Annotated in this window: 115 protein-coding genes and 1 tRNA gene (1 of these 116 only partly in view); 45 read left to right on the top strand and 71 right to left on the bottom strand. The window is 70.9% G+C overall.

Annotation, left to right across the window (positions count from 1 at the left end; genetic code table 11):
• A protein-coding gene (gene serC / locus SROS_RS04800; protein WP_012887751.1) for a phosphoserine transaminase crosses the window boundary here: on the top strand, positions 1-378 show its end. It extends 732 nt beyond the left edge of the window; only the last 378 of its 1,110 coding nucleotides appear in the window; the start codon falls outside the window, past its left edge; its stop codon occupies positions 376-378.
• Positions 379-533: 155 nt separating this feature from the next.
• Here the strand turns inward: serC and SROS_RS04795 are convergent, their stop codons facing one another.
• On the bottom strand, positions 534-1,409 hold the full coding sequence (locus SROS_RS04795; RefSeq protein ID WP_012887750.1) for a helix-turn-helix transcriptional regulator: 876 nt from the start codon (positions 1,407-1,409) through the stop codon (positions 534-536).
• Positions 1,410-1,513: 104 nt separating this feature from the next.
• On the opposite strand from SROS_RS04795, the gene SROS_RS04790 reads away from it, so the two are divergent.
• Positions 1,514-3,031 (top strand): MFS transporter, encoded by a 1,518-nt coding sequence (locus SROS_RS04790; RefSeq protein ID WP_043654747.1) that lies wholly within the window; start codon positions 1,514-1,516, stop codon positions 3,029-3,031.
• A gap of 56 nt (positions 3,032-3,087) precedes the next feature.
• Here the strand turns inward: SROS_RS04790 and SROS_RS04785 are convergent, their stop codons facing one another.
• The gene (locus SROS_RS04785; protein ID WP_012887748.1) at positions 3,088-3,975 is read right to left on the bottom strand and encodes a GntR family transcriptional regulator; all 888 of its coding nucleotides are present in this window, start codon (positions 3,973-3,975) and stop codon (positions 3,088-3,090) included.
• Between the two features lie 302 nt (positions 3,976-4,277).
• Here SROS_RS04785 and SROS_RS04780 point away from each other — a divergent pair, with 302 nt between their 5' ends.
• Entirely contained in the window at positions 4,278-5,084 is an 807-nt protein-coding gene (locus SROS_RS04780) for a maleylpyruvate isomerase family mycothiol-dependent enzyme (protein WP_012887747.1), read from the top strand.
• Between the two features lie 120 nt (positions 5,085-5,204).
• Here the strand turns inward: SROS_RS04780 and SROS_RS04775 are convergent, their stop codons facing one another.
• From SROS_RS04775 to SROS_RS45690, 8 genes are all read right to left on the bottom strand, one after another.
• Positions 5,205-5,849 (bottom strand): rhomboid family intramembrane serine protease, encoded by a 645-nt coding sequence (locus tag SROS_RS04775; RefSeq protein ID WP_012887746.1) that lies wholly within the window; start codon positions 5,847-5,849, stop codon positions 5,205-5,207.
• A gap of 175 nt (positions 5,850-6,024) precedes the next feature.
• Complete coding sequence (locus SROS_RS04770) at positions 6,025-6,789, bottom strand: crotonase/enoyl-CoA hydratase family protein (RefSeq protein WP_012887745.1); 765 nt, start codon at positions 6,787-6,789, stop codon at positions 6,025-6,027.
• A gap of 9 nt (positions 6,790-6,798) precedes the next feature.
• Positions 6,799-7,572, bottom strand: a complete 774-nt coding sequence (locus tag SROS_RS04765) for an SDR family oxidoreductase (protein WP_012887744.1) — start codon at positions 7,570-7,572, stop codon at positions 6,799-6,801.
• 47 nt (positions 7,573-7,619) lie between these two features.
• Positions 7,620-7,958, bottom strand: a complete 339-nt coding sequence (locus SROS_RS04760; RefSeq protein WP_012887743.1) for an STAS domain-containing protein — start codon at positions 7,956-7,958, stop codon at positions 7,620-7,622.
• Positions 7,959-8,116: 158 nt separating this feature from the next.
• The gene (locus SROS_RS04755) at positions 8,117-8,848 is read right to left on the bottom strand and encodes an energy-coupling factor ABC transporter ATP-binding protein (protein WP_012887742.1); all 732 of its coding nucleotides are present in this window, start codon (positions 8,846-8,848) and stop codon (positions 8,117-8,119) included.
• On the bottom strand, positions 8,845-9,606 hold the full coding sequence (gene cbiQ, locus SROS_RS04750; protein WP_012887741.1) for a cobalt ECF transporter T component CbiQ: 762 nt from the start codon (positions 9,604-9,606) through the stop codon (positions 8,845-8,847). Before cbiQ ends, SROS_RS04755 begins: the two co-directional genes overlap by 4 nt.
• Complete coding sequence (locus SROS_RS04745; protein ID WP_012887740.1) at positions 9,606-10,640, bottom strand: energy-coupling factor ABC transporter permease; 1,035 nt, start codon at positions 10,638-10,640, stop codon at positions 9,606-9,608. The genes cbiQ and SROS_RS04745 overlap by 1 nt, the downstream gene beginning before the upstream one ends.
• 69 nt (positions 10,641-10,709) lie before the next feature.
• Entirely contained in the window at positions 10,710-12,515 is a 1,806-nt protein-coding gene (locus SROS_RS45690) for a glycosyltransferase family 2 protein (protein WP_169369248.1), read from the bottom strand.
• 502 nt (positions 12,516-13,017) lie between these two features.
• Here SROS_RS45690 and SROS_RS04735 point away from each other — a divergent pair.
• Positions 13,018-14,082, top strand: a complete 1,065-nt coding sequence (locus SROS_RS04735) for a leucine-rich repeat domain-containing protein (RefSeq protein WP_012887738.1) — start codon at positions 13,018-13,020, stop codon at positions 14,080-14,082.
• A gap of 160 nt (positions 14,083-14,242) precedes the next feature.
• On the opposite strand, the gene SROS_RS04730 is transcribed toward SROS_RS04735, so the two are convergent.
• Both SROS_RS04730 and SROS_RS04725 read right to left on the bottom strand, forming a co-directional pair.
• Positions 14,243-15,154 (bottom strand): COG1361 family protein, encoded by a 912-nt coding sequence (locus SROS_RS04730; RefSeq protein WP_012887737.1) that lies wholly within the window; start codon positions 15,152-15,154, stop codon positions 14,243-14,245.
• 58 nt (positions 15,155-15,212) lie between these two features.
• Entirely contained in the window at positions 15,213-15,710 is a 498-nt protein-coding gene (locus SROS_RS04725) for a hypothetical protein (RefSeq protein WP_218919814.1), read from the bottom strand.
• Between the two features lie 430 nt (positions 15,711-16,140).
• Here SROS_RS04725 and SROS_RS04720 point away from each other — a divergent pair, with 430 nt between their 5' ends.
• Positions 16,141-16,638, top strand: a complete 498-nt coding sequence (locus tag SROS_RS04720; protein ID WP_012887735.1) for a hypothetical protein — start codon at positions 16,141-16,143, stop codon at positions 16,636-16,638.
• A 15-nt stretch (positions 16,639-16,653) separates the two neighbouring features.
• The gene (locus tag SROS_RS50715; RefSeq protein ID WP_012887734.1) at positions 16,654-17,226 is read left to right on the top strand and encodes a hypothetical protein; all 573 of its coding nucleotides are present in this window, start codon (positions 16,654-16,656) and stop codon (positions 17,224-17,226) included.
• 28 nt (positions 17,227-17,254) lie between these two features.
• Here the strand turns inward: SROS_RS50715 and SROS_RS04710 are convergent, their stop codons facing one another.
• The gene (locus SROS_RS04710) at positions 17,255-17,494 is read right to left on the bottom strand and encodes a hypothetical protein (protein ID WP_012887733.1); all 240 of its coding nucleotides are present in this window, start codon (positions 17,492-17,494) and stop codon (positions 17,255-17,257) included.
• A gap of 340 nt (positions 17,495-17,834) precedes the next feature.
• On the opposite strand from SROS_RS04710, the gene SROS_RS04705 reads away from it, so the two are divergent.
• Positions 17,835-18,425 (top strand): DUF3995 domain-containing protein, encoded by a 591-nt coding sequence (locus tag SROS_RS04705; RefSeq protein ID WP_012887732.1) that lies wholly within the window; start codon positions 17,835-17,837, stop codon positions 18,423-18,425.
• 173 nt (positions 18,426-18,598) lie between these two features.
• Here the strand turns inward: SROS_RS04705 and SROS_RS04700 are convergent, their stop codons facing one another.
• Positions 18,599-19,165 (bottom strand): hypothetical protein, encoded by a 567-nt coding sequence (locus SROS_RS04700; protein WP_043651342.1) that lies wholly within the window; start codon positions 19,163-19,165, stop codon positions 18,599-18,601.
• 260 nt (positions 19,166-19,425) lie between these two features.
• Positions 19,426-19,995, bottom strand: a complete 570-nt coding sequence (locus tag SROS_RS04695; protein ID WP_012887730.1) for a GNAT family N-acetyltransferase — start codon at positions 19,993-19,995, stop codon at positions 19,426-19,428.
• A 568-nt stretch (positions 19,996-20,563) separates the two neighbouring features.
• On the opposite strand from SROS_RS04695, the gene SROS_RS04690 reads away from it, so the two are divergent.
• A complete protein-coding gene (locus SROS_RS04690) occupies positions 20,564-21,058 on the top strand; it encodes an RICIN domain-containing protein (protein WP_148268957.1) in 495 nt (164 codons plus the stop codon).
• A 546-nt stretch (positions 21,059-21,604) separates the two neighbouring features.
• Here SROS_RS04690 and SROS_RS45685 read toward each other — a convergent pair.
• The 6 genes from SROS_RS45685 to SROS_RS04670 all read right to left on the bottom strand — a co-directional run bounded on the left by SROS_RS45685 (position 21,605) and on the right by SROS_RS04670 (position 26,561).
• The gene (locus SROS_RS45685; protein WP_012887728.1) at positions 21,605-22,492 is read right to left on the bottom strand and encodes a hypothetical protein; all 888 of its coding nucleotides are present in this window, start codon (positions 22,490-22,492) and stop codon (positions 21,605-21,607) included.
• A complete protein-coding gene (locus SROS_RS04680; RefSeq protein WP_012887727.1) occupies positions 22,489-23,064 on the bottom strand; it encodes an RNA polymerase sigma factor in 576 nt (191 codons plus the stop codon). The genes SROS_RS45685 and SROS_RS04680 overlap by 4 nt, the downstream gene beginning before the upstream one ends.
• A gap of 849 nt (positions 23,065-23,913) precedes the next feature.
• Entirely contained in the window at positions 23,914-24,285 is a 372-nt protein-coding gene (locus SROS_RS54370; RefSeq protein ID WP_012887726.1) for a ClpX C4-type zinc finger protein, read from the bottom strand.
• Positions 24,286-24,600: 315 nt separating this feature from the next.
• Positions 24,601-24,795, bottom strand: coding sequence for a hypothetical protein (locus SROS_RS49260; RefSeq protein ID WP_148268956.1), 195 nt, complete (start codon positions 24,793-24,795; stop codon positions 24,601-24,603).
• 236 nt (positions 24,796-25,031) lie between these two features.
• Positions 25,032-25,328: an inositol monophosphatase family protein gene (locus SROS_RS47175; RefSeq protein ID WP_081453035.1), complete on the bottom strand. Its 297-nt coding sequence runs from the start codon at positions 25,326-25,328 to the stop codon at positions 25,032-25,034.
• 150 nt (positions 25,329-25,478) lie between these two features.
• The gene (locus SROS_RS04670; RefSeq protein ID WP_012887725.1) at positions 25,479-26,561 is read right to left on the bottom strand and encodes a helix-turn-helix transcriptional regulator; all 1,083 of its coding nucleotides are present in this window, start codon (positions 26,559-26,561) and stop codon (positions 25,479-25,481) included.
• Between the two features lie 91 nt (positions 26,562-26,652).
• Between SROS_RS04670 and SROS_RS04665 the strand changes: the two genes are divergently transcribed.
• Positions 26,653-27,636 (top strand): MDR family NADP-dependent oxidoreductase, encoded by a 984-nt coding sequence (locus SROS_RS04665; protein ID WP_012887724.1) that lies wholly within the window; start codon positions 26,653-26,655, stop codon positions 27,634-27,636.
• Entirely contained in the window at positions 27,624-28,766 is a 1,143-nt protein-coding gene (locus SROS_RS04660; protein WP_218919813.1) for a winged helix DNA-binding domain-containing protein, read from the top strand. Before SROS_RS04665 ends, SROS_RS04660 begins: the two co-directional genes overlap by 13 nt.
• A gap of 3 nt (positions 28,767-28,769) precedes the next feature.
• Here SROS_RS04660 and SROS_RS04655 read toward each other — a convergent pair whose 3' ends face one another.
• Positions 28,770-29,348 (bottom strand): hypothetical protein, encoded by a 579-nt coding sequence (locus tag SROS_RS04655; RefSeq protein WP_012887722.1) that lies wholly within the window; start codon positions 29,346-29,348, stop codon positions 28,770-28,772.
• An 88-nt stretch (positions 29,349-29,436) separates the two neighbouring features.
• On the opposite strand from SROS_RS04655, the gene SROS_RS04650 reads away from it, so the two are divergent.
• Positions 29,437-29,745 (top strand): hypothetical protein, encoded by a 309-nt coding sequence (locus tag SROS_RS04650; RefSeq protein ID WP_043651333.1) that lies wholly within the window; start codon positions 29,437-29,439, stop codon positions 29,743-29,745.
• Positions 29,746-30,171: 426 nt separating this feature from the next.
• A complete protein-coding gene (locus tag SROS_RS04645; protein ID WP_012887721.1) occupies positions 30,172-30,582 on the top strand; it encodes a RidA family protein in 411 nt (136 codons plus the stop codon).
• Positions 30,583-30,871: 289 nt separating this feature from the next.
• On the opposite strand, the gene SROS_RS04640 is transcribed toward SROS_RS04645, so the two are convergent.
• The 4 genes from SROS_RS04640 to SROS_RS04625 form a co-directional block, all read right to left on the bottom strand.
• Positions 30,872-30,944 (bottom strand) — tRNA-Thr (locus SROS_RS04640).
• Positions 30,945-31,066: 122 nt separating this feature from the next.
• Entirely contained in the window at positions 31,067-32,035 is a 969-nt protein-coding gene (rlmB, locus tag SROS_RS04635; protein ID WP_012887720.1) for a 23S rRNA (guanosine(2251)-2'-O)-methyltransferase RlmB, read from the bottom strand.
• Positions 32,036-32,058: 23 nt separating this feature from the next.
• Positions 32,059-33,456: a cysteine--tRNA ligase gene (gene cysS, locus SROS_RS04630; protein WP_012887719.1), complete on the bottom strand. Its 1,398-nt coding sequence runs from the start codon at positions 33,454-33,456 to the stop codon at positions 32,059-32,061.
• Between the two features lie 144 nt (positions 33,457-33,600).
• A complete protein-coding gene (locus SROS_RS04625) occupies positions 33,601-33,990 on the bottom strand; it encodes a PPOX class F420-dependent oxidoreductase (protein WP_012887718.1) in 390 nt (129 codons plus the stop codon).
• Positions 33,991-34,056: 66 nt separating this feature from the next.
• Between SROS_RS04625 and SROS_RS04620 the strand changes: the two genes are divergently transcribed.
• The gene (locus SROS_RS04620) at positions 34,057-35,388 is read left to right on the top strand and encodes a DUF2637 domain-containing protein (protein ID WP_012887717.1); all 1,332 of its coding nucleotides are present in this window, start codon (positions 34,057-34,059) and stop codon (positions 35,386-35,388) included.
• A 470-nt stretch (positions 35,389-35,858) separates the two neighbouring features.
• Entirely contained in the window at positions 35,859-35,990 is a 132-nt protein-coding gene (locus SROS_RS53725) for a hypothetical protein (protein WP_281047997.1), read from the top strand.
• On the opposite strand, the gene SROS_RS04610 is transcribed toward SROS_RS53725, so the two are convergent.
• The 4 genes from SROS_RS04610 to SROS_RS04595 form a co-directional block, all read right to left on the bottom strand.
• A complete protein-coding gene (locus tag SROS_RS04610) occupies positions 35,987-36,253 on the bottom strand; it encodes a GlsB/YeaQ/YmgE family stress response membrane protein (RefSeq protein ID WP_012887716.1) in 267 nt (88 codons plus the stop codon). The genes SROS_RS53725 and SROS_RS04610 overlap by 4 nt on opposite strands.
• A gap of 97 nt (positions 36,254-36,350) precedes the next feature.
• On the bottom strand, positions 36,351-36,617 hold the full coding sequence (locus SROS_RS04605) for a GlsB/YeaQ/YmgE family stress response membrane protein (protein WP_012887715.1): 267 nt from the start codon (positions 36,615-36,617) through the stop codon (positions 36,351-36,353).
• A 168-nt stretch (positions 36,618-36,785) separates the two neighbouring features.
• Positions 36,786-37,265 (bottom strand): 2-C-methyl-D-erythritol 2,4-cyclodiphosphate synthase, encoded by a 480-nt coding sequence (gene ispF, locus SROS_RS04600; RefSeq protein ID WP_012887714.1) that lies wholly within the window; start codon positions 37,263-37,265, stop codon positions 36,786-36,788.
• Between the two features lie 17 nt (positions 37,266-37,282).
• Positions 37,283-37,765: a CarD family transcriptional regulator gene (locus SROS_RS04595; RefSeq protein WP_012887713.1), complete on the bottom strand. Its 483-nt coding sequence runs from the start codon at positions 37,763-37,765 to the stop codon at positions 37,283-37,285.
• A 262-nt stretch (positions 37,766-38,027) separates the two neighbouring features.
• Here SROS_RS04595 and SROS_RS04590 point away from each other — a divergent pair, with 262 nt between their 5' ends.
• Positions 38,028-38,609, top strand: coding sequence for a copper chaperone PCu(A)C domain-containing protein (locus SROS_RS04590; RefSeq protein WP_012887712.1), 582 nt, complete (start codon positions 38,028-38,030; stop codon positions 38,607-38,609).
• 211 nt (positions 38,610-38,820) lie between these two features.
• Here the strand turns inward: SROS_RS04590 and SROS_RS04585 are convergent, their stop codons facing one another.
• On the bottom strand, positions 38,821-39,510 hold the full coding sequence (locus SROS_RS04585) for a response regulator transcription factor (protein WP_012887711.1): 690 nt from the start codon (positions 39,508-39,510) through the stop codon (positions 38,821-38,823).
• The gene (locus SROS_RS04580) at positions 39,507-40,688 is read right to left on the bottom strand and encodes a sensor histidine kinase (protein ID WP_043654728.1); all 1,182 of its coding nucleotides are present in this window, start codon (positions 40,686-40,688) and stop codon (positions 39,507-39,509) included. Before SROS_RS04580 ends, SROS_RS04585 begins: the two co-directional genes overlap by 4 nt.
• 157 nt (positions 40,689-40,845) lie before the next feature.
• On the opposite strand from SROS_RS04580, the gene phoU reads away from it, so the two are divergent.
• The gene (gene phoU, locus SROS_RS04575; protein ID WP_012887709.1) at positions 40,846-41,505 is read left to right on the top strand and encodes a phosphate signaling complex protein PhoU; all 660 of its coding nucleotides are present in this window, start codon (positions 40,846-40,848) and stop codon (positions 41,503-41,505) included.
• Positions 41,506-41,641: 136 nt separating this feature from the next.
• On the opposite strand, the gene SROS_RS04570 is transcribed toward phoU, so the two are convergent.
• Genes SROS_RS04570 through mshA form a run of 3 tightly spaced genes read right to left on the bottom strand, consistent with a single transcriptional unit; the run spans position 41,642 to position 44,183 of the window.
• A complete protein-coding gene (locus SROS_RS04570) occupies positions 41,642-42,385 on the bottom strand; it encodes a phosphoglyceromutase (RefSeq protein ID WP_012887708.1) in 744 nt (247 codons plus the stop codon).
• Between the two features lie 25 nt (positions 42,386-42,410).
• On the bottom strand, positions 42,411-42,890 hold the full coding sequence (locus SROS_RS04565; RefSeq protein ID WP_012887707.1) for a type III secretion system chaperone family protein: 480 nt from the start codon (positions 42,888-42,890) through the stop codon (positions 42,411-42,413).
• Positions 42,891-42,899: 9 nt separating this feature from the next.
• Complete coding sequence (gene mshA / locus SROS_RS04560; protein ID WP_169369246.1) at positions 42,900-44,183, bottom strand: D-inositol-3-phosphate glycosyltransferase; 1,284 nt, start codon at positions 44,181-44,183, stop codon at positions 42,900-42,902.
• Positions 44,184-44,282: 99 nt separating this feature from the next.
• Here mshA and SROS_RS04555 point away from each other — a divergent pair, with 99 nt between their 5' ends.
• Genes SROS_RS04555 through SROS_RS04545 form a run of 3 tightly spaced genes read left to right on the top strand, consistent with a single transcriptional unit; the run spans position 44,283 to position 46,373 of the window.
• Positions 44,283-45,020 carry an SDR family oxidoreductase gene (locus tag SROS_RS04555; RefSeq protein ID WP_012887705.1) on the top strand — a complete coding sequence of 246 codons (738 nt, stop codon included), beginning with the start codon at positions 44,283-44,285 and terminating at the stop codon, positions 45,018-45,020.
• 2 nt (positions 45,021-45,022) lie between these two features.
• Entirely contained in the window at positions 45,023-45,832 is an 810-nt protein-coding gene (locus SROS_RS04550) for a hypothetical protein (protein WP_012887704.1), read from the top strand.
• Positions 45,833-45,842: 10 nt separating this feature from the next.
• A complete protein-coding gene (locus tag SROS_RS04545; protein ID WP_012887703.1) occupies positions 45,843-46,373 on the top strand; it encodes a GNAT family N-acetyltransferase in 531 nt (176 codons plus the stop codon).
• Positions 46,374-46,383: 10 nt separating this feature from the next.
• Here the strand turns inward: SROS_RS04545 and SROS_RS04540 are convergent, their stop codons facing one another.
• Complete coding sequence (locus tag SROS_RS04540; protein ID WP_012887702.1) at positions 46,384-46,905, bottom strand: O-acetyl-ADP-ribose deacetylase; 522 nt, start codon at positions 46,903-46,905, stop codon at positions 46,384-46,386.
• Between the two features lie 206 nt (positions 46,906-47,111).
• On the opposite strand from SROS_RS04540, the gene SROS_RS04535 reads away from it, so the two are divergent.
• From SROS_RS04535 to SROS_RS04520, 4 genes are all read left to right on the top strand, one after another.
• The gene (locus tag SROS_RS04535) at positions 47,112-47,468 is read left to right on the top strand and encodes a BlaI/MecI/CopY family transcriptional regulator (protein WP_012887701.1); all 357 of its coding nucleotides are present in this window, start codon (positions 47,112-47,114) and stop codon (positions 47,466-47,468) included.
• On the top strand, positions 47,465-48,391 hold the full coding sequence (locus SROS_RS04530) for a M56 family metallopeptidase (RefSeq protein ID WP_012887700.1): 927 nt from the start codon (positions 47,465-47,467) through the stop codon (positions 48,389-48,391). Before SROS_RS04535 ends, SROS_RS04530 begins: the two co-directional genes overlap by 4 nt.
• Positions 48,392-48,459: 68 nt before the next feature.
• Positions 48,460-48,987, top strand: coding sequence for a helix-turn-helix domain-containing protein (locus SROS_RS53720; protein WP_012887699.1), 528 nt, complete (start codon positions 48,460-48,462; stop codon positions 48,985-48,987).
• Between the two features lie 3 nt (positions 48,988-48,990).
• Positions 48,991-49,458 (top strand): hypothetical protein, encoded by a 468-nt coding sequence (locus SROS_RS04520; RefSeq protein WP_012887698.1) that lies wholly within the window; start codon positions 48,991-48,993, stop codon positions 49,456-49,458.
• An 88-nt stretch (positions 49,459-49,546) separates the two neighbouring features.
• Here SROS_RS04520 and SROS_RS04515 read toward each other — a convergent pair whose 3' ends face one another.
• Entirely contained in the window at positions 49,547-50,257 is a 711-nt protein-coding gene (locus tag SROS_RS04515; protein WP_012887697.1) for a VOC family protein, read from the bottom strand.
• A 200-nt stretch (positions 50,258-50,457) separates the two neighbouring features.
• Here SROS_RS04515 and SROS_RS04510 point away from each other — a divergent pair, with 200 nt between their 5' ends.
• From SROS_RS04510 to SROS_RS45680, 4 genes are all read left to right on the top strand, one after another.
• Positions 50,458-50,784, top strand: a complete 327-nt coding sequence (locus SROS_RS04510; RefSeq protein ID WP_012887696.1) for a DUF2516 family protein — start codon at positions 50,458-50,460, stop codon at positions 50,782-50,784.
• 61 nt (positions 50,785-50,845) lie between these two features.
• Positions 50,846-51,385, top strand: coding sequence for a GNAT family N-acetyltransferase (locus SROS_RS04505; protein WP_012887695.1), 540 nt, complete (start codon positions 50,846-50,848; stop codon positions 51,383-51,385).
• A 116-nt stretch (positions 51,386-51,501) separates the two neighbouring features.
• Complete coding sequence (locus SROS_RS04500; RefSeq protein ID WP_012887694.1) at positions 51,502-52,506, top strand: LacI family DNA-binding transcriptional regulator; 1,005 nt, start codon at positions 51,502-51,504, stop codon at positions 52,504-52,506.
• Entirely contained in the window at positions 52,493-53,962 is a 1,470-nt protein-coding gene (locus SROS_RS45680) for a serine/threonine-protein kinase (RefSeq protein WP_012887693.1), read from the top strand. Before SROS_RS04500 ends, SROS_RS45680 begins: the two co-directional genes overlap by 14 nt.
• A 168-nt stretch (positions 53,963-54,130) precedes the next feature.
• On the opposite strand, the gene SROS_RS04490 is transcribed toward SROS_RS45680, so the two are convergent.
• Genes SROS_RS04490 through SROS_RS04470 form a run of 5 tightly spaced genes read right to left on the bottom strand, consistent with a single transcriptional unit; the run spans position 54,131 to position 60,954 of the window.
• On the bottom strand, positions 54,131-54,982 hold the full coding sequence (locus SROS_RS04490) for a sugar ABC transporter permease (protein WP_012887692.1): 852 nt from the start codon (positions 54,980-54,982) through the stop codon (positions 54,131-54,133).
• 1 nt (position 54,983) lies between these two features.
• Entirely contained in the window at positions 54,984-56,504 is a 1,521-nt protein-coding gene (locus tag SROS_RS04485) for an ABC transporter permease subunit (RefSeq protein ID WP_012887691.1), read from the bottom strand.
• A gap of 3 nt (positions 56,505-56,507) precedes the next feature.
• Complete coding sequence (locus SROS_RS04480; RefSeq protein WP_012887690.1) at positions 56,508-57,737, bottom strand: sugar ABC transporter substrate-binding protein; 1,230 nt, start codon at positions 57,735-57,737, stop codon at positions 56,508-56,510.
• 11 nt (positions 57,738-57,748) lie between these two features.
• Positions 57,749-59,185 (bottom strand): alpha/beta hydrolase-fold protein, encoded by a 1,437-nt coding sequence (locus SROS_RS04475; protein ID WP_012887689.1) that lies wholly within the window; start codon positions 59,183-59,185, stop codon positions 57,749-57,751.
• Complete coding sequence (locus SROS_RS04470) at positions 59,182-60,954, bottom strand: glycoside hydrolase family 13 protein (RefSeq protein ID WP_012887688.1); 1,773 nt, start codon at positions 60,952-60,954, stop codon at positions 59,182-59,184. Before SROS_RS04470 ends, SROS_RS04475 begins: the two co-directional genes overlap by 4 nt.
• 122 nt (positions 60,955-61,076) lie before the next feature.
• On the opposite strand from SROS_RS04470, the gene SROS_RS04465 reads away from it, so the two are divergent.
• The 5 genes from SROS_RS04465 to SROS_RS04445 all read left to right on the top strand — a co-directional run bounded on the left by SROS_RS04465 (position 61,077) and on the right by SROS_RS04445 (position 71,669).
• Positions 61,077-62,081, top strand: a complete 1,005-nt coding sequence (locus SROS_RS04465) for a LacI family DNA-binding transcriptional regulator (RefSeq protein ID WP_012887687.1) — start codon at positions 61,077-61,079, stop codon at positions 62,079-62,081.
• A gap of 403 nt (positions 62,082-62,484) precedes the next feature.
• Positions 62,485-65,424: a glycoside hydrolase family 48 protein gene (locus SROS_RS04460; protein ID WP_012887686.1), complete on the top strand. Its 2,940-nt coding sequence runs from the start codon at positions 62,485-62,487 to the stop codon at positions 65,422-65,424.
• A 195-nt stretch (positions 65,425-65,619) separates the two neighbouring features.
• The gene (locus SROS_RS04455) at positions 65,620-68,163 is read left to right on the top strand and encodes a glycoside hydrolase family 9 protein (RefSeq protein ID WP_012887685.1); all 2,544 of its coding nucleotides are present in this window, start codon (positions 65,620-65,622) and stop codon (positions 68,161-68,163) included.
• 163 nt (positions 68,164-68,326) lie between these two features.
• Positions 68,327-69,898 carry a cellulase family glycosylhydrolase gene (locus SROS_RS04450; protein WP_012887684.1) on the top strand — a complete coding sequence of 524 codons (1,572 nt, stop codon included), beginning with the start codon at positions 68,327-68,329 and terminating at the stop codon, positions 69,896-69,898.
• Positions 69,899-70,037: 139 nt separating this feature from the next.
• Positions 70,038-71,669 (top strand): endo-1,4-beta-xylanase, encoded by a 1,632-nt coding sequence (locus SROS_RS04445; protein WP_012887683.1) that lies wholly within the window; start codon positions 70,038-70,040, stop codon positions 71,667-71,669.
• Here SROS_RS04445 and SROS_RS04440 read toward each other — a convergent pair.
• A complete protein-coding gene (locus tag SROS_RS04440) occupies positions 71,666-72,319 on the bottom strand; it encodes an SGNH/GDSL hydrolase family protein (RefSeq protein ID WP_012887682.1) in 654 nt (217 codons plus the stop codon). The two genes, SROS_RS04445 and SROS_RS04440, sit on opposite strands and share 4 nt — an antisense overlap.
• Before the next feature lie 411 nt (positions 72,320-72,730).
• Positions 72,731-73,702 (bottom strand): neutral zinc metallopeptidase, encoded by a 972-nt coding sequence (locus SROS_RS04435; protein WP_245564711.1) that lies wholly within the window; start codon positions 73,700-73,702, stop codon positions 72,731-72,733.
• A gap of 188 nt (positions 73,703-73,890) precedes the next feature.
• Here SROS_RS04435 and SROS_RS04430 point away from each other — a divergent pair, with 188 nt between their 5' ends.
• Positions 73,891-75,570, top strand: a complete 1,680-nt coding sequence (locus SROS_RS04430) for a DUF2207 domain-containing protein (RefSeq protein WP_148268954.1) — start codon at positions 73,891-73,893, stop codon at positions 75,568-75,570.
• A gap of 27 nt (positions 75,571-75,597) precedes the next feature.
• Here SROS_RS04430 and SROS_RS04425 read toward each other — a convergent pair whose 3' ends face one another.
• Both SROS_RS04425 and SROS_RS04420 read right to left on the bottom strand, forming a co-directional pair.
• On the bottom strand, positions 75,598-76,221 hold the full coding sequence (locus tag SROS_RS04425; protein WP_012887679.1) for a response regulator: 624 nt from the start codon (positions 76,219-76,221) through the stop codon (positions 75,598-75,600).
• Positions 76,218-77,441, bottom strand: a complete 1,224-nt coding sequence (locus SROS_RS04420) for a sensor histidine kinase (protein ID WP_012887678.1) — start codon at positions 77,439-77,441, stop codon at positions 76,218-76,220. The genes SROS_RS04425 and SROS_RS04420 overlap by 4 nt, the downstream gene beginning before the upstream one ends.
• 200 nt (positions 77,442-77,641) lie before the next feature.
• On the opposite strand from SROS_RS04420, the gene SROS_RS04415 reads away from it, so the two are divergent.
• A complete protein-coding gene (locus tag SROS_RS04415) occupies positions 77,642-78,193 on the top strand; it encodes a GlcG/HbpS family heme-binding protein (RefSeq protein ID WP_012887677.1) in 552 nt (183 codons plus the stop codon).
• Between the two features lie 58 nt (positions 78,194-78,251).
• Positions 78,252-78,926: an ankyrin repeat domain-containing protein gene (locus SROS_RS04410; protein ID WP_012887676.1), complete on the top strand. Its 675-nt coding sequence runs from the start codon at positions 78,252-78,254 to the stop codon at positions 78,924-78,926.
• Between the two features lie 132 nt (positions 78,927-79,058).
• Here the strand turns inward: SROS_RS04410 and SROS_RS04405 are convergent, their stop codons facing one another.
• Entirely contained in the window at positions 79,059-79,934 is an 876-nt protein-coding gene (locus SROS_RS04405) for an NAD(P)-dependent oxidoreductase (protein WP_012887675.1), read from the bottom strand.
• A 112-nt stretch (positions 79,935-80,046) separates the two neighbouring features.
• Here SROS_RS04405 and SROS_RS04400 point away from each other — a divergent pair, with 112 nt between their 5' ends.
• A complete protein-coding gene (locus SROS_RS04400; RefSeq protein WP_012887674.1) occupies positions 80,047-81,042 on the top strand; it encodes a GlxA family transcriptional regulator in 996 nt (331 codons plus the stop codon).
• Here SROS_RS04400 and SROS_RS04395 read toward each other — a convergent pair.
• Positions 81,039-81,980 carry an asparaginase gene (locus tag SROS_RS04395; protein ID WP_012887673.1) on the bottom strand — a complete coding sequence of 314 codons (942 nt, stop codon included), beginning with the start codon at positions 81,978-81,980 and terminating at the stop codon, positions 81,039-81,041. The two genes, SROS_RS04400 and SROS_RS04395, sit on opposite strands and share 4 nt — an antisense overlap.
• Before the next feature lie 58 nt (positions 81,981-82,038).
• Here SROS_RS04395 and dtd point away from each other — a divergent pair, with 58 nt between their 5' ends.
• The gene (gene dtd / locus SROS_RS04390) at positions 82,039-82,464 is read left to right on the top strand and encodes a D-aminoacyl-tRNA deacylase (protein ID WP_012887672.1); all 426 of its coding nucleotides are present in this window, start codon (positions 82,039-82,041) and stop codon (positions 82,462-82,464) included.
• Positions 82,465-82,579: 115 nt separating this feature from the next.
• Positions 82,580-83,407, top strand: a complete 828-nt coding sequence (locus tag SROS_RS04385) for a hypothetical protein (protein ID WP_012887671.1) — start codon at positions 82,580-82,582, stop codon at positions 83,405-83,407.
• Between the two features lie 164 nt (positions 83,408-83,571).
• Here the strand turns inward: SROS_RS04385 and ygfZ are convergent, their stop codons facing one another.
• The 4 genes from ygfZ to SROS_RS04365 form a co-directional block, all read right to left on the bottom strand.
• Entirely contained in the window at positions 83,572-84,558 is a 987-nt protein-coding gene (gene ygfZ, locus SROS_RS04380; RefSeq protein WP_012887670.1) for a CAF17-like 4Fe-4S cluster assembly/insertion protein YgfZ, read from the bottom strand.
• Positions 84,559-84,578: 20 nt separating this feature from the next.
• Positions 84,579-84,992, bottom strand: coding sequence for a Fur family transcriptional regulator (locus SROS_RS04375; protein WP_012887669.1), 414 nt, complete (start codon positions 84,990-84,992; stop codon positions 84,579-84,581).
• Positions 84,993-85,664: 672 nt separating this feature from the next.
• The gene (locus SROS_RS04370; RefSeq protein WP_012887668.1) at positions 85,665-85,970 is read right to left on the bottom strand and encodes a DUF2470 domain-containing protein; all 306 of its coding nucleotides are present in this window, start codon (positions 85,968-85,970) and stop codon (positions 85,665-85,667) included.
• A 14-nt stretch (positions 85,971-85,984) separates the two neighbouring features.
• Positions 85,985-86,494 carry a heme-binding beta-barrel domain-containing protein gene (locus SROS_RS04365; protein WP_012887667.1) on the bottom strand — a complete coding sequence of 170 codons (510 nt, stop codon included), beginning with the start codon at positions 86,492-86,494 and terminating at the stop codon, positions 85,985-85,987.
• A gap of 67 nt (positions 86,495-86,561) precedes the next feature.
• On the opposite strand from SROS_RS04365, the gene SROS_RS04360 reads away from it, so the two are divergent.
• Positions 86,562-86,924 carry a DsrE family protein gene (locus SROS_RS04360; RefSeq protein WP_012887666.1) on the top strand — a complete coding sequence of 121 codons (363 nt, stop codon included), beginning with the start codon at positions 86,562-86,564 and terminating at the stop codon, positions 86,922-86,924.
• A 76-nt stretch (positions 86,925-87,000) separates the two neighbouring features.
• Here the strand turns inward: SROS_RS04360 and SROS_RS04355 are convergent, their stop codons facing one another.
• From SROS_RS04355 to SROS_RS04335, 5 genes are all read right to left on the bottom strand, one after another.
• The gene (locus SROS_RS04355) at positions 87,001-87,717 is read right to left on the bottom strand and encodes a type 1 glutamine amidotransferase (RefSeq protein WP_012887665.1); all 717 of its coding nucleotides are present in this window, start codon (positions 87,715-87,717) and stop codon (positions 87,001-87,003) included.
• Positions 87,707-88,996 carry a MurT ligase domain-containing protein gene (locus SROS_RS04350; protein ID WP_012887664.1) on the bottom strand — a complete coding sequence of 430 codons (1,290 nt, stop codon included), beginning with the start codon at positions 88,994-88,996 and terminating at the stop codon, positions 87,707-87,709. The genes SROS_RS04355 and SROS_RS04350 overlap by 11 nt, the downstream gene beginning before the upstream one ends.
• Positions 88,997-89,148: 152 nt before the next feature.
• Positions 89,149-89,733: a thermonuclease family protein gene (locus SROS_RS04345; RefSeq protein WP_148268953.1), complete on the bottom strand. Its 585-nt coding sequence runs from the start codon at positions 89,731-89,733 to the stop codon at positions 89,149-89,151.
• Positions 89,734-89,748: 15 nt separating this feature from the next.
• A complete protein-coding gene (locus SROS_RS04340; protein WP_012887662.1) occupies positions 89,749-92,718 on the bottom strand; it encodes an ATP-binding protein in 2,970 nt (989 codons plus the stop codon).
• Between the two features lie 172 nt (positions 92,719-92,890).
• A complete protein-coding gene (locus SROS_RS04335; protein ID WP_012887661.1) occupies positions 92,891-94,834 on the bottom strand; it encodes a hypothetical protein in 1,944 nt (647 codons plus the stop codon).
• A 165-nt stretch (positions 94,835-94,999) separates the two neighbouring features.
• On the opposite strand from SROS_RS04335, the gene SROS_RS04330 reads away from it, so the two are divergent.
• From SROS_RS04330 to SROS_RS04320, 3 genes are all read left to right on the top strand, one after another.
• Positions 95,000-95,644, top strand: coding sequence for a hypothetical protein (locus tag SROS_RS04330; RefSeq protein WP_012887660.1), 645 nt, complete (start codon positions 95,000-95,002; stop codon positions 95,642-95,644).
• A complete protein-coding gene (locus SROS_RS04325; RefSeq protein ID WP_012887659.1) occupies positions 95,644-96,300 on the top strand; it encodes a hypothetical protein in 657 nt (218 codons plus the stop codon). Before SROS_RS04330 ends, SROS_RS04325 begins: the two co-directional genes overlap by 1 nt.
• A gap of 389 nt (positions 96,301-96,689) precedes the next feature.
• Positions 96,690-97,685 (top strand): hypothetical protein, encoded by a 996-nt coding sequence (locus tag SROS_RS04320; protein WP_012887658.1) that lies wholly within the window; start codon positions 96,690-96,692, stop codon positions 97,683-97,685.
• Here SROS_RS04320 and SROS_RS04315 read toward each other — a convergent pair.
• Positions 97,675-98,979 (bottom strand): hypothetical protein, encoded by a 1,305-nt coding sequence (locus SROS_RS04315; RefSeq protein ID WP_148268952.1) that lies wholly within the window; start codon positions 98,977-98,979, stop codon positions 97,675-97,677. The genes SROS_RS04320 and SROS_RS04315 overlap by 11 nt on opposite strands.
• A gap of 208 nt (positions 98,980-99,187) precedes the next feature.
• Positions 99,188-99,739 carry a TetR/AcrR family transcriptional regulator gene (locus SROS_RS04310; protein WP_012887656.1) on the bottom strand — a complete coding sequence of 184 codons (552 nt, stop codon included), beginning with the start codon at positions 99,737-99,739 and terminating at the stop codon, positions 99,188-99,190.
• Positions 99,740-99,798: 59 nt separating this feature from the next.
• On the opposite strand from SROS_RS04310, the gene SROS_RS04305 reads away from it, so the two are divergent.
• Positions 99,799-100,803, top strand: a complete 1,005-nt coding sequence (locus SROS_RS04305; RefSeq protein WP_012887655.1) for a DsbA family protein — start codon at positions 99,799-99,801, stop codon at positions 100,801-100,803.
• A gap of 68 nt (positions 100,804-100,871) precedes the next feature.
• Here the strand turns inward: SROS_RS04305 and SROS_RS04300 are convergent, their stop codons facing one another.
• From SROS_RS04300 to SROS_RS04265, 9 genes are all read right to left on the bottom strand, one after another.
• Positions 100,872-101,168, bottom strand: coding sequence for a DUF1416 domain-containing protein (locus SROS_RS04300; protein ID WP_012887654.1), 297 nt, complete (start codon positions 101,166-101,168; stop codon positions 100,872-100,874).
• Positions 101,168-102,007: a sulfurtransferase gene (locus tag SROS_RS04295; RefSeq protein WP_012887653.1), complete on the bottom strand. Its 840-nt coding sequence runs from the start codon at positions 102,005-102,007 to the stop codon at positions 101,168-101,170. The genes SROS_RS04300 and SROS_RS04295 overlap by 1 nt, the downstream gene beginning before the upstream one ends.
• Before the next feature lie 14 nt (positions 102,008-102,021).
• Positions 102,022-102,420, bottom strand: coding sequence for a DUF4395 domain-containing protein (locus SROS_RS04290; protein ID WP_012887652.1), 399 nt, complete (start codon positions 102,418-102,420; stop codon positions 102,022-102,024).
• Between the two features lie 63 nt (positions 102,421-102,483).
• Complete coding sequence (locus tag SROS_RS54365; protein ID WP_352036913.1) at positions 102,484-102,567, bottom strand: putative leader peptide; 84 nt, start codon at positions 102,565-102,567, stop codon at positions 102,484-102,486.
• Between the two features lie 91 nt (positions 102,568-102,658).
• Entirely contained in the window at positions 102,659-103,075 is a 417-nt protein-coding gene (locus SROS_RS04285; RefSeq protein ID WP_081453034.1) for a TlpA family protein disulfide reductase, read from the bottom strand.
• A gap of 146 nt (positions 103,076-103,221) precedes the next feature.
• Positions 103,222-103,992, bottom strand: coding sequence for an anti-sigma factor family protein (locus SROS_RS04280; RefSeq protein ID WP_281048024.1), 771 nt, complete (start codon positions 103,990-103,992; stop codon positions 103,222-103,224).
• A gap of 2 nt (positions 103,993-103,994) precedes the next feature.
• Positions 103,995-104,546: a sigma-70 family RNA polymerase sigma factor gene (locus SROS_RS04275; protein ID WP_012887649.1), complete on the bottom strand. Its 552-nt coding sequence runs from the start codon at positions 104,544-104,546 to the stop codon at positions 103,995-103,997.
• Between the two features lie 9 nt (positions 104,547-104,555).
• Positions 104,556-105,236, bottom strand: coding sequence for an LmeA family phospholipid-binding protein (locus SROS_RS04270; RefSeq protein ID WP_012887648.1), 681 nt, complete (start codon positions 105,234-105,236; stop codon positions 104,556-104,558).
• Between the two features lie 195 nt (positions 105,237-105,431).
• Entirely contained in the window at positions 105,432-105,683 is a 252-nt protein-coding gene (locus SROS_RS04265; protein ID WP_012887647.1) for a MoaD/ThiS family protein, read from the bottom strand.
• Positions 105,684-105,889: 206 nt separating this feature from the next.
• Between SROS_RS04265 and SROS_RS04260 the strand changes: the two genes are divergently transcribed.
• On the top strand, positions 105,890-106,603 hold the full coding sequence (locus SROS_RS04260) for a response regulator transcription factor (RefSeq protein WP_012887646.1): 714 nt from the start codon (positions 105,890-105,892) through the stop codon (positions 106,601-106,603).
• A 221-nt stretch (positions 106,604-106,824) separates the two neighbouring features.
• Here the strand turns inward: SROS_RS04260 and SROS_RS04255 are convergent, their stop codons facing one another.
• Positions 106,825-108,621: a bifunctional metallophosphatase/5'-nucleotidase gene (locus tag SROS_RS04255; protein ID WP_148268951.1), complete on the bottom strand. Its 1,797-nt coding sequence runs from the start codon at positions 108,619-108,621 to the stop codon at positions 106,825-106,827.
• 131 nt (positions 108,622-108,752) lie between these two features.
• Here SROS_RS04255 and mshD point away from each other — a divergent pair, with 131 nt between their 5' ends.
• Complete coding sequence (mshD, locus tag SROS_RS04250; RefSeq protein WP_012887644.1) at positions 108,753-109,766, top strand: mycothiol synthase; 1,014 nt, start codon at positions 108,753-108,755, stop codon at positions 109,764-109,766.
• Between the two features lie 187 nt (positions 109,767-109,953).
• Here mshD and SROS_RS04245 read toward each other — a convergent pair whose 3' ends face one another.
• On the bottom strand, positions 109,954-110,958 hold the full coding sequence (locus SROS_RS04245; protein ID WP_012887643.1) for an inorganic phosphate transporter: 1,005 nt from the start codon (positions 110,956-110,958) through the stop codon (positions 109,954-109,956).
• On the bottom strand, positions 110,959-111,576 hold the full coding sequence (locus SROS_RS04240) for a DUF47 domain-containing protein (protein ID WP_012887642.1): 618 nt from the start codon (positions 111,574-111,576) through the stop codon (positions 110,959-110,961). It abuts the gene before it with no gap.
• Between the last annotated feature and the right edge of the window lie 292 nt (positions 111,577-111,868).

Here is a 111,868-nt window from a genome sequence, read left to right as displayed (position 1 = left end):
AACACCCCGTCGGTCTCCACGCTGTTCCTGCTCGCCGACCAGATCGAGTGGATGAACGGCAACGGCGGCCTGGCCTGGACCACCGCCCGCACCGCCGAGTCGGCCCGCCGGCTCTACACCTGGGCGGAGAAGACCTCCTACACCGCGCCGTTCGCCGCTCCGGAGTTCCGCTCCAACGTGGTCGGCACCATCGACTTCGCCGACGGCGTCGACGCCGCGGAGGTCGCCAAGGTCCTGCGCGCCAACGGCATCGTGGACACCGAGCCCTACCGCAAGCTCGGCCGCAACCAGCTCCGCGTCGCGATGTTCCCGGCCATCGACCCCGACGACATCGAGGCCCTGACCAACTGCATCGACCACGTCGTCGAGCGGCTCTAGACGGCTGACTCCAAGGTCCTGATCGCCTTCGGCCGCCGTAGGCGATCAGGGACCGTCTGATCGGCCCGTCCGGGCTCGCCCTCGCGGGCCGGAGCAGCAGCCTCACCTCACGCCCGGTGGGAGCCTGTCCGAAGTCACGGCCGTAGTGGTTGTTGTCAGCGATGCTGCCGGATGGAGTCCGGCTCGGTGTCCCGGCGGCTCTGATGCGTCAGGATTCGCATGGCGTCGGCGGAGCCGGGGTCGTCCGGGGTGTAGATCTCCAGCCGGTGGTCGGGGCTGTCGGGCTGGAGCCAGACCTGGTAGGCGACGCTCACGGCACCGACGGTGGGGTGCTGCAGGCGCATGGTCCCGACGGTGCAGTCAGCGACCTCCCCGACCGTCCACATCATCGCGAACTCGTCGCTGCGCATCGTGAGCTCTCCGATCAATTCCGCCAGCCGTGCGTCCGTGGGGAATCGACCCGCGGTGAGCCGGAGGTAGGCGACGTGGACGCGGGCGAGCTCGTCCCAGTTGCGGTACAGGTCGCGGGTGAGTGGATCGAGGAAGAACATCCGCGGGATGGACGGGCGGCGCGTCGGATCCTGTGGCGCGTCGAATGCGATGTGCTCGGCGACGAGCGCGTGACCGGTGCGGTTCCACGCGAGCACGTCGCCACGGCGGCCGAGCACGAGCGCCGGCGTCGTGTCTCCCAGGGATTCCAGGAGTGTGAGGACTCGCGGGTGGGGCTCCTCCCGAGGCGGTTCGGAGAGACCGGGATTCGCGGGTTGCCGAGCGAGATTGTGGAGGTGAACGGTCTCGATCCGGTCGAGCTGCAGCACCCGCGCGAGGGCGTCGAGCACCTGCTTGGAGGCGGTGTCCGCCTGCCCCTGCTCCAGACGCGTGTAGTACCCGGCGCTCACTCCCGCGAGCTGGGCGAGCTCTTCACGTCGCAGGCCGGGAACCCGGCGAGCGGTCCCGAAAGTGCGCAGCCCGATCTCAGCCGGTGTGACCCGACCACGACGACTCTTCAGAAACGCTCCAAGACCTTCCATGGCATCGAGCCTAGGCTGACCGAGCACACTTGTGGGTGTACCTGTCGGGTGCACCCACAGCAGGGGGATGGTTGCCGATCCCGTCCTGCCGCACTGTCGACACCATGTCTCGACAGCACGCGCACAACTCACCGGGCCTGCGGGCCTGGCTCGGCCTTCTGGTGATCCTCGGGCCCGTACTACTGGTCTCCATGGACGGGTCGATCCTGTTCCTGGCGATGTCCCGGGTCAGCCAGGCCCTCACGCCGACCGCCGACCAGGCCCTGTGGATTTTGGACATCTACGGCTTCGCCGTCGGCTCCCTGCTGATCGCGTTCGGCAACATCGGCGACCGGTACGGCCGGCTGAAGTTGCTCATGATCGGCACGGCGGCCTTCGGCATCGGCTCCGCGGGAGCGGCGTTCGCGCCGACCCCCGAGCTTCTGATCGTCGCCCGCGCGCTGATGGGAGTGGCGGGTGCGACTCTCCTGCCATCGGCCCTGGCCGTGTTGAGCGAGCTGTTCACCGACCCGCGGCGACGGGCGCAGGCCATCGGCATCTTCGCCGCGGCGTTCGCGGCCGGGTTCGCCATCGGCCCGGTCGCCGGCGGCATCCTGCTGGAACGGTTCTGGTGGGGCTCGGTCTTCCTGGTCAACCTTCCCGTCATCGCCCTGTTCCTGTTCTTCGCGCCGGTCCTGCTCCGTGAGGTCCGTGCGACCCGCCCGGGTCACGTCGACGCGCTCAGTGTCGTGACCTCCGCGGCCGGCCTCCTGCTCACGATCTACGGCCTCAAGCACTCCGCCGCCGAGGGGCTGTCGACCGTCCCGGTTCTCGTGGGGATCGCAGGGCTGGTCCTGCTGGCGTGGTTCGTCCGCAGGCAGCGGAGCCTCCGACATCCGTTGATCGAGTTCTCGCTCTTCCGCGACCGTGTCTTCACGGTGGCGATCATCACCGGTCTGCTGCCGTTGGCGGCGTGGTCGGCGGCCGCGTACCTGGCAGGCATCTACCTCCAATCCGTCCTTGACCTGCCTGTCCTGCGGGCGGCTCTCCTAGCGCTTCCCGGCGCTGTGGTTCTCACCATCACCTGCGTCGTCACGCCTTTCGTGGTCGACCGCATCGGAAAGCGGACCGCCCTCGTCATCTGCCACTTCTCCATCGCGGCGGGTCTGCTGTTGCTGCTCCCCACGACGATCACGGGCGGGATCGGCTGGTACGTCGCTTCCACGATCATCGCGGGCGTCGGCTACGGCATCTGCTTCAGCGTCGTCGCCGACACCGCCGTCGGCGCGGTCCCCGCGGAACGGGCAGGCTCGGCGGGTGCGATCGCGGAGACCGGCAACGAGATCGGCAACGCCCTCGGCATCGCGCTCCTCGGCTCACTCGCCGCCCTGGTCTTCCGGCTCCAGGGACCCGACCTGGCACCCACCCTGGACGAGACCCTCCAGCTTCCGGACCTCGCGCCCGCGGTGGCCGCGGAGGCGAGGACGGCCTTCGTCACCGGCCTGCACGTGGCCGCCGCAGTGGCCGCCGTCCTCCACACGGCACTCGGCGTCCTCGCCCTTCGCTGGCTCCCCGGATCAGTGACAACACAGGCCGGCTCTGATATCCGATCCGGGGACACGACAGATCGAGCAGAAGTATGACCCGGCGACTCACGCCGACGCACCTCTGTGGATCGGTCGTGGCACCTACGCGCCGGTCAGAACTCGTCGGCCCCGGTGACCTGGGCGATGGGGAAGACGTGGCGGGAGGCCGCGCAGATCGTCTCCAGGGTGTGGACCGGGGTGCCGTCGTCGCCGTAGCCGGCGCGCAGGACCTGCACCACCCACTCGCCCGGGTCGAGCTGCAGGGTCGCCGCCTCGAACCCGGTGGGCGGGCGGGCGACGAGGTGCTCCTCCGCGTGGCCGAAGCGGTGCCCGAGTGCCTCGATGCCGGCCTGCAGGCTCGGCCTCACGAAGTCTGGGGCGGCGATCGGGGTGCCGCCGAAGACGTCCAGCCGGAAGTAGCTGGTGGCGATCCGTACGGGCACGTCGTCGGCGAGCAGCATCTTGCGGCGGGCCAGGACGTCGGTGCCGGGCTCGACGCGCAGGGCGGCGGCGACGTGGCCGGCGGCCGGCTCGGGCCCGACGTAGAGCATGCGCCGGCCCGCGCGGATGCCCTGCCTCTCCGCCTCGGTCATGAAGAGCGACGCGGAGCCGCGCACCGCGGGCTCGGTGGGGAGCGCGCGCCGGACCACCACCCTGGGCGTCTGGCATGCCCCTGCATGGCCGCCTGTGGCGTCTCTGGCGCCCGCCGACCTCATCTGCGACACCCTGCCAGGGGTGACCCCGAGCCGCCGTGCGATCGCGTCCTGGCGCACCCCCGAGGCCTGCGCCTCGATGACGGCCTCGCGGCGGAGCCGGGCGAGCTCGGCGATCAGGTCCTGCCGGTCGGCGATGGCGAGACTGATCGCCCTGGCGCGCTCGACCGGATCGGCGATCACGGCAAGCTCGTCCGGACTCGCGCCGTCCGGACTCCGCTCATCTGGACTCCCGTCCATCGGGCTCGCGCCGTACGGACTCCTGGCGTCCGAAACCCCGTCGTTCACGGGTGGTCTCCTCCCTGCGGAGCGATCGTCCCGACCCCGCGGAGCGATCGTCCCGACCCCGCGGAGCGGTCGTCCCACCTGCGCGGCGTGGTTGCCGCGCCCTCGCGGAGCGGTCGCCCCGACCGACTTTATCCCCCCTAAACCACAGGGCGGTCCCGGGAGGACCGGCCTTCGCGTTGCGGGCGCCAGGTCACGGGGCGATAGTGATACGCCAGGTGGCCGCGGGTACTTCTGGGAGGGAACACCGGGTGGACGGTCCACTCGGCCGCGAGGCCACGAGGTCCCTTCTCGCTGGGAGAGCCATGAGCACACTCGCCGACAGGACCATCGCGGCCCTGCGCACCAATCATGATGATCTATCCGCTCTGGTAGGTGGCATGAGCGCCGACGACCTCGCCCGGCCGTCGGGCGCGGCGGAGTGGACCGTCGCTCAGGTGCTCAGCCACCTCGGCAGCGGCGCGGAGATCGGCCTGGCGGTCCTGCGGGCCGCGCTGGCCGGCCAGGACGCCCCCGGCCAGGACTTCAACGAGTCGGTGTGGAGCCGCTGGAACGCCAGGGGCTCCCGGGAGCAGGCCGATGACTTCCTGAAGGCGAACGCCGAGCTCGTCGCCGCCTACGAGAGCCTCGACCCCGGCACCCGCGAGCGGCTGGAGGTCAGGCTGGGCTTCCTGCCGACGCCCGCCGACGTCACGCTGATCGCCGGGATGCGGCTCAACGAAGCCGCCCTGCACACCTGGGACGTCAAGGTCGCCTTCGACCCGCGGGCCACCGTCGCGCCGGACGCCGTCGAGGCGCTGACCGACCTGCACGCCGGGCCGCTCGACTTCATGGTCGGCTTCATCGGCAAGCCCGACGCCCTCGACCGGCGGCAGGCCACGCTCCGCGTCGAGACGAGCGAGCCCGAGCGCGTCCTCGGCCTCACCCTCGGGGAGACCGTCGGCTTCAGCCAGGTGCCGGATCAGGCGGACGTCGTCCTGTCGGCTCCCGCCGAGGCGTGGCTGCGCCTGCTCACCGGCAGGCTGGACACCGCGCACACCCCCGCCTCGGTGACCGTCACCGGCGACGGCGTCACCCTGGACGACCTGCGCCGGGTGTTCCCGGGGCTGTGACGGGCCGCCCGTCCGGCCCGCCCGTCCAGACCGGTCCCGGCCCCGCCCCGTCAGGCCGGTCCCGGTCCCGGTCCGTCCGGGACCGGTCAGTAGGCGGGGACGGTCAGCAGACGGGGACGGTCAGTAGGCGGGGACGGCCGCGCGCTTGCGCCGCAGGATCCAGGCCGCCACGATCCCGCCGACGAGCCCGAACAGGTGACCCTGCCAGGAGATGCCGGCCTCGCCCGGGAGCACGCCCCAGATGATCGAGTAGTAGGCGACCGCGACGCCGATACCGATCACGATGTCGAGGGCCCGGCGGTCGAACAGGCCCCGGGCGACGACGAAGCCGAAGTAGCCGAACACCAGCCCGCTCGCGCCGACCGTGATCGTCGTCGGCGAGCTGGTGAACCAGACGCCCAGCCCGCTGACGACGATGATGATCAGGCTGGCGAGCAGGAAGCGGCCGAGCCCACGCAGGGCGGCGAGGAAGCCGAGGATCAGCAGGGGCAGGGAGTTGGCCATCAGGTGCCCGAAGCCGGCGTGCAGGAAGGGCGCGAGGACGATGCCGCCCAGCCCCTCGGGGTCCCAGGACCTGATGCCGTAGGTGTCGAAGTCGATCGGCAGCACGTAGTCGGCCACCTCGATCGCCCACATGCCCGCGACCAGGACGATGACGAGCATCGCGGCACCCGCGGCACCGGCGGCCAGGCCACCGGCCTTGCGCTTGAGGCGCTCGCCCGCAGACCGGCTCGTCGAGGTGGTCCGGGTCGCATGGTCGTTCATGCACTCTCCTGGCATTGGAGTGGTCGCGTGGACGGCAAGTGCCCCCGCCGCACCTGTCCACACCTTTACCGTACGCACTCCTTGCCATGAATGCGCCGGGCGTGACCATACGGATCACGCCCGGCGCCGAACCTGTGACCATCGGCCACCGCCGGCCGGCGGTGGCCGGGGAGGGTTACTCGCCCTTCCACTCCGGGGCGCGCTTCTCGGCGAAGGCCGCCGCGCCCTCCATCGCGTCCTTGGACCCGAACACCGGATTGATGATCTCGCCCTGCTTCGCGAACATCTCGTCCCCGCTCCAGTCGGCGGACTCGACGATCACGCGCTTGGTCGCGGCGAGCGCCAGCGGAGCGTTCGCCGCGATCCGCTTCGCCAGCTCCAGGGCCTTGGCCAGCGCCTCGCCCGCGGGCGTGACGTGGTTGACCAGGCCCACCTCGTACAGCCGGGAGGCCGGGAAGTGGTCGCCGGTCAGGGCGATCTCCATCGCGATGTGGTACGGAATGCGCCGCGGCAGCCGCATGATGCCGCCCGCCCCCGCGACCAGGCCCCGCTTGGGCTCGGGCAGCCCGAACTTGGCCTCTTCGGAGGCGACGATGATGTCGCAGGCCAGCGCCAGCTCGCAGCCGCCGGCGAGGGCGTAGCCCTCGATCGCGGCGACGATCGGCTTCTTCGGCGGCGCCTCGACGATGCCGCCGAAGCCCCTGCCCTCGACGACCGGGAAGTCGCCGGTCAGGAAGCCCTTCAGGTCCATGCCGGCGCAGAAGGTGCCGCCCGCCCCGGTGAGGACGTAGGCGGAGACGTCCTTGCGCTCCTCCAGCTCGTCCAGCGCCGCGGCGATGCCCCGGGCGACCGCGCCGTTGACGGCGTTCCTGGCCTGCGGGCGGTTGATCGTGATGACGGCGACACCACCGTCGACTTCGACCAGAACCTCATCAGACACCGGTGACTCCTACTTGGGCTGGAAGCGGATGCCGCCGTCGAACCGGATGGTCTCGGCGTTCATGTAGTCGTTCTCGATGAGCGAGCGCACCAGGTGCGCGAACTCCGAGGCCTGCCCCATGCGCTTGGGGAAGACCACCGGCGCCACGAGCTTGGCCTTGAACTCGTCGGCGTTGGGCGAGAAGCCGTAGATGGGGGTGTCGATGATGCCCGGGCAGATCGTGTTGACGCGGACGCCGACGGCGGCCAGGTCACGTGCGGCCGGGAGGGTCATGCCGACGATGCCGCCCTTGGACGCCGAGTACGCCACCTGGCCGGTCTGGCCCTCCAGCGCCGCCACGGAGGCGGTGTTGATGACCACGCCGCGCTGGCCGTCCGCGTCGACCGGCTCGGTCTTCGCGACGGCCGCGGCGCCGATGCGCATGAGGTTGAAGGTGCCGATCAGGTTGACCTCGATGACCTTGCGGTAGGACGCCAGGTCGTGCGGCGAGCCGTCGCGGTTCACCGTCCGGGTGGCCCAGCCGATGCCCGCGCTGCTCACCACGACGCGCAGCGGCTTGCCGGTCGCCACGGCCGCGTCCACGGCCGCCTGTACCTGTTCCTCGTCGGAGACGTCGGTCTTGACGAAGACTCCGCCGAGCTCGTCGGCGAGGGACTTGCCGCGCTCCTCGTTGAGGTCGGCGATGACCACGGTGGCGCCGTGCGCCGCGAGGTCGCGGGCCGTGGCCTCGCCGAGGCCGCTGGCACCGCCCGAGATGATTGCTGCTGCTCCGTTCAGGTCCATGAGCGGACTTTAACGCGGATACCGAATGAAGTTCTACTCGGGGTGGGCTAAATCTCTCCCACCGCGCTGCCGACGTCGGGGTAGACCTTTATCCGCCGGTCGAGCCCCGTCGTGCGCAGGATCCGGGCCACCGGGCCCTGGGGCGCGGCCAGGCAGACCCCGCCGCCCTCCGCCGTGGCCAGCCGCCACGCCTCGATCAGCACGGACAGGCCGCTGGAGTCCATGAACGACAGCGAGGTGAGGTCGAGGACCAGCCGGGCGCTGTCGAGCTTGATGGCGTCACGGACCTCATCTCGCAGGAACGGGGCGGTGAACAGATCGAGTTCGCCCTCGACGGCCACCACCACGGCGTCACCGACGGCGCGGCGAGCCAGCCGTAGCTTCATCACTCCTCCTCGCGCCCATGAGGCAGACCCACTTTACTTCGCCATCACCGTACGCGAGGTAATGCGACTCACGATCATCGATCCGGATCGGGAAACCGTGGGACGACCGCCGCGTGTCGCCGCCGGCGCTTCCATGGCCGGCGTGCCGGGAGGCCCGGTCAGGGGAGCGCGAAGCCGTACGGCAGTTCCAGCCGGTGGGCGGCGAGCAGTTCGGCGTCGGCGAGGACCTCCCGGGTCGGCCCGTCGGCGGCGATCACGCCTCCGGAGAGGATGAGCGCGCGGTCACACAATTCCAGCGCGTAGGGCAGGTCGTGGGTGACCATCAGCACGGTCACGTCGAGCCCCCGCAGGATCTCGGCGAGCTCCCGACGGGAGGCCGGGTCCAGGTTCGACGACGGCTCGTCCAGCACGAGGATCTCCGGCTCCATGGCCAGCACGGTCGCCACCGCCACCCGGCGGCGCTGGCCGAAGGACAGGTGGTGCGGCGGCCGGTCGATCGCCTCCAGCATGCCCACCCGCTCCAGCGCGTCCTTGACCCGGTGCTGCAGCTCCTCGCCCCCGATCCCGAGGTTGGCCGGGCCGAAGGCGACGTCCTCCCGGACCGTCGGCATGAAGAGCTGGTCGTCGGGGTCCTGGAAGACGAGCCCGACCCGTCTGCGGATCTCCTTGAGCGAGCCCTTCTCCACCGGCAGCCCGGCCACCGTCACCGTGCCGTGCCCGGCGGTCAGGATGCCGTTGAGGTGCATCACCAGCGTCGTCTTGCCCGCGCCGTTCGGCCCGAGCAGCGCCACCCGCTCCCCGCGCCCGATCGCGAAGTCGACGCCGAACAGCGCCTGTGTGCCGTCCGGATAGGCATACGCCAGACGGCGCACCTCAAGAGACGGTGTCATGCCAACCCCCAGGTTCCCAGCAGCACCACGAGCGCCGCGCCCGGCAACATACCCGCGACGAGCCACTGGCGCGACGAGGCGGACAGGTCCTGGATGACCGGCATCGAGCCGCTGTAGCCGCGGCTGAGCATCGCCAGGTGCACCCGCTCGCCCCGCTCGTAGGAGCGGATGAACAGCGCGCCCGCCGACCTGGCGACCACCGGGATGTGCCGGATGTCCCTGGCCACGAATCCCCGCGACTCCCTGGCCACCCGCATCCGGCGCATCTCTTCGATGATCACGTCCATGTAGCGGAGCATGAACATGGCGATCTGCACCAGCAGCGGGGGCAGCCTGAGCCTCTGGGCGCCCAGCAGCATCAGGCGGGGCTCGGTGGTGGCCGCGAGCAGGACGCTCGCGATCACGCCCAGGGTGGCCTTGGCCAGGATGTTCCACGCGGCCCACAGTCCCGCGACGCTGAACGACAGGCCCAGGAAGGACACCCGCTCGCCGAACCCGATGAACGGCAGCGCCACCGCGAACACCACGAACGGGATCTCGACCACCATCCGCCGCAGCAGGAAGGAGAACGGGACCCGCGCGGCCGACGCCACCGCCGCCAGCAGCAGGGCGTAGAGACCGAAGGCCCACAGCCACTCGCGCGGGGTGGCCACCACCACCAGGGCGAAACCGGCCACCGCCGCCAGCTTGCACTGGGGCGGCAGCCGGTGGACGGGCGTGTCACCCGGCCGGTAGAGCTGGTGGTGGCCCGAACCCATCAGGCGGAGACCTCGTCCTTGACCGTGCCGTCCTTGGTACGGCGGCGCACCGCGAAGAACAGGCCGCCCCCGACCGCGAGCGTCACCCCGACGCCGATCAGGCCGGCCACACCGACCGGGATGCCGCCCGCGTCGCCGTAGTCGGCCAGCGGTTGCTCTCCCAGGGCGTGGTCGGTGGCCTGGCTGATGAAGCCCTTGTCCTCGGCGACCCGCTCCAGGCCGTCGGGGGAGGAGGAGGCGTAGAAGCTGACGATCCCCGCCAGCAGCGCCGCCACCACGATGCCGGCCGGCAGGAACCAGCCCGGTCGCCGCGCGGCGGCCGGAGCCGGGGCCGGGGCCTCCTGCGTCACCACGGCGTCTCCGCCGGCGCCGCGCAGGACCAGCGGGGCGGCCAGCCCCCGCGCGCCGTACACCAGGTCGGGCCGGATCGCCAGCACGGTGCTGACGGTGACCGCCGTGATCAGGCCCTCACCGATGCCGATGAGCACGTGCACGCCGCCCATCGCGGCGGCGACCGTGCCGACCTCGATGGGCGCGGTACCGCCGATCCAGAACAGCAGGGTGAAGGCCAGCGCGGTGGCGGGCACCGAGACCAGGGCCGCGACGAACGAGGCCGCGACGACGGCTCCCCTGTTCCGCACGGCCCGGGTGATCAGGCGGAAGACGGTCCAGCCGACCACGACGGCGACGACGCCCATGAGGGTGATGTTGACGCCCAGCGCGGTCAGGCCGCCGTCGGCGAAGAAGAAGCCCTGCACGAGCAGGACCACGGCCACGCACAAGACAGCCGTGTAGGGCCCGACGAGGATCGCGGCGAGCGTGCCGCCGAGGAGGTGGCCACTGGTGCCGGCGGCGACCGGGAAGTTGAGCATCTGGACGGCGAAGACGAAGGCGGCGACCAGGCCCGCCATGGGGGCGGTCCGGTCGTCGAGCTCGCGGCGGGCGCCGCGCAGGCATACCGCGACCCCGGCGGCCGCGACGACCCCGGCTGAGAGCGACACGGCTGCGTTGAAAAAGCCATCGGGTACGTGCACGACAAGCCTCCGAAATGCGGAATTGCCCCTTACTTTAGGCCATGGGCTTGTAGTTGCAAGAAGGTGGCATTAGCGCAGAATTCGCTTCACGAACGCCCTGGGCGTGCCGACACGGACGACCGCGCTGAGCCGGCCCTTGCCCGCCGTGGCATACGGCCGCGCGCTCCACCGGACCAGGCCCCGCCACCACGTGCGCGGCGGCACGATCCGCTCCGCCTCCACCTCGATCCGGAAGCGCGCGGGCGGGCCCCCGAGGTCCAGCTCCAGGTAGGCGTCCCAGGTGCCCGGCCCCAGCCGGCCCACCGCCTGCCGGGTGGCGAACGCGCCGCCTGCCCAGGTCGTGACCGGCCCGTGCCGCTCCCGCCCCGACCACCGCTCCCGCCAGACCAGCCGCCGTACGGCGTGCGCCCCCGCCAGGCCCGCGCCGACGGTGACCTCCCCGTCGAGCCGGAGCCGGTGGCCGGCCGTCCAGCGGGTCCTCGTCAGCCGGACGCCGGCGGGCACGCTCACCACGTGGCCGCCGATATCGAGGCTGAGGTTGCCGTGCGGCCGGGTGAAGTACGGCAGGGCGATGACGCCGCCGACCATGCGGGGCACCGGCTGGGCGACCAGCCCGTCCCGGTCGGCGCCGAGCCGCGCCAGCCGGGTGATCCCCTCGCACTCGACGGTCACGTGGACGTCCCAGACCCCCGAGGACAGGCCCGCGACGTCGATGAGGCCGGTGAACCCGTCGCAGTCGCCGGTCACGGGGACCACCAGGTCGGCGGGCGCCCCGGCGCCGTCGTGCCGCATCCGCAGCACCAGGGCCAGGGCGCCGCCGACGAGCTCCGGGCGGTCGCCCTGCGCCGGCGCGCTCAGCGCGACCCGGCCGGAGACGACCAGCCGGCCCTCCCCGTCCCAGCGGAGCCCGGTGAGCTCCCGGCGGATCACGGCCGACTCGATGTGCGCCAGCCGTACCAGGCGGTCGATGTCCTGGAGCGCGGAGATCCGGCTCCGGTCGATGAGGGTGAGCCGGTCGCGGACCCCGTCGGTCAGCCACCGGTCGCACATGTCGGCCACCTCTGCGGCGATCTCCTTGCGCTGGACCTCACCCGCCTCCAGGAACGGCCTGCCGAGGCTGCCGAAGGCGTCCAGCCGGAAGTGCCGGCGGAGCAGGTGGTCGCGGAGCGCCCCCGGACCCACGTGACCGACGACCAGCTCGATCGGCCGCCTGATCATCCGCAGCCAGGAGACCGGGTCGCGGCTGCCCGTCCGCTGCATGATGCTGCTGCCGTCGGGCCGGGCGACCAGGTGGTAGCAGTCGTAGTCGGCGACCACCGAGATCACCGCCGCGTGGCAGTAGGCGTGGGCGGTGAAGACCACGTCCTCCCCCACCAGCAGCGTCTCGTCGAAGCGGATGGTGTGGCGCTCCAGCATCTCCCGGCGGAACAGCTTGAAGCAGCTCAGGCTGTTGTAGACCGCGCTCTCCCCGAGCGGGGCGCGCTCGGCGCTCTCGCGGAACATCGAGACCGGCGCCCTGCGGTCATGTCCGACGATCTTCCCGAGAACGATGTCGGAGTCGTTGCGGTCGGCCATCGCGAGCATCCGCTCCAGCGCCTCGGGGCCGAGGTAGTCGTCCGCGTCGCAGAAGAACACGTATCTGCCGCGCGCGTGCGAGATCCCGACGTTGCGCGGCCGGCCCGCCCCGCCGGAGTGCTCCTGCCGGACGACCCGGATGACGCCGCGATGGTAGGCGGCGTAGAGGGCGAGCAGGTCGGCGCTGCCGTCGGTGGAGCCGTCGTCCACGACGACGATCTCCCTGCTGACCCGCTGGATCAGCAGGGAGGTGAGGCATCTGTCCAGGTAGGGCCGGCAGTTGTGGACGGGCACGATCACACTGATGTCTATCTCGGACGTCTCGGACGCCTCGGCCCGGCCCGGGGCCTTCCCCTCGGCATCGCCGCCATGCCCCGTGCGGACTCGCTGAAGGATCGTCCCCGTCACCGCCGCGCCCCTCGTCGGTCACTCTCCGCTTGCGTGAGGTTTCAGTATGTGACGAAGAGCTGCCCGCGCGTGGCGGATCGAGCGTCTTGGTCGCCCGCCGCCACGCTGAGATCGTCGCGTCCGGTGAAAAGCAGCCGGTTCGTACGACTTGCCCCCTCGGCCTCCGGCAGCCCTCGCCGCCGGCTCCGGTCGCCGCCCGGCCCGCGGCCCGCCCCGGCCGCCTTCGGTAAGGTACGGCCCGCGTCCTGACGGCCGACGTCCGGAGGGCCCCGGCCTTGCGGCCCACAGCCCGAGGGCCGGCGGCCGGCGGCCGGCGGCCGGAGGAGCGACGTCCGACCGGCGTTCCGACGCCTCCGCCCCTACGGCCCGCGTCACACCGCGAGCGAGGAGAATCGTGCCGCACGAGATGAAGGCGCCCGGCGCGGGACTCACCGCACTCCCGGCCCCCGCCGGCGACCCCGCCCTGCTGCGCCGTATCGACCTGGCCTGGAACGCGCTGACCGAGCTGCCGGAGTGGGTCGGGCGGCTGCCGCGGCTGGAGGACCTCCGGCTGGACGGCAACCGGCTGCGCGACCTCCCGGACCTCCACGGCCTCACCGCCCTGCGCGCCCTCCACCTCGACGGCAACGCGCTGACCCGGTTCCCCGAGAGCGTCCTGCGACTGCCCGAGCTGCGGACGCTCTTCCTGTACGGCAACGCGATCGGCGAGCTCCCCGAGGGCATCGGACTGCTCCGGGGCCTGCGGCACCTGGCCGTCGGCGGCAACGCCCTGACATCCGTCCCCGCCGGCCTGTGGCGGCTGACCGGCCTGGCCTCCCTGAACCTCGCGGAGAACTCGATCACCGAGGTGCCGGAGACGATAGGCCGGCTGACCGAGCTGCGCATGCTGGACCTGGGACACAACGCGCTCACCCGGATCCCCGAGGCGATCGGCGACCTTTCCAACCTCACCGACTACCTCTACCTGAGCGACAACCGCTTCACCTCGGTCCCCGCGTCCCTGGGCGGGCTCACCCGCCTCACCTACCTGAACCTGACCGACAACCGCCTCACCGATCTCCCCGCCGCGATCGGCGGCCTCACCGCCCTGCGCGAGCTGCGGCTCTACGGCAACCGGCTCCGCGAGATCCCCGAGACCATCGGCCGGCTCCGCGAGCTGCGCGAGCTCCACCTGATGAACAACGCCCTCACCTGCCTGCCCGCCTCGGTCGGCGACCTGTCGGGACTCAGGCTGCTCGATCTCAGGAACAACGCGATCACATCCCTGCCCGGCTCCCTCACCGGGCTGAGCCGCCTCACCCACCTGGACCTGCGCAACAACCGGCTCCGCGAGATCCCCGGCGGCCTCGCCGACCTGCCCGCGCTGGAGAAGCTCGACCTCCGCTGGAACAAGCTCGACGACGGCGACCCCGAGGTCCTGCACCGCCTGAGCGGGCGCGGCTGCGTCGTGCTCCGCTGACCACCGCCGGACACCTCCGAACACCGGATACGGGACACCGGACCTGTGACGCGGCGCGCGGGAGGCCGTACGCGGGAGGCCGTACGCGGGAGGCCGTACGCGGGAGGCCGGGCCGGTGACGCGGCGCGCGGGAGGCCGTACGCGGGGGGCCGGGCCCGTCTCAGTCGGGGTCGCGCGCCTTCCGGACGATGCCGAGCAGGTGCGCCTGGCATCGCCGCCGCGCCCACAGCGCGAGGAGGTAGAGCGCCCCCGACACCGACAGCAGCATCGCGAAGAGGTGCAGCGGGAAGACGACCACGGTGGCGCTGCGGCTGGACGTCCCGTCCGGCCCGGTGACCGACACCTTCGCGTGGCAGACGCACATCAACGGCGGGTCCTTCCACCGGACGGTGACGTCCCGGCTGGTCCCGCGGAGCACGGTGAAGTCCGGGAAGGGGATCTCACGCCCGTTGACCTCGACCTTCAGGCCCTCCTCGCCGAAGAAGTCGCGGCGCACGGTCCCCACGTTCTCGACGGTGGCGCCGAACTCCACGGGGCCGCTGATCGCGAAATCGGCGGCGCGCAGGCCGCCGAGGCGCACGGAGGTGTCGATCGGGCCCGGAACCGTGACGTAGATCGGTGTGCCGATCGTCCGGTTGAGCCTGATGTTGCCCGTACCGGAGCCGGCGGGCGCCGTGAAGAGCAGCGCCACCTGGTGCTCCCCGTTCTCCGGCTCCGCCGGGGGGTCGACCCGGACGGTGACCCGCCGCCTCTCCCCGGGACCGAGGTGAAAGGCCGCGGGACTGACTTGGAGCCACCCGGCCGCCGAATGAGGGGCGTCCCGGTCGAAGATCACTTTTCCGTCCGCGTCCGCGGTGAAGCTCGCCCTGTTCACGACGATGTCGACCGGCGACCGACCCCCGTTCAGGACCCGGAACCGCTGCGGGTCATCGATGTGGCCCGGCCGCACGACGAGTCGCGCCGGGCTCACCGTCAGCGAGAAATCAGGGGCGGGGGCCGTACCCGACGCCTCCGACGCGCCCGGCCCCGCGGCCAGCGCGACGCCCCCCGCCATCAGGGAGGCGACGATCACACGCCGGAGCCTGCCGGCCCGAGTGCGGCCCGGTCCGCGCGGCCGCCCCGCCGCCGGTTCACAGGGTTGTCGCCACATAGTCGAGCGTGCCGCTGTAGGTGTCGGAGCGGACGGGCGGGATGGTGATCCGGTAGTCGCTGTCGATGATGTCGCCGCCCGGCACCGCCCGCACCGCCGAGCTCGCCACCTGCACCGGAGCCCCCGGCGTCAGCGAGGTGAAGCCGTTCCCCTGCTCGGGCCCGCGGACCTCCAGCAGGGACGTCGGGATGACGTCGTCGTTGCCCGGGATCGATCCGACCAGCTCGGTGGAGACCGGCCGGACGGTGACGACGTAGCCCGCGAGGTTGTTCGTCGTCACCCTCATGCTGACCGCGGATTTCTCCGTCACCGTCTCGCCGGGGATGCCGCGCAGGGTGAAGGAGGGCGTCATGGCGGTCAGCGTGATCGACGTGTCCACGACGACGTTGGCGACCGTGCTGTCGCTGCCGGAGTCCGCCCGGGCCGTCGCCCCCATGCCGGACAGCACGCCGGACGCCGTGAGAACCAGCAGCAGCAATCGGACTTTAGGCGCTGTTAACACAAAGACCCCCGAGGCATCTTTTACTGACAGTAGTCATGAAATCACACAGCGCACAACATCTAAATAGGGATAACGCTCTCGACCTTGTTGCGTAGTTTCCGGGTCAATGTCCATAAATGCGATTAAATGTGCGTCGGTCGCGAGGGGCCTTCGCGGTGCCCGCTTTACGTGCCTCAGACCATGGGGAAACACGGGGCAGCCGCCCGCGCCGACGGATCCGGCGGCAGAACACCCCGCCGTGAATGCGGGAGGCCGCGGACGGCGAGCCGGTGGAAGAAACGAGCCTATGGGGCGAATTTTGCGAAATAAGGCCGTTCTCGGCCATTGCCAGTGAGATCCAAGAGAGCGACAAGGGGCCCTGGCCATGCTGTCCGGCGGACAACATCACCGTTGACAGGGGGACAGCATGCATCGCTTACTCACCCGGGCGTCGCTGAGCGTCGCGATCATCATCGGGTCACTCCTGACAGGAGGCGCCGCGTACGCCGAGCCGGCGCCGATGGTCAGGGTCGTCCTGGAGAGCTTCACCGCATACGACCTGGAGGAGAGCGGGCACGACGAGGTCTACGTGATCGCCCAGTACCAGGGGAAGGCCCGCCAGCTCTTCCCGACGAACACCGGCGAGTTGTCGGTGGCCCGCAACGACTGCATCTACATCAGCGGGGACAGCTGCCCTGCCGGCACCAACCACCGGGGCTACTACTCCGCCCACAAGCCCTCCTACACCGCCAACGGCACGCTGCTGATGGTGGCGCTCCGCGAGGACGACATCGCGGGAGACGACACGCTGATCAACGTGCCGCTCTGGCCCGAGCCGATCAGCGAGACCCAGTACTTCCGCGAGGAGGCCAACATCAACGGCTACCACTACACGCTCAACTTCCGCCTAGAGCCCTCCTACTGACAGAGGATCGATCACGTGCGCACCATCCTGACCAGGATCGCCACCGCCGCCGCGGCGCTGACGCTGACCGCGGTCCTCGCACCACCCCAGGCGGCCCTGGCCACCCCGACGACCCCGGCCGTCCCGACCACCCCGCCCCCCTCGCTGATCCCGGTGTCCCCGCTCACCGCCCCGGGCCCCCTCAAGCTCGTGTTCGGCTCGCTCCAGGCCGACGATCTGGAGGAGAGCGGCGAAGACGAGGTCCGCGTCGAGCTCAAGGAGCCGGACGGCAGCCACTACTACATCTGGCCCACCAACGGTGACGAGGCCGACACCAAGGTCCGGACCTGCTGGGTGTGGACGAGCGACGCCTCGGACTGCTCCGCCGGCTCCACGCAGCGCGCCGCCGGGCCGTACATCCATCTGACGGCCCACCCCGGCGCGACGTTCACGATCGAGGTGTGGGAGGACGACCACATCGGCGACGACCTGCTGCTGCGCATCCCGGTCACCATCGGGAGCGGGGAGGGGCCGCAGTACATCAACGCCACCTCCCCGGCCGGCAAGGGCTTCTCCTACCGGCTGGCGGCCCGCATCGAACCCGCCTGACCTGCCTGACGCGCGCCGAGCCGGGCCGCTACGACGGCTCGGCCTGTGCCTTCTCCGCCGCCTGGCGCAGGACGTCGGCCATCGCGATGACCCCGGACGGGTCGAAGACGAGCAGGAGTTTCCGCTCCTGCCCGGACTTGCGGTCGGTCGCGGAGACCTGCTGCACGACCACGTGGGTGCTCACCACGCCGTCATCGGTCGGCACGTCCATTGTCGCGACCCCGACATCCACCTGGCGGGCGAACAGTTCCTCGAGTTCAACAGCCATGTCTGCGACGCTACGTGGCGGCTCGGAACGGTACAACTTTCGCCGGTTAACGCCTGCTAATGGGGGATTAAGCATTATTTTTGCGCCAGCGACGATATGACTCCGCCCCGGGGGAGACCGGCTCCCGCCCGATCGCGGCCGCAGGTGTCAGGGCGGAGGCGAGAGGGGAGGGCCGGCCCGAAGGCCCACGGCGACACGTCGGCGCGGCCCTGTATCCAGCCCGCCGCGACGTCCTGGTCCCGCCCCCCGGGGATGCCAAGGCGGCTTTCCCCCTGTGGAGGGAGGGCCGTCACCCTCCGGCGGGAGGCATCGGGCAGGAGACGCTGGAACCGTTGCGGGTATGACGACTTCGCAGGTCAACGAGACGGCACCGCGATCGCGCCGCGCGGCGTGGGCGGCGTACGGCGTGGCGGCGTGGGGCTTCCTGTTCGCCCTGCCGAGTTTCTACTGGGCACTGGGAGGTACGGCCGGCGCCGCCACGACGATCGCCCCGCCTCTGGTCAAGATGGTGGAGGACCGGGTCACCTGGTTCCTCGTGGTCCTGTGGGCCACCGGCGCGCTCAAGGTCGTCGGCGGGGTGGTCGGGCTCGCCCTGCTGCGCCGCTGGGGCACGGGCATGAGCCGGCTCCTGCAACTGGCCGCCTGGGGCGCCGGGGGGCTGCTCCTGTGGCACGGCGGCCTGTTCGTCGTGCAGGGGCTGCTCATGCAGGCCGACAGCGCCGGGATCGCACCGGATCTCCTGCCCGTGATCCGCTGGTACACCTACCTGTGGGGCCCGTGGTTCATGGCGGGCGGGCTCCTGTTCATCACGGCCGCGCTCGTTCACCTGCGCGGCCTGGCCGACCGCCGCGGCGCGGTGATCGCCTGCGCGGTCGGCGGGCTCGGGGCGTTGATCCTGTCGGTGGCGATGCTGCTCCTGGGCATCGGATAGCCGATCGCCCGCACCGGGAAACCCGTCCGCGCTTCGGAGGCCGCTTGACTGGAGCCGCCGCCTTTGGCCGGTATGGCCGTCTGGACCTCTGCCAAGGCAGACAGGGAGCGGTAGCGGAAGCCTCTTCGGCAGGCTCGCGCGAGACAGCGGGACGTGGTCCCGCAACCGGTGCGTCAGTCGTAGTCAGTGCATGTCGCGTACCAGTCGCCGGTCAGATGGTCGGCTGAGGACACGTCGAGATCCTTCACTCGTCCGCTGGGAACATGAGCGAATCCGCACTCGGTGAGCATCCCGCCGGTGTCGGCGACGCCGAGTTGCGTGATTCCCTTCCAGCGTTGCGCCGTGGCGATGGTGAACAGCCCCGCACGCTGGTCCTTGAACGACACACCCTCTTGTTCGGGTAACGACTGCGCGTAGTTGCTGAGAGCGGCCTCGGAGATCAGAAACGCCACCCGCATCGGTAGCGGGGAGTTCGCCAGAACGAGTGTGAGTACCCCGACGAGTGGCGTCGCGATGATCCATGGGCTACGCCTGTAAGCACTGCCCCGTGTCATGAGGAGCGAGATCCATATGAGGCCGGACAAGAGCCATATCGGGGCGGCGACGAGGATCAAAGGAAAGTTGCCGCCAGGATGAGCCGCGGAGAAAAGGGTCAGGACGGCGCTCACAGCAACAGGGCCGAGTATGAGCCCTCGCCGCCACCATTGGCTCTTGCCGAGCGCCTGATCCTGAAGATCCATGGCCGAAGGGTAGCAATCCCCTCAAATCACGGAGACTTTTCCATGCGGCGATGAGCTGCTGACGCCTCGCCGTGGCGGCCGCCCTGGCGGCGGTGATCCGCTGGCCGTAGACGATCGGTGGTAACCCGTCGGCGGCGCTGTTGGCCGTAGACGATCGGCGGTAACCCGTCGGCGGCGCTGTGCCGGCGGCGGACGTCGCGGAAGGCGGAATGGTCAGGCTTCGACCTCAGCCGCCTACGGCCCGCAGGTTCGCACGGCGATCATCCCGGAGTCTGCGGCCCCCTCCGGAGGCGTTCCCAGTCGGCTCTCAGCAGCTCGTATTCCACTGCCCCCTGCTCGGATCCCGGGATCTCCGGCCTGTCGACGTGAAACGAGCGCACGTACTGCAGCCCGGCCTTCTCCATCACCCGCCGCGAGCCGACGTTGACCGCCAGAGCCTCCGCGTAGACGCGACGGGCTCCCAACTCGCCGAAGGCCTTCCGGATCAGCGCCACCGACCCCTCGGTGGCATAACCCTTCCCCCAAGCGACCTTGCGCAACCGGTAGCCCAGCTCAGGCTCGTCCTCGGGCTCACCGTGCTTGGCTCGCAGGAGAAACCACCCGAGGAACTCCGCCGTCGACTTCTCGATCGCGGCGAAGAACCCCTGGTCGCCGGTGTAGCTCAATATGCGGGGAAGGACCTCGCCGACGATCTTCTCTCGTGACGTCGGCTCACCACCGCTCAGGTGGCGCATGACCTCGGGATCGCTGTCAAGCTCCACCAGGTTGTCGGCGTCGTCCTCGGTGATGCGGCGCAACATCAGCCGCTCGGTCTCCCCATAGATCTGCACCGCGTCACCCTATCCGCGCGTGCCGGAGGACCTGATACAGCGGCATCGCTCGCCGCGGGCATCTCGGGGCTCAGGGGATCTTCGGCCTTCGCGCCTGAGCGTCCGAGTGGCGAGCGCGCGCGAGGACGACCCCCAGGCCGCATGCGCGGCGTGCGGCCCGCAAGCTCGGACCGCGTGGGAACGCGGAACGCCGCCATCCTCGGTGCTCATGAGGCAGAGCTCAGCACGGGCGGCACCGTTGCGGGCTTCGCTCCATCGCCATTCGCGCCAGGCGGCATCCCCATGAAGCCGCACCAGGCGGGCGGCATCGGCCGATCAATGCAGGTCGGCACGTCTATGCGATCTACTCTGAACGGCCCTGGACCCCCCTGAACTGCAACCCCGGATGCCGGACGACCGTCACGGCTTCCTCTGACCGGCATCACATCACGACACGCGAGGGCTTGCACGCAGAGTAATTGATCAAGGACTGTCGGTCATGGCATGGTGCTTGAGACCTGATCAACTCTCCTGGGGGCCAATCGTGCTTGCTCGCCGCCTGCTAGCCGTCGCTGTCATCTTCACCGCGGTGGGTGCGGTAACCACCCTGCCCGCCGCCGCCACCTCCTCCGCTCGCCAGCCCGCCGGTCGCACCGCCCTGGCCTGGCCCCCGATGTGCGTCGACATCAGCAACAACCGTGGCAACGGCACCCTGATGTACCAATGGCAGTGCGACAGCAACAACACCAACCAGAGGTTCGTCATCGACAACGGCCTCATCAAGGTGGAAGACACCATCGGCAAGAGCCAGGTGATGTGTCTGGACTCCTCCAACGGCCGCACCAACGGCACCCGGGTCTACCAGTGGCAGTGCCTGGGTAACGCCAACCAGCTCTGGGTCGTCCAGAGAGGCGCGATCATCCTCAAGTCCACCCTCAACTCAGGCAACCCCCTATGCCTGGACGTTACCAACGGCCGCGGCAACAGCACCCAGGTGTACCTGTGGCAGTGCGGCAGCACCAACACCAACCAGAAGTTCGTGATCAACAACGGCCAGATCGCGGTCAAGGACACCCTGTCCTGATCTCTGGTCACACCCGGCACCTTCCCGATGTGCCGCAGGGCATCAGCGTCAGGCAGGACAGCGACCCGGGTCCCCGGTGGGCCGGGGCTGAGACATCCGCTGGGCGGGGGTGTCAAGTCGGTCCGGAGTGACCGCCGACGTGAACGGCGGGATGCGGGCACGACGAGGTGCGCGCCGGTGATTGCTCCGGCGCGCGGAGGCTGGGGCCTGGATGCTGGGGCTGACGCCTGGGGGTTGGGGGCTGAGGCTGGGGGTTGGGGGCTGAGGGCTGAGGGCTGCGACGCCTGATGCAGGTGCTTTTGAGCGAGCTGGGCCCGTGGCCGCCCGCGCGGACGGGGCGCGTGCCGGAGCCGACGATCGCACGTGATCGTCGGCTCCGGGTCCATGAGGGGGCTGGGGAACCACGGGGTTCACCAGGACGCGCCCGCTCAACCGGTCCTGGCTCGTCACCGGGTCCAGCCGGGACACGGCCAGCAGTCGATCATGTTTGTGATCCCGGAATGTGATCCCGGAAGTGGATCTGGGCGTCTCCGCGGCATCGCCGGTTCAGCGATGCCGCGGCGTGGCGGGTTTCTGCGTGACATACAGGCGGATCACTCCCTTCGCCAGCTCATCCGCCTGCCAGACGGACCAGTCGTTGCCCACCGGGGTGTTCTGCTTGGTGGGGTACATCACGTAGAGCATGTCCGGATCGCGCAGCTTGTCGGGAGCGGGCTCGGTGACCAGGTAGGTGACTTTGAGGCCGCGCTTGTCGATCTCCGGCATGACCTCGCCCACGGTCTTGCCCTCCACCTGGTACCCGCCCAGCGACGTCGCCTTCCCCCAGGGCGGAGGCGTCCTCGCCAGGTAGTGCGGCCGGTCGTCGGGGACCAGCTCGCAGGGCGCCACCGGGTCCCGCATGAGGATCGTGCTGGTGCCGTTCCATCCGTTGACGGGATCGACATACAGGGTCCAGACGAAGGTCTGGCCGGGCTCGAACAGCTTGGTGTTGATCTGCATCTGCCAGGCCCCGGGGTCGCCGGGGATGTTCCTGGGCGCGTGGTAGAGCCCCCCGGGGATGTCCGTCACGATGGCGCCGCGCGGCTCCTTGCATTTCTGGCCCGCCGGGATGTAGTCCACGATGGCGGGCACGTTGAGGCTCTGGAGCTGCCTGGTCAGCCCCTTCACGTCCGGGTCGCCGCCGGGTACGGTGCCACGCACGGTGACGTACACGATGCCGTCGGAGTCCTTGGTGACGGCGTAGGCGGGGGCGGCCCCGCCTACGGACGAGGCCGTGACCACGCTCGCCACGGCGGCGACCGCCACCCCTGCCGCCACGGCCAGGACGATCCGGCGGCGTGGCCGTCCGACCCGCTCGGCCGCCGCCCGCGCCGCCACATGCTCCTTCAGCTCGGCCAGCCGGCGCTCTTCGAAACCGGCGAGAGATCCGTTCATGACGATCCTTCCAAGATGGTCTCCGGGCGGTTGCCGGACTCGGTCATGAGCCGGCGGCGCGCGCGATGCAGCCGCACCCGGGCGGTGGCGACGCGGATGCGCAGGGCCGCGGCGGCGTCGGTGACGGACAGGCCGTCGATGTCCACCAGCTCGGCCACGGCCCTCAGGCTCTTGGGCAGCCGCGCGATGGCCGACAGAAGCGGGCGGGCGGCCCGTTCGGCGTCGATGCGTTCCTCCAGACGCGCGATGTCGTCGCTGTCCAGGGGGCGGCGCCCCGCGGCCCTGCCGCTCTTGTGCAGTTCCCTGGCCGCTCTGCGCAGCTCGGACGCCACCACGTTGCGCGCGATGCCGAACAACCACGCCTCCTGGCTGCCCCGGTCGGGCCGGTAGGTGTCCGCCGTGTCGATGGCGGCCAGGAAGACCTCGGTGGTGAGGTCGTCCACCGTGTGCGGATCGGTCATCCGGCGGGCCACGAAGCGGCTCACGCGTTCGGTGTGTCTTCGGTAGAAGACCTCGAACGCCTCGGGATCTCGCATCGTCTGCCGGAGATCCTCCGGTGGAATGTCTGCCATCCACTGCGCCTTCCGCTAGCTCGGGGGTTTCCCCTTCTTGGCGAGCAGAGGGGCGGGACATTACATCCCGCTCGGACTCGCCTCCTCGCCGTACCAGCCCCACGCGTAGGAGACAGCGGCGAAACAGACCCCGTCGAGGATCAGCCGGTGTGGTTCAGGCCGCTGCGGACTGCCGCGGTGATGCGGGGAACGCTCCGGCGACCTGGACGGGGAACGCTCCGAGCTGCCACCGCTCTGGTCGGGATCGGCGGCGGCGGCAAGCTCCCGGACGACTCCCCCGGATCTCGGCAGCCCGTTCAGCGGGGCACGGGAAAGGAAGATCGAAAATGTGGGTGGCACGCGGCCGCCGGAAGGCCCAGGAACGACGAAGGCCCAGGTCAAGGGATCATCTCCCTGGTCTGGGCCTCTGCACTGCGAGCCGACAATCTGCACTGCGAGCCGACAAGGGGAATCGAACCCCTGACCCGCGGTTTACAAGTTTTCGGCTCCCCTGCTCCGTGACCTGCTGCCGCCCGGTTCAGGGGCGGTTCCGCCCTGCCCGTGAGTCCCCGTGATTCCCCCTCGTTCCCCGCCCCTACCGGTACGCGAACGACACGGCCAGCACGCCCCCACCTCCGCATGTGATGCTCGGTGGGCCGGTACGGAGACATCCGATCGGATCAGGGAACGCGCCCACACCGTCATCAGGAACGAAGTCCCGGACCGTCGATCACCCCCGGCCACCTTCGGAGATCAGCCGCCATCAGGCGATCGTGAGAGGCCGGCCTGGAACAGCCCACCCTCGCCACGCATACCGGGATCATGCCGTACGAAAGACCCCCAGACGCAGGCGGGCTGTCCCGGATCGCGTCACTCCTCGCCGGAGAACCGCCCCCACGCGGACTGGCGGGTGATCCCGAGAGCTTCCCCGAGCCTGGCCCAGGTGACGCCGCGCCGGCGCAGTTCCTGCGCCCATGAGCGCAGGTCAGCCTCGGCCTGGTCGATGTGCGCGGCGACGCGCGGAATGTGGCTCAGCATCTCCTCGTCAGTCAGCGACTCCCATACGGGCACGCGCGATCCCGCGGAGCTTTCGGGGCTCCCGTCGATGATCGATGCGGACAGAGCCACACACTCGTTGCAGATGTACACCCCAGGGCCGGCGACCAGCTTGTCGACCTCGGTGGCCGGCTTGCCACAGAAGGAGCATCGAGCGAGTCCGGTCAGGGTGTCAGGCAGTGTCACAGCACACTCCTAAGTTGTCAGGGTGTCCCTGACACCATAGGTCGTCAGGGACACCCTGACAACTCGTATGTGCGTTGCACCGGGCTGACAACACCCCGGCAGCAGGGCGATGAAGAGTGAATCCCGGTCCGGTGGCGGTGCGGCCCCGTGCGGCCGGTCGGGTGGGTACGGCGGGCGAGCGGCACGGCGGGCGGCCCGATTTCCGCCGCCGTTCGGGACCGGCGCCCGCGCCGCGCGCCCGGACGGCGGACGGGTGGGTGGAGGGCCGTGCGGCGGCGCCTTGATACCTGCAAGAACAATTCGGCAGGCTACTCGCTACGTCCGGTGTCGCGACTCGCTTGATGCTTGGCGTTTCGGCTTCGGATGACGCTTGACACGACCTGGACGATCTCTCTGCTCGGTATGCGCTTTCTCTTTGATCCCGGTGACCCCCTGGATGGTGGTTCCGGTCACCGACTTGAGGGGCTCCTGCTCGTCGTGGACGGCGATGCGGGTGTCGTCGATGGCCACGGTGACGATCAGTCGGACGAGTGCGCGCTTGGAGCGCGCCCCCGAATCGGAAACAGCCCTCCGGATGGATGCCCAATAGTTTTCTGTTTCATTCGCTCAGCAGGAAGGCGCGGTGGGCATGTCTCCTGAACGCGTCCATAGGATCTGCATGGAGATCGGGCAGGTAGTGAAAGCCGCCGCCCCGGACGGCCGGCGATACGCCGATGCCCCCGCTGCCAGGTCAGGAGCAAGATGCTTCATCTGCGACGAGCCCGTGATGCATGATCAAGTTGGAATGGGCTCATTGTCTGTGTGGCAGTAATCGATCCGGCCTCACGGGCGATCAGCACTCCTGCCGCGGTGTCCCACGGATTGCTGCTGATCATGATGTTGGTGTCGATCTTGCCTTCGGCTACCCAGGCGAGGTCGACCGCGGCTGATCCGAACATCCGCACCCGTTGCACTCGGGCGGCAATCTCACGGGTGAGGGACAGGCGAAGGCGGTTCTCCGTCTCCGCGCCGATGCCGACGGCGTAGTCACCGATGGCGACCACGGCCGAACCGAGGTCGCCGGTATCACTCGCCTGGATCTCCCGGCCGGAGGCTGCTCCGCTCCCACATCGAGATGAACACGATGCAACTGATGATCATTAGTTGGGCGGCAGTCGATGCGCTCGCGCCCTGTTGAGCATGCGTTGGCCAGACTATCCCGATGAACCGTGGCCGGCCACGCTCCCCGACGGTCCCGGGCCCATTGGTGACATGCTCCCTGGGTCGGCCAGAGGCGGGCGTGGTTCGCTGTCACTGCCGTCTGGCCAGGGGTGCGCCGGTTGCCGCGGCGTTCTGATGGCTCGGGTGAAGCGGGCGCCCCACTCCTGGACATGCGCGGCGAACTCCGGCGGCCCCAGCACGTCGAACTCGGCACCGATATTGCCCAGCGCCTGGGTCGGCCAGTCGAGGGAGGTCGAGGTCATGGTGAGCCGGCAGGTGTCGTGGTCGAGCGGCTCGACAGTGCCCCACTGACCGACCGCCTGCCGTACCCGGGTCGCGGGGGCGTGGACGAGCGCCTCGACCTGGTACGGGGCCGGGGCGCCGCTCGCTGCCTGGACGAAGGCCGCGGCGTCCTCGGCCGGGAGCGGACGCGGCCGGAAGCGCGTGCCGGTCGCGGCCGGTTCGATCAACCTGTCGAGGCGGAAGCTGCGCCAGTCGTGCCGGGTCAGGTCGTAGGCGACCAGGTACCAGCGTCCACCGAGTGCGACGACGCGGTACGGCTCGACCTCGCGGTCGGTGGACGCGGCGCCCCTGGCCGTGTAGCCGAACCGCAGCCGCTCCTGGTCCCGGCAGGCCTGGGCGACCACGGTGAGCACCCCCGCCGCGACAACCGGCCCGGACGCGGCGACGGAGAGGGTCATCGCCCGCAGGGCGTCCACCCTGGCCCGCAGCCGGGGCGGCAGGACCCGGACCACCTTGGTGAGCGCGCGCAGCGACGCCTCCTGCATCCCGGCGATCCCGCTCTGTGCCGCGTCGCCGATGCCCACCGCGAGGGCCACCGCCTCCTCGTCGTCCAGCAGCAGCGGCGGCAGGACGGCGCCGGACGCGAGCTGGTAGCCGCCGTCCGTGCCCCGGGCCGCGCTGACCGGGTAGCCGAGCTCACGCAGCCGGTCAACGTCGCGGCGGAGGGTCCGCTCGGACACTCCCAGCCGGTCGGCCAATTCCATGCCGGGCCAGTGGCGGTGGGTCTGCAGCAGCGAGAGCAGTCTGAGGGTCCGTGAGCTGGTGTTCGCCATACCGTCATCCTCACCCGACTTCCGGTCAAAAAGTGACCGGAAGCCTCTTTAGAGTCGATCTCGAAGGCCGTACCGACCTAAGGACCAAGAAATGATCACCCGTGAGATCCGGCTGGCCGCGCAGATCGCCGGCGCACCGGCACTCGACAACTTCACCGTCGCCACAACCGAGGTGGACGGCGAGGTTCTGGTGCGAACCGATCAGGTAGGACTCGCCGCGACCTACCTGGAGCTGATGCGCGCCGACTGCACCATCCCGGTACCGGCCTGGCAGCCGGGCCGGCGGGTGGGCGTGGCCGCCATCGGCACCGTCGTCCGGTCCGACAGCCCCGAGCTCGCGGTTGGCGACCTGGTCCAGTCGATGACCGGCTGGAGCGAGTACTCGGCGGGCCCAGCCGCCCAGTACATCAAGCTTGATCCCGTCGCGGACCCCGGCTACTACCTCGGTCAGGGGCCGACGGCCTACTACGGGATGGCCGACGTGGCGGCCGTCGGCGAGGGCGACGTGGTGTTCGTCTCCGGCGCGGCGGGCGGGGTCGGCTCGCTGGCCGGGCAGATCGCCAAGTGCCTGGGCGCGGCGCGGGTGATCGGCAGCGCCGGCAGCCCGGCCAAGGTCGACTATCTGGTGAACGAGCTCGGCTACGACGCCGCGTTCGACTATCACGACGGCTCGGCGGCCGACCGGCTCCGGGAACTCGCGCCCGAGGGCATCTCGGTGTTCTTCGACGTCGTGGGCGGCGAGCAGTATCAGGCCGCGCTGCAGGCGGCCAGGCCCGGCGCCCGCTTCGCGCTGTGCGGCTCGCTGTCCAGCCAGCTCGGCGATGCGGCGGAGCGCTTCCCCAAGCCCGATCACGCCGCGGCCCAGGCCCGGAACGTCGAGCTGCTGCCGTTCTCCTGCTACCACACCCCCGACCAGGTCGCCGCCTGGCGGGAACACTTCAGCACCTGGCTGGGTGAGGGCCGCTTCGTCTACCCGCAGACGGTCATCAAGGGCGGGATCGAGGACGTGCCGCAGGCGTTCTTGTCCCTGCTCCAGGGGTCCTACCGGGGCAATGTCTCGGTGTGGCTGTCGTGACAACCCTCTCCGGCAGGGCCCTGAACCGGGCCCTGCTAGATCGCCAGTTCCTGCTGGCCCGTACCGATCGCACCCCGCTGGAGGTGATCGGGCGCCTGGTCGCACTGCAGGCGCAAGAGCCCAACTGGCCCTACGTCGGGCTGTGGAGCAGGATCCACGGCTTCACCCACTCCCAGCTCACCACACTGCTGCAGGATCGGAAGGTGGTCCGCTCCGGCCTGCTCCGCAGCACCCAGCACCTCGCCGTAGCCGACGACTTCCGCCGGCTGCGGCCGCTGCTGCAATCCGTACTCGATCGCACTGCCGGCTCGCCCCACTTCGCCCGTAACAGCACCGGCCTGGACGCGGCGTCCTTGGTGGCCGAAGGACTCGATCTGCTCGGGGGAGGAACACTGACGCGCAAGGAACTGGCCCGGCGGCTGGCCCGACGCCACCCCGGCATCGACGGGCGAATCCTGGCCGGAGAGTTCGAGCTACGCACCCCGCTCGTCCATGACGTGGCCACCGGCGCGTGGGGCTCCTGGGGCAACCGGTCGAAAGTCTCGGTCACCCCCGCCGAGGCCTGGCTGGGGCGCCCGATGGCAACGGCCGCCACGCCGGCAACCACAACGGATCTGGCCAAGAAGCTGATCCGCCGCTATCTGGCGGGCTTCGGCCCGGCCGGGGTGAAGGACGTCCAGGCCTGGTGCGGGCTGACCCGCCTGAACGAAGTCGTCGCGCAGATGCGCACCGAACTACGCCGCTACTCCGGCCCCGACGGTGGGGAACTGATCGATCTGGCCGACGCGGAACTGCCCGACCCCGACACCCCCGCCCCGGTACGGCTGCTGCCCGCCTTCGACAACGCCCTGCTCGGCCATGCCGACCGGACCCGCGTCATCAGCGACCAGGACCGCAAACGCGTGATGCCCGGCCAGGCACAGGTACGGCCCACCTTCCTCGTGGACGGTCACGTGCACGGAAGCTGGTCCCTCGAAGGCGACACCCTGCGCCTCATTCCGTTCCGCCCGCTGTCCGCGACCGATCGGGCGGCCCTGGAGCAGGAGACGGAGCGCCTGCTGCCGTTCGTGGGAGGCAAGAACGTGTCCTGCGGCAGTCTGAGGCGTCACGGGGGGGCTGAGGCCGAGTGAAAGTCACCTGGACATCGGCAGATATGTCTTCGAACCATTCCACAGACCAGTGTCCAGCCGAACACCGCTTTCCAGCTCGATCACCGCCAGACACGTGCCCTCGATGCACATCTCGGGGTCGTCCTCCCAAGTGTCGTAGACAACAGCGAAAAGCTCTGCATAGGGAGTCAACGGGCCGAGATGGTCCGTCCAGGCAGTGAAAGGAATCCAACCAGGATCCGGGAAATCGAGTTGCCCGTCGCTGTCGCCGTAGCGCACATACATGGTGGTGTTGCCTTCGATGTCTCCGGCCAGATACCAGTGCCGGAAACCTTCGCCACCGAGTCGATCCGTCACCTCCCTACCGTCGTCGTAAGGGTTGTTCGACCATGTGACGATGCCCGTACCGATCTGTTGAAGGGCGAGGTCATCCGGCTGAGCCTCTCCTGGAGCACGAATTGCGGCAGCATCGAAGCCAAGCCGGCACACCGCGTCCTCGACGGTCAGAACGCCGTAGTCGGGGATCGTCACCGTGTAAGCGACGCTCTCCCACGTCATCAAGTCGGTCAACTCTGCGTAACGCGCGACGATCTCGCCGAACACGGGATACAACCTTCCCCAGATGGATCAACGTCGACAATCTATGGGACGAGGGCAGCTGAGCCTCGCCTCGGCGTGACCCGACGGACCGATGGCGATCATCTGGAGCCGGACTGCCCCCGCCGGAGGCGAACGTCGTGAGCTGCGGGGCAGGTGGGGGGCACGCCTCTCGGTTCTGATCGTTGCCTTGGCGGTATTCCTGAGAAGCGCAGAGACGGGAGTGCCGCAGGTGGAGACCACTTGCGCGGACATCGCTTGGCTGGTCGAGGAGGACGACAACGCCCATCGCCCGACGATAGATGGAGCGCTACTGCTCGCGGCTCGGCTGACCGGCGTCATCCCGACACACGACGTCTTGAGCAGGCCCCTGATGGGCGGTGTTGTTGATTCACGTGCCTGATGCGGCATCGGCGGCCGGGCGTTCGTGAAGCCGGAGGGCAGGGGAAAGCGGACGGTGTTGATCCCGCCGGCCCCAACCCGCTGCTGACAGCTCCCCTCCCCCCGGCAGGCATCCCATCACGAGATCCGGGAGTCTGCCCAGGTCACCATGGGTGGGCGGCCAGGGACTCGGCCCCTGAACCTACGGATCAAAAGATCGACCTCGGGCCGTTCCGGACGGTTCAATGCAGGTCAGAGGACATGCATGGTCCATCCTGAACGGCTTTGGACGCCCCTGTGGCGATCGTCGTGCCGCATCCGGGTGGCGGCGTGACCATGAGCCGGCTGCGAGGTCGGGTGGCTTGGTCTGCGAAAACAGGAGGTGGCAGTCAGAAGGCCCATGTCAGGATGGTCGCTTTGCATCCGATGTGAAAGGAACTGAGTGACCATGCCTAGCGCCATCACTTTGATCCGTTCCGCTTCTCTGTCCGACGTCGCCCAGTACGCTTACGCGGCCACGGCGCCTGCCGAGTCACGACTCATCTTCCTCGCCGGAGCGTGTCCCCTGAACGAGGACGGCTCGACGGCAGCGATTGGGGACTACGCGGGCCAAGCAGCGAAAGCCATCGAGAACATGCAGGCGGCTCTCACTGCCTCTGGCGCATCGTTGCAGGACGTCATCAGCACAAGGGTTCTCGTCGCATCCACCCGGCAGGAGGATCTGGTGGCTGCCTGGGAGGTGGTCCGGGACTCGTTTGGCGAGCATGACGTACCGAGCACCTTGATGGGAGTCACCGTGCTTGGTTATTACGACCAGCTCGTTGAGATCGAAGCCATCGCCGCCGTACTTGATTCCTGAGCGGTGAGCGTCCACCTGGCGCATACGGGCACGGCTAGGAGACCTGTGCGAACGCACACGCCTCTCCCGCCTGGGCACTCCTCCACGCGGGTGGCCCTGATCTACCAGCACGTCGGCCAGGACCGGGACAAGGCCACCGCTCAGGCGCTCGGACAGGCATTCAGAAAGGCCCGGGACAACGGGCACGGGAAGCCACCGGGCACGCAGCGGGCACGGAAGATCATAAAGTTCCACTGAACAGCAAAAGGCCAGGTCACCGGGTATCGGTTGACCTGGCCTTTCATCTGCGAGCCGACGAGGGGAATCGAACCCCTGACCTACAGTTTACAAGACTGTTGCTCTGCCGATTGAGCTACGTCGGCATGGTCGCCTGACGAGTGTAGTCGGCTTATGCCCCGGACGTCACCGAGCCGAGGGGACGAGTCGGAAAGATCGGGGCGGATTCTGTGGATCCTCGATCGCGGCGAGGATCCACAGAGGGTGCTCAGCGGCGGCGGTGGCGGGCTACCTCGTAGAGGGCCACGCCGGCGGCGACGCCCGCGTTCAGGGACTCGGCCGCGGCGTTCATGGGAATGCGGACGACCAAGTCGCAGGATTCGCGGACGAGACGGGACAGTCCCTTGCCCTCCGAACCCACGACGACGACCAGCGGGCCGTCGAGGAGGTTGGCGTCGCCGATGTCGACCGTGCTCTCGCCGTCCAGGCCGATCACGAACAGGCCGGCCTCGCGGTATTCGCGCAGGGTCGCGGTCAGGTTGGCCGCGCGGGCGACCGTCAGGTGGGCCAGCGTGCCGGCGGAGGTCTTCCAGGCGCCTCCCGTCACTCCGGCCGAGCGACGGGAGGGGATGACCATCCCGTGGGCGCCGAAGGCGGTGGCCGAACGCGCGATGGCGCCGAGGTTGCGCGGGTCGGTGACGCTGTCGAGGGCCACGATCAGCGGCACCTCGGCGGCGTCCTGGGCGATGCCGATCAGGTCCTCGGGGTGCGCGTATTCGTACGGCGGGATCTGCAGGGCCATGCCCTGGTGGATCGCCCCCTCGGTGAGGCGGTCCAGCTTCTCCTTGCCGACCTCCAGCATCGCGATGCCATGGTCGGCGGCGATCCGGACGGACTCCTTGACCCGGTCGTCGTTGTCGATGCGCAGGGCGATGTAGAGCGTGCTCGCCGGCACACCGGCCCGCAGCGCCTCAAGGACGGGGTTGCGGCCGCCGATGTATTCCGGGGCGTCCTCGCTCCGCCTGCCACGGACCGGGGTGCGCGGGGAGGAGGGCCTGCCGGTCCTGTCCTCGCGCTCGATCCGCTCGGTGCGCGCCTTGTCCTTGTGCCAGTGCCGCATGTGCGCCGGCGGGGTCGCCCCCTTGCCCTCCAGGCCACGGCGGACGTTGCCGCCCGTGCCCTTGGTCGGACTCTTCTTCTTCGCGGGTCGCCCGGACCCCTTACCCCCACCAGCCATGCTGTCTAGAGTACGGCCTGCTTTTACCGCGACAGTTCCCAACGAGGACCTTGGGGGGTGTCCTCCACGAGGATCCCGGCTCCGGCGAGTTGGTCGCGGATGCCGTCGGCCGCCGCGAAGTCCTTGCGGCCCCGGGCCGCCTGACGCTGCTCCAGAGCCACGCTGACCAGCGCGTCCACGGTGGAACGCAGGCCCGTGTCGCCACCCGAGGAGCGCCACTGCTCCGAGCGGGGGTCCAGTCCGAGCACGTCGAGCATGTTCTGCGTCTCGGCCAGCAATCTGGCGACCTGCTCCTTGTTCCCCTGCGCCAGCGCGACGTTGCCCTCACGGACCACCTCGTGGACCACGGCGAGCGCCTGCGGGGTGCCCAGGTCGTCGTCGAGCGCGTCGGCGAACGCCTGGGGCAGCGGCGCGTGGGCGTCCACGTCGTGGATGACCTCGGCCGCCCGGGTGACGAAGCCCTCGATGCGCTGGTAGGCCGAGGCGGCCTCGGCCAGCGCCTCCTCGGAGTAGTCGATCGACGAGCGGTAGTGCGGGGCCGCGAGGTAGTAGCGGAGCTCGACCGGACGGACCTTCTTGGTCACCTCGGGGATCAGCAGGGAGTTGCCGAGCGACTTGCTCATCTTCTCCGCGCCGATCTTGAGCATGCCGTTGTGCATCCAGTAGCGCGCGAAGCCGTCACCGGCGGCCTGCGACTGGGTCAGCTCGTTCTCGTGGTGCGGGAAGATCAGGTCGACGCCGCCGCCGTGGATGTCGAAGGTCGGCCCGAGGTATTTCGTCGCCATGGCGGAGCACTCCAGGTGCCAGCCGGGACGGCCACGGCCCCACGGGGTCGGCCACGTCGGCTCGCCGGGCTTCTCGCCCTTCCACAGCGCGAAGTCACGCGGGTCCCGCTTGCACGAGTCGGTGTCGGTGTCACCGGCGGCCCGCATGTTCTCAAGCCTCTGGTTGGACAGCGAGCCGTACCGATCGGCGTAGGACATGACGTCGAAGTAGACGTCGCCGCTGGAGGCGTAGGCGTGGCCGGCGGCGATCAGCCGCTCCATCAGCTCGATCATCTCGGGCACGTGGCCGGTGGCCCTCGGCTCGACGGTCGGCGGCAGGCAGCCGAGCACCTCGTAGGCCCAGGTGAAGGCACGCTGGTTGCGCTCGGCGATGACGAACCACGGCACGCCCTCGTCCGCCGCGACCCGAATGATCTTGTCGTCGATGTCGGTGACGTTCCGGCAGAAGGTCACCTCGTAACCCGAACGGACCATCCAGCGGCGCAGCACGTCGAAGTTGACGCCGGAGCGGATATGCCCGATATGCGGGGGAGCCTGCACGGTTGCACCACACAGGTAGATCGACGCCCGGCCGGGTTCGACCGGAACGAATTCACGGACCGTACGTACGCTGGTGTCGTATAGGTGCAGGCTCACGAAGGAAAGGCTAACGCCTTACCTCACCTCACAAGCCGGGTTACGAGACGTTGAAGTTGCCCAGGGGTGTCTTTTGTAGTCATTAACGGCGAATGCCGCCCGTACCCGTTGAACGATCAGTCGGTCATGAAGGCCCGTGGGAAATCATCCGCGCAGGTAGACCCGCTCGGGGATGACGCGCACGATCAGCCGCTCCGCTCCGGCGTGCGCCTCCACCCAGGACTTACCCGTGTATTTGTGCGACAGCTCGTCGATGAGCGCCCCGGTCGGATCCTCGGTCACGGTGACCTTCCCCCTCACCTCCGCGTAACGATAGGGGTTGACGTGGTCGACCACCACGATCGCCGTCCGCGGGTCACGCGCGAAGTTGAGGTCCTTGCGCCGCCCCCTGACCGTGGAGAAGACGACGTCGTCCCCGTCGGTCTTCGCCCAGACCACGCTGGCCTGCGGGCTGCCGTCGGCGTTCAGGCTCGTCACGGTGGCGAAGTTCGCCCCGTCGAACAGCGCGCGCACGTCTGCGGTCAGTTCTGCCATGTCTCTCCTCGTTCCTGCTTCACTCCATCGATCATGTCAGGTGCGATTCTGTAGGCTCGAAGCGCCATGGACGTCAAATCCCCCGCGGCGGCAGACTCGATCTCCCGCCCCTCCCCGACCGTGCCCCCACTCGCCGAGCCGAGCCGGGCCGCCGTCGCCCTGCGCCGCGCCGGGATCGCCGTCACCGGAGTCGGTGTGGCCGCGCTCGCCGCCGCCGCGTGCGTGCTCTCCTTCGACGACCTGCGTGTCCTCGCCATCGCCGGCGAGGCCGACCAGAGGCTCGCCTATCTCTATCCGGCCGCCTTCGACGCGCTGCTCGCCATCGCGATGATCGGCGTGCTGCTGCTGCGGGGCGGGCGGTGGCCGGTCCGCCTGCAGGCGGGAGTGGTCCTGACGCTGCTGTTCGCCGCCGCGGCCGCGGCCGAGGTGACCACGGCCACGCGGGCCACGGTGGACGCGCGCCAGGCCGCCGTTGTCGTGGCCGTCGCCCCGTGGGTGATGCTGCTCCTCGCCCTGTGGCTCTGGCTCCTGCTGATCAAGCACGCCGCCGCCCGGCGGGCCGCCGCCGACGCGAGACCGGCGGGCCACGGCCGCGACATCGTGCCGTTCCCGGACGCCGACCTGGCGACCGCGGAACACCCGGCCCGGCCGGGCCACCCCGTTCACCCCGTCCACCATCCCGTGGCCGAGGTCGTGCTCGACCCGCAGGCCGCCCCTCCGCTGGAGTCCGCCCCGCACCACGACCTCCCGGCCGGCGTGCCGGTGGTCGGCCCCACCCCGGCTCCGGAGACACCCGAGATCGGCGAGCTCCCGGAGCCCGCCACCGTCCCCGGACCGGCGCCCGAGCCCTACCTCGAACCGGTTCCCGCGCCGGAGAAGCCCGTGCGCTGGGGCGACCTGGTCCGGCCACGCCAGGGAGACCTGCTCGTCCACCCGCCCCGCGCCGCCGTACGGGAGCCCGAGCCCGAGAGCCGGGTCAGCGAGCGGGTGGAGACCTGGGACGCGGGCGCGGAACCACCGCGGGAGCGGGAGACCGAGGTCGGCGACCGCGACGCCGACACCCAGCCGCTCCGGGCGATGCCCGGGGGGCCGTCCCCGGACCCGGCGCACGGCGCCGAGGCGGCCGACCGTGCGGAGAGCGCCACGGAGGCGACCTCCGGGCCGCACGAGGCCTCCGGGCCGCCCGAGGAGGGTGCCGAGGAGGAGGCCCGGAACGCGCCCCTCAGGGAGGACCTCGCGGAGGAGGCCCACCCCGAGACGCACCGGGAGGATCTCACGGAGGCGTCCTCCGGACCGCGTGAGGAGGGGGCCCGGATCGAGGTGGGCGAAAAGGACGAGAAGGCCGCGGCCCCGCCCTCCGGGCGCATGCGCAGCACGCCCACGCCGCCGGAAGAATGAAACCGCCCCCGACGTGATCCGGGGCGCCGGGCGTGACGGCGTCCTGGGTGACCGCCGCCGGCACCCGCTCGGCCGGCCGCGGATGCCGTCGGCCGGTACGGCGGGGCGTCGAGCGTGGACGGTGTCCGGCGCGCCGATCGTGCGGCCGACGGGCCGGCTCCGAGGCCTGGGAGGAGCCGACCCGGTCCTCGGGCCGTGTCGGCGGCCGGACGTGTCTGCCGGGATCGGCTACGTGGCCGGCGTCCCGTCCGCCCCGCCGTACCCGCCGGGCGCTGGGCGGCGGGGTCGTCACCGACCGCCGCTCCCTACCCGGTGTTGGACCGGCCCGCAGCTTATTCGCTCACACATCGGTGAGCGGCGCCCCGCTGCGGACCGGCGATCTGCTCACCTCCGGGCCCGTGTCAGGATCGGCCGGAGGCCGGTTCGGCGTGTTTCCCGAACCGGCCCGGAACGGCCGAGACCCGCTCGGTGTGCCTGACGGAACCGAGCAGGTCTTCATGGAGGACGGGGACATCATGTGCGTCACCGCGTCCGCCTCCGGACCGGAGGGTGTCCAGTCGAGCCTCGGCGAGGTCGTCGGGATGATGCACCCCGCTGTCTAGACCCTGGACCGCTTCAGGCCGGCGACCAGGCCGACACCGATGACGGCCAGGACGACCTGCATGACGAGCTCGATCCAGTCGATGCCATTGGTGGTCGCGACACCGAGAACCTGGGCGATCGCGGTGCCGATGAGAGCGGCGACGATACCGACCACGATGGTCAGGATCCATCCGATCGCCTGCCTACCGGGAAGCAGGAGACGACCGATGGCGCCGATGACGGCACCGATGATGATGGCCCCGATGATGGACTCGATAGTCATATCTACCTCCCAGTGAAGTGAGGTGAGCCCTTCACTCTCACAGGGAGGTGGCTACCCCCTACGTCAGGGATATTCCTGGGAATGACAAAATTTCGGTTCAGCGCGCCTTTCCGGCACGCATCTGAACGACCAGCAGCACCCCGAGGACGGCGAGCGCGAGCTGGAGGATGTGCTCCCACCAGTCGATTCCCCGCGTGTTCGCGATACCGAGCAGGGCCGCGATGAGCGTGCCGACGAGAGCGGCGACGATACCGACGATGAGCGTCAGCCCTATCGAGAGATTCTGGCGTCCGGGAATGATGAGCCGTGCCAGTGCTCCGATGATGGCCCCGATGACGATCGCGGAGACAATCGATCCAATCATGCCTTGCTCCCCCCGGTGACGAGACATGGTCATTAGGGAGCTACCCAGGTCATTCATAGATCATTCGAAAAAAAGGGGTGGCCCGTACCGCGCCAGGAAACGGGCCACCGCCTCGAATGTATCGGCGGGCATTCCGCGCCGCCCGCCGGAACGCTTTCGCGTTCCGTATTAGGAGACGCCTGAAACCGCCGGCAGGTTCACCACGATCGCGGTCGCCACGGCCGCCACGCCCTCGCCACGCCCGGTGAGCCCCAGGCCGTCGGTCGTGGTGGCGCTGATGCTCACGGGCGCGCCCACGGCCGCGCTGAGCGCCTTCTCGGCCTCGGTACGGCGGGGCGCCAGCTTCGGCCGGTTACCGATCACCTGGACGGCCACGTTGCCGATCTCGAAGCCGGCGGCGCGCACCTTCCTGGCGGCCTCCTCCAGCAGGGTGACGCCGGAGGCCCCTGCCCAGCGGGGATCGGACGTGCCGAACAGGCCACCGAGATCGCCGAGACCCGCCGCGGACAGCAGCGCGTCACAGGCGGCGTGGGCGGCGGCGTCACCGTCGGAGTGCCCGTCAAGGCCGGTCTCACCCGGCCAGTGCAGACCCGCGAGGTGCAGCTCGCGCCCGGATGCGAACGGGTGGACGTCGACTCCGACGCCCACCCGTGGAAATGTCGTGTTCAGGAGTTGAGAACCTCGTCGAGCAGGGCCTCGGCCTTGTCCTCGTTGGTCTTCTCGGCGAGCGCAAGCTCGCTGACCAGGATCTGCCGGGCCTTGGCCAGCATTCGCTTCTCTCCTGCGGAGAGTCCGCGCTCCTTGTCTCGTCGCCACAGGTCGCGAACGACCTCGGCCACCTTGTTGACGTCACCGGACGCCAGCTTCTCGAGGTTGGCCTTGTAGCGGCGGGACCAGTTCGTGGGCTCTTCGGTGTGAGGCATGCGAAGCACGTCGAAAACGCGCTCAAGGCCCTCTTGACCGACGACATCGCGAACACCCACGAGTTCTGCGTTGTCAGCCGGCACCTGGACGGTAAGGTCGCCCTTGTCGACCTTGAGAACCAGGTAGGTCCTTTCCTCACCCTTGATGGTTCGGGTCGTGATTGCCTCGATCCGAGCAGCCCCGTGGTGGGGGTAGACGACAGTGTCGCCGACCTGGAAAGTCATGTGACAAGTACCCCTTCCGCTGTACTCAAGAGTACCACGTATCCACAGCCTCCCGGAACAGTGAAATCACCATAACTGCAGGTCAAAGCGGCATATTAAGGCTTGACAAGGGCTCGACTCTATGAATCAAGGGTGAGAAAAACGTCTATGACCTGCACTCCCCGCCTCCCGACGATCAGGTGGGGCGCCGGAAAACCCGGCAAAGCTCACGGATAGGGTTGGGCTCCGCCCTACATCCTGTGTGACAAGGAGAACTCGCACCGTGACCCGCAACAGCCGTCACTGGGCGATCGCCGCCGCCGCGTTCCTCGCAGCCGCCCCGGTCCTGACCGGCTGTGGTGCCGGATTCGACGCGATTACCAGCCAGCCTTACTCCCCGACCGAGGCGACCACCGCCAAGGTGCGGGGGATCGACATCTCCCAGGCCTTCTTCCTGGGCCCGGACTCCGGCGCGACGCTCCCGTCGGGAGGGGCCACGCCGCTCTACCTGTCCCTCGTGAACACCGGACAGGGGCCCGACAGGCTCCTCGGCCTCGGCGTCGACCCGGCCCTCGGCACCGCGAAGGTCACCGCGCCGGTCGACCTCCCCGTCCAGCAGCGGGTGAGCGTCGGCAAGCCCACGCCCACGGTCCTGATCGAAGGGCTCAAGAAGCCCCTCGCGGGCGGCGAGAGCATCACCGTGCAGCTGCAGTTCGCCAACGCGGGCATCGTCCCCCTCACGATTCCGGTCATCACCCGCAGCCGTGAGTTCACCCAGTTCCCGCAGGCTCCGGGCGCCACCGCGGCTCCCACGCCGACGCCCACGCCCTCCGCCACGGCGGAGCACGCCGAGGGCGACCACTAGCGGACGCCGAAGGGGGGTGTACGGCCCGCGGGCCGTACACCCCCCTTCTCGCGCGCGGCACGCGCTCCTTCGCGCGGGGCGGGCCCATCGGCCCCACGCGCCCGAGCGGGGGCGGGCCGTACCGGCGGGATCTCCGTGCCCATGAGACCTCCGTACCGGCGGGATCTCCGTACCGGCGGCCTTCGCGCGGGGCGGGGCCGCCGGACGCCTCTCAGTCCTCCGCGGGGTCGAACTTGTAGCCCAGCCCGCGGACGGTGAGGATGCAGCGCGGGTTGGACGGGTCGGACTCGACCTTGGCGCGCAGCCGCTTGACGTGCACGTCCAGGGTCTTGGTGTCACCCACGTAGTCGGCACCCCAGACACGGTCGATGAGCTGTCCGCGGGTGAGGACCCGGCCGGCGTTGCGCAGCAGGACCTCCAGCAGCTCGAACTCCTTCAGGGGGAGCTGCACCTGCTGACCGCGGACCGCGACGATGTGCCGGTCCACGTCCATCCGGACCGGTCCGGCGGCCAGCACGGCCGACTCCAGCTCCTCCACGTCGCCCTGGCGGCGCAGCACCGCGCGGATGCGGGCCACCAGCTCCCTTGAGGAGAAGGGCTTGGTCACGTAGTCGTCCGCGCCGAGCTCCAGCCCGACGACCTTGTCGATCTCGCTGTCCTTGGCGGTGAGCATGATCACCGGGACGTTGGAGCGCTGGCGGAGGGAGCGGCAGACCTCGGTGCCGGGCAGGCCGGGCAACATCAGGTCGAGCAGCACCAGATCGGCGCCGTTACGGTCGAAAGTGTCCAACGCCTCGGGGCCGGTGGCCGCGACCGCGACCTCGAAACCCTCCTTGCGCAGCATGTACGACAGGGCGTCGGAGAACGACTCCTCGTCCTCGACAACAAGCACGCGAGTCACTGCGCGGCCTCCTGGGGGATGGTGGTGCTACCGGGTACAGCCACCGCCATGCCGCCGAAGGCGGGCAGGCGGAGGGTGAAGGTGGAGCCTGAGCCTTCCTTGCTCCACACCGTCACCGCGCCGTTGTGGGCGGCGGCGACGTGTTTGACGATGGCCAGGCCGAGGCCCGTGCCACCGGTCGCGCGCGAGCGGGCGGCGTCGACGCGGAAGAAGCGCTCGAAGATCCGCTCCTGCGCGCTCTCGGGGATGCCGATCCCCTGGTCGCTCACGCTGATCTCGACGGACTCGGTGTGGGCGCCCGCCGCGCGCGCGCTGACCACGACCCGGGTGTGCTCGGGGCTGTAGGCGACCGCGTTGTCGATGAGGTTGCGCAGCGCGGTGACGAGGAGCTCGTCGTCACCCCAGACCTGCAGGCCCTCGGCGCCGCCGGCGACGAGGGTGATGTCCTTGGCCGCCGCCGTGGTGTTGCAGCGGTCGATGGCCTCGTGCACGGCCTCGTCGATCGGGACGGGGCCGGGGGTGGGGATGGGCTCGGCTCCCTGGATCCTGGAGAGGGTGATGAGGTCCTGGACCAGGTAGGTGAGGCGGGCGGCCTCGTGTTGCATGCGCCCGGCGAAGCGGGTGACCGCCTCGGGATCGTCGGCGGCGTCCTGGATGGTCTCCGCCAGCAGCGACAGCGCGCCCACCGGCGTCTTGAGCTCGTGGCTCACGTTGGCGACGAAGTCACGGCGCACCGCCTCCACGCGCCGGTGCTCGGTCTGGTCCTCGGCGAGCACCAGCACCTGGCCGTGCGATCCCAGCGGGGCGACCCTGACCGCGAAGTTGGTCGACTCCTGGCCGAACTTGTGCCCGGCCACCTCGATCTCGCTCTCACGGATCTCACCGTCCCTGCGCACCTGCCTGGCCAGCGCGAGCAACTCGGCCGCCATCAGGTGGTCCCCCCGGACCAGACCGAACGCCCGCGCGGCCGAACTGGCCCGCAGCACCCGGTCCTCCTTGTCGAGCACGACCGCCGAGGACGGCAGTACGGCCAGCACCGAGGCGACCCCGTGGGGCAGGGCGCCGGGCTCGACGTCGTCCACCGGCGTCATCATCCGTCGCTGTCCCACGTTCTGGCGGACGACCATCACGGCCAGCGCTCCCACGACGAAACCGGCCAGCGCGGCCAGGCTCGCCATCAGCTCACTCACGTGGTCCTCCTGTCGGGTTCACGCCTTGATGGTAGGCGTGAGTTTCGCCGTTCAGGCAGCTCATGAGGGCACGACCATCGCCTTTCCCGCAAAGTTCACTTTACGGTCGAGGTTCGTTCACTGTCGCGCGCGTACGTTGAGGGCCATGCGCGACGCCTATCACGAAGAACTCGATGCCCTCACCGACCGGCTGGTCGAGATGACCCGCCTCGTGAGGTCGGCGATCTCCAGAGCCACCACCGCCCTGCTCGACTCCGACCTCCAGCTCGCGGAGAGCGTCATCTCCCATGACGAGGAGGTCGACCGGATCTTCGCGGAGATCGAGGCGTCGATCTTCGACCTGATGGCCAGGCAGCAGCCGGTGGCCGTGGACCTCCGCACGATCGTCGTGGCCCTGCGGATGGGCACCGACCTGGAGCGGATGGGCGACCTGGCCGAGCACGTGGCCAAGGTCGCCCGGCTGCGCCACCCGGACTCGGCGATCCCCCCGGAGATCCGCTCCACCATCCTGGAGATGGGCCAGATCGCCGAGCGCCTGATCACCAAGACGGGGAGCTGCATCGCCTCGCGCGACGTGGAGTCGGCCCTGGAGCTGGAGGCGGACGACGACGCGATGGACAGGCTGCACCGCAGGCTGTTCAAGATCCTGATGGCCGACGACTGGAAGTACGGCGTCGAACCGGCCATCGACGTGACGCTGATCGGCCGCTACTACGAGCGCTACGCCGACCACGCGGTCCGCGTCGCCCAGGACGTGGTCTACCTGGTCACCGGCTCCCGCACGCAGGACGCCGACCTCCGGTAGGCCCGCAGGCCCGCAAAGCCCCCTCCGAGCAGGGTGAGAAGGAGAGCAGGTGAGGAAGGGCCCGCCGGTCGGCGGGCCCTTCCTCCTTCCTGCGGTCTGTTCCGGCCCCGGCGTCCGTCCGCCGGGGGGCCGGGACCTACTTGCCCTGGTTGGCGACGGCCTCGATCGCCGCCTTGGCGGCCTCGGGGTCGAGATACAGGCCGCCCTTGGCGACCGGCCGGAAGTCGTCGTCGAGCTCGTAGCGGAGCGGGATGCCGGTGGGGATGTTGAGCCCGGCGATCTCGTCGTCGCCGATCCCGTCCAGGTGCTTGACCAGCGCGCGCAGGGAGTTGCCGTGCGCGACGACCAGGACGGTCCTGCCCGCGGACAGGTCCGGCACGATCTGGTCGTACCAGTACGGCAGCATGCGCTCGACGACGTCCTTGAGGCACTCGGTCCTCGGCAGCAGCTCGTCCGGCAGCGCCGCGTAGCGCTGGTCGCCGATCTGCGAGAACTCGTCGTCGTCGGCGATCGGGGGCGGCGGGGTGTCGTAGGAACGGCGCCAGAGCATGAACTGCTCGTCGCCGAACTCGGCGCGCGTCTGCGCCTTGTCCTTGCCCTGCAACGCGCCGTAGTGGCGCTCGTTGAGCCGCCAGGAGCGGGTGACCGGCAGCCAGAGCAGATCGGCGGCGCCGAGCGCGAGGTTGGCGGTCTGGATGGCCCGGGTCAGCACCGAGGTGTGGACCACGTCGGGCCGAACCCCGGCGTCGAGCAGCAGTTGCCCGCCGCGCCGCGCCTCCTCCTCGCCCTTGGCCGAGAGCCCCGCGTCCACCCATCCGGTGAACAGACCCTTAGCGTTCCACTCGCTCTCACCATGCCGTAGCAGCACCAAAGTCGCCATGCGGACAAGCTTAGTGGGCGGTCCCTCAGCGCTCGGGGTCGGCGAAGCGGGCGAACGCCTGGAGGTTGGCCAGCGACTCGCCCCGCTTGGCGCGCCACTCCCACTCCCGCCGGATCGAGGAGGCGAAGCCCAGCTCCAGCGCCCGGTCGAAGCCCTCGTCGGAGTAGGTGAGCACGCAGCCGAGGAGCCGGTCGATCTCCTCCTCGGAGACCGCCGCCAGCGGGACCCGGCCGATGAGGTAGACGTCGCCGACCGGGTCGAGGGCGAAGTGCACGCCGTACGTGGAGCCGTTCTTGGTCAGCAGCCAGCGGTAGAACTCGGCGTGGTTCTCGTCGGGCTGACGGCAGAAGAACGCCTCCACGTGCAGGACCCGGTCCCCCACGATCAGCCATGTCATGGTCGCGAGCTTGTGCTGGCCGGGGAGCTTCGCCAGGAAGGCCCCCGGACGGGGCTCCTCGTAGGAGACTTCCGCGCTCTTGAGCGCGGCCTCGATCACTTCACGCATGCGTTCAGCCTACGAGCTGACCGCGATCGGGACGTGGTGCAGGTTCGCCATCGCCCCGGCGTAGACGTCCGCGAGCCGGGCGGCGGTGGCCGACCAGCCGAAGGCCGCGGCCTGGGCCACCGCACCCGCCGCGAGCGCGTCCCGCCAGGCCGGCCGGTGCACGAACCGGCTGAGCACCCGCGCCCAGTCCTGCGGGTCGTGCCCCTCGACGAGCACGCCGGAGACGCCGTCGGCCACCGCGGTGCGCAGCCCGCCCACGGACGCCGCGGCGACCGGCGTTCCGCAGGCCTGGGACTCCAGGGCGACCAGGCCGAACGACTCGTTGTGCGAGGGGACCACCGTCACGTCGGCCGCGCGGTACCAGTCGGCCAGCTCGTGCTGGGGCGCCGGGGGGACGATCCTGACCACGTCGGAGATGCCCAGCGAGGCGGCCACGTCGGTGAGGTAGGAGGGCCGGGCCAGGCCGTTGCCGCTGGGGCCGCCGACGCAGACGACGACGAGTCTCGACCGGAGCGAGGGGTCGTCGATGAGCATCCGGGCCGCGGCGCGCAGCAGCACGTCGGGGGCCTTGAGCGGCTGCACGCGGCCCACGAACAGCAGCACGTGGGCGTCCTGCGGCAGGTCGAGCCGGTGACGGGCCGCGCCCTTGGACGCGGGCTGGAAGACGTTGAGGTTCACCCCGGGGTTGACGACCTCGACCCGGCCGGGGGCGGCGCCGTACAGGTCGATGAGCTCCTGGGCCTCGGTCGGGGTGTTGGCCACCAGCCGGTCGGCCACCTGGACGACCTGCTCCTCGCCCAGCACGCGCGCGGTCGGCTCGGGCCTGTCGTCCTCGGCGAGCAGGAGGTTCTTCACCTTGGCCATGGTGTGCATGGTGTGCACCAGCGGCACGCCCCAGCGCTCCTTGGCCAGCCAGCCCACCTGGCCGGAGAGCCAGTAGTGGGAGTGGATCACGTCGTAGCGGCCGGGCTCGTACATGGCCTCGGTGCGCAGCACGCCGGACAGGAAGCCGCAGAGCTGGCCGGGCAGGTCGCCCTTGTCGAGCTCCTCGTACGGCCCGGCGGTGACGTGGCGGACCGACACGCCCGGCGCGATCTCGGCGACCGGAGGCAGGTCACGGGACGTCTGCCGGGTGAAGATCTCGACCTCCACCCCGAGCTGGGCCAGGCGTCTGGCCGCTTCCACGATGTAGACGTTCATGCCGCCCGCGTCCCCGGTGCCCGGCTGATCCAGGGGGGACGTGTGCATGCTGATCGTCGCGACCCGGCTGACCCGCCGTCGCCTCACCGACACCACCTCCGAAGGGGATATAACCAACCAATAGTTCGCAACATTCCCCTCAGGTGGACGCGCTGGGACCGACAGCGCGGGGCCCTGGCAGGATTGAGGGCCATGAACAGGACAGCAGTGGTGACGGGTGCCAGCAGCGGGATCGGGGAGGCGACGGCACGCCGCCTCGCCGCGGAGGGCTTCGACGTGGTGGCCGCGGCGCGGCGCCGGGACCGGCTGGACAAGCTGGCCGCCGAGGTGCCCGGGATCCGCGCGGTGACGCTGGACGTGACCTCCCAGGAGTCGGTCGACGAGCTCGCCGCCTCGCTGGACCGCTGTGACGTGCTGGTCAACAACGCCGGCGGCGCGGTCGGGCTGGAGCCGGTGGCGAGCGGGGACGTGGCCGACTGGCAGAAGATGTACGACATCAACGTGCTCGGCTCGCTCCGTGTCACCCAGGCGCTGCTGCCCCGGCTCGTCGAGTCGGGCGACGGCGTGCTGGTGATGCTGACCTCGGTCGCCGGGCTGGTCTCCTATGAAGGCGGCGGCGGCTACAACGCGGCCAAGCACGCCCAGAGCTCGATGGCCGAGGTGCTCCGGCTGGAGCTGTGCGGCGAGCCGGTCCGGATCATCGAGATCGCGCCCGGCATGGTCCACACCGAGGAGTTCGCCCTCAACCGCTTCCGGGGCGACTCCTCCGCCGCCGACCGCGTCTACGAGGGCGTCCCCGGCCCGCTCTCCGCCGACGACGTGGCCGACGCCGTCTCGTGGTGCGTCACCCGCCCCGCCCACGTGAACATCGACCGCCTGGTCATCCGTCCCCGCGCCCAGGCCGCCCAGTACAAGATCCACCGCGTCTGACCGTGCGGAGACCGATCGGGGAGATCACCAGGGGGACGACGGGACACAACCGGCTCCGCCGGGCCGACCGATGGATCGCCGCCGTCCACGGCCGCCTCCTGCGCTCGGCGGACCGGCCACTGGTGGTCGACCTCGGCTACGGGGCCTCGCACACCACGACCCTGGAGCTGTTCCTGCGGCTGCGGAGGGTCTGTCCCACGGTCGAGGTCGTCGGCATCGAGATCGACCCGGCCAGGGTGGCGGCGGCGAAGCCGTACGAACGGCCGGGGCTGTCCTTCGCGCTCGGCGGCTTCGAGCTGCCGGTCGGCCGGCCGCCCCTGCTGGTCCGGGCGTTCAACGTGCTCAGGCAGTACGGCGAGGCCGAGGCGTGGGACTACTGGGCGATGCTCCGGGGGAGGATCGCCCGGGACGGGGTGATCGTCGAGGGCACCTGCTCGGAGGTGGGCCACCGCGCGGTCTGGGCCGGGCTCGACGCCTCCGGCCCTCGGACGCTGACCTTCTCCGCCCGGTTCGACGCCTTCGACCGCCCCTCCGACCTCGCCGATCGCCTGCCCAAGACGCTGATCCACCGCAACGTCCCCGGCGAGCCCGTCCACGCCTTCCTGCGCGACTTCGACCACGCCTGGGCGGTCAACGCCCCTCTCGCCTCCTACGGCTCCCGCCAGCGCTGGACGGCCGCCGTGCGGACGCTCTCCGGGACCTGGCCGGTGGCGGCGCGCCCCCCGCTCGGCGGCCGGTCACGCTGGCGGCTGGGCGAGGTCACGCTCCCCTGGACAGCCGTCGCCCCCGGCCCTGTCGGCCGGTCCGGTTAAGGTCGTTTTCATGCTCGAACTGCATTTTGTCACTGACCCCCAACTCACCCCCGAACTGGTCGACGAGCTCGTCGACTGCTGGACCGATGTGAGCAACGCGGGTGGGTCCGTCGGTTTCGTCCCCCCGGTGACCGCCTCCGACATCCGGGAGACGGCCGTCGCCGCCTTCGCCCGCTGCGGCGACCTCGATCACCTGCTGGTCGGTTTCGACGCCGAGGGCCGGGTGGCCTGCTGGCTGATCCTGGGCGACGCCGGGTCGTGGCTGCGGTCCCACTGGCGCTGGGTGCTCCGCGTGATGGTCCATCCCAAGCACCAGGGCAGGGGCTACGGCTCCCAGCTGATGCGCGCCGCCGCCGAGGCCTCCCGCGCCATGGGCGTCGAGGCGCTGCACCTGACCGTGCGCGGGGGCACGGGGACCGAGCGCTTCTACGCGGGACTGGGATACACCGAGGTCGGCCGCATCCCCAAGGCCATCCGGCTGGCCCCCGGCGACGACCGTGACGAGATCTACATGGTCAACCGTCTCTCCCTCCAGTCCTGAGCGGCAGCGGTCACGCGGGCGGAGCCTCACCGAGCGCCCGCTCGAAGACGGCGTAGGCCGCCGCGTCGAACAGCACGAACCTGACCTCGGCGACGCTCGTGGGCGTCCCCCGCACGGTCGACAGCGCGACGCGGGCGCCGTCGTCCATCGGCCAGCCGTAGACGCCGGTGGAGATCGCGGGGAAGGCCACGGTCTCCGCGCCCAGCTCGTCGGCGACCCGCAGCGACTCCCGGTAACACGACGCCAGCAGCTCCGAGCGGTCCTCGGAGGCCGAGTGCACCGGGCCGACGGTGTGGATCACCCAGCGGGCGGGGAGCCTGCCGGCGGTGGTGGCGACCGCCTGCCCGGTGGGCAGTCCCCGGCCGTACCGCGACGCCCGCAGCGCCCGGCACTCCTCAAGGATCTCCGGGCCGCCGCGGCGATGGATGGCCCCGTCCACGCCCCCGCCGCCCAGCAGCGAGGAGTTCGCCGCGTTCACCACCGCGTCGACGTCCTGGCCGGTGATGTCCCCTTGGATTAGCTTGATCTCCATAATGAGTGAATACCCGGGAAACCGGGTTCACGCGGAAGGACGGCTCCGATGCCCTCGTCCACGGGAGATCGCGCCTCCGGCGCCGCCCGGCGCCGGCCGGGCACGCGTCACCGGGGCGGCCGTCGCGGCCGCTCACGCCTGCGGCCGGTCGCGACTCGACAACCCGTAGTACTACCCCTCGTGGTGCGGGAGTTAGGCTTGTCCACGTGAAGGGTCTCGGCGAGCTTGAACGCAGCATCATGGACATCATCTGGGCACAGCCATCAGCGGTGACGGCGCGTGAGGTCGGTCGCCTGATCGCCGACCGGGACCTCGCGCCCACGACCGTGATGACCGTGCTCGACCGGTTGACCCGCAAGGGGTTCCTCGTACGGACCCGTGACGGGCGCGCATGGCGGTACGAACCCGCCGAGAGCCGCGACGCATACATCGCGGAGCTTATGCTGGAAGCACTCGACCTGACCGGAGACCGGTCGGCCGCCCTTACCCGATTCGCCCAGGCCGTCTCCGGCAACGAGGCGGAGATCCTGCGCAGAGCCCTCACGGAGCTGGAGGACGAGTGATAACCGCAGCAGCCCTGGCGACACTCGCCCTGGTCTGCGCGGTCGGAGCCTGGCGTTTCACCCGGGCCCGATGGACATACCGTGCCCCGCACGTGGCCATCGTCCTGTGGCAGGCGCTCGGCGTCACCTGGGGACTGGCCGGGACCGGCACGCTGCTCGCCTACGCCCTGGAGCCCTACGGCCAGGGGGTGCTGCACGGTCTCCACGCCTTCGCCGCCTCCGCGCTCGGCGGCGGGTACGGCCCGCCCGAGCCGTACGACCTGCCGAGGATCGTGGCCCTCATCACCGGGCTGACCGCGCTCGTCGTGCTCATCGTGGTGCTCCTGGTCGCGGGTGTGCAGACGTTGCGCGCCCGGCACCGCCACCGCACCCTGCTCGCCCTCATCGCCCGCGAGGACCCCGAGATCCCCGGCGTACGGGTGGTCGACTACCCGGGCGCCACCGCCTACTGCGTGCCGGGGCTCCGGTCCCAGGTCGTGGTCAGCGCGGGCACCCTGGAGCTGCTCTCGCCCGCCGAGCTGAGCGCGGTGCTCGCCCACGAGACCGCCCACGTGCGCGAGCGCCACGACCTGGTGCTGCTCCCGTTCGCCGCGCTGCGCCGGGCGCTGCCCTGGTCGAGGCTGGTCTCGGACGTGCAGAACGAGGTCAGCCTGCTGGTGGAGATGGCCGCCGACGACGTCGCCCGCCGCTACTGCTCGCCCCGCCGGCTGGCCACCGCCCTGCTCCGCTTCGGCACGGCGGGCGCCGTACCGACCCCGAACGGGGCGATGGGCGCGGCGGGCTCCTGCTCGGCGGTGATGGCCCGGGTCGAGCGCCTCGTCACCCCGGGGCCCGCCCTGTCCCGCGGGCTCCGCTACAGCATCGTCGCCTTCTCCATCACGCTGACCGCCTCGGCCCCCCTGCTCTGGCTGGTGCCGCACTGACCAACCCGTGCTTGCAACTGTTAGCCAGTCCGTTTGCAATTGCAAGCGCCGTCGGGCAGACTGAAGGCATGGCACTACCCAAGGTCGGCTCGATCGGCGAGTACATCCGCGAGCAGCGCACGCATGCGAAGATCTCCCTGCGTCAGCTCGCCGCCGCGGCGGGGGTCTCCAATCCCTATCTCAGCCAGATCGAGCGAGGACTGCGCAAGCCCAGCGCGGAGATCCTGAACCAGATCGCCAAGGGCCTGCACATCTCCTCACAGGCGCTGTACGTCCAGGCCGGTCTCATCGAGGAGCGCGAGCCGGACAGCGACGTGCTGACCGCGATCAGGGCCGATCACCTCATCAGCGAGCGCCAGCGACAGGTGCTGATCGACATCTACGAGTCGTTCCGCAAGGAGAACCGGGCCGGGGCCCCGGACGAGGACGCGCAGACCTCCCAGAAAGCGCATCCCGCACCGGAGCCCCATGGGGGCGACGCCGTCTCCTCGCCGAACGACGAGGTGCCACTGCCCGAGGAGTATCTCGCCGCACTGAAGCCCTATGCGGCTCCCACGGGCAACGGCCACGTCACACCGGAAACCAAGGAAGGTTAACCCATGACTCTCGCCACCGAAGTCAAGAAGCTCGCCGAGTCCAAGCCGTTCTACGCCGTCGCCGGCGCCGGAGACTTCGCCGTCGAGAAGCTCCGTGAGCTCCCGGAGCAGATCCAGAAGCTGCAGGGCCGCCGCGAGGAGATCCGCGAGGCCGCCAAGGACCTCCCCGAGAAGGCCCGGGAGTTCGCCGGCAAGGCCGAGGGCTACGCCAAGGACTTCAGCGGGAAGGCCGAGGGGTACGCCAAGGACTTCCCGGAGAAGGCCCGCGTCTACGCCGACCAGTTCACCGGCAAGGCCGTCGAGCTCTACGAGGAGTTCGCCAGCCGCGGCCGCAAGGTCGTCTCCAAGGCCAGCGGCGAGGCCGCCCTGGAGCTGGAGGAGGTCTCCGAGGCCGCCGAGCCCGCGATCGCCACCCAGGCCACCAGGAAGAACAGCCGCACTCCGAAGACCGGCTCCGCCCCGAAGGCCTGAGACCGTCCGCGCCGAGCCTCCGCCGGGAGGCTCGGCGCACCTCACGGTCCCGGCGCCGTCCGCGGGACGGCTCCCGCCCTTCGCGGGGTCAGTCCCTGCCCTGCCAGGTCGTGACGCACGCCTCGTTGCCCTCCACGTCCGCCAGCACCCAGAAGGCGGGCGCCTGGACGTCCGACAGCAGCACCCCGCCCGCGGCCAGCGCGGCCGCGATGCGGTGGGGCGCCTCGTCGTGCGGGACCGAGATGTCGAAATGGATCCGGTTGCGCTGCGGTCGCGGCGCATCCATCTGCTGGAACCAGATCGCCGGTCCCTGGCCGACGGGATCGATGAGCGGGTCCTCGGCGCCGCAGGCGCCGGCCTCGTCGGCGTAGCCCAGCACCGCCTTCCAGAACGGGCGGATCGCGGCGATGTCGAGCGCGTCGATCGCGATCTCAAGGACCTGGTCCGACCGCGACTCCCGGCCGCCGGCTCCGGCGTCGGTGCGCAGCCCGAGCTCGCCCACGGCCGCGGAGATCCGGCGGGCGAGCCCGATCTCCAGCGGCGTCACCAGGCCGGTGGCCGACGACTGGAGGCTGAGGACCAGCCGGTCACGGCGGGCGTCCATCGACAGGCTTCCGTCGCCGTCGTCACCGGCCACGGCCGCCACGCGCGCGGCGACGTCGGCCGCCTGGGACAGCGACGTCACGGGCACCGACGCGCGCACGAGGCCCAGGACGTAGCGCCATCCCAGGTCGCCGACGGCGTCGGAGATCTCCCGCCGGGTCAGTCTTCTGCCGCCGTCCGGAACATTCTGTGTCATGTCGACATGATCGCAGCGCCCCCGGCGCGGGCGCGCCGTTCTTCCGATTCCCCCTGCGACACCGCCGTTCCCCCTGGTACGCCGCCGTTTCCTCCGCGCCGCCGCCGTACGGCGAGCGCATACGGGGCCAGGGACGACGCGGCGGGTGGTTTCGGCATTAGGCTGGCAGACACCAGTGAAGCGAGCGTTTGGGAGAGACGATGATCCAGATCCACGGCGTTCTGGACCTGATCTTCTGGGTCCTGGCCATCGGCGTCTTCGCCCTGTCGGCCTGGGCTCTGGTGCACGCTCTGCGGACCCCGGCGCAGGCGTTCGCGGTCACCGGCAAGCAGAGCAAGAAGCTCTGGCTGGTCATCCTCGGCCTGGCGGCGCTGTTCGGGTTCGCCGCGGCGGTGCAGTACCTCAACGTGCTGAGCATCTTCACGATCGCGTCCGTCATCGCCTCGGCCATCTATCTGGCGGACGTGCGGCCCGCCGTGCGCGAGGTCGGCAAGGGCGGCAACCAGGGCCCCTACGGTCCCTGGTAGGGCCTCCGGCGGGGGTAATCGACTTGCCCGCACCCAGCCGGGCGGATAGACACTCCGGGTGATGTTCGCGAACAAGCCCACCCTGTCCGGCGAGCGCGTGACGCTCCGCCCCGTCGGCCCCGAGCACGTCGACGGCCTCTGGGAGCTCGTCAACGACCCGGAGACCATGCGGCTCACCGGCTCCCAGGGGAAGATCGACCGCGAGGCGGCCAAGATCTGGTACGGCTCGCGCGGCGACCACGACGACCGGCTGGACCTGGCGATCTGCACCGCGGGGGACGACGCCTACGTCGGCGAGGTGGTGCTCAACGAGCTCGACCCGCACAACCTGTCCTGCAACCTGCGCATCGCCCTGATCGGCCCGCGCGCGTTCGGCAAGGGCTACGGCACCGAGGCGATCCGGCTGGTGCTCGACCACGTCTTCGCCACCACCGAGCTCCACCGGGTCGGCCTGGAGGTCTTCGAGTTCAACGAGCGGGCCCTCCACGTGTACCGCAAGGTGGGGTTCGTCGAGGAGGGCGTGCGCCGCGACGTCCTGCGCCGGGACGGCGAGTGGCACCACTCGATCATGATGTCGGTGCTCGCCTCTGACAGGCTGTAAGGCAAATTTGACATACATCTGGTGATTTTTCGGAAACATCTTTTGACACTTCCGAAACAATGCTACGTTCACTGGGAGCGCTCCCACCTGTGCGGAATCTTGGTGTGGAGGAAGTTATGTCTGATCTACCCACACTTGCCCAGGTCGCGGCGGAAGCAGGGGTCTCCCCCGCCACCGCCTCCCGGGTACTCACCGGTTCGGTCAGGGTCAGCACATCGACCCGCAGGCAGGTGCACGACGCGATCTCGCGTCTCGGTTACGTACGGCACCGCGCGCCCCGGGGCGGGGCCGGGCGCCGATCCGACCAGGTCGTGGCCGTCGTGGTCTGCGAGCCCGCACACCGGCTCTTCACCGAGCCCTTCTACGCGCGGATGATCACCACGGTGGAGGAGGTGCTCACCGGCCACGGCGTGCCGCTGGCGGTGATGACGGCCACCGCCGCCACCTCCACCATCGCCACGCCACCGCTCGTCGCCGGAGGGGTCGACGGCGTCCTGCTGGTCGGCGCGCGGGATCGGCATCCCCTCGCGGTGACCCTGGCCGCGTCCGGCATCCCCGTGCGGAGCGCGGGCCGCCCGCCGGACGGCATCGACCTCCCGCACGTCGACATGGACAACCGCGACGGTGGCAGGCAGGCGGCCGAGCACTTCCTCCTCGGCGGCCGGCGAGCCGTCGGCGTCATCGCGGGACCGCCCGGCCTGCCCGCGTCGCGGGACCGGCTCGACGGCTTCGTGCAGACGCTCGCCCTGGCCGGGATGACCGGCGTGCCGGTGGCCTACGGCGACTTCACCCACTCCTCGGGGGTGCACGGCATGCAGTGGCTGCTGCGCCGGATGCCGCACGTCGACGCCGTGTTCGCCGCCTCCGACGTGATGGCCGCGGCGGCCGTACAGACCCTGCGCCGCACCGGCCGCCGGGTGCCCGAGGACGTGGCGGTGATCGGCTTCGACGACGCCCCCATCGCCCGGCGGATCTCTCCCGCGCTCACCACCGTCCGCCAGCCCGTGGAGGAGTTCGCCGCGCTCGCCACCCGGCTGCTGCTGCTCTCCATGACCTCGGCCGACACCGTGAGGAACAACCCGATGCTCCCCACCGAGCTGGTGGTCCGTGAGTCCGCCTGAGCCCGGCGGACTCCGCGCGGGAGAGGTGCTCACCCGCAGATACCTGCTGCTCGAACCGATCGCGCGGGGCGGCATGAGCGTCATCTGGCGGGCCTTCGACCAGTCCCTGCAGCGGCTGGTCGCGGTCAAGCTGCTGGACGGCGAGTTCGGCGCCGACCGGGGGGGCCGCGAGCTCATGCGCCGTGAGGCCCGCGCCACCGCGCGGCTCATCCATCCCGACGCGATCGAGGTCTACGACTACGGCGAGACGGTGACCTCGCACGGCCGGCTCGCCGCCTACGTGGTGATGCGGCTGCTTGAGGGGCGCCCGCTCTCCGACCGGATCTCGGCGGGCCCGCTGCCGTGGGCGGAGGCGGCCCTGATCGCCGCCCGGCTGGCCAACGTGCTGGCCGCCGCCCACGGGCGGGGCATCGTCCACCGGGACGTCACCGCCGAGAACGTGCTGCTGACCGCGGACGGCGCCAAGCTGCTCGACTTCGGCATCGCGGCGTTCATCGGGGAGGAGGACGAGGACCGCGCCTCCGACTACGGCACGCCTCCCTACGTCGCCCCCGAACGGCTGACCGGCATGACCGCCGCCCCGGCGAGCGACGTCTACGCGCTCGGCGTGCTGCTCTTCGAGATGCTCACCGGCGGCACGCCGTACCCGGAACGGACCTGGGAGGAGATCGAGAACGTCCGGCGGGTGGGACCGCCGCCCGCCGCCTGCGCCCCGGGACTGCCCTCCGAGGTCGCCGCGCTCTGCCGGGACTGCCTGTCGCACGGGCCTGAGGACCGGCCGAAGGCTCAGGAGCTGGCCGACGGCCTCACCGCGGCCCTGGCCGGAGCCCGTACGGTCCCGGGCGCCGTGGCCATGCGCTGGACGGTGGTCGCGACGGCCGCCGCGCTGGTCGCCGGGGCGCTGGTGTGGCACCAGGTCACCGCCGCCCCGGAGCGGCGCCCGTCCCCCACCACGGCCCTCGGCACCGCCACGGCCCGGCCGGCCCCCGTCACGCCCCTCGGTCCCGTCCCGGGCCGGCCGGATCCCGGCCTCGGCACCGCACCGGCCGCCACGCCCACCACACGCGCCACGCCCATCGCCCCCACCACACGCCCCCGGCCGGTCGCGACCCGCGAGACCGGCCGCGGCCGGCCCGATCCGCGGGCCGTCCGGACGGAGAACGCGCCACGGACGCCCCCCGTGGTGAAGATGGCCCGGTCATCGGTGCCCACCCTCGGCCAGAGCGTGCGGGGCTTCAACGCGCTGCTCGCCGAGGGCGAGGACCGGGGCGGGATCCGGCCCGACGTGGCGCTGGACCTGCGGCAGGTGCTGGCCGGCAGCGTCTGCTGCTCACGCGACCTCACCCCGGTCCGGGGGAAGATCGCCGACCGGCACCGCGAGGGCTCCCTGTCCGACGAGTTGCGCCGGGCGCTGGAGTCGCAGCTCGGGCTCGTGGCGATGGCGCTCACCGGCTGACGGGGAGGAGGGGGACACCCCCCGGCGTCCGGGGTGCCGGCGGGCAGCCCGTCACGTCACCGCCGAACGCCGGCTCGGCCGATCTCTGGGCGCCGGCCCCTGGCCACCGGCTCCCCGTCTCCCGTGACCGGTTTCCGGTCGCGGGAGACGGAGGCGGCTGGAAGCCGGTCAGCTCTTGACCGCCCCGCTGGTCAGCCCGCCGACGATGAAGCGCTGCAGGAACTGGAAGAGCACGAGCACCGGCAGCGCGCCGATCAGCGCGCCCGCGGCGAACACCCCCCAGTTCTGGCCGAGCTTGTAAGAGACGAGCTGGTACAGGCCGACCGCGAGCGTCTGCTGGTCGGGGTCGGTCAGCACCAGGCCGGCGATGACGAAGTCGTTGAGCGTCGCCACGAACGAGAACAGCGCGACGACGACGAGGATCGGCGCGACCAGCGGCAGCAGCACACGGAAGAAGACCTGAGCGTGCGAGGCCCCGTCGATCTGCGCGGACTCGTCCAGCTCCTTCGGCACCGTGTCGAAGAAGCCCTTCATCAGGTAGGTGTTCACGCCGAGCGCGCCACCCAGGTAGACCATGACGAGACCGAGCCTGCTGCCGAGGCCGATCGCGGGGAAGACGTCCTTGAGCTCCGACAGCAGCAGGAAGATCGCCACGTAGGCGAGGAGCTGCGGGAAGAGCTGGACGAACACGAGCCCGAGCAGCCCGGCCCTGCGGCCCCTGAACCGGAAACGGGAGAAGGCGTAGGCCGCGCAGGCGCCGAGAAAGACCGACCCGGCCGCCGTGGTCACGCCGACGGCCATCGAGTTGGCGAACCAGCTCCCGAACGGATGCAGCGGGTCGGTGAAGAGGGTCCGGTAGTGGGCCGCCGTCGGGTCGGCGAACAGGTCGTTGGACCCGGTCAGCGTGCCGCTCGGGTTGACCGAGGCGGCGGCCACGAAGACCAGCGGGAACAGCGCCACGACGACGGCGGCGGCTCCGACGAGGTGGCGCCAGCCGTACCTGAGGAACCAGTGGCCCATCTCAGTTCGCCTCCAGCCTTCGAGCCCTGCGGAATCCGACGAGCGAGATCGCCGCGATGACGGCGAAGATGAGGATGGAGACCGCGCATGCCAGCCCGTAGTTCCGGGCGCTGCCGCCGAAGGCCAGCTTGTAGACCAGCGAGATGAGCAGGTCGGTCGAGCCGACGTCGACGGGCGACCGGGGGTCCCGGGGGCCGCCGCCGGTGAGCATGTAGATCACGTTGAAGTTGTTGAAGTTGAACGCGAAGGTCGCGACCAGCACCGGTGTGACCGAGGCCAGCAGTATCGGCAGCTTGATCTCACGCAGCACCCGCCACGGGCCGGCGCCGTCGATCTGCGCGGCCTCGGTGAGCGCGGGCGGGATGGCCTGCAGCGCGCCGGTGCAGATGAGGAACATGTAGGGGAAGCCGATCCAGACGTTGACGGCCAGCACGCTGAGCTTGGCCAGCCAGGGGTCGGTGAGCCACGGCACGTGGCCGCCGCCGAGCAGCACGGCGTTGAGGAAGCCGTGGTCGGGGTTGAGCAGGCCCTGCCAGAGGAGGGCGGCCATGAAGGCGGGGAAGGCGTAGGGCAGGACCAGCAGCGAGCGATAGGCCCGCAGCCCGCGCAGCTCCGGCCGGCCCAGCACCAGGGCCAGGCCGAGCCCGATGGCGAAGGTCAGCCCGACGGAGAGCGCGGCGAAGGCGAAGGTCCAGACGAGGACGCCGAGGAACGGCGCCCTGATCCCCGGGTCCGTCAGCACGGTGAGGAAGTTCTCGAACCCGACGAACACCTTCCACCCCGGGCTGAGCACCGCGCCGCCCGGTGCCGCGAACCGGCCGTGGCCGTCGTCGCGGTAGACCACGCCGGTGCGCGGATCGGTGACCGTGTCGGCGCGTCCGTCGTAGCTGAGCGTCGAGCGGTACGGCGCGGCGGTCACCGCGTCGGACGTGCGCAGGCTTCCCTCGCCGGGGACGGGCACGCGCAACGCGGTGATCTCGGCCTGCCTCGCGACGATCTCGCTGTAGGTCAGCGTCCGCCACCCGCCGGCCCCCACGCCGCCCGAGGCGTCACCGCCCGTGGCCGCGACCGGCTCCAGCGGCCGTACGGCGGAGCCGACCCGGGCGCCGCCCGGCCCGTTCACCAGGAAGCCGAGCTCTCCGCCCCGCTCGACCACCCTGATCGGCTGTGCGACGGAGCCGGGGACCCTGGTCTCGCTGGCGGCCAGGATCGCCGCGACGGCGTCCTGTTTGGTGCCGTTGTGCCCGTCGCCGTAGTTCGTGAACGCGGCGTAGCCGGTGTACAGGACGACGTACACCTGGTAGACGAGCAGCAGGATCACCCCCGGCGCGAGGTATTTCGCCGGGACCCGCCTGCTGCCCAGGTAGATGACGTTGATCGCGACCGTGCCCGCGAGCATCGCGGCGAACAGCCACCACGACCGCCGGCCGCCCAGCGCCACCAGCCCGTAGACCGCGAACGCGTCGACCACGCCGAGGACGGCCAGCTTGGCCGCCACCCCGCCGCTGAGAGAACGTGCCATCGGTCAGTTCGCGATCTTCGCGCGGATGCGGTCGGCGGCGTCCCCGGTCAGCTTGGCCGGGTCGCCGTCGCCGGTGATGACGGCGAGCTGCGACAGCCCCCAGTCGCCCCAGACCGCGTCCATGGCCGGCACGTTCGGCGCGGGCTCACCGGTCAGCGTCGCCTTGGCGAAGCCGGACATCACCAGGTCGCCGCGGAGCTCCTCGCGCACCGACGTCATCGCCGGAGGCCGGCCACCCGCCGCGTACAGCGCGCGCTGCGCCTCGGGGGTGGCCAGGTAGTTGAGCAGGAAGTCGTTGGCGAGGATCGGGTTGGCCGACTTCGCGCTGACGTAGAAGCCCTGGACGCCGACGAAGGGCCTGGCCGGCTCCGGACCCGCGGGCGGGACCGGCTCGACCGCGAACGGCACCCCGGCCTTCGCGAGCGCGGGCGCGTCCCACGGCCCGGTGATCAGGTAGGGCGTCCTGCCCTCGCGGAAGGCGTTGGTCGCGATCTCACCGCTCAGCGAGGTGGAGATCACCTTGGCCTCGGCGAGCCGCCTGAGGTAGGCGGCGAACTTCAGGCCTCCGGGGTTGTCGATCGCCAGCTCGCCGCCGTCGAACACGGAGGAGCCGAAGGAGGTCTGCAGCGGGTAGAGATGGTACGGCGAGCCGGCCTTGGGGTCGACGGGCAGGCCGACGGGGAACGTCGCCTTCCCCTCCCGCACCAGCTTCCTGCCCGTCGCCACCAGCTCGTCGAACGTCACGGGACGCTCGGGGGCGAGCTTCATGTTGCGCAGGAGCGCGACGCTCTCGACGCTGTACGGCAGGCCGTACGTCTGGCCCTCGTAACGCATGGCGTCGAGCGCGATCTTCGGGAACCGCGACGCCGTGGCGGCGAGGTCGACCGGCGCGACGACGCCGTTCTGGACGAGCTTGCCGAGCCAGTCGTGCGGGCCGACGATCATGTCAGGCCCCTGCCCCGTCGGCGCCTGGGAGACGAAGTCGTCGCGGAGACCGCCCATGCCCTTCTGAACGATCTTGACCTTGACGCCGCGGTCCCGCTCGAACACCGAGGCGATGTCCTGGAGCGGCTTGGCCCGGCTGTCGTCGGCCCAGACGGTGAGCGTCGCGGTGGCCTGCGCGGACCCGGACGCCTGAGCGGGCCGGCCGGACCGGCCGGTCTGGTCGGCCGCGGCGCCGCATCCGGCGGCCAGGAGCGTGAGACCTGCCAGGGTCAGAACTGTGGTGCGCATCGGGGTCCTCCTCATGAGCCGGAGTGGGGGGTGTCGGTCTGGGAGTCCGGGCCGGGCATGCCGGGCCCGTCAGCGAGGTCCGAGCCCCTGTGCGGGCCGTCCCGCTCCGGATCGTCCGCGGGGTCCGAGCCCTTGTGCGGGTCGTCCCGCTCCGGATCGCTCCAGCCTTCGACCCTGACGGACAGGCTGCGGTCGGCGTCGTGCCTGAGCGGCCCGCGGATCGGGAGGCCGTCCGCGTCCAGCCCGTCGCAGCGCCAGCCCCTGCCGACGGTGCCGTTGAGCCCGAGCCCCCGGGGCAGCCGCCACCGGCCGTGGTGGACGCCGGGGGCGACGCGGGTGGTGACGAGGCCGGAGAAGTAGACGGTGTCCCCCTCGGGGGTGCCGGGCGGGGTGACGACGGTGACGTCGAGCGTCGCGGTCGGCCCGCCGTCCACGACGGTGATCACCCGGCGTGCCGTGAGCGCGCCCACGGTGGCCGTGACCTCGGCGGTACCGGGATCGGTCGCCGTGAGCAGTGCGGTACCCGCGTGCTTGAGCCGGTGCTCGGGGTGCCAGGCCACCTGGGCGCTGAGCGCCGAGTAGACGCAGCCGTCCGCGCGCACGGCGACGGGCGCGGCGTCGATCGCCTCACCCACGCCGGCCCTCAGCGCCTCGGGGGCGGCGGTGAGCTCGACCGGCGGCCCTTCGGCCCCGAACAGGTGCAGCAGCGCGCTGGCCGCCCGCGCCTGCCACGCGCTCTCGTGGTGCGGCGCGTCCGGCTCGTGCCGGTAGCGCAGCTCCGTATCGGGCGCGTACCCGAGCCCGACGAGCTGCGCGGCGAGCTCACGGGCATGGCGGACCGTGATCAACCCCTCCATCCCGCCGATGTCGACCCATACCCGGCCGGGCCCGCGCTCGGTGAAGCGCCGGTAGACGGGCGTCTCCGTGAGCGTCTCGGGGTCGACGAACACCAGGAACGGCGAGAGGATCGCCGCCAGCCCGAACACGTCGGGACGCCGGAAGGCCAGGTGGTAGCTGACCAGCCCGCCCATCGACGAGCCCATGACGGCGGTGCTCCCGGCGGAGCCGGTCACCGCGTACCGGGACCGGATGAGCGGCATCAGCTCCTCGATGAGGAACCGCTCGTACAGCTCGCCCTTGGACAGGCCGCGAGGGTCGCGGGGGTAGGGCACGGCGTGGGAGTACTCCGCGCCGCGCTCGTCACCGGCGTTGGACACCCCGACCGCGACCAGCGGCGGCAGCGCGCCGCCGCCGATCAGCTCGTCCAGCGTCTCGTCGAGCCGCCAGCTCGGCTCAAGCCCGGCCCCGGCGAACACGTGCTGGCCGTCGTGGAGGTAGACCACGGGGTACGGCCCGGCGGCGGGGTCATAGCCGGGCGGCGAGTAGACGAAGACGTCACGGGAGTTGCCGAGGGCGGCGGAACGGACGCCTCGCAGGATGTCGATCACGCTTCGAGCTCCCAGACGTGGAAGGCGGGCCCGTCGGCGGGCATGGGCAGGCCGGGCCGGAGCGAGGGCCCGCCGGTGAGGCTGGCCCCGGCGACGGGGGCGGCGATGGGCGTGTGGGAGGCCCGGCTGACCTGCACGAGCAGGGTCTGCCCCGGAGCCGCCCGCTCGTAGACGACGGTGTCGTCGTCCACGTGCAGCCAGCGCAGGCCGCCCGTGCGCAGCGCCTCGTGCGAGCGGCGCAGCCGTACCAGATCGCGGTAGACCTGGTAGGTGCCCTGGTCCCAGCGGGCCCTGTCCCAGGGGAAGGGGCGGCGGCCGTCCTCCAGGTGCACGCCCTCGACGCCGACCTCGTCCCCGGCGAAGACCATCGGCAGGCCCGGCAGCGTGAACAGCAGGGCGGCGCCGAGGTGCTGGTGGTCGCGCCCGGCGATCGAGCGGAACCTGGCCGTGTCGTGCGAGTCGAGCAGCGTGAGGTTGTGCGTGTAGGCCCGCCACGGGATGAGCGCCGAATAGCGGCGCATCACCTCGGCCAGGTCCGCCCCGCCGTAGTGGGGGATCGGCCCGGGCACGCCCCAGAACTCGGTGGAACGTTCCCGTGCCAGCCACGACCAGACCGGACGGGCGAAGCCCGCGTATGACATGGTTCCGTGCCAGCCGGTGCCGCGCAGCGCCCGCGAGGCGTCGAACTGGTGCTCGGCGAGCAGCAGCGCGTCGTGTCCCGACATCGTCGCCCGGGTGAGCGCGGCCACCTGGTCGTTCAGCTCGATCCCGCCGTGCCGTCCCGCTGACTGGGCGACGTCCACCCGCCAGCCGTCGAGGCCGAACTCCTCCAGGTAGCGGGCGATCACCGACTGCGGGCCTTCGTAGAGCCGGTGGCGCAGCTCCGCCGAGCGGTGGTCGAACTTGGGCAGCGTCCTCACCCCGGCGAACGTCGCGTAGTCGTCGCCGTCGACGTAGTAGAAGTCGTCACGCACCGCGCTCTCCGGGGCGAACCACTCGTGCCCGTCTCCGGAGTGGTTGAGCGTGATGTCGCCGATCACGCGCATGCCGCGCGCGTGCGCGGCTCCGGTCAGCGCGCGCAGCGCCTCGTCGCCGCCGAGCAGCGGGTCCACCCGCTCGAAGGTGGTCGCGTCGTAGCGGTGGTTGGACCGGGAGGGGAAGAACGGCGTCAGGTAGAGGAGGTCCGCGCCCAGCTCGGCGATGTGGTCCAGGCGCTCGGTCACGCCCCACAGGTCGCCGCCGTAGAGCTGCTGCAGCGCGTGCGGGCTGCCCCACGGGATCGGGTCGTCCCACTCGGCCTGCCGTACCCAGCCGGGCACGGGACCGGCGATCCGCCCCGAGCGGGCGAAGCGGTCGGGGAAGATCTGGTAGATCACCGAGCCGGCGGCCCACGAGGGCGGCGCGGGGTGGGTGGTCAGCGTGAAGTCAGTGGTGTCCGGCACGTCCAGGGCCGAGAGCCCGGCCGCGGTCAGCCAGAGCGGGCCCTTGGCGGTGTGCAGCAGGAAGCGGTAGCCGCACTCGGGGTTGACCATCTCGACGCCGCAGCGCCACCACGTCTCGGAGCCGCTCGCTCTGTCGATCGACGCCTCGGCGAAACGGGGCTCGCCGTCGGGGGCGGTGCGGACGTACACCCGGCGGACGCCGAGGGCATCAGCGGTGCGCACGGACAGCTCGACCCGGTCGCCGAGGCCCGGCGTGGGGTCGGCGACGTACAGCGGCGAGCCGTCGTGGTGCGCCCAAGTGTTGCAGAGTGTTTCTCGATAGCCCATGCTGTTATTGCTCCGAAACATGCTGTTCACGTGGTTCGATGTGTCCGCGAGCCTAGGATCCGCCGAAACGGCGTCGCAACATCTCGCAACATGTTTCAATGGTTTCCCGAAGGGTCCCCCCAATGCCTCGACCTTCAGTCCGCGCGATCGCCTCCCTCGTGGGAGTGAGCGCCGCGACGGTCAGCCGGGTGCTCAACGACAGGCCTGGCGTGTCCGAGGAGCTGCGGGCCAAGGTTCTGCAGGGTATGCGAGAGCATGCCCTGGTCGCCCCGGCACCCGTCGCCGAGCCGTTCGTCGGGATCATCGTCCCCGAGCTGGACAACCCGATCTTCCCCGTGCTGGCCGGGGCGATCGAGGCCAAGCTGGGCGGGCACGGCGTCACCGCGCTGATCGGCAGCTCGACCGCGAAGGGACCGACCGAGCTGGACTACATCTCCACCCTGGTACGGCGGGGCATCCAGGGGCTGGTGCTCATCTCGGGGCGGCATGCCAATCCCACGGCCGACCACGGGTTCTACTGGCAGCTCTACCAGCGGCGCATTCCCATGGTGCTGGTCGGCGGGCACGTGCCCGACCTGCCGGTCTCGACCGTCACGACGGACGAGGCGGCAGGCGCGGCGATGGCGGTGGCGCACCTGCGCGAGCTGGGGCACGTGCGGATCGGGCTGGCGGGTGGGCAGGGCTACCTCCGGCCCTCGCAGAACCGGTTGACGGGCTACCGTCGCGAGATGCGCAGGTCGTTCGGCTCGGTGATCGACGCCCTCCACGTAGAGTCGGACTACTCGCTCACCGGTGGGCACGCGGCGGCCCGCCGGCTGCTGGCCGCGGGGGCCACGGCGGTGATCGCAGGGAGCGATCTGATGGCGCTGGGGGCGGTCGCGGCGGTGCGCGAGGCGGGGCTCCGCGTGCCCGGCGACGTATCGGTTGTCGGATATGACGATTCCTACCTGGCCGCGCACGGCGACCCGCCGCTGACGACCGTGCAGCAGCCGATCGAGCAGATGGCGTCCGCCGTGGCCACGGCGATGTGGCAGCGGCTGCAGGGCTACCACGCACCGCATGTGGACCATGTGTTCGCGCCGCGGCTGGTGGCCCGCACCTCGACCGCCCGGCCGGCGGCGCGCTGAGGCGAGCGCGCCCGTCGTCACGGCCGCCGCCACGGAACGCGGTCCCTTGGAGCAGGCACTCGGCCGTGGACACGACCTCCCGGCGCAAGACACTCGGCCGTGGACACGACCTTCCAGAGCAGGCACTCAGCCGTGGACACGCCCCCGGGAACAGGCGCTCGGCCGTAGAGGCGCGGGGGCCTGAAAGTTTCACGATCCTGGAATCCGCCCGCGCGGATCGCAGCAGCCTGACGGCGTGCCGCGTGAAACGTGGGCGTAACCCGGGACACATGCCATTGACATCCAAGGGACGGCCCCCAGAATCCTATTTGGGAGCGCTCCCACCCCCTCTCTCCTTTGCTCAACCCGACGCGAAGCCTCTACCAGCGGTTTCTCGACGAGTCCACCCTGGAGGACCCTTTCAATGCCTCGATTCCCCATCAGAGCGGGAGCGCTCCCACGCTTCCGGAGACGGGTCGCCGCGCTGGCGCTGCTCAGCCTGGCGGCCGGGACGACCACCGCGCTGGCAGCCTCCCCCGCCGTCGCGGCGATCTCCTGCGAGGTGACCTACGCGACCAACGACTGGCAGGGCGGCTTCACCGCCAACGTGTCGATCAAGAACCTGGGCGACCCGCTGAACGGCTGGACACTCGGCTTCACCTTCCCCGACGCCGCGCAGAAGGTCACCCAGGGGTGGAGCGCCACCTGGTCGCAGAGCGGCCAGGCCGTCACCGCCAGGAACCTCGACTGGAACGGCAACCTGGCCACGGGCGCCTCGACCAGCATCGGCTTCAACGGCAGCTGGTCGGGGGCCAACCCCAAGCCGGCCGCCTTCACGATCAACGGCACCACCTGCGGCGGGACCGGGCCGGTCAACCAGCCCCCCACCGCGAAGATCACCAAGCCGGTCGCGGGGGCCACCTTCACCGCGCCCGCCACGGTGGACATCACCGCTGACGCCGCCGACGGCGACGGTACGGTCGCCAAGGTCGAGTTCTTCAACGGCACCACGCTGCTGGGCACCGACACCACCGCGCCCTACGCCTACAGCTGGGCGGCCGTACCCGCCGGTGACTACTCCCTCACCGCGAAGGCGACCGACGACAAGGGCTCGGCCACGACCTCGGCGCCGGTCGGGATCAGCGTCCAGGCGAACTCCGCCCCCGCCGTGCTTCTCACCCCGGCCACGCTCGCCGTGCCCGAGGGCGGCGGCGCGGACCTGTCGGTCAAGCTCTCCAAGGCCCCGTCCGCGAACGTGACCGTGACGACCGCCAGGACGAGCGGCGACGCCGACCTGACCGTCGCCTCGGGCGGGTCGCTGACCTTCACCCCCGCCAACTGGAACACCGCCCAGACGGTCAGGGTCGCCGCCGCCGAGGACACCGACCAGACCTCGGGCAGCGCGGAGTTCACCTCGACCGCCACCGGCCACACCCCGGCCAAGGCGACCGCGACCGAGGTGGACAACGACACCCCGGGCGGCGACAACGAGTACGTCAAGCGGTTCACCACGATGTACAACAAGCTCAAGGACCCGGCGAACGGCTACTTCTCGCCGCAGGGCGTGCCGTACCACTCGGTGGAGACCTTCATGGTCGAGGCGCCGGACCACGGGCACGAGACCACCTCCGAGGCCTACAGCTACTACCTGTGGCTGGAGGCGGCCTACGGCAAGGTGACCGGCGACTGGAGCAGGTTCAACGACGCCTGGGCCTCGATGGAGAAATACATCATCCCGGCCACCGCGGACCAGCCGACCAACTCCTTCTACAACCCGTCCAAGCCCGCCACCTACGCCGGCGAGTGGGACGACATCAAGCAGTACCCCTCCAAGCTGGACGGCGGCGTCTCGGTCGGCAGCGACCCGATCGCGAACGAGCTGAAGACCGCCTACGGCACGAACGACGTGTACGGCATGCACTGGCTGCTCGACGTGGACAACACCTACGGCTTCGGCCGCTGCGGCGACGGCACCACCAAGCCCGCCTACATCAACACCTACCAGCGCGGCCCGGAGGAGTCGGTCTTCGAGACCATTCCCCAGCCTTCCTGCGACACCTTCAAGCACGGCGGCAAGAACGGCTACCTGGACCTGTTCACCGGGGACAGCAGCTACGCCAAGCAGTGGAAGTACACCAACGCCCCCGACGCCGACGCCCGCGCCGTCCAGGTGGCCTACTGGGCGCACACCTGGGCCAAGGAGCAGGGCAAGGAGGCGCAGGTCGCCTCCTCGGTCACCAAGGCCGCCAAGATGGGCGACTACCTGCGCTACGCGATGTACGACAAGTACTTCAAGAAGCAGGGCTGCACGAGCACCACGTGCCCGGCCGGCACCGGCAAGGACAGCTCGGCCTACCTGCTGAGCTGGTACTACGCCTGGGGCGGCGCCAACGACACCTCCGCCGGCTGGGCCTGGCGGATCGGCTCCAGCCACAACCACTCCGGCTACCAGAACCCGATGGCCGCCTGGGCGCTGTCGAGCGTGGACGCGCTCAAGCCCAAGGGGGCGACCGCCGTACAGGACTGGAGCACCAGCCTGAAGCGGCAGCTTGAGTTCTACCGCTGGCTGCAGTCGAGCGAGGGCGCGATCGCCGGCGGCGCCACCAACAGCTGGCAGGGCCACTACGCGGCGCCGCCGTCCACGCTGCCCACCTTCTACGGCATGGCCTACGACTGGCAGCCGGTCTACCACGACCCTCCGTCCAACCAGTGGTTCGGCTTCCAGGCCTGGTCGATGGAGCGGGTCGCGGAGCTCTACTACGCGACCGGCAACGCCGACGCCAAGCTGGTGCTGGACAAGTGGGTCAAGTGGGCGACCGACAACACCACGGTCAACGCCGACGGGACCTTCCGGATCCCCTCGACCCTGGTGTGGACCGGCCAGCCCGACACCTGGAACTCGGGCAACCCGGGGCCCAACGCCGGGCTGCACGTCAGCATCCGGGACTACACCAGCGACGTCGGCGTGGCGGGCTCCTACGCCAAGGTGCTGACCTACTACGCCGCCAAGTCGGGCAACGCCACGGCCAAGGCCGTCGCCAAGGGCCTGCTCGACGGCCTCTGGAAGAACAACCAGGACGCCAAGGGCGTCTCGGTGCCCGAGACCAAGGCCGACTACAACCGCCTCAACGACCCGGTCTACGTCCCGCCCGGCTGGACCGGCAAGATGCCCAACGGCGACGTGATCGACTCCAGCTCCACCTTCATGTCGATCCGGTCCTTCTACAAGAACGACCCGGACTGGCCGAAGGTCGACGCCTACCTGAAGGGCACCGGGCCCGTGCCGTCCTTCAACTACCACCGGTTCTGGGCCCAGGTCGACGTGGCCGTCGCCCTGGCCGAGTACGGCCGGCTCTTCCCCTGACCGGCTGACCGGCTGACCGACTCCCCTGACCGGCCGGCCCGCCGATCAGCCGGCCGGCCGGTCACCCCCCGAGACCTCGGGGCGTGGCGGTACCCCTGACCTGCCACCACGCCCCGAGCACCACCTCCGAGAGGCACCCCTCTTGTCTTCCTCCCCATGGCTGAAGCCCGGGGTCTCCACGCTCAAGGAGATTCGATGAAGAGATCCCTGGCGGCGCTCGGCCTGCTGGCCCTGGTCGCCACACCGGTGCCCGCCGCCGCCCAGGCCACCGCGCCGGCGCCCGCCGCCCGGGTGGCGGCGCCCGCGTTCAGCTACGGCGAGGCGCTGCAGAAGTCCATCTGGTTCTACGAGGCCCAGCAGTCGGGGAGGCTTCCGAGCTGGAACCGCGTCGGCTGGCGCGGGGACTCCGGGCTCGACGACGGCAAGGACGCCGGGCTCGACCTGACCGGCGGCTGGTACGACGCGGGCGACCACGTCAAGTTCGGCCTGCCGATGGCGGCCAGCGCGACGATGCTGGCCTGGGGCGCGGTGGAGTACCGCGACGCCTACGCCTCCTCCGGGCAGCTCACCCATCTGCTGAACAACCTCAGGTCCGTCAACGACTACTTCGTCAAGGCCCACCCGTCGCCGAACGTGCTCTACGGGCAGGTCGGCAACGGCGGCAAGGACCACGCCTGGTGGGGGCCGGCCGAGGCGATGCAGATGGAACGGCCCGCCTACAAGATCGACGCTTCCTGCGGCGGCTCGGACCTCGCCGGGGAGACCGCGGCGGCGATGGCGGCCTCGTCGATCGTCTTCCGCCCGACGGATCCGTCCTACGCCGACACGCTGGTGACGCACGCCAGGCAGCTCTACGCCTTCGCCGACACCGTGCGGAAGAAGTACAGCGAGTGCATCTCCGACGCCCAGGGTTACTACAACTCCTGGAGCGGCTACAACGACGAGCTGGTCTGGGGGGCGATCTGGCTGCACCGGGCCACCGAGGACGCCTCCTACCTGGCCAAGGCCGAGAGCTACTACGACAGCCTCGGCACCGAGCCGCAGTCCACGACCCGGTCCTACCGGTGGACGATCGCGTGGGACGACAAGTCCTACGGCGCCTACGTGCTGCTGAACAAGCTGACCGGCAAGCAGAAGTACCTCGACGACGCCAACCGCTGGCTCGACTACTGGACGGTCGGGGTCAACGGGCAGCGGGTGAGGTACTCGCCAGGCGGCCAGGCCGTACTGGACCGGTGGGGGTCGCTGCGCTACGCGGCCAACACCTCGTTCGCGGCGCTGGTCCACTCGGACGCGATCACCGACGCGACGCGTAAGGCGAGGTATCACGACTTCGCGGTCAGGCAGATCAACTACGCGCTCGGCGACAACCCGCGCAACTCCTCCTACATGATCGGCTTCGGCGCCAACCCGCCGAGGAACCCGCACCACCGCACCGCGCACGGCTCCTGGACCGACCAGATGACCAACCCGGCCGAGACCCGCCACACCCTGTACGGCGCGCTCGTCGGCGGCCCGCCCGACCCCGACGACAAGTACACCGACAAGCGCGACGACTACGTGATGAACGAGGTCGCCACCGACTACAACGCGGGCTTCACCGGCGCGCTCGCCCGCCTTTACAGGGAGTACGGCGGAGCGCCGGCGGCGGGCTTCCCCGCCGCCGAGACCCCCGACGGCCCGGAGATCTTCCTGGAGGCCGGGGTGAACGCCTCGGGCCCGACGTTCACCGAGATCAAGACGATCGTCAGGAACCAGTCCGCGTGGCCCGCGCGCCCGCTGACCAACGGCTCGTTCCGCTACTACTTCACCCTCGACGGCGACACCACCGCGAGCCAGGTCACCGTCACCTCCAGCTACAACCAGTGCAAGGCGCCGTCCGGGCCGACCCTGCTGTCCGGGAAGACCTACTACGTCACCGTCGACTGCTCCGGCACGTCGATCGCCCCCGCGGGCCAGTCGCAGCACCGGCGCGAGGTCCAGTTCCGCATCGCCGCCTCGGGCACGTGGGATCCGTCCAACGACTGGTCGTACAAGGACGTCGCCACCACTCCCGGCGCGACCCCGGTCCGCGTCTCGAACATGACGCTCTACGCGGGCACGGCGAAGATCTGGGGCAACCCGCCGGGCGACGAGCCGCCCCCGACGGAGGACGAGGTCGCCCCGTCCAGGCCCGGCAGACCGGCCGTCTCCGCCATAACCGGGAGCACGGCCAGGCTGACCTGGACCGCCTCCACCGACAACGTCGGCGTGAGCGGCTACGACGTCTACCGGGGCACGGCGAAGGTCGGGACCGCCCCGTCCAACGCCTTCGACCTCACCGGGCTCACCCCGGCGACGGCCTACACCATCCACGTGGTGGCCAGGGACGCGGCGGGCAACTCCTCGGCGGCCTCCGAGAGCACCGCCTTCACCACGGCCCAGGCCCCGGCCGGCGGCTGCACCGCCGCCTACAAGGTGACCAACTCCTGGCAGGGCGCCTTCCAGGCGGAGGTGACCGTCAGGAACGAGGGCGCCTCGGCCATCAGCGGCTGGACCGTGACCTGGAGGTTCCCCGACGGGCAGACGGTCAGCCAGCTCTGGAACGGCACGCACACCCAGACGGGAGCGGACGTGTCGGTCAGGAACGTGGGCTGGAACGGCGGCCTGGCCCCCAACGCCTCGACGGCCTTCGGTTTCACCTCGAGCCAGAACGGCACCAACGGCGTCCCCGCCCCGGTGGCCTGCACCGCGAGCTGACCCCCCGCACGGCACCGCGCCCGGGGTCTCCACCTCTGGCGCGGCACCCCCGGCGCGACGCTCCAGGTCTCCGGCCCGAGACCGCGAGCGCGGCGCCTCCGCTCCCCGGCCGGGAGCGACGGCCCCCTCCGCCCGGCCGGCCATCCCCCAACCGAGGTAGATCATGAGAACACGACTCGCGGCACTCGTCGCGCTCCTCCTGTCGTTCTTCCTGCCGTTCTCCGTCTCGATGCCGTCCGCCCACGCCGCCACCGGCCTCCACGTGAGCGGCACGAAGATCCTTGAGGCGGGCGGCGCCACGTTCGTAATGCGCGGCACCAGCCATGCCCACACCTGGTACCCGACCCAGACCGCGTCGTTCGCCGGCATCAAGTCCCTCGGCGCGAACACGGTGCGCGTGGTGCTGAGCGGCGGGCGCTGGACCGCCAACGGCGCCGCCGACGTGGCGAACGTCGTCTCGCTGTGCAAGCAGAACAAGCTCATCTGCGTGCTGGAGAACCACGACACCACCGGGTACGGCGAGCAGAGCGGCGCCTACACCCTCGATCAGGCGGTCGACTACTGGATCAGCGTGAAGAGCGCGCTCGCCGGCCAGGAGGACTACGTCGTCCTCAACATCGGCAACGAGCCCTTCGGCAACAACGCCACCACCCCGGGCTGGACCCAGGCCACCTCCGCCGCGATCACCCGGCTGCGCGGCGCCGGCTTCCAGCACCTGATCATGGTGGACGCGCCCAACTGGGGCCAGGACTGGGGCTTCACCATGCGCGACAACGCGGCCGCGGTCTTCGCCGCCGACCCGCAGCGCAACACGGTCTTCTCCGTCCACATGTACGGCGTGTTCGACACGTCCGCCGAGATCACCGACTACCTCCAGCGGTTCCAGACCGCCGGGCTGCCCCTGGTGATCGGCGAGTTCGGGTTCAACCACTCCGACGGCGACCCGGACGAGGACACGATCATGGCCCAGGCGCAGGCCCGGGGCGTGGGGTACCTCGGCTGGTCCTGGAGCGGCAACGGCGGCGGCGTCGAATACCTCGACCAGGTGACCAACTTCAACGCGGCCGGCCTGACCACCTGGGGCCAGCGGCTCTTCAACGGCCCGAACGGCATCGCCCAGACCTCCGTCGAGGCCGCGATCTACGGTGGCGGCGGCACTCCCGACACCGAGAAGCCCACCAGGCCCGGCAAGCCCGCCGTCTCCGACGTCACCGCCACCGGCGCCAAGCTGACCTGGACCGCCTCGACCGACAACCGCGCGGTCACCGGCTACGACGTCTACTCCGGCACCGCCAAGCTCGGCTCCTCGGCGAGCAACTCCCTCACCCTGACCGGCCTCAGCCCGCAGACCGCCTACACCGTCCACGCCGTCGCCCGCGACGCCGCGGGCAACCTCTCCACCGCCTCCGACAGCACGTCGTTCACGACGACCGCGACCCCGCCGAGCGGCTGCGCCGCCACCTACAAGACGGTCAACTCCTGGCAGGGCGGATTCCAGGGCGAGGTCACCGTCACCTGCACCGCCGCCGTCACCACCTGGAAGACCACCCTCACCTACCCCGCGGGCGTCACCGTCCCCCAGTCGTGGAGCTCCACCCTCTCGGCCACCCCACCGACCTTCACCTTCACCAACGCCGCCTGGAACGGCACCGTCCCCGCCGGCGGCTCGACCACCTTCGGCTTCATCGGCTCCTGGACCGGCTCCGGCACCCCGCCCACCCCCGTCATCTCCTGATTCCCCCGGAGGGGGTACGGCTCGCGGGCCGTACCCCCTTCTCTGGGCCCGCCGTTGAAACTTTCGATGGATAGCCGCAAATTTCTATCCGCCCTGCCGATCAGCACGACCAGCACGACCGGCACGAGAGAGGAATCCCATGCCCAGCCTCTGCAGAGCGATCTCCACCGGGGCGCTCGCCGTACTCCCGATCATCGCGGCCCTGCTCCCCGCCGCCCCGGCCCACGCCGCCGACTCCCTGCGCGACCACGCCGCGGCGCGCGGCAAGTTCATCGGCGCCGCGCTCGCCACCTCTCCCCTTGCCGGCGAGGCGGCCTACCGCACCATCGCGGGCGCCGAGTTCAACCAGATCACGGCGGAGAACGCCATGAAGTGGGACGCCACCGAACCGAGCCAGAACCAGTTCAGCTGGTCCGCGGCGGACGCGATCGTCGACTTCGCCACGCAGAACGGCCAGCAGGTGCACGGGCACACGCTGGTCTGGCACAGCCAGACGCCGAACTGGGTGCAGAACCTCGGCGCCGACGCCCTGCGCTCGGCGATGCGCAACCACATCGCCCAGGTCGCCGGCCGCTACGCCGCCAACCCGGCCGTCGTCTCCTGGGACGTCGTGAACGAGGTCTTCGACGACAGCGGCAACATGCGCAACTCGTTCTGGTACCAGAAACTGGGTGACGGCTACATCGCCGACGCCTTCCGGGCCGCCCGTGCCGCCGACCCCGACGCCAGGCTCTGCATCAACGACTACAACGTCGAGGGCGTCAACGCCAAGAGCACGGCGATGTACAACCTGGTGAAGTCGCTGCGGGCGCAGAACGTGCCGGTCGACTGCGTGGGCCTCCAGAGCCACCTGGCGATCCAGTACGGCTTCCCCGGCCAGGTCCAGCAGAACATGCAGCGCTTCGCCGACCTCGGCGTGGAGGTCAGGGTCACCGAGCTCGACATCCGGCTGCAGACTCCCCGCGACCCGGCGAAGGACGCCCAGCAGGCCACCTACTACACGAACATGGTCAACGCCTGTCTCGCGGTGAGCCGGTGCTCCGGCATCACGATCTGGGGCTTCACCGACAGATACTCCTGGGTCCCCGACACCTTCCCCGGCCAGGGCGCGGCCCTGATCTACGACGAGAGCTACAACCCCAAGCCCGCCTACACGGCGGTCCACGACGCCCTGGCCGGTGGTGGCACCCCACCCGACACCACGCCGCCGACGGCGCCGGGCACACCCGCCGTGTCGGCCATCACCGCCACCGGCGCCAAGCTGACCTGGACCGCCTCGACCGACAACCGCGCGGTCACCGGCTACGACGTCTACTCCGGCACCGCCAAGCTCGGCTCCTCGGCGAGCAACTCCCTCACCCTGACCGGCCTCAGCCCGCAGACCGCCTACACCGTCCACATCGTCGCCCGCGACGCCGCGGGCAACCTCTCCACCGCCTCCGGGACCGCGGCCTTCACCACCTCCGCCGGGCAGCCCGGCGGTGCCTGCGCCGCCACCTACAAGACGGTCAACTCCTGGCAGGGCGGATTCCAGGGCGAGGTCACCGTCACCTGCACCGCCGCCGTCACCACCTGGAAGACCACCCTCACCTATCCCTCGGGCGTCACCGTCCCCCAGTCCTGGAACTCCACCCTCTCGGCCACCCCACCGACCTTCACCTTCACCAACGCCGCCTGGAACGGCACCGTCCCCGCCGGCGGCTCGACCACCTTCGGCTTCCTCGGCTCCTGGACCGGCTCCGGCACCCCGCCCACCCCCGTCATCTCCTAGCCGTACGGCGGGCGGTGGCCGGAGCCACCGCCCGCCAGCGCGGTGACCAGCCAGCGGGCGAGCCACGTGTGGCCCGCCGGGGTGGGGTGGACGCCGTCAGGCAGGACCAGCCTGCGGCTCCAGCGCTCGCCGAGCGGATCCAGGAAGGTCGCCTCCTCCTCGTCGGCGGCGATCGCGATGGCGTCCCTGACCCGGTGGGCCCAGCGGGGGGCCCGCGTCATCCAGATGGGCCCGATCACCACGACCCTGGTGTGCGGCCAGCGGGTGTGGACCAGCTCCAGCAGGCGTTTGGCGGCCCTGTTGACCCTGTCGGCCCTGGTGCGGCGGTCGTTGTGGCCGCCGGAGACGATCAGCAGGTCGGGGGCCGGCCGCCAGGCGAGCTCCTCGGTGAAGGACCTCTCGAAGGTCCGGTTCACCGGCCCGGGATTGACGAAGCCCGTCCCGGACGCCCCGGCGGTGACGAGCTGCCAGCCCAGCTCGCGCGCGGCCTTGGCGGCGTAGGTTTCCCACCGCTCGACCGGGCCCGACCCGACGGTGAAGCTGTCTCCGACGATCATGACCAGCGGCGCCCGGGCCGGGGACGGCGCGGGCGAGACCGGGGCGGAGGAGGCCGGGTCCGGACGGGCCGCGATGACACCGCTCTCCGGCACGCCCGCGCCGGGCGTCGCAGTACATCCCGAAATAAGGCAACAAATTGCTACAAGAAGTGCGGGGGTCGACGCTCGGGGTCGTATCTGCACGGGCCCGCGCATGCCACCTCGGGGCTCTAGGCTGCCGACAGGAGTACTGACCTGTACGGACGCACGCGGCGACTCGAACTCGCCGGCCGGCACCTCCGCTCCTTCGGGGCGGTGGTCCCGGCGTCGTCGCCCGACGGGATCGTCTTGAGCAAGTCGGCATTCTACCCAGGTGAGGGCGGCCGGCAGGCGGATCGGGGAGTTCTCCTCCGACAGGGATACGACAGGGAGTGGAGATCGGCCGCACCGGAGTGCGCAAAGCCTCACCGGGGTGCGCAAAGGTGACGGACCCCATCCGATCCGGGCCGACCTGTCCCCGGAGAGTCAGCTGACCTGCGAGGCGGGGACCGCCCAAGTGTTGCAGTAGCCGATCCTGGCGTACTTCCAGCCCTGGTGGAGCCATCCGGCGTAGTGGTCGCCGGTGCCGTGGTCGCGCGGGCCGCCGCCGCCCTGGTCGTCGCCGCGGCCGTACTCCATCCGCAGCACGTCGTTCCAGCGGGAGCCGGTGACGCCGAGCGGGTTCCGCACAGTGCGGATGAAAACCCCGGCCAGGCACTGGGCCTGGAGCTCGTTCCGGCGTGAGTGGGAGTCCTGGGCCGCCTTGGACCTGTTGGAGACCTCCCACCACCAGGCGCCGCCGATCCCCGCCATGGTCTGCACGTGGTGCCCGTACTCATGGGCGAGCACGGCCAGGTAGGGGACGTGGTTGGCGGCCGGGTCGGTCCGGCCGGTCTGCTGGACGAGGTGGGTCAGGCCGATGTACATGCCCCGGTTGGACGGGCAGTAGTAGGCGGCGAAACGGGGGTTGGGATAGGTGCCGCAGGGCCCGCGGCCCGGACGGGACCAGTAGACCCGGCGCGGCTGCAGGAAGACCGCTCCGGCCTGGGAGAACTTCCCGGCCCAGGCCCGGTCCAGGCAGCCGGTGACGGCGTTGAGGTAGTTGAGCATGTCGCCGGGCCGGGTCGAGGGCCGGGGAGCGCGGCAGGAGGTGGGCCGCATCGTGCCGGTGCCGTACAGCGGGTTGCGCTTGAGCCGGGCGGTGGTGTCGGTGCGCCGCATGTAGCGGAGGTCGACGCCCATGCTCTTCCGGGCCGCCAGCGCGATCTCGGACTCCCCCATGGAGCCGAGGTCCAGCTTCGGCGGCGGCCCGAAGCGCGGCGGTGTGGCCTCCGCGCCCTCGGTCGGCGGGAGCTCGGCATTTTTGGTCGCTATGGGACCGACTCCGGGGGTGGCCGGAACCTCGGCGCCGTCACCACCCGCCAGGCCGGCGATCACCACGACCGCGGCGAACGTCATGGCGAGCACACCGAAGACACCAAAGGCCAGAGGACTCGATCCGCGTGGGCGCATACGACCGCCTTCTCCATGGAATGGATCTCCGGGCGGCAATCTAGCGGATATCTACCTATGTACGTTTATTGACCGAAAAATAGGGATGGGGGGCAGCATTCACCGGTCGGCGGTTCTCGGTAGGCTCCCGAGCCATGGCGGGATCTGTATTGCATCGGGCGGCCGGGAGCATGGCCGCGGTTGCCACCCTCGCGCTGGCCCTGAGCGCCTCCCCGGCCCTCGCAGCCGGTACGGCGGGCACGGCGGGCACGGCGTCGGCCCTGGCGGACAGGGTGACCGACGACACGGTCAAGCTCGAACTGCGGCAGGACGGCGTTCTGCACGTCACGGAGACCGTCACCTTCGAGGGCAGCCCGCCGACGCGAAAGCTGGTCGACCGGACGCGCTACGACGACGGCAGCGACCGGCTCTACCAGATCACCGGCTTCAAGGGCGACGGCACGCTGACCGGCGACTCCATCACCCTGAAGGAGGGGTCGGGCACCGCCACGCTGGAGTACGACGTCAAGGGCGCGGTGACCCCGCTGGCCGACGCCCAGGAACTGCGGTGGTACGCCGTGGGCGCCTGGTCGGTCCCGGTCGTCCAGGCCAAGGTCACGGTGAGCGGCCCGGCGCAGCTCCAGAACCTGTCCTGCTTCGCGGGCGTGCTGACCTCCGCGATCGGCTGCACCACCGCGTCGCCGGACCACACCGGGACCACCGCGGAGTTCGAGCAGCAGGAGCTGGGCCCGGGTGAGGTGCTCACCGTGGTCGTCGGCTACCCGACGGGCGCCACCAAGGGCGCCCCGGTCCTGGAGCGCCGCTTCGAGCTGTCCAACGCCTTCACCCTGAACACCGTCACCGGCGGCGCGCTGGCCGGCCTGCTGGTCCTGATGCTCGGCGGACTGGGCCTGCTCTACTGGACGCGGGGCCGCGACGCCCGTGTGGTCGGCCATGAGTCCGGCTCGCTCAGCGCCGTCGAGAACGGCCACTTCGCCCCGCCGGACGGCGTGCGCCCCGGCCAGATCGGCACGCTCATGGACGAGCAGGCCGACGTGGTCGACGTGACCGCCACGATCGTGGACCTGGCCGTCCGCGGCTTCATCCGGATCGACGAGCAGCCCCGGCAGGCCTACGACTCCCCCGACTGGATGCTGGTCCGGATGCCCGGCGCCCCGGCCAACACGCTGCTGTCCTACGAGCGGGCGCTCTACGACGCCATCTTCGACGGCCGCGACGGGGTCCTGCTCTCCCACCTCCAGGGTTCGTTCGCGGCCAATCTCGGCAAGGTCCGTGACGCGCTCTACCGCGACGTGGTCACCCAGGGCTGGTTCGCCCGCCGCCCCGACACCGTCCGCACCCGCTGGACGACCGTCGGCGTGCTGCTCACCGTGGCGGGAGTCGTCGCCACCGTCGCACTGGCCTGGTTCACCACCTACGGCCTGCTCGGCCTGGCCCTGATCATCGCCGGTGCCGCCATGGCCGTCGGCGGCCAGTACATGCCGGCCAAGACCGCCAAGGGCGCGGGAGCCCTCGCCCACACCCTGGGGTTCCGGGAGTATCTGGCCTCCGGCGACGTCGGCGGCGACATCCCCCCGGCCCAGCGGGTGGAGCTGTTCTCCCGCTACCTGCCCTACGCCGTGATCTTCGACAGCGTCGAGCGCTGGGCCCGCGTGGTCTCCTCGGTCACCGGCAACGGCCAGCAGGCCGACAACCTGTACTGGTACCACGGCCCGGCCGAATGGGACCTGTCCAAGTTCGCCGACTCGATGCGGACGTTCACCATGACGACCTCCGGCGCGATCTCCTCCACCCGCCAGTTCCGCTCCCTCTAGCCCTCTGGGCGGGCCGGGCGGGCCCGTTCAGGCGAGCCGGATGAGACGCCGCTCGACGGCGGCGGTGACGGCGGCGGTGCGCGTGTCCACGCCCAGCTTGCCGTAGATGTGCACCAGGTGGGTCTTGACCGTCGCCTCGGTGATGAAGAGCCGCCTGGCGATCTCGCGGTTGCCCGCCCCGCTGGCCAGCAGCTCCAGGATCTCGACCTCGCGGGCGCTCAGCGCGGGGCCCGGGTCGCGCATCCGCCTCATCATCCGGGTCGCCACCCTCGGTGACAGCACGGTCTCGCCCCTGGCCGCGGCGCGGATGCCCTGGAACAGCTCCTCCGGCGGGCAGGCCTTGAGCAGGTAGCCGGTGGCCCCCGCGTCGATGGCCCGCACGATGTCCGCGTCGGTCTCGTAGGTCGTCAGCACCAGGACCTGCGGCGGTGAGGGCAGCTCCCGGACCCGCCGGGTGGCCTCCACCCCGTCGATGCCGTCGCCGAGCTGCAGGTCCATGAGCACGACGTCCGGCTCGTGCGACGCGATGCCCCGCAGCGCGTCCTCCCCGTCCGCGGCCTCGCCGACGACCTCCATGTCGTGCTCGCCGCCGAGCAGCGCCACCAGCCCGGCCCGGACCACCGGATGGTCGTCCACCAGGAACAGTCTCATCGGCCTTCCGTCCCGCCCGTCGCGGCGTCCGGGCTCTCCGCCCGCGCTCCCCGCTCGGGGAGCGGCGCCGCGAGCGCCCCGCCTGCGGGGACCCTGGCCGCGACGGCCGTCCCCTCGCCCGGAGCGCTCTCGACGGCCAGGGAGCCGGCCACCTCCGCCAGCCGGTCACGCATCGCGCGCAGCCCGTACCCCCGGCCGGGGGCGGGGGTGGGCTCGGCGAACCCGGCGCCGTCGTCGAACACGTCCAGGGTGATCTCACCGTCCAGGTAGGAAAGGGTCACCATGGCCGTCTCCGCGCCCGAGTGGTCGCGGACGTTGGCCAGCGCCCCCTGCGCCACCCGCAGCAGCGCCGCCTGGACGTCCGGCTCCAGCGGGTACCCCTCGCCCTCCTGCCGGAAGCGCACGTCCAGCCCGGTGTCGTGGCCGGTCCTGTGACACAGCCGGGCGAGCGCCTCGGGCAGCGGGACGCCCTCCAGGCCGGAGGGCTGGAGGTCCCGGACGAACCGCCGGGCCTCGTCCAGGTTCTCCGCGGCGGCCGTCGCGGCCCGCCGTACGTGGGCGTGGGCCCGCTCCGGGTCGGCCGCCCACATCCGGTCGGCGGCCTGGAGCAGGATGCCCAAGCTGGTCAGTCCCTGGGCCAGGGTGTCGTGGATCTCCCTGGCCAGCCGCTCGCGCTCCTCCAGGACGCCGGTGCGGTGCCTGGAGTCGGCCAGCGTGCCCCGCGTGCTGATCAGGTCGTCGATGAGCCGCTGCCGGGCGGCGCTCTCGCGCTGGAGCTCCCAGAAGATCACCGCGGTCATGGTGGCGACGCCGATCGGCGCGAGGATCAGGCTGGGGTCGACCTCCCGGGCGATCTTGAGCTGGGCCGCGATCACGACGAGCGTGAGCGCCGCGGTGGCCACCATGAACCCGCGCGGCTTCAGCAGCCGCAGGCACAGGAAGAGCAGCGGGACCGCGCACCAGCTGAACGACGGCGCGAGGACCACCAGCACGAGCCAGACCGCGATCACGGCCCCCAGCCAGACGAGGCGCCCTCGGCCGAGGTCGCCCCAGAGAACGACGCCGGCAGCGTACACCACGGCGAGCAGGCCGCAGACGGCCAGCGAGGCGACGGTCCGCGGATCCATCCCGTGCCGGGAGACCAACCGCGAGGCGGAGGCCGCGAGCAGCAGGTAGAACCCCAGGTGCATGGCCCAGTTGAGCCAGCCTCGCTCCCTCATCACCGCCCCCGTCCGGTCCTCTCCGACGTTATCCCCCGCCGAGGATGACGCCTCCCGAGGGGCGGCGCATCAACCGATCGGTTGACCGCCGCCTCGCCCGTCCGGCGTCCGGGACTCGACCGTGCTCCCGATGGCGTACGGCGACGCCGCGGGCAGCCTTGTGGGTGCAAGGTTCCACCGCACCGAACTGGAGAGACACGATGACCGCCCTTTCCGCCCGCACCCGTGCGATCGCCGGCTCTCTCGCCGGACTCGCCATCGTGGCCGGCGCCACCGGCGTGGCCGCCGCCCAGACCGCCCCCGCCCAGGCCGTGGCGGCGCGTGCCCCGCAGGCCGTCGTGCAGACCGGCGTGCTGTCCGCCGACGCCGCCCTGAAGATCGCCGACGCCGTGCAGAAGGAGGCGGTCAAGCAGGGGCAGCGCGTCACCGTCGTGATCGTCGACCGGTCCGGCGCCACCCGGCTGGTGCTGAAGGGGGACGGCGCGGGCCCGCAGACCGAGGAGTCGGCACGGCGCAAGGCCTTCACCGCGGTCTCCTTCGGCAAGGCGACCAGCGAGCTGGCCAAGGGCGCCTCCGGCGACGGCCCGACCATCGCCGACATCCCCGGCACCCTCTTCCTCGGCGGCGGCGTTCCCGTCGCCTCCGGCGGCGCCCCCATCGCGGGCATCGGCGTCGGCGGCGCGCCCGGCGGCGACATCGACGAGGCCATCGCCCGGGCGGGACTCAAGGCGGTCGCCGGGAAGCTCGGCTGAGAGGATCCCATCGCACCCGGCCCGCAGCGGCCCGGCGGCGGAGACGGAGGGACGGACGATGAGACGGCGAGCTTTCCTGATCTCCGGGCTGGGCCTGCTGCTCGCGGCGTGCGACGGTGACGAGATGAAAGGATCGAGCATGCTCAACGAACGACTCCTGACCGCCGCCGCGCGCGGGGACGCCGCCGCGGTCCGGGACGCGCTCCAGGCCGGGGCCGACATCGAGGCCCGCGACGGGCAGCGCCGTACGGCCCTGCTGCTCGCGTCGGCGGCCGATCACGTCGAGGCGGCCGAGGTGCTGGTCACGGCCGGCGCCGACCCGGACGCGCCGGACTCCCAGCGCGACACCCCCTGGCTGGTCACCGGCGTCACCGGCAGCGTGGCGATGCTCAGGACCCTCCTGCCGGCCGGCCCCGACCTGACCGCGCGCAACCGGTACGGAGGCGTCTCCCTCATCCCGGCCTGCGAGCGCGGGCACGTGGACTACGTCCGCGAGGTCCTCAAGACCGGCATCAAGGTCGACCACGTCAACGACCTCGGCTGGACCGGCCTGCTGGAGGCGGTCATCCTCGGCGACGGCGGCGTCCCCCACCAGGAGATCGTCGGCCTGCTCATCGCGGCGGGCGCCGACGTCGACCTCGCCGACCGCGACGGCGTCACCCCGCTCGGGCACGCCGTCGCCAAGGGCCAGACCGAGGTCGCCGCCCTGCTCCGCGCCGCCGGAGCCCACTAGAGCGCGTCCCGGCCGCGCTGATCCGGTCCCGTCCGGGACAGCTCGCCGCGGCTCAGGCGGACCGCGTCCCGGCTCGGGCGGCCCGCCCGCCCGGACGGGCTCACCCCCGATCCAGGCGGACCGCGCCCCGGCTCAGGCGGAGGGGCTGCGGAACTGCTCGATCATGGCCGCGTACCCCAGGCCGCCCTGCCCTCCGGCCAGCGCGCGGTCGGCCAGGGTCCTGACGAGCCTGGGCAGTTCGGTGTTGACGCCGGCGGCCTCGCTCTCGTGGATGAGGTGGTCGACCGTGGCCACATGCGTGTCGATGGTGGCGTCCAGAGCGGGGTAGGCGCCCTGGTCGACCTGGCCGGCGTAGGCGGACACGAAGCCGGTCACGGCCTCGATCCACCTGTTGGCGAAGGGGGCGAACGTCGTGGCCTCCACCTTGGCTGTGCCGAGCAGGGCGGCACCGTGCAGGAAGCTGTTGAGCGTCCCCCACATGATGCCCAGCAGCGCCACGTCGTACAGGGAGGACAGGCCGTGGTCGGCTCCCAGGTAGGTCGTCCCCGCGCCCAGGCTCCTCAGCGTCGGCTCGTGCGCCTCGTACGCGGCTTCCGGCCCGCTGTAGAGCAGGAAGGCGTCAGCCGTACCCACGACCTGGGGGATGGCCATGATCGCACCGTCAAGGTAGGTGATCCCCCGCTCCGCGGCCCACTCGGCGGTCGCGCGGGCCTGCTCGGAGGTGCCCGAGGTCAGGTTCACCAGGACGCGGCCCGCCAGGACGTCGCCCAGCGGGTCGAGAACCGCCCGCACGGCCGCGTGGTCCGACACGCAGACGACGACCAGCGGGCTCGCCTCGGCCGCGTCGCGAGCGGAGGACGCGAGGACGGCGCCCTGCTCGGCGAGCTGCCCGGCCTTCCCCTCCGAGCGGTTCCAGACCGTGGTGGCGTGGCCGTCCTTCAAAAACGCTCCGGCCAGTGCCTGTCCCATCAGGCCCAGGCCGAGGACCGTCACATCGGTGTCGCGCATATGGTGCTCCCGTTCGTTTCCGCTGTCTGGCGAATACGCTCGCAGCCGCCGGGAAGGCCGGACAGTGGCAGGAGTGACTACCTTCGCAAAATTCCTGCCGTAGGCTCCTGCCATGAATCCTGGATCCGTCGCCGTCGCGGTGGTCGACGACACCGACATGCAGCTGTGGGACCTGTACGAACTGAGCATCGCCTGCTCGGTGTTCGGCCAGCCGCAGCCCGACCTGGCCGACACGTGGTACGACCTGTGGCTGTGCTCCCCCCGGGCGGAGACCGCGCCGCCCGGCCGCGGGTTCTCCCTGCGGGCCTCCCATGACCTGGAGAGTCTGGTCGAGGCCGACACGGTGATCGTCCCCTCGGTGCCGGAGGCCGTCATCTCCGAGGGTGAGCCCGTCGCGCCGGAGCTGGTCGGAGCGTTGCGCCGGGCGGCCGACGCCGGAGCGCGCATGGTGTCCCTGTGCACCGGCGCCTTCGCGCTCGCCGAGGCCGGGATCCTCGACGGCCGCCGGGCCACCGCGCACTGGATGCACACCGACGACCTGGCCAGGCGCTATCCCAAGGTACGGGTGGACGACTCGGTGCTGTACGTCGACGACGGCGACGTGCTCACCAGCGCCGGCATGACCGCCGGGCTGGACCTGTGCCTGCACCTGGTCCGCCATGACCTGGGGGCGCACGTCGCCAACCAGCTCGCCCGGCGCATGGTGATCCCCGCCCACCGGTCCGGAGGGCAGGCGCAGTTCATCGACCTGTCCGTCCCCGTCACCGATGACGACAGCCTCGGCCCCGTGCTCCAGTGGGCCGTCGAGCACCTCGACCGGCCACTGTCGGTCGACGACCTGGCCCGTCACGCCGGCATGAGCCCGCGCACCTTCTTCCGCCAGGTCCAGGCCGTGACGGGCACCACCCCGCTGCAGTGGCTCCTCAGCCAGCGGCTGGCCCGTGCGCAGTCCCTGCTGGAGTCGACCGACCTGTCCGTCGAGCAGGTCAGCGAGCGCAGCGGCCTGGGCACCGCGGCCAACCTACGCCGCCACTTCGCCATGAACATCGGTGTGACCCCCACCGACTACCGCCGCGCCTTCCGACGCCCCCATCTCGCCGGCCGCTAACGCAGGCGGATCTCCCCGACGGGGCAGCCACCGCCGAGCAGGACGCCGGTCGCGAGCTCGTCGAGCCCGGCGGCCTCCGGGCCGAGGGCGCGCAGCGCCGCGACGGTGACCGGGACCCGGGCCCGCTGGCCGCCGTCCTCGATCTTGACGGTCCCGGCGCGGCCGTCGGCGAAGGCGAAGGCGTCGAACGCCTCGGCGCCCGCCTTGACCATCAGCCCCGGGATCGCGCGCATCAGCCGGGCCTCGGGCCGGGCCGTACCGGACGTCCACTCGGGGTGGGCGCGGAAGGCGTCGGCGACGCGGCGTTCGGGAGTGCCCGGCCCGGCCTGGACGAGAGAGCGGAACGCGCGGGTCACGCCCACCATCGACACGAAGAACAGCGGGGCGCCGCAGCCGTCCACCCCCGTGGCGGCGACCCGCTCGCCGGTCAGCTCCTCGACCGTGTGACGGATCGCCCTCTGCAGCGGGTGCGCCGGATCGAGGTAGGTCTCCAGCGGCCAGTCGTTGAGCACGCAGGTGGCGAGCATCGCCGAGTGCTTGCCCGAGCAGTTCATGTAGATCCTGGCCCGGCCGCCGCCCGAGCGCAGCACCTCGTCCCGGGAGACGACGTCCTCGGGCAGGTCCTCCGGGCAGCGCAGCGCGTCCTCGTCCAGCCCCGCCCCGGAGAGGATCTTCCGGGCCCCCTCGACGTGGAACGGCTCACCCGCGTGGCTGGCGCACGACAGCGCGAGCAGCTCCCCCTCCAGGGCGAGCCCGGCGCGCACCATGCCGAGCGCCTGCAGCGGCTTCATCGACGAACGGGGAGAGACCAGGGCGTCCACCGCCCCGTGCACCCTCACCGGGGAACCGTCGGCACCGACGGCCAGCATCCGTGCCCGGTGTGTGGACTCCACGAACCCCGAACGGACGACTTCGACAACCAACGACTCAGCAGACACCTTTGTCTCCTTTCGCCAGGATTCTAGGGAGGTCCGAAATCACGAGATGATGGGGGGCATGCGTGCGGTTGTTCAGCGGGTGAGTTCCGCTTCTGTGACGGTGGACGGCACGACGGTCGGGGCGATCGACGAACCCGGACTGCTGGTGCTGGTGGGGGTGACCCACACCGACACCCCGGCGGAGGCGGCCAGGCTCGCCGCCAAGCTCTGGGGCCTGCGGATCCTGTCCGGCGAGAAGTCCTGCTCCGACATCGGCGCGCCGCTGCTCGTGGTCAGCCAGTTCACCCTGTACGGCGACACGCGCAAGGGCCGCCGCCCCACCTGGCAGGCCGCGGCGCCCGGACCGGTCGCCGAGCCGCTGGTGGAGGCCGTCTGCGCCGAGCTGCGCGGCCTGGGAGCCCACGTGGAGACCGGGGTGTTCGGGGCCGACATGAAGGTCGGCCTGACCAACGACGGCCCGATCACCCTGGTCCTGGAGATCTGAGGCGGCGATCCCGGGCCTCGGGGCGGCGCTGATCCGCCCCATGGCGGCAGTGATCGGCTAGGGTCACCGCTTGTCCGCGCCGAATCATCAGAAACCGTCGCCCATGGGGAGGGTCATGCGCGCCTTCAGCTCCATCAGCGTCACCGCCGCGTCCGCCGCCGCCGCCGCGCTGGTCGCCGTAACGGCGCCCGCGGCTCACGCGCAGGCGGCGCCCGCGATCACCGCCTATCACGGCGTCACCGGCGAGCAGCACACCGAACGCTTCAACGCGCTGCGCGGCCGGGGCTACCGGCCGATCACCTTCACGGTGGACGACGCCTCCTCGCCGCGCTACGGCGCCGTCTGGGCCAAGGGCTCCGGTCCGGCCTGGGCGATGATCCAGGGCATGTCGTCCAGCGGCTACCAGAAGCGCTTCAACGAATACCTCGCCAGGGGCTACCGCCCGACGACGGTGAGCGCCAGCGGTTCCGGCGGCGACGCCGTCTTCGCCGCGATCTTCGAGAAGGTGCCCGGCAAGTTCTTCGCCAGGCACGACCTCGGCGCCGACCAGTTCGCCGCCGCCAACGCCGACGCGGCCCGGCGGGGCTACGTCCTCACCGCGGCGAACGTCTACGGCACCGCCGACGACCCGCGCTACGTCGGCGTCTGGTCACAGAGTTCGCGAGCCTGGTCCGTCACCACGGGCAGGAGCTTCGACGAGCACCACGCGGAGTTCCTCGCCCGCACCAAGAAGGGCGAGAAGCCCTCGCTGGTCTCGGTCGGTCCGGGCAACACCTACACGACCGTCTGGGTGAAGGACGGCGGCTCCGCCTGGTACGAGTACACCGGCATGAGCGCGAGCGGCTACCAGAAGCGCTTCGACGGGCTCAGCGCCAAGGGCTTCTTCCCCGCCCAGCTGGACGTGGAGGAGGGCTACTACACGGCCATCTGGGTGAAGGGCTGATCTTTCCCGGAAGCCGGTGACGCCCGCGCCGCCGTACCGTCATCCGGTGCGGCGGCGCGGTTGGCGGCACGGCCGTCACCCGGTTGGCGACACGGGCGGCATTCCGTGCGGCGCGGGCGGTTGGCGGCACGGGCGGCCGCCGGTGCGGCGCGGGCGGCGTGGTCTCAGCGGATGCGGCGGCGCAGGGCCGGGTCGATGGAGACGTTGCGTCCGGCGTCCGGCGGCACGATGACCTCCTGGGTCGCCGCCACCCCCTCGGCCTGCAGCGTGGCGTCCACCGGCACGGTCCGCTTGACCACGGCCAGCGCGATCGGGCCGAGCTCGTGGTGCCGGGCGGAGCTGCCGACGAAGCCGACCTCCACCTCGTCGTGAACCACGGGGGCACCGTGCTTGGGCAGGGTGTCCACGCTGCCGTCCAGGTGCAGGAAGACCAGGCGGCGCGGGGGGTGGCCGAGGTTGTGCACCCGGGCCACGGTCTCCTGGCCCTTGTAGCAGCCCTTGCTCAGGTGGAGGGCGGCGCCGATCCAGCCCACCTCGTGCGGGATGGTCTTGTGGTCGGTCTCGAAGCCCAGCCGGGGACGGTGGCCCTCGATCCGCAGCGCCTCGTAGGCCCAGAGCCCGGCGAGCCGCAGGCCGCCGAGCCGGTCGGCGAGCAGCTCTCGCGGGAGCAGCACGTCGTCACCGGCGGGAACGGCCCCGGCGGGCGGGGTGAGCCGCGCGGCGTCGGCCACGGAGACCACCGCGTAGTCGGCCGTCACGTCGGCGACCTCGACCCGGAGCATGAACCGCATCTTGTCCAGGAACGCGACGAGCTCGGCCGACGTGCCCGGCTCCACATGGGCCCACACGGCCTCGCCGTCGTCGACGAGCGTGAGATGGTGCTCCACCCTGCCCTGGGCGTCCAGAAGCAGCGTCTGGGTGGCCTGACCGGGTTTCAGGTCGTCGAGTTTCTGCGAGCTCAGGCTGTTGAGCCAGCTCAGCCGGTCGGGCCCGGAGACCCGGACGACCTCGCGGTTGCTGCGGTCGACCATCGCCTCACCGGCGAGGAAGGCGCGCTGCTCGGCGAACGGGTCGCCGTAGTGTCCGGCGACGTCGGCGTCAGGGGTCTCGGCCGCGACCGCGCCGGGAGTGTCCAGCAGAGGGCTTCGCATGGGTCCAAGCCTACGAGGCCTCAGCGGCAGTTACGGCAGCGGCCGAAGACGGTCAGATGGTGCACGTCGATGGCGAAGCCGAGCTCCTCGTCGAGCTTGGTGACGAATTCCTGCACCACCTCCGGACGGGCCTCGTTGATCTCCCCGCATTCGTGGCAGACCAGGTGCACGTGGTCGGAGTCGGCGGCCAGATGGTAGGTGGGGGCGCCGTGCCCGAGGTGAGTGTGGGTGACCATGCCGAGCTCCTCGAGCAGTTCGAGGGTCCGGTAGACGGTCGAGATGTTCACCCCGCGGGCGGTCTCCCGCACCCGGGCGCAGATCTCCTCGGGAGTGGCATGCTCCGCGGCCTTGACCGCCTCAAGCACCAACTGGCGTTGCGGGGTGACCCGGTAACCGCGCGCCCGCAGTTGCTCATGCCACGACGTCTCGGTCATGACCAGAGTCTAAGAGCATCCCGCCGTGATGGGGGTCCTGCTCGCGGACGAACCTCGCGGAGCCGCTCCCACCTGCGGGACGTGGCCCGGCGAATATTCATTTGCCGGACCGAAATCTGTCGCATAGCGTACGGATCACGCCGAAAGGAGGTGGTCCGAACAATGGTTGATCATAGTTGGGCTAGCGAGGTGGCTGTCCGCTAGGACGCCGTCGCTCCGGACTCTGTCCGGACGTCTGGCGACGTTCGGCGAATCCACGACAATCACCGGAACCCCGGGCTGCCAGAGGGCGGGTTAACCCTTATCCCGCCTTTGGTCCATCTGGCCCTCCCGCACGGCGGGAGGAGCAGGCCCGGGGTTCTTCCCTTTCCGAGGCCCCTCTTCTCTCCTCCAAGGTCTCTCCCGCGACCTCCAAGGCCTCTCCCGCGTTCTCTCTCCTCCTCCAAGGCCTCTCGCCCTTCTCCAAGGCCTCTCGCGACCTCCCGCTCCAAGGCCTCTCCCGCGACCTCCCGCGATTCCGGGCCCCTCTCCGCGCCCGCTCCTCCGCGGTCGCCCGCCCCGCAGGACGCGTGACCACCCGCCCGGGATAGCAGGCACCCCGTAGGGGGCGGGGACGGAGCATGCGGCGGGCGTCCTGCGGGGCCGGCACCCGGCGGGCCCGGCCGCGGACGGTCAGTGCTCGCCGCGGGCCGGGACGCCGAGGGCGGCGCAGGCCTCCTGGTAGAGGCGGACCACTTCCCTGCGCACCTGGGCACGCTCGGTCAGCGTGGTGCTCCACGGGACCCGGACCGCGACGTCCCGGCCGCCCACCACCGCGGCGAACTCGATCGCCTCCGCGTCCACCCCCGTCGTCGTCGCGCCGGTGGCCTCGGGCTGCCCGCCGAGGCCCTTGCAGATCAGCAGCGCGTCGTCACTGTGGTCGTCGTTCATGTGACGTTTGATGGCATTGACTACTTCGGGGGTGAAAGGGGTGCTCATGCCCCAGATCGTAGCTAGTCGACCTCGGGCACGAAGTCGGCCACCTTCTTGAGCTCGGCGGAGATGTGCGACTGGAGCGGCTGCCCCACGGCCGCCATGTCGTAGGCCCACATCAGGTTGCCGTTGACCAGGCCGTAGAGGCGGTGTCCTGCGGTGTACTCCTTGGCGGTCCCGGTGCGCGCGACCACGTCGGTCCGTAGCTCGATCTTGTTGAAGACCACCTCGCCGAGGTAGATCTCCACGATGCCGGTCGGATGTGACAGGCACACCTCCAGCTGGCGGTCGGGCAACTGGCGCCAGAAACCGGCCTCGGTGCCCAGCGGGCGGACCTTGTTGCCCCCCTCGTCGAGCAGCCAGGTGCGACTGGTGTAGGTCAGGAAGGGCTTGCCGTTGTGACCGAAGACGATCTCCTGGCCGAAGTTGAAGCTCTCGATCGTCGGGTATCCACCCACCCCGGCACCTTCCCACCGGCCCACGAGGAAGGCGATCGGCTCAAGGTCGGGATGCAGCTCGGGAACGTCCATGGATCCGAGCCTAGAGCCGGCCCGGCACGGCTCGCGCCCGGGACACGGACCCGCATAGGCTTCAGGCATGGCACGATCACTGGTGATCAAGGTGACCGCCGGCGAGGACGCACCCGAGCGCTGCAACCAGGCGTTCACGGTGGCCGCGGCGGCGTTGGCGAGCGGGGTTCCCGTCTCCCTCTGGCTGACCGGCGAGTCAGCATGGTTCGCCCTCCCCGGACGGGCGAAGGAGTTCACGCTGCCGCACGCCGCCCAGCTCGGCGACCTGCTCGACGCGGTGCTGGCGGCAGGCCGGGTGACGCTGTGCACGCAGTGCGCGTCCCGGCGCGACATCAAGGTGGACGACGTGATCGAGGGCGTGCGCATCGCGGGCGCCCCCACCTTCGTCGAGGAGGTCCTCGGCGAGGGGGTCCAGGCGCTCGTCTACTGACGGAGCCGGGCACCCGTCCACCGGCTGCCGGGACCGCGCTCCCTGGCGGAGTGCGGCCCCGACGGCCGGCCCGCTCTCAGCGGGGCAGCACCGCCGACAGCCGCTCCTGGCGGAGCCGTTCGAACCAGGCGTCGTCGATCGGCGGGAGCTGGGCGCCGACCGCCCAGCCCAGCAGGAGGTCGGCGAGGCCGGGGTTGCGGGCGAGCGCGGGGCCGTGCAGGTAGGTGCCGACGATCTTGCCGATGTGGCAGCCCTCGGTGCCGTCGCCGTTGCCGGTGCCGATCGCCGTACGGGCCAGCGGACGGACGCCGGCGCCCAGCCGGGTGACGCCCATGTGGTTCTCGAAGCCGGTCAGCGTCGGGATGCCGAGCGCCGGGTCCGCCTCGCCGGCCAGCTCGCCGACCGCGCGGCCCTCGCCGCGGCCGCTGGCGATGTCGATCAGCCCGATGCCGTCGACCGGCTGCCCCTCCTCGCCGCCGAACGTGGTGCCCATGATCTGGTAACCCGCGCAGACGGCCAGCAGGGCGGCGCCGCGCGCGACGGCCCGGTGCAGGCCGCCGTCCCGGCGCAGCCGCTCGGCGGCCAGGATCTGCGGCCGGTCCTCGCCGCCGCCGATCAGGTAGATGTCGCCGCCCTCGGGCACCGGGTCGGCCGAGCGCACGTGAACCGTCTCGACCGGGATGCCGCGGCGCTGGGCGCGCTGCTCCAGGACCAGGACGTTGCCCTGGTCCCCGTAGGTGCTCAACAGGTCCGGATAGATCCAGACGAGACGCAGGGCGCTGTCAGACTGCACGACCGAACTCCGATCGGATCTGCTGGAAGGCGGTGTAGTTGGCGATCACGTCGACCTTGCCCGGTGGTTGCGCGGCGAGCGCCTGCTCGAAGGAGTCGGCCAGCTGGAACGGCACGCCCGCCACGTCCAGCCGGAGCGCGAGGTCGAGCCGCCGCTCCCCGGCCACGTAGACCGGCCTGCCGCGCAGGACGCGGTAGTCGACGTCCCACAGCCAGGAGGTGTCACGGCCGTCGGGGCCCTGGGCGTTCACCGACAGGATCACCGGCAGCGAGCGGTCGAGCACGTCGAACGCCTCCAGCCAGCCGGCCGGGTTCTTGGCGAGCAGCAGCCGGGCGTGCCGCCCGTCGCGCTGCACGGTGGTGTAGCGGCCCGCGACGGAGGTGACCTCGCGCAGGCGCGGCAGCGCGCGCTGGACCGGCAGGCCGAACGTCTCGGCGGTGGCCAGCGCGACCACGGCGTTGGCCCGGTTGGCCCGGCCGGGGAGCTGGATGTCGAGCACCCAGCGCTGCCTGCGCGGGTCGATCACCGCGTCGTCGTCGAGGATCCAGGACGGCTCGGGCCGCCGGAAGGTGCACTCGCGGCAGGCCCAGTCGTTCTCGGCCGTGCGGGAGGTCACCATGCCCGGGACGTGACCGCCGGGCGGGGTGTACTCCATGCCCTTGCGGTCGAGCGGGCCGCCGCACTCGGGGCAGCACCAGGAGTCTTCCTTCCACGGCTGCCCGGCCGACACCCAGGTGACCCTGGCGGCCGTGGAGGCGCCCCAGGCCACCAGCGGGTCGTCGGCGTTGGCGATGACGTGGGTGTTCTTTCCGGCGAGCGCCCGGCGCCACTTCTGGGCCAGCAGCCAGATCTCACCGGCCCGGTCCATCTGGTCGCGGCTGAGGTTCATCAGGACGATCACGCCGGCACCGGTGGTGTTGATCACCTCGGGCAGGTATTTCTCGTCGACCTCCAGGACGCCGTAGGGGGCGTGCTTGGCCGACGACAGCGCCGAGACGTGCCCGGCGGGCATGTTGGCGCCGAAGGCGTTGGTGGCGACGTCGCCGAGCTCCTGCAGCGCGGAGGTGATCAGGCGGGTGGTGGTGGTCTTGCCGTTGGTCGCGCTCACCAGGGCCAGCTTGCGGTCCTGCGCGAGCTTGCGCAGCAGGTCGGGCTCCAGCGCCAGGCCGACCCGGCCACCGATCACCGATCCGTCGCCTCGGCCGGTCGCCCGGGACAGGGTGGCGGCCGTCCGGCCGAGCGCGCTCGCGAGCTGTGCCCGCAGCGGAAGCTGAGTCATGCCGTCTCCTCGCCTAGCCGCCTGTCGCAGGACGACTCAGCAAGCCGGACCTGGTTCGCCGAATCGTTCATGCCGCAGATCCTAGCCGTGGTTGGGCGCTGTCACCGTCCGGCAACACCCGGCGTCACCGTCCGGCAACACCCCGCACCGGCTCACGTGGGACGCGGGCCGTGCACGGGCGGCCGGGGGTCGGGACACGATCCCCACAGCCCCCGGTGCCGGTCGCGGGCCTCCTGCACCAGGGCCGCGAACAGGTCCTGGTAGGTGACATCGGGCTTGATGGCCAGGGCGTACGCCGCGCCCTCGCGCGCCAGGGCGCCGTTGACGAAGACGCCCCGCTCGTTCCAGACGTAGCGGAGCCGGCGTCCGTAGCGGTCCTTCTTGGCCCGGTCGGGCGCGAGGGTGACCGTGGAGCCGGGCCGGGCGAGCTCCCGCAGCGCCTGTGCCGCCTCCTTGCCGTAGCACTGGGCGGGGCGCAGCTCCGGGGTGTCGATGCCGATCAGCCGTACGGACTGCCCCTCACCGCCGCCGATCGGCGTGACCGTCATCGTGTCCCCGTCGTAGACCCGCAGGACCTTCGCCCGTTCCGCGTCCGCGGGCGGTCGCGGCTCCCGGAGGGCCGTCGTCGGCGCCGGTGCCGGACCCGGCTCCGTCGGCGGGGTGGGGCCCCTGACGAGGTACACCACCAGCAGGGCCACCAGCGCGGCGGCAAGAACAATCACCACAAGTCGCTCCACACTGTGATGATTGCACTACTCACTGAAAGCAAGCTCGGCGGTCTCCGGTGACGCCGCGTCGAACGGCAGCACGAACCGGTGCGGCCAGGACAGCACGCTCTCCATCCATCCCGCGCCCATCGTCTGGGCCACGTGCCGGAGCCGCTCGGCCGGATCGACGCCGATCGTCACCATGAGGATGTCCCGCTCCACCCCCTCGTGCTCGTCGTCACCGAGGATCACGCGCCAGGCCAGCGCCCGGTTGCGGTCGACCTCCATGGACAGCGGGTGATGGCGCAGCGCCTTGGCCCGGTGGCCGAGCAGTTCGGCGCCGTTGGCCGGCCGGCTGAACAGCGCGTACTCCATGACCGGCGCGGGACCGCGCGGGTTGGGCGCGGGCTGCCCGTAGGGGAACACCCGGTCAACCTCGTGCAGCCAGCGGACCTGCGGGATGACCCAGGCCGGACCGGGCCGCTCGCCGACCTCCCGGTCGGGTCCCAGCAACCGGGTGGCGGCCGTGGCGACCTGCTCGGTCAGCTTCACCGGGTCGCTGACGGTCCGCAGCGACCACGCCCGGCGGCCCACGCTGCGCTCCACCGCCGTGGCGAGCAGGCACTCGCGCCGCCGCAGCGGGAGCTCGGCCCAGAGGTCGGCCAGCACCCGGGGCACCCCCGGGACCGGCCGGTTGGTGCAGAAGGCCAGCACCAGGGTGTCGGCCCAGATCCGCAGCCAGGCCCATTCGGGCGCGTCGGCGAGCAGGTCGGCCTCGCGCAGCTCGACGAGCGTGCACGCCCGGCCCGTCCTGCACTCCTGGCCGCACGCCGGCGAGCGGCGGCCGCAGATCGGCGGCGTGTGACCGGGGATCAGCCGCTCGCGGTCCTCCCCCAGCGGCACCTGGACCCGGAGCGGCCGGTCCATCCCATCGGCGAAGATCGCCGCCACCCCCGGCTGCAACGAGACGACCTGCCGGGACTGCTCCTCGCTCAGGTTCATCGCGGCCCCGACGAGCTGCCGGTCGTCCTCGGCCGGGAGCCGGTGCACGACCTTCAGCGCGGTGTTCTTCACGACGTCGGAGACCAGCTTGGTGGGGATCTGCTCGGCCACCACGATGCCCTCGCCGTACGCGCGGATCTCCGCGAGCATGCCCGCCAGCAGCTCGACCGCGTGCGTGCTGGCCCGTCCGGCGCCCCGGTCGCGGAGCAGCCGGTGCGCCTCCTCGATCACGATGACGTGCCGGAGCCCGCTGCTCCGCTCCTTCCTGGCCCGCATCCGCAGGTGCTCGACGATCCGGATGATCAGCGTGCCCATCAGGAACGCCTTGTCCTCGTCGTTGGCCACGTCCTCGATGGCGAACACCACGTTGCGCTGGAGCAGGTCGCCGATGTCGGCGGGGTGACCGCCCTCGAAGAAGCGGCCCGCCGAGCCGACCCGCAGCGACCGCAGCCGCAGCGAGATGAAGCCCTCGACGTCGGCCTGGACCTCCCTGCCGTAGCCGATCTCCTTGATCACGTCCATCGCGTGCTGCTGCAACTGCTCAAGAGTCGGTACGGCGGGCCGCACGGCCGCGCCGGGAGCCGCCCAGCCGGTGACCACGTCCCAGCCGTTGGCCTCGTAGACTCGCTGCAGGGCGAGCGACATGATCTGGGGGAACGGCTCCTCGGCGTCGAAGGCCGCCATGAACAGCGCCCGCACCATGTCGATGTGGGCCTGGACCGGATAGCCGGGCTCCGGGGCGAGCGGGTTGACGCTGAACGGCACACTGTCCGGGGCCGACGGGTTGATCACGGTCACCGGGGCCAGATGCTCGACCCGGCCGCCCATCGCGGCGTACTCGGACTTGGCCGGTTCGATGGCCAGCCACGGGATGCCGGCGCCGGTGAGCTGCTCCAGCAGGTGCCTGACGGTCTGGGACTTGCCCGAGCCCGTGGCCCCGGTGATGAACGCGTGCCGGTTCAGGGTGGCGAGCGGGACCTTGAACGAGCCGACCGCCCTGTCCTGGCCGTCCAGGATCGACCCGAGATCGACGGTCATGGCGCCGGGGGTGACGTCCGCCTCGCTGGTCACGTCGAAGAAGCCGGCATCGAGCACCCGGACCCCCGGCACCTCCCGCCGAGGCAGCCCGGCGAGCGCGGCGAGCGCCCCGGCGGTGGCCGCGAACGGGGCGGCGGTGCCGTCGGCGGGGTCCTGCAAGGTCACCGAGAGCGCGTCGGCGAAGCCGTACACCGGGCCGGACAGCGCGCTGCGCAGGCGGTAGGGGTGGTGGCTCATCTCGGCGGAGCCGACCAGCACGGGGGCGATCTGGCGCAGCTCCTCGGGGCCGGCGGCGCCGGCCAGCACCCGCACGCTCCAGAGCCCGGCCTCGCGGAAGGCGTCCAGCTCCTGCATGCGCCGCTCGGCCCGCTCGGCGTCGTAGCGCGAGCGCTCGGAGGCGTCGCCGTACTGTCTCAGCACGTTGAGCTGGGTCCGCAGGTGCGCCACCTCCGCGTCCAGCAGGTCGGTCTGCTCGGCCACGACCAGCCAGGCGAAGGGCCGGGACATGAGCGTGACCAGCGTGGACTCGAAGAGCGTGGGCCGCTTGATCTCGTCGGCGTCCGGCTCGCGGCGGCCGCCGAGCGGCGGGGCCTGCCGTCCCGGGCAGGCGGTCCAGGCCAGGTCGGACAGGTCGCGGAGCCATTCGTCGCCGATCCGCACGCCGCGTGCGCCGCTGGGGAACAGCAGCGGCTCGGGGCCGGTGGGGACCTGCTCGCTCTCGACGGCGGCCCGGCGGGGCGGGCGCGGCGGCGTCAGCGGCCCCGCGTTGGTGATGAGCTCCAGCGGGGCACCGGAGCCCCGGGAGAGCCAGCCTGCCACGAAGGGCCGGTTGCGCTGGGCCGCGGAGAGCACCGCGGGCAGGACGGTGACGAAGTCCCATTCCGCCGACGAACTGCGTGATGGCGCCGCGATCGCCTGGATCCGGTACCAGGGACCGGTCAGGCTGGTCGGCGGACGGGACACGCTTGGCTGCATTTGGTCTCCACCCAGGGGTCCCGGCCCGAGGCCGGGGGGTTGACGCTTCACGGACAGCCCCGCCGTACCGGGCGACGAGGTACCGGGGGTAGGTCACCCCAACAACCAAGGTCGAACCTTCCGAGGTGATCGCACCCCCGCATTGGCCAGGCCATTACCACAAACGGACACTTCATTGGCGTCTGCGCCAATCGAGCCGGGGCGGCGGCGGGCCGAGGTTCGGCGGCGCGTCCTCGAAGGCACTCGGCTCGCGGGGCTCCTCCCGCGTGGCGCAGTCCAGCGCGGCCTCCCTGATCTCGTCGAACTCCCCCAGCGTCGTCTTCGGGAAGGTCAGTATCGCCGGATTGGCGTCGGCGAGACGGACCCGGCGCCCTTCCGCGGTGGCGTCGGTGACGATCACCGAGGTGGTGGGGAGCTGCTGGAGCTGGTGGGGCTCGACGAGGAACTCCCGGGACCGGTGCAGCACCCGTTCGGTCTCCCCCATCGCCTTGCTCGCGCGGCGGCCCCACTCGGTGGACTCGGTGATGTCCTCCTTGAGGTCCGTACGGCTCACATCCCGCTCGTCCTCGCCCTCCTCCGTCTGGCCGACGGTGGAGACGTAGCCGCCCTCCAGCCCCGCCCCGGCGGCGCTGACCGTCTCGGTGAGCTGGGCGAGCTCCAGTCGGTGCTCGGTGCCGACGTGCTCGCTGGCGATCCGGGCGTCCTCGGCGTTGCCCAGCCGCATGAACGTCACCGCCGCGTGCCCCCGGCCGAGCCGTTCCCGCACGGTCGGGGTGAGCGACCGGTAGGTGAGCACCAGCCCGGTCCTGGAGGTCTCGCAGGCGTCCATCAGCCGGTCGAGCACGTCGCCGCGGAGCTTGTCCGCGCCCGCGACGATGATCGTGTGGTACCACGGCCGCGTGGAGGCCGGTGACTGGCGCAGGATGTGGGTGAGCGCGGTGGCCACGTAGGTGCCGAGGACCCGGTTGCCGAACACGCCCGCCTGCCGGTCCATCGACACGACCCGCAGGCGGGCGGGCGGCAGCCGTACCGCCTCCGAGCCGAGGGTCTCCAGCTTGCGCAGCTGCGACTCCAGCGCCCAGGCCCGCTCGATCACCACCCGGTCGCTGACGCCCCGGCCGAACAGCGTGCCGATGCGCTCCAGCTGGGCCGCGGTGATCAGGCCGAACCTGAGGTCGTCGCGCGGATCGCCGACCTGGGCCAGGGCCCGGAGGGCGGCGGTGACCTGGTTGATCGTGGCGTTCTCGCCGAGGACCTCCAGCACCCGCTCCAGGATCGCGTTGTCGAACGACAGGTCCCTGGTCGTGCGGTGTTCCTCGCTGACGCTCACGACGTGGGCCAGCACGTCGGCGAAGGCCTCGGGGGCCAGCGTCGCGCCCAGGTCGAGTTTGGGGAGGTCGACAGGGAGCACCCAGACCAGCGGGTCGTCGCCGCCCCTGCGCGCCAGCTCGACCAGGTCCTTGGCGATCGCGCCCTCGGACAGGTCGAGCACGGTCAGGTGGCCGCCGCTGTAGAGCCGGGTCGCGCCGAGCAGGGTGATCAGCGCCGACCAGCCGGGCAGCGTGCCCCCCGCGACGTCGATCCGGTCGATCTCGTCCGGTACGGCCACCGCGTACCAGGTGAGCTGGCGGTCGTGGCGCTCCTTCTTCTCGGCCCACTCCCGGTAGCGGACGGCGTGCTCCTCCTGGGCATGGAAAAGATCCCTGTCGCGCTCCTCCCGCTGCCGGTCGCCGACCGCCTGGCGCTCCCGGATCCGCTGGCGGAGCGCCCGGTCGCCCTGGCGGATCGCATAGGTGCAGAGGGCCGCGACCCCGCCGGTCGCGATCAGCCCCACCGCGGCGAACGACCAGCTCAGCATCTCGGTGACGCCGAGAACGAGGATCACCACGACGAGCCCGGTCATGAACATCCTGAAGATCTTCATCGGCCGGTTGAGCAGGTCCTCGTTGAGCCGTTCCCTGCGCACCCACTCGGGGTCGACCGGGTCGGCGGGGTCCTCGACGGGGGAGGGTCGCTTGGGAGCCGGGCCCGGATCAGGGTGCAAAAGGGCATACTGCCAGCCCAGGTAGATCCGGTCCGCCTGGAGCTGCGCATGCTCGGGATGCACGTCCGCCACGGAACCTCCGCCATAGGGCTCTCGCCGCCTCGGTGACAGCGTAAGAGTTGGACCTCCTATTCGGGCAGCGTTCCCGCCAATCTGCTGCATTTTCCCCATGTTCAGTGCCACTCACGGGATGCATGAGGCGGATGGTGTGGAGGGCAGCGATTACCATCCTTTGTCATGACGTCTCCCTCCGGTGGCGAAGCCGGCAGACGGCGCCCGATCGCGGTGCCGGTCGCCGCCCTGGTCATAGCCACCGGCCTGGGAGTCACCGCCGCCCTCGGCGGGTTCGCCGAGGCCTCCGAAGAACCTCCCACGCAGCTCGGCCCGGGTTCGAGCCTGGACCAGGGGGAGTTCACCACCAAATTCGTGGAGGCCCGGTCCCTGTTCCAGCGCGATACGTTCGGCGCAGGCAAACGCTTCCTCGAGATCGAGCTTGAGGTCACGAACAAGAGCGACGAGAGCACCGGCGTGGGAGCCCCGCCCAATGGCAAGACACCCGGCTTCATGTTCGCGCAGTCCCTGCTGAAGATGGATCCGGAGATCAAGGGCGACGCCGGCCCGACCCTCTCCGTCCCGGGCGAGGGCATGCCGAGCAGGCAGCTCCATCCGGGGATGACCTCCACGGTCGTGGTCAGATACGAGCTGCCGGCGGGGGACCGCCCGCCGAAGAAGATCAAACTTGACGTCGGCGTCTTCGAGGAGCCGGAGACGTTCAACATCGACCTGGGCTGGGTCCTGGCCAGGGACGGCGACGCCGACGACGCCCCGCCCAAGGTGGAGGCGCAGGTCACCCTCCCCGTCAATCAGGGGGGGACCCTGTGATGAGCACCGTGACCCCGGCCCGGCCCGAGACGGCCCCCGGCCGCCGGGCCTCCGCGCCACCGGGCCGGTGGCGCCGGGCGGGCGTCCTGGCCGCCGGTGCGGCACTGGCGGTCGCGGCGGTGGGCCTGCAGGCGCTCGGCCTGGACCGGGAGGAGCGGACGGCCCATCTGACCTGGACCGGGGGTGTGGGAGAGCAGGTCTCCGCCTCCCGGTTCTCCGCGCGGGTGAAGGCCGTGCATGTCGCCAAGGCCGTCGAGAGCACGGGGCTGGGCGGCAAGGTGGAGAAGGCCACCACCTCCGGGGTCTTCGTGATCGCCGAGGTGGAGGCGACGGCCAACCGGGAGCCGCAGAAGTTCGGCACCCCGGCCCTGCTGACCGGGGACGGCAGGCGCTACGCGGCCACCGACAAGGTCGACGCCTCCCTGACCATCACCAATCCCTTCATCCAGGTGGGCTGGTGGGCCGGGGGCGTGGCGGTGTTCGAGGTTCCGGCGGCGGCCCTGCCCGGATCGCGGCTCGTGCTCGCGCCGCGCAACGGATTCATAGGGGAGTCGCTTCTGCCCGAGGTGGAGATCGACCTGGGCTTCGACGAGGCCACCGCAGCGCGCCTGATCTCGAACGCGAAGGACGTCTACCAGTTGGCGAGCAAGAAGTGACGGGCACGCCGCCTCCGGAGAACGAGGGCCGTCCCGACTGGTTCACCCCCCGGGAGAACCGCTCCCCCTCGGAACCCCGCCCCCCTGTGGAGAACCGGCCTCCCGTGGAGAACCGGCCTCCCGTGGAGAACCGGTCCCCCTCTTCCCCCTCGAAACCCCGCCCTCCCGTGGAGAACCGGCCTCCCGTGGAGAACCGGCCTCCCGTGGAGAACCGGTCCCCCTCTTCCCCCTCGAAACCCCGCCCTCCCGTGGAGAACCGGCCTCCCGTGGAGAACCGGCCTCCCGTGGAGAACCGGCCTCCCGTGGAGAACCGGCCCCCCTCGGAACCCCACCCCCCTGTAGGGAACCGGTCCCCCTCGGAGAACCGGCCCCCCGGCGGCCGTCCCCCCATGCCCGAGAACCGTCCCCCCGCCCCCGCCCGTCCGGCGTCCGGGGTTGCCGGGCACACCCCCGGCAGGCGCCGGGAGGGTCCCCGGGGACGTTCCGGTGGGGCTCCGCCCCCACCCCCGCCGGTCGACGCCGGCTGGACTCCCGGCCCCCGGCGGACCTTCTCCGACGAGCAGGTCTGGCCGCCCCTGCCGAAGCCCCCGAGCGAACCTCCGGGCGCCTCGACCCAGCCGTTCCCCGCCGTCCCGGCGACGCCGCTGCCCAGACCCGCCACCCCCGGCGCCCCCGGCGTCCTCGGCGCCGGGAGCGGGGCCGGACGCGTGACAGGGACCGGCCCCGCGACGGGGGCCGTGCCCGGAGACGGGGCCCCGGCGGCCCCGGCCGCGCCGGAGGAGGCCGCCGCGGCCGCCGGCCCCGCCCCGCCGCCGCGACGCCGTACGGCACTGCGCATCGGCGGCGCGGTCCTCGCCCTGGTCGTGGCCATGGGGATCCCCACCTGGCACGGGTACGTCTTCTACCGGAGCGGCAACCCCGCCTACCAGATCCACACCGTGGCCGCCGGAGGCACCGGGACGCTCATGAACGTGGCCTGGAAGGTCGGGGTCGAGCAGATCGACAGCCTGCCGGGCGCGCGCCCCATCAAGGCCGATCAGCGGTGGCTGAAGATCAAGGTGACCAGGACGTCCCTGAACACCGAGGGCGTCATCCGGCGGGGAGACCCCGAGATCAAGGTCAAGCACCCGGACGGCCGCGCGTGGCAGACCGAGGTCGTCGGCAGGAGCCTGCCCGTGGAGGTCAAGGACCACAAGGTCGGTGTCGGCTACGACTACGACGTGGTCAGCCTGGTGCCCGAGAGGGTCGCCGGTGAGGTGGAGGTCGAGGTCCTGCCGAGCACGATCCGGGTGCCGCTGGAGGAGGAGACCGTGGAGGAACTGTTCAAGCGGGCGGGGACGGAGAAGACCGAACCCCAGGACCAGGTGCTGTTGTTCAGGCGGTGACCGTCTCCCCCGCCTCGCGGCTGCGGGTGGCGGCGATGTCGAACGTGGCCGCCAGCAGGCAGGTCGTCAGCACCGCCACGACCAGATCCTTGACGAAGTCCAGGGAGGGGGCGATGACCAACCAGAGGAAGGGCTCCTCGCTGCCGATGAGCGTCCGCACCCCCCGGTCGGCGTAGTCGGTCCCCACCCGGAGCGCCACGTAGCAGAGGCAGAACATGCCGAAGAGCGCGGCACCGCCGCGTGCGGCGAGCCGGAAGGCGTTCGCGGGCGGGACCCAGCGCTCCTGGAATCCGGCCGTGGCCCGCGTCATGGTGGTGCGGGTCAGGGAGTGCGTCCGCTCCATCCGGTCGGCCACGGTGTCCAGCCGGGTGCCCCGCACGACCGCCCGGGTGTCCTCGGCGAAGGCCCCGTAGACGAGAGAGGCGACGGTGAGCCAGGTCAGCGGCACGACCAGCCCGTCCACGATGTGCGGCCAGACCTCGCCGACCGACTCCCAGAACCCCTTCCACCACGGGATGGACTTCTCGGCCTGCTCGATCCAGCCGGCGACCATGGTCGTGACGGCCCGGTGCGAGAGCCAGTCGGACCGGGCGCCGACGAAGGCGATCGTCGCGTTGAGGCCGTAGAAGGCGAAGGCCAGCTCGAAGAAGGTGGTGAGCACGCCGCTGCCCCTGACCTTGCCGTTGGCGTGCCACCAGCCGAACAGCGTCTTCAGCAGGTAGGCGGCCACGGCGATCCCCAGGGAGATCCGCACGTCCAGCCCGACGAGCCCGTCGGCCCCCTTGACCGGGGTACCGGCGAGAGCCCCCTGGAGATCGCTGTCGGCGTGCGCCGTGAGATCGAACATGGCGAACTCTCGGGCGTCCTCGCGGTGGAAACTCCAGGCCAGATAGATCGTGGCGAAGACCAGCGTGGCCCGGTTGAGCGCGCCGAACATGCTCTCGTCGGCCTCCCCGCCCTCCCGCCGTGCCCGGATCTCCCAGAGCGCTCCGCGCACCGAGTGCAGCATGCCCACCATGATCACGAGCTCGTTCAGCACGATCAACGTGAAGATCAGCATCGTGAGGCCGTACCGTAGCTGCTGGTAGTCACCGCGGGTGATCTCGGGGCCCAGCCACATCAGAGCGGCGCGGACCGCCTGCCCCGCCGAGAACCACAGCACCAGCGAGATCGCGCAGGCGCCGAGGATCCTGAGCGTGTGCAGGGGCAGGGCGTACGCCGAGAGCGAGGCCGGCGCCTGGCCGGCGGCTTGCGACGGAGATGAGGGCGGGGGCATAACAGACGTTCCGGACACCCGACGAATCGTAGCGACCCGCCGTCACCGGCCACAGCGAAACGACCGCGCGATCCGGCCCGCGTCCGCCCCCGATCCACGCACATCTCGTCCACTCCGATCCACGTCCGCCCGGTCCGATCGCGCGCACCTCCGGCCCACTCCGACCCACGTCCGCCCGGTCCGATCGCGCGCACCTCCGGCCCGCTCCGCCGGTGCCCCGCCGGGCTCAGCGGATCAGTCCCCATGTCATCGCGGCGATCTCCCCGGCCGGGCGGGGCGGGTGCTCCTCCAGCCAGCAGGTGACGACCCCGATGAGCGCGCCCGCCAGGTAGTGGGCGTGGATCTCCGGTGGCACGTCGTCGTGGCCCGGAGGGCGGGAACCCGCGGCGAACGGGCCGCGCAGCTCCACGACCAGCGCCTCGCGCAGGCGGGCGCAGAACCGGGCGCTGCCGTACGGCCCGAGCATCCGCCGGTACAGCGGCGCGCGGGCGCCGACGTGCTCGAACAGGGCCACCAGCGACGCCGGGACCGGCCCCGCCTCCCGGTAGGGGCAGCGCGCGGCCTCGGCCGCCAGCTCCCCGACGGCCGCCTCCATCGCGTCCAGCACGAGGTCGTCGCGGTCGCGGTAGTGGATGTAGACCGTGGCCCTGTTGACGTCGGCCCGCTGGGCGATCTCGGCGACCGTGATCGAATCGGGGTCGCGCTCGGCGGAGAGCTCCAGGACAGCGGCCCGCAGGCGGGCGCGGGTCCGGCGGACCCTCGGATCGTCGTCAGTCATGCCCCAAGATTAAGCGACACCTGTCGAATAAACGACGCATGTCGTTTGTTACACCGGTCATGAAGCGCATCGAAGTCTGGGCCGACATGGTCTGCGCCTGGGCCTACATCGGCAAGCGACGCCTGGAGAAGGCCGGGTTCGGCGAGGACGTGGAGATCGTCTGGCACCCCTTCCAGATCGACCCGATGGCTCCGGCCACGGCCGAGCCGCTGTACGAGGCGCTGCGCGCCCCGGTCGCCGACGGGGCCCTGCAGGCCTGCCACCCCGACCTGACCCCGGCGGAGAACCGGGTCCGCGTCTCGCTCGTCGCGGCCGAGGAAGGGCTCGGCCCGCCCTGGGGCGCCGTCTGGCGTCCGAACACGTTCGACGCCCACCGGGTGATCGCCCTCGCCTACCAGCGGGGCGGTCCGGCCCTGCAGGACGCCGTCGTGGAGCGGATCCTGCGCGCCCACTTCATCGAGGCCGCCGACATAGGCGACCGGGCCACCCTGGTGGCGCTCGCCGCCGAGGCGGGCCTGGACGGCATGGCCGGGGCGCTCGACGCCGGGGAGGGGGCGAGCGAGGTCCGTTCCCAGCTCCTGCGCGGCAAGGCCATCGGCGTGGCCACCTCGCCGACCTACGTCGTGGGCGGCACGGCGGTCGCGGGCGCGCAGTCGCCGGAGGTCCTCCGGGACCTGGTACGGCAGGCCGCCCCCGAGCGCGAGCTCCCGGACGAGGTCAGGCTCCTGCGCCAGGCCGAGTCCCTGCTGGACGTCCGGGACCCCCTCGGCGCGCTGCGGACCCTGGAGCCGCTGCTGGCCAACCACGGCGACGACCCCGCCGTCCGGCTGCTGGCCGCCCGCGCCTACTTCGGCTCGGCCCAGCTCACCCGGGCGAGGGAGACCCTGGAGTCCCTGCTCGATCGCGCGCCCGGCGACCACTACGCCAGGTTCCTGCTCGGCAGGACCCTTGAGCGCGCCAACCGCCACGTCGAGGCCCTGCCGCACCTCCGGCTGGCGGCGGTCATGTCCCCCGACCCCGGCTACACCGACGCGCTCCGCCGCGTCGAGAGCCGGGTCCCGTGAAGCGGGATCCGGAAACGGCTGAGGGCCGGCACCCGCGACGGGGTGCCGGCCCTCGGCCGTGACAGGGGTCAGACAGCTACGGCGAGCTGGGTGACCTCGCCCAGGCGGGCCTGGGTCTTGACGTCCTTGGTGACGCCGCCGCCCGCGATGATGCGGACGGTCCAGTCACCGGGAGCGGCGAAGAAGCGGAAGATGCCCTCGTCGGACACCACGACCTCGCCGGTGAACTCGCCGGAGTGGTCCAGCAGCCGGGCGTAGGCCGTGCCCGCGCCCGAGACCACTCCCTGGATGACGGCCTGGGTCGAAAGGTCGATCCCGGCCGGAAGAGCAATCGTCTGTTCCGGAGCAGCGCAACCCTGAGTCATTATCGAGCCTCTCCCAGTTCGATCGGCACGCCCACCAGCGAGCCGTACTCGGTCCACGATCCGTCGTAGTTCTTGACACTCGCCTGGTCGAGGATCTCGTGCAGCACGAACCACGTGTGCGCCGAGCGCTCACCGATGCGGCAGTAGGCGATGGTGTCCTTGCCGAAGTCGACGCCCTCGCCCTCGTAGAGGGCCTTCAGGTCCTCGTCGGACTTGAAGGTGCCGTCGTCGTTGGCCGCCTTGGACCACGGGATGTTGCGGGCGGTCGGCACGTGGCCACCGCGCTGCGCCGCCTCCTGCGGGACGTGCGCGGGGGCGAGCAGCTTGCCGGTGAACTCGTCGGGCGAGCGCACGTCGACCAGGTTGAGCTTGCCGATCGCGGCGAGGACGTCGTCGCGGAAGGCGCGCAGGGAGTGGTCCTGCTCCTTGGCCTTGTAGTCCGTCGCGGCGCGCGAGGGAACGTCCTTGACCAGCTCGCGGGAGTCGAGCTCCCACTTCTTGCGGCCACCGTCGAGGAGCCTGACGTTCTCGTGGCCGTAGAGCTTGAAGTACCAGTAGGCGTAGGCGGCGAACCAGTTGTTGTTGCCACCGTAGAGGACCACGGTGTCGTCGTTGCCGATCCCCCGGGCGGACAGCAGCGCCTGGAAGCCCTCGCGGTCCACGAAGTCACGGCGGACCGGGTCCTGGAGGTCCTGCTTCCAGTCGATCTTCACGGCGCCACGGATGTGGCCCTTGTCGTAGGCACTCGTGTCCTCGTCGACCTCGACGAGGACGATGCCATCGGTGTCGAGGTTGGCCTCGACCCAGTCAGCGTCCACCAGGGCGGCGGAGCGGCTCATGGGATCCTCCGGGATTATCTTGCGGCGGGCAGTAAACGGCGAATGATCAGGAACATCTCGCAGCCGAGGCAGAAGCCGAAAGCTGCGTTGAGGAAGGCGGCGAAAAGAGCCGCCGCGGTTGCGCCGAGGGCCAGCGGCGTGATCTGCGTGACGTATCCGACCAAGCCCACCAGGGCGAAGACGAGTCCGACCCCCTGCGCGAAGCGCGGCGGGGCGGCGTCCTCCAGCTCCCTGGGAGGGCTCTTCACTATCCCTTTGAAAATCATCCCGTACGGCGAGGCGCCGAAGATGCTCAGTGCGAACACCACCGCCTGCGCGGCCAGCAGCCACGCGCTCCCTGTGACCAGGACGAGCGCGAGGACGATGGTCGTCACAGCCGCCGCGAAGCGGAGAGCCCGGGGATCAGCCTGCATCGCTTGATGCTCCTGAAGGGTTGTGCAGATCGGTGCGGCTCGGAGGCCGCTTGAGATCGCCCTTTAGGAAGCGCGACAGAGCGCGGTGGTCACGCGGCAGAAATCAACCGCGCGCCGCTTCGTCAGCAGCTCTGTCGTGGGGTTCATGTCGATGACACTACCCCGACGTTCCGGGATCTGTCACATCCCTGTCCAATTCCTGAGACAAAAATGCTCAATGGGCGGTAGGGTTCGCCGCTTACTCGCCGACCGCGAGACCCAGGGCGCCGATCACGTCAACCTTCCGTGGCTGACCGGAGGCACGTTTCACAACATGGCCTGACGCGTCGAGGATCAGCACAGTCGGAGTTCGCAGGATGTTCAGCGACCGGACCAGATCGAGGCGCGACTCCGCGTCGATCTCCACGTGCGCCACCCCCGGCACCATCTCCGTCACCTCGGCGAGGACCCGGCGGGTCGCCCGGCAGGGCTGGCAGAAGGCGCTGGAGAACTGCACGAGGGTCGCCCGCTCGCCCAGGTCGGCTTCGAGATCGCCGGATGTCAGCTGCTCCACGTCGCCCCTCACCTCGCGTGGCACGCCGCTGCGCCGCCGCATCACCACGCCCACCAGCGTCGCCGCGACGAGCGTGACGAGCACCACCGTCAATCCGGTCACAGAGCACGACAACACGCGGCCGCACCACGCCATTCCCCCGGGCGGGCGCGTTCGGTCCCACGGACGCACCACATCGTTCCCATGGGCGGGCGCGCCCGGGGAAGGTCACGCCGGCTCGGACGGACCCGCACTCAACGGACCCGCACTCAGTGGAAGGTCGCGGTGACCAGCATCCGCCCCCCTGCCGTGACGATCTCGAACTTCGAGATGCCCGAGGGAGGGATCGTGGTGGTGCCGGTGAAGGCCCCGGAGCTGTCGTAGGCGGCCCTGTCGACGATCCAGTTCCCGGCCGTCTCCCGGACCCCGTCGACGCCGACCACGTCCAGCCGGCACCGGGTGCCCTTGGCGACCCCGGTGAGCATGACCCTGAGCGTGGTCGCCTTCTCCCCCGCCGACGCGGTCACCGTGGCGCGGACGGAGCCTTCGCTCCCCTTGGCCGTCCGCTCGGCGGCGTCCTCCAGCATGAGCCGCGCGTCGCCGTCGGGCTGCGCCGAGGGGGCGGCCCTCTCCTTCGCGGAGTAGGGGGTGACCGTCTCGGCGAGACTGGGCCGGGGCGCGGACACCGGCGCGGCGTCCTGGGCGGACCGGGTGGACTGGGTGGCCGACCACAGGGTCCCGCCGAGCCCGACCAGCAGGACCGAGGCGGCCAGTGAGAGCAGCACCCGGGTCATCCGGCGCCGTTTGACCCTGGCGCTGAGCAGCCGGTCCAGCACCGCCTGGGGCGGGCTGCCCACCTGGGCCACGTCCTCCTCGGACACCCGTCCGAGAAACGTGGCCACCCCGGTCAGCTCCTCGAACTCCGCCCGGCAGCCGGCGCACTCGGCGAGATGCGCTTCGACGAACACGCACTCCTCGGGCTCCAGGGCCCCGAGCACGTACGCTCCGAGCGACATCCGCACTTCGTCACAGGTCGTCATCATCATGGCGCGAGCCCCCGCTCCTCCAGCGCCAGCTTGAGCGCCCGAAGCGCGTAATACGTGCGCGACTTCACCGTTCCCGCAGGGATGCCGAGCGCCTCAGCGGCCTCTTTGACCGACTTCCCCTGGTAGTAGACCTCGGCGAGCACCTCGCGGTGCTCGGGCCGCAACGTGGCCAGCGCCTCGGCGACCGCCCAGGACTCCACGGCCCGCTCCAGCTCGTCGTCGGCGGGCAGCACGGCGAGCGCCTCGGCGCCCGTCTCCGGGGGGCGCGACTTGCGCGCCCGATGCTGGTCGACGACGAGGTTGCGGGCCACCGTGAACAGCCACGCGCGGATGGGGCGCCCGCTGAGAGCGTCGGGATGCCGCCAGGCCCGCAACAGCGTCTCCTGCACGACGTCCTCCGCTCTCCCCGGGTCACCCGTCAGCCGCAGTACGTAGCCGTAGAGTGGCCCGCCGTGTTCGTCGAAGAGCGCTCTGACGAGCTGCTCGTCGGCGGTTCCGGCTTGACTCACATCCTCACGACGTACGGCGGGCCGGATCGGTTCGGACATGGGAGCACTTCAGCCATGGAGCGGGACGTCGGACGCCTCGCCGGAGACCTGGAGACCCTGGGGCACGATCTTCACGCCGGTCACCTTGAGGTTGAACGGCAGGTTCTTGATCGGGATCCGGTAGGAGAGGAACCGCTCCGGCTGGGGCACCGGGATGCCGCCGCCCAGCGTGATCTGCTCGGGGACGAACCGCACCCCGCCCTCGATCAGCTCGATCTTCATCTTGGCCTTCGCCGGCACCTTCCGGCCCAGCACGGTGATCTCTCCGTCGACGTTGAGCCCGTCACCGTCGACCTCGAGCTTGACCCCGCGCGGGGCCCTCCGGTTCAGCGTCTCCAGGGAGACCACCACGACGCCCGCCACGCGCTGGGCGCGTATGTCCACCTGATCGGCGTGGAGCACCAGGTCCTCCAGCGGCGCGGTGACCCCGTAAAGGGTGAAGTCCACGCTGGACAGCTGGACACCGGCCAGGTTCATCGCGCCCGCGGCCACCTTGACCTCGTCGTACCGCCCGGCGACCGCCTGGGTCAGGAAGGGGATGCCGGAGATGGTCACCTCGGGCGGGGTGGCGAGGTCGTATTTGGCGGTCGCCCTCGTGGCGATCTCCCGCTGCACCCCGGCGACGGCGACCCTGTCCAGAACCGCGAGGAGAACGAGCAGCAAAATCAGAAAAGCGGCCAGCTTTCGCATCCGACTCCCTGTTCATTCCTTGATCCGGCCAGCGTGCCATCGCAGCACATCCCCCGGCAATGTTTTCCAAAACGCCCGCCGGCGGTCGCGTCCGTCCGGAATCTCACAGAACCCGCCTTTCCCGGCCCGGCCGCACCCGCCTTTCCCCACCCGGCCTTCCGCGCCGGCCCTGCCCGGCTCCGCCCGTCACGGTGATCAGCCCCCCGCGAAGGGGGGCAGCACCTCGACCGTCGTCCCGTCGGCGAAGACGATCGTGTCGTGCGCCCGTTTGCCCACCGGATTACCGTCCACCAGGAAGGACGAGCGCCGGATCACCTGGCTCAGCCTGTCGCGGCCCGCTGTGACGTTCGTCATCAGCTCGGCCAGCGTCGCCGCCTCGAAGGGCTCTTCGGCGACGCCCGCGGCGTCCTTCGCCGCCGCCCAGTAGCGGATCGTGCCCCTTGCCATCTGTGCACCAACCCCTCCGAAACACGTACGGTCATCACGCCATTACGATGAATCCACCTGGGAAACGGGTGTTCACCACGTGGACGCTCACTGGACGCTTAACCCTTGTGGGCTATCCTCACCTACTACGGGACCTGGGCGACGTAGCCCCCGGGTCCTTACGTGTTTGTACGGCTGTCGCCGGCATGACGCGGGAAGGAGGCATAGTGAGCAATCTCCTGCTGCTCACCAACGCCCTTGAGCCCTCGACCGAGGTGCTTCCGGCGTTGGGGCTGCTGCTGCACTCGGTCCGGGTCGTGCCCGCGGAGGCGGCCGCGCTGATCGACGCTCCGCCGGCCGACGCCGTCCTGGTCGACGCGCGCCGTGAGCTCGTCCACGCCAAGAGCCTGTGCAGGCTGCTGCGGACCACGGGCATCGCCTGTCCTCTCCTGGTGATCGTCACCGAGGGCGGGCTGGCCGCGATGACCGCGGAGTGGGGCGCCGACGACGTGATCCTCGACAGCTCCGGTCCCGCCGAGGTCGAGGCCAGGCTCCGGCTCGCCGTGGGCCGGCTGAACATGTCGGCCGCCGAGGAGGTCCCGGACGAGATCCGCAGCGGCGATCTGTCGATCGACGAGGCCACCTACACCGCCCGGCTCCGCGGCCGCGCGCTGGACCTGACCTTCAAGGAGTTCGAGCTCCTGAAGTATCTGGCGCAGCACCCCGGCCGGGTCTTCACCCGCGCCCAACTCCTGCAGGAGGTGTGGGGCTACGACTACTTCGGTGGCACCCGGACCGTGGACGTCCACGTCCGGCGGCTGCGCGCCAAGCTCGGCGCCGAGTACGAATCGCTGATCGGCACCGTGCGCAACGTCGGCTACCGCTTCGTCCCCGAGCGCGGCAGCGAGGCCGCCGAGGATCGCGAGCCCGCCCGCCGCTAGCCGTACCGGATCAACGGGGCGCGAGCCCGTCCGCCGCCGGCCGTACCCGGTCGCGAGCCCGCCCACCGCCGGCCGTACCCGGTCGCGAGCCCGTCCGCCGGGCCCACCGGGTCAGCCGCCGGCCGTACCGGATCATGGGGAAGGCCCACCGGACACCGGTCCGGTGGGCCTTCCGCGTCGTGCCTTCCGCCCCGGCCGCTCCGGGCCGGGCGGGAGCCGGGCTAGGGGGTGACGGTGATGTGGTTGGGGACCGGCGGCGTGATCGACGGGTTCGCGGCGAAGTGGGCGGCGAAGGCGTCGATGTCGAGCGGCCCGCTCCACAGGTCCGTGCTGTCCTTGAAGGCCAGGAAGGCGTCGCCTCCGCCGACGAGGAAGTTGTTGGCGGCGACCCGGATGCTCTGGCCGTCGGTGACGTCAAGGCCGTCGATCTTCAGGTTGGAGACCTTCGAGCCCCACGCCGCGCCCGTGCTGTAGGTGTAGGTGAGGTTCGACGACGGCTGCAGGATCTTGGTGAAGGGCTGGGCGTTGGGGCCGCCGGTGAACTGCTGCTCCAGCAGGGTCTTGAGCTGGGCGCCGGTGAGCGTGACCACCTGCATGAGGTTGTTGAACGGCTGCACCGTGAAGGCCTCGCCGTAGGTCACGACGCCGTCGCCCTCACCGGCGGGCGAGCCCGCGTAGGTCAGGCTCGCGCGCACGCCGCCCGGGTTCATCAGGGCGACCTGGGCGTTGCCGCCGGTCTTGGTGGCGGCGAGCTGGCCGTCGGCGATGAGGTTGCCCAGGGAGGACTCACCCGACGGGGAGGCGGTGTTGGTGATGTCGGCGGTGATCCTGCCGATCGGCTTGTTGGCCACCGGCGCGACGCGCTCCTTCCACGTCTGGACGAACGCGGAGATCTCCGGGTCCGGGGTGACGGTCCGGGTCACGACCTGGTTGTCGGCCACGACCGACGAGCGCACGACGTCGCGGGTCCTGGCGTCCACCTGGAAGTCGACCTTGGTGATCACACGGCCGAACGAGCCGCCCTGGCTGTACAGGCGCGTGCCGCCCTCGGGGTCGGAGACCGTGCACAGGTAGGCCTGGTGGGAGTGGCCGCTGAGGATCATGTCGATCTCGGCGTCCACCTGGGTGGCGATCCGGTTGCCCGCGCCCGGCTGGGCGCTGCAGGCGTCGGGCGACTGGCCCGCGGTGACCTGGTCCCCCTCGTGCACCAGGACGACCTGGGCCTTGACGCCGACCAGCTTGAGCAGCTTGGAGGCGACGTTGGCCGCCTTGACCTCGTCGATGAACTCCAGGTCCTTGATGCCCTCGGAGGTGACGATGTTCGGGGTGCTCCCGGTGACCAGGCCGATGAAGCCGATCGGCACGCCGTTCATCCAGCGGACGGTGACCGGGGGCAGGGCGGGGATGCCGTAGTCCTTCAGCAGCCCGCGCAGCGAGTCCGTGTTCTGTCCGCCGAGCGCGGCGAGCGCCTCCCTCTCGGCGGACGCGTGCGGCCGCTTGAAGATCACGTTGGCGCCGAGGTAGGTGTAGCCCGCGCCCTTCCACTCACCGGCGGGTGAGCAGCCGTCCACCGGGTGGCAGCCGCCGCGCATGATGCGCCGGAGCTCGGCGTAGCCCTCGTCGAACTCGTGGTTGCCCACCGCCGAGGCGGTGACGCCGATCTTGCCGAGGAACTCGACCGACGGCTCGTCGTGGTAGGCCGCGGAGATCAGCGGGGTGGCGCCGATCAGGTCCCCCTGGGCGACCTTCAGGGTGTTCTTGTCCGACAGCTGCTTGAGGTGGGTGGCGACGTAGGCGGCACCGCCCGCCTCCACCGTGGCGCCGTTCTCGTCGACCATGCGGCCGGAGGAACCGGTCGGCGGCTCCAGGTTGCCGTGGAAGTCGTTGAGGGAGAGCAGGCGGATCGGCACCGTCGTGGCGGACTTGTTGCCCGCCTCGGCGGGTCCCATCGTGAGCACGAGACCGGTCCCGGCGAGGACGCCTGCCATGGCCAACCGCTGGAAGGAACGAGGCATCATGAACCACGACATTAAATCGGCAAGCTATGCAAGGAATGTCCGAGATTTAACGATTAACCCGTCCATAAGATGGCGGCTTTTGCCAGTCCCCAATGATCCGATGGTGTCCAGGCCCGCTTAGAGTCCAGAGCATGAACGCGCGTGTGGAACACCGGGGACGACTCGACGAGCGAGAGGTGGCCGCCGTCCTCACGGTGGTCGAGGCCGCCACGGAGGCAGACGGGGTCAGACCGCTCAACGAACATGTGATGCTGCACCTGCGCTACGGCGGCGACGAGCGTGCGGGGGCCGTGCTCCTGTACGTCGGAGACGACCTGGCCGGCTACGCGCACGTGGACCCGACCGACCCGGTCGAAGGACCCAGCGGGGAACTGGTGATCCATCCGGCCTTCCGGGGACAGGGCCACGGGCGACACCTGCTGGAGGCCGTACTGGATCGGACGGGGGGACGGCTGCGCCTGTGGGCCCACGGCGGCCACCCGGGGGCCGAGGCCCTCGCCCTGTCGACGGGATTCACCAAGATCAGGTCGCTGTGGCAGATGCGCCGCTCGCTGTTCGCGGCGATCCCCGGCTTCGAACTGCCCGACGGAGTACGGCTGCGCACGTTCGCGCCCGGGTCCCCCGACGAGGAGGCCTGGGTGGCGCTCAACGCCAAGGCCTTCGCCCACCACCCCGAGCAGGGCTCGTGGACGCTTGAGGACCTGAAGCGGCGCGAGCAGGAGCCGTGGTTCGACCCTGCGGGCTTCTTCCTGGCGGAACGCCCCACCGGATCCGGTGACGGCGACGTCGCGGACGGCGGGTCTACGGACGGCGGGCCTGCGGACAGCGGATCTGCGGACGGCGGCGCCGGGGAGGGCGGCACCGGGGACGGGAACCGGCTCATCGGCTTCCACTGGACCAAGGTGCACGGCGACGGCGGCCACGGGCACGAGCCGATCGGCGAGGTCTACGTGGTCGGCGTCGACCCCGCCGAGCAGGGCGGCGGGCTGGGCAGGTCGCTCACCCTGGCAGGCCTGTCCCACCTGAGGGCCCGGGGCCTGGCCCAGGTCATGCTGTACGTGGACGAGAGCAACACCGCGGCGATCCGCCTCTACGAGAAGCTGGGGTTCACCCGCTGGGACGTCGACGTCATGTACCGGAAGTGACGTTCGGCGTCAGCGACGCCGGGGATGATGCCGGAGATGGCGTCCGGCGCCGGAGGTCGCTTCCGGCATCGGAGACCGCCTCCGACATCGGAGGTGGCGTCCGGCGTCGGAAACGGCGGAACGCCGGCCGGGGAGACCCCGGCCGGCGTTCCGCGGTGACCACTCGGCTGTGATCATTCGGCTGTGATCACTCGACCATCCAGTGGAGCGCGTAGTAGGACAGCGCGGCGACGAGCGCGGCGGCCGGGATCGTGAGGATCCAGCCGGTCACGATGTTGCCCGCGACACCCCAGCGCACAGCTGACAGCCGCTTGGTGGCACCGACACCCATGATCGCGCTGGTGATCGTGTGCGTGGTGGAGATGGGGGCACCGAAACCGATGGCCGCGGTGTAGAGCACGGTCGCGGCGGCGGTCTCCGCGGCGAACCCCTGCGGAGGGGTGAGCGCGATGATCCGGCGGCCGAGAGTCCGCATGATCCGCCAGCCGCCGGCGTAGGTGCCGAGGGAGATGGCCGTCGCGGCGGAGAGGATCACCCACTGGGGGATCGGGTCGCCGTCCTGCTGGAAACCTCCGACCACGAGCGCCAGGAAGATCACGCCCATGGTCTTCTGCGCGTCCTGCAGACCGTGACCGAGAGCCATGGCCGCGGCCGAGACCGTCTGCGCGTGGCGGAAACCCCGGTTGGTCTTCGCGGGCTGGGAGTGGCGGAAGCCCCACAGGATGGCGATCATGATGATCGCGGCCAGGGTGAAGCCGATCACCGGGGAGAGGATCATCGGAATGACGACCTTCTCCACCACGCCGTCCCAGTGGACGGCGCTCGACGAGGCCAGCGCCGAGCCGACCAGACCGCCGATCAGCGCGTGGCTGCTTGAGGAGGGCAGGCCGAAGTACCAGGTGATGAGGTTCCAGACGATGGCGCCGATCAGGCCGGAACCCACGATCACCAGCCCATGGCTGCCGCTCGGGGCGTCGATGATGCCTTTGCCGACGGTCGCCGCCACCTGCGTGCCGAGATGGGCGCCCAGGAAGTTCATGGCCGCGGCCATGAAGAGAGCGGCCCTCGGCGTCAGCGCGCGTGTCGAGACCGAGGTCGCGATCGCGTTGGCGGCGTCGTGGAAGCCGTTGGTGTAGTCGAACGCCAACGCCACGACCACCACGCCGATGACGAGTGCGAGCGTGAGGTCCACTTAGCTTTCCTTGACCGCGATCGACTCGATCGTGTTGGCCACGTGCTCGAAGGCGTCGGCGGCCATCTCAAGCTGATCGATGACCTCCTTCATCTTGAGGACGGTCAACGCGTCGTACTCCCCGCCGAAGAGCTTGGCGAGAAGGCGGCGGTAAACCTGGTCGGCCTGGTTCTCCAGCCGGTTGATCTCGATCCAGTACTCGTTCAGGTTTCTCATCGAACGCAGCCGGGGCATGGCCTCGGCGGTCAGCTCGGCGGCCCGCTCCAGCACCTCGACCTGCCGGACGACCTCTTTGGGGAGATGGTCGATCTGGTACAGGACGATGAGGTCGGCGGCGGCCTCCATGTAGTCCATCACGTCGTCGAGGTTCGACGCGAGACGGTAGATGTCCTCGCGGTCGAAGGGCGTGATGAAGCTCTCGTTGAGCCGGTTCATGATCGCGTGTGTGCGTTCGTCACCGGCGTGCTCACAGGCGCGCATCTTTTCGGCCAGGGCTTCCCTGTCCGATCCGTCGCTGATGATCTCTACCAACAGACGGGACGCTGTGACGAGGTTGTTCGCCGAGTCGGCGAACAAGTCGTAGTAGCTGTCCTCACTAGGCGTGAGACGCAGGCGCACGTCGTTCTCCAGATGTGCGGGGATGGTCCGCAGAGAAGGGTACGGGTTACCAGCGGAAATACGAACTTCACCCGCTAGACGCCTACTCTTCCAGTTGTCGCTACCCGGCATATACCTGGCGACACTCAGCTTGAGGGAGCCTTAGCGGCATCTTTCCGATGACCGTTTTGCTGGTTTTGGCCATGTTATGCCGAAACTGGTCACGTATGGGGCCCGTCCCCGGCGCGATGATCGACGTGTCGCCGTCCCCGCCCTGACCTGCCCCGCCCCGTCCTGCCACGCCTCACCGCGT

The sequence above is a fragment of the Streptosporangium roseum DSM 43021 genome (genome assembly GCF_000024865.1).
GTDB classification, from domain to species: domain Bacteria; phylum Actinomycetota; class Actinomycetes; order Streptosporangiales; family Streptosporangiaceae; genus Streptosporangium; species Streptosporangium roseum.
The sequence above is the reverse complement of the archived record's forward strand: the minus strand, read 5'-3'. Positions and strand labels throughout refer to the sequence as shown.

Bases quoted from the DNA above. Each gene is read 5' to 3' on its own strand.
- SROS_RS04795 (WP_012887750.1), bottom strand. From the start codon at position 1,409: ATGGAAGGTCTTGGAGCGTTTCTGAAGAGTCGTCGTGGTCGGGTCACA.
- SROS_RS04790 (WP_043654747.1), top strand. From the start codon at position 1,514: ATGTCTCGACAGCACGCGCACAACTCACCGGGCCTGCGGGCCTGGCTC.
- SROS_RS04780 (WP_012887747.1), top strand. From the start codon at position 4,278: ATGAGCACACTCGCCGACAGGACCATCGCGGCCCTGCGCACCAATCAT.
- SROS_RS04775 (WP_012887746.1), bottom strand. From the start codon at position 5,849: ATGAACGACCATGCGACCCGGACCACCTCGACGAGCCGGTCTGCGGGC.
- SROS_RS04765 (WP_012887744.1), bottom strand. From the start codon at position 7,572: ATGGACCTGAACGGAGCAGCAGCAATCATCTCGGGCGGTGCCAGCGGC.
- SROS_RS04760 (WP_012887743.1), bottom strand. From the start codon at position 7,958: ATGAAGCTACGGCTGGCTCGCCGCGCCGTCGGTGACGCCGTGGTGGTG.
- SROS_RS04755 (WP_012887742.1), bottom strand. From the start codon at position 8,848: ATGACACCGTCTCTTGAGGTGCGCCGTCTGGCGTATGCCTATCCGGAC.
- cbiQ (WP_012887741.1), bottom strand. From the start codon at position 9,606: ATGGGTTCGGGCCACCACCAGCTCTACCGGCCGGGTGACACGCCCGTC.
- SROS_RS04720 (WP_012887735.1), top strand. From the start codon at position 16,141: ATGCATCGCTTACTCACCCGGGCGTCGCTGAGCGTCGCGATCATCATC.
- SROS_RS04710 (WP_012887733.1), bottom strand. From the start codon at position 17,494: ATGGCTGTTGAACTCGAGGAACTGTTCGCCCGCCAGGTGGATGTCGGG.
- SROS_RS04705 (WP_012887732.1), top strand. From the start codon at position 17,835: ATGACGACTTCGCAGGTCAACGAGACGGCACCGCGATCGCGCCGCGCG.
- SROS_RS04700 (WP_043651342.1), bottom strand. From the start codon at position 19,165: ATGGATCTTCAGGATCAGGCGCTCGGCAAGAGCCAATGGTGGCGGCGA.
- SROS_RS45685 (WP_012887728.1), bottom strand. From the start codon at position 22,492: ATGAACGGATCTCTCGCCGGTTTCGAAGAGCGCCGGCTGGCCGAGCTG.
- SROS_RS04680 (WP_012887727.1), bottom strand. From the start codon at position 23,064: ATGGCAGACATTCCACCGGAGGATCTCCGGCAGACGATGCGAGATCCC.
- SROS_RS04670 (WP_012887725.1), bottom strand. From the start codon at position 26,561: ATGGCGAACACCAGCTCACGGACCCTCAGACTGCTCTCGCTGCTGCAG.
- SROS_RS04665 (WP_012887724.1), top strand. From the start codon at position 26,653: ATGATCACCCGTGAGATCCGGCTGGCCGCGCAGATCGCCGGCGCACCG.
- SROS_RS04650 (WP_043651333.1), top strand. From the start codon at position 29,437: ATGGCGATCATCTGGAGCCGGACTGCCCCCGCCGGAGGCGAACGTCGT.
- SROS_RS04645 (WP_012887721.1), top strand. From the start codon at position 30,172: ATGCCTAGCGCCATCACTTTGATCCGTTCCGCTTCTCTGTCCGACGTC.
- rlmB (WP_012887720.1), bottom strand. From the start codon at position 32,035: ATGGCTGGTGGGGGTAAGGGGTCCGGGCGACCCGCGAAGAAGAAGAGT.
- SROS_RS04625 (WP_012887718.1), bottom strand. From the start codon at position 33,990: ATGGCAGAACTGACCGCAGACGTGCGCGCGCTGTTCGACGGGGCGAAC.
- SROS_RS04620 (WP_012887717.1), top strand. From the start codon at position 34,057: ATGGACGTCAAATCCCCCGCGGCGGCAGACTCGATCTCCCGCCCCTCC.
- SROS_RS04610 (WP_012887716.1), bottom strand. From the start codon at position 36,253: ATGACTATCGAGTCCATCATCGGGGCCATCATCATCGGTGCCGTCATC.
- SROS_RS04605 (WP_012887715.1), bottom strand. From the start codon at position 36,617: ATGATTGGATCGATTGTCTCCGCGATCGTCATCGGGGCCATCATCGGA.
- SROS_RS04595 (WP_012887713.1), bottom strand. From the start codon at position 37,765: ATGACTTTCCAGGTCGGCGACACTGTCGTCTACCCCCACCACGGGGCT.
- SROS_RS04580 (WP_043654728.1), bottom strand. From the start codon at position 40,688: ATGGCGAGCCTGGCCGCGCTGGCCGGTTTCGTCGTGGGAGCGCTGGCC.
- phoU (WP_012887709.1), top strand. From the start codon at position 40,846: ATGCGCGACGCCTATCACGAAGAACTCGATGCCCTCACCGACCGGCTG.
- SROS_RS04570 (WP_012887708.1), bottom strand. From the start codon at position 42,385: ATGGCGACTTTGGTGCTGCTACGGCATGGTGAGAGCGAGTGGAACGCT.
- SROS_RS04565 (WP_012887707.1), bottom strand. From the start codon at position 42,890: ATGCGTGAAGTGATCGAGGCCGCGCTCAAGAGCGCGGAAGTCTCCTAC.
- SROS_RS04555 (WP_012887705.1), top strand. From the start codon at position 44,283: ATGAACAGGACAGCAGTGGTGACGGGTGCCAGCAGCGGGATCGGGGAG.
- SROS_RS04545 (WP_012887703.1), top strand. From the start codon at position 45,843: ATGCTCGAACTGCATTTTGTCACTGACCCCCAACTCACCCCCGAACTG.
- SROS_RS04540 (WP_012887702.1), bottom strand. From the start codon at position 46,905: ATGGAGATCAAGCTAATCCAAGGGGACATCACCGGCCAGGACGTCGAC.
- SROS_RS53720 (WP_012887699.1), top strand. From the start codon at position 48,460: ATGGCACTACCCAAGGTCGGCTCGATCGGCGAGTACATCCGCGAGCAG.
- SROS_RS04520 (WP_012887698.1), top strand. From the start codon at position 48,991: ATGACTCTCGCCACCGAAGTCAAGAAGCTCGCCGAGTCCAAGCCGTTC.
- SROS_RS04515 (WP_012887697.1), bottom strand. From the start codon at position 50,257: ATGACACAGAATGTTCCGGACGGCGGCAGAAGACTGACCCGGCGGGAG.
- SROS_RS04510 (WP_012887696.1), top strand. From the start codon at position 50,458: ATGATCCAGATCCACGGCGTTCTGGACCTGATCTTCTGGGTCCTGGCC.
- SROS_RS04505 (WP_012887695.1), top strand. From the start codon at position 50,846: ATGTTCGCGAACAAGCCCACCCTGTCCGGCGAGCGCGTGACGCTCCGC.
- SROS_RS04500 (WP_012887694.1), top strand. From the start codon at position 51,502: ATGTCTGATCTACCCACACTTGCCCAGGTCGCGGCGGAAGCAGGGGTC.
- SROS_RS04490 (WP_012887692.1), bottom strand. From the start codon at position 54,982: ATGGGCCACTGGTTCCTCAGGTACGGCTGGCGCCACCTCGTCGGAGCC.
- SROS_RS04485 (WP_012887691.1), bottom strand. From the start codon at position 56,504: ATGGCACGTTCTCTCAGCGGCGGGGTGGCGGCCAAGCTGGCCGTCCTC.
- SROS_RS04480 (WP_012887690.1), bottom strand. From the start codon at position 57,737: ATGCGCACCACAGTTCTGACCCTGGCAGGTCTCACGCTCCTGGCCGCC.
- SROS_RS04470 (WP_012887688.1), bottom strand. From the start codon at position 60,954: ATGGGCTATCGAGAAACACTCTGCAACACTTGGGCGCACCACGACGGC.
- SROS_RS04465 (WP_012887687.1), top strand. From the start codon at position 61,077: ATGCCTCGACCTTCAGTCCGCGCGATCGCCTCCCTCGTGGGAGTGAGC.
- SROS_RS04460 (WP_012887686.1), top strand. From the start codon at position 62,485: ATGCCTCGATTCCCCATCAGAGCGGGAGCGCTCCCACGCTTCCGGAGA.
- SROS_RS04455 (WP_012887685.1), top strand. From the start codon at position 65,620: ATGAAGAGATCCCTGGCGGCGCTCGGCCTGCTGGCCCTGGTCGCCACA.
- SROS_RS04450 (WP_012887684.1), top strand. From the start codon at position 68,327: ATGAGAACACGACTCGCGGCACTCGTCGCGCTCCTCCTGTCGTTCTTC.
- SROS_RS04445 (WP_012887683.1), top strand. From the start codon at position 70,038: ATGCCCAGCCTCTGCAGAGCGATCTCCACCGGGGCGCTCGCCGTACTC.
- SROS_RS04435 (WP_245564711.1), bottom strand. From the start codon at position 73,702: ATGACGTTCGCCGCGGTCGTGGTGATCGCCGGCCTGGCGGGTGGTGAC.
- SROS_RS04430 (WP_148268954.1), top strand. From the start codon at position 73,891: ATGGCGGGATCTGTATTGCATCGGGCGGCCGGGAGCATGGCCGCGGTT.
- SROS_RS04425 (WP_012887679.1), bottom strand. From the start codon at position 76,221: ATGAGACTGTTCCTGGTGGACGACCATCCGGTGGTCCGGGCCGGGCTG.
- SROS_RS04420 (WP_012887678.1), bottom strand. From the start codon at position 77,441: ATGAGGGAGCGAGGCTGGCTCAACTGGGCCATGCACCTGGGGTTCTAC.
- SROS_RS04415 (WP_012887677.1), top strand. From the start codon at position 77,642: ATGACCGCCCTTTCCGCCCGCACCCGTGCGATCGCCGGCTCTCTCGCC.
- SROS_RS04410 (WP_012887676.1), top strand. From the start codon at position 78,252: ATGAGACGGCGAGCTTTCCTGATCTCCGGGCTGGGCCTGCTGCTCGCG.
- SROS_RS04405 (WP_012887675.1), bottom strand. From the start codon at position 79,934: ATGCGCGACACCGATGTGACGGTCCTCGGCCTGGGCCTGATGGGACAG.
- SROS_RS04400 (WP_012887674.1), top strand. From the start codon at position 80,047: ATGAATCCTGGATCCGTCGCCGTCGCGGTGGTCGACGACACCGACATG.
- dtd (WP_012887672.1), top strand. From the start codon at position 82,039: ATGCGTGCGGTTGTTCAGCGGGTGAGTTCCGCTTCTGTGACGGTGGAC.
- SROS_RS04385 (WP_012887671.1), top strand. From the start codon at position 82,580: ATGCGCGCCTTCAGCTCCATCAGCGTCACCGCCGCGTCCGCCGCCGCC.
- ygfZ (WP_012887670.1), bottom strand. From the start codon at position 84,558: ATGCGAAGCCCTCTGCTGGACACTCCCGGCGCGGTCGCGGCCGAGACC.
- SROS_RS04375 (WP_012887669.1), bottom strand. From the start codon at position 84,992: ATGACCGAGACGTCGTGGCATGAGCAACTGCGGGCGCGCGGTTACCGG.
- SROS_RS04370 (WP_012887668.1), bottom strand. From the start codon at position 85,970: ATGAGCACCCCTTTCACCCCCGAAGTAGTCAATGCCATCAAACGTCAC.
- SROS_RS04365 (WP_012887667.1), bottom strand. From the start codon at position 86,494: ATGGACGTTCCCGAGCTGCATCCCGACCTTGAGCCGATCGCCTTCCTC.
- SROS_RS04360 (WP_012887666.1), top strand. From the start codon at position 86,562: ATGGCACGATCACTGGTGATCAAGGTGACCGCCGGCGAGGACGCACCC.
- SROS_RS04350 (WP_012887664.1), bottom strand. From the start codon at position 88,996: ATGACTCAGCTTCCGCTGCGGGCACAGCTCGCGAGCGCGCTCGGCCGG.
- SROS_RS04340 (WP_012887662.1), bottom strand. From the start codon at position 92,718: ATGCAGCCAAGCGTGTCCCGTCCGCCGACCAGCCTGACCGGTCCCTGG.
- SROS_RS04330 (WP_012887660.1), top strand. From the start codon at position 95,000: ATGACGTCTCCCTCCGGTGGCGAAGCCGGCAGACGGCGCCCGATCGCG.
- SROS_RS04325 (WP_012887659.1), top strand. From the start codon at position 95,644: ATGAGCACCGTGACCCCGGCCCGGCCCGAGACGGCCCCCGGCCGCCGG.
- SROS_RS04320 (WP_012887658.1), top strand. From the start codon at position 96,690: ATGCCCGAGAACCGTCCCCCCGCCCCCGCCCGTCCGGCGTCCGGGGTT.
- SROS_RS04310 (WP_012887656.1), bottom strand. From the start codon at position 99,739: ATGACTGACGACGATCCGAGGGTCCGCCGGACCCGCGCCCGCCTGCGG.
- SROS_RS04305 (WP_012887655.1), top strand. From the start codon at position 99,799: ATGAAGCGCATCGAAGTCTGGGCCGACATGGTCTGCGCCTGGGCCTAC.
- SROS_RS04300 (WP_012887654.1), bottom strand. From the start codon at position 101,168: ATGACTCAGGGTTGCGCTGCTCCGGAACAGACGATTGCTCTTCCGGCC.
- SROS_RS04295 (WP_012887653.1), bottom strand. From the start codon at position 102,007: ATGAGCCGCTCCGCCGCCCTGGTGGACGCTGACTGGGTCGAGGCCAAC.
- SROS_RS04290 (WP_012887652.1), bottom strand. From the start codon at position 102,420: ATGCAGGCTGATCCCCGGGCTCTCCGCTTCGCGGCGGCTGTGACGACC.
- SROS_RS54365 (WP_352036913.1), bottom strand. From the start codon at position 102,567: ATGAACCCCACGACAGAGCTGCTGACGAAGCGGCGCGCGGTTGATTTC.
- SROS_RS04280 (WP_281048024.1), bottom strand. From the start codon at position 103,992: ATGACGACCTGTGACGAAGTGCGGATGTCGCTCGGAGCGTACGTGCTC.
- SROS_RS04275 (WP_012887649.1), bottom strand. From the start codon at position 104,546: ATGTCCGAACCGATCCGGCCCGCCGTACGTCGTGAGGATGTGAGTCAA.
- SROS_RS04270 (WP_012887648.1), bottom strand. From the start codon at position 105,236: ATGCGAAAGCTGGCCGCTTTTCTGATTTTGCTGCTCGTTCTCCTCGCG.
- SROS_RS04265 (WP_012887647.1), bottom strand. From the start codon at position 105,683: ATGGCAAGGGGCACGATCCGCTACTGGGCGGCGGCGAAGGACGCCGCG.
- SROS_RS04255 (WP_148268951.1), bottom strand. From the start codon at position 108,621: ATGATGCCTCGTTCCTTCCAGCGGTTGGCCATGGCAGGCGTCCTCGCC.
- mshD (WP_012887644.1), top strand. From the start codon at position 108,753: ATGAACGCGCGTGTGGAACACCGGGGACGACTCGACGAGCGAGAGGTG.